Raw genomic sequence first — 110,651 nt, 5'->3', positions numbered from 1 at the left:
GACGGTAAAACTGTCCAATAACGGCATTTCTGACTCCTGATTTGGTTACCAGAACCAGCCCCCGCTGGAGAGCTGATCCTTGCATTGTCGATACTGGGCACCGTAGCGCTGGGCACGGGCCTCCACCTTGCGGGAGACCTTCATCAGCCATCCCTTGCTGCGGTAGCTGCCACGTCGGTAGCCCCCCCAGCCTTCGTGATAATTGAGATACTGGCCATAGGCATCCCACTTGGACGTGCCGTTGAGCCGCTGTGCCTTGTGAGTGTACCAGCCCATGAAATCGATGGCGTCGGCAAAGTCGTCGCGATCGCTCCAGCCGTTGCCGGTTTCCCGCTGGTAGTCGGCCCAGGTTTCGTCTTTCACCTGGGCATAGCCGTAGGCTGAACTGGCCCGCCCGGTGGGGATGAAGAGGAAATACTGCATCGGCGGCTGGGCATCATGCACGAAGGAGGACTCCTGGTACATCATGGCCATCACTACCTGGACAGGTGTCCCCCACTTCTCGTTCATCTTGAGCGCCGCCTCGTGCCACTCGGGTTTCTCCCGAAAGATCTGGCACAGGTTTTCCGGCTGGGCCGGCGGCCGGGTACTGCACGCGGTGAGCGCCATCAGGCACGCCGCCACGACCCCGATACGGTACAACGACATCAGAGCGACAGACTCTTGCTGTTCATCACAGGGCACATCCACCACATCAGATCGCGTCTTCGTTCTCTTCACCAGTACGAATACGAATGACGCGCTCCACCTCGCAGACGAAGATCTTGCCATCACCGATCTTGCCCGTACGCGCTGTGTTCTGGATGGCTTCCAGGCAGGCATCGAGATCCTCGTCCTGCACCACCAGCTCCACCTTGACCTTGGGCAGGAAGTCGACCATGTACTCGGCACCGCGATAGAGCTCGGTATGGCCCTTCTGGCGGCCGAACCCCTTGACCTCGGACACTGTCATGCCGTTGATGCCGATCTCGGCCAGGGCCTCGCGTACATCGTCCAGCTTGAACGGTTTGATGATGGCTTCAATCTTCTTCATGGTGACTCCTTACCAGTTCTGTTTGCCGAACCCGGACGTGATGGGATAACGGCGGTCCTTACCAAAGTTGCGAGCCGTGATGCGAGGGCCGACGGCGGCCTGACGGCGCTTGTATTCGTTGAGATCCACCAGGCGGATCACCTTGCGTACCACCGCCTCTTCGAAACCTTCCGCCACCATGTCGGCGACAGACGCATCCTCTTCCACGTAGCGCTTGAGGATGGCATCCAGAATGTCATAGGGGGGTAGGCTGTCCTGGTCCACCTGATCCGGTGCCAGTTCGGCCGACGGGGGACGATCGATGACCCGCTGCGGGATCACGTACTCCACGCTGTTGCGATATTCGCACAACTTGAAGACCAGGGTCTTGGGGACATCCTTGAGCACATCAAAGCCACCCGCCATATCGCCATACAGCGTGGCATATCCCACGGCCATCTCGCTCTTGTTGCCAGTGGTCAGCACGATACGGCGGCGCTTGTTGGACAGCGCCATCAAGAGCACGCCGCGGCAGCGGGCCTGCAGGTTCTCTTCGGTGGTGTCGCGGGCAGTCCCTTCAAACAGAGGCGCCAGCTGGGTCATGAAGCCTTCGAACATGGGTTCGATGGAGATGATGTTGAACTCCACCCCCATCCGCTCGGCCTGCTCCTTGGCATCCTCCACGCTCATCTGGGCGGTGTAGCGGAACGGCATCATCACCGCCTGCACCTTGTCCGCCCCGATGGCATCGGCCGCAATGGCCAGGGTCAGCGCCGAGTCGATGCCGCCGGAGAGACCCAGCACGGCGCCGTGAAAACCGTTCTTGGTGACATAGTCGCGCACCGCCAGCACCAGGGCCTGATAGGTCTCGGCCAACGGCTCCAGCGGTGCGGCGGGTTCCCGCTCCTTCACCGGCTGACCATCGGCAAAGCGCACCAGCGCCAGCTCTTCGGCAAATGGAGCAAGCTTGTGGGTCAGCTCGCCCTGGCTGTTGAACACTTTGGAGCAGCCGTCGAAGATCAGCTCGTCCTGGCCGCATACCTGATTGAGGTAGATGAGCGGCAGGCCGGTCTGATCGCAGCGTTCCGCCATCAGCTCGCGGCGGATCCAGGGTTTTTCCTGATCATAAGGAGAGGCATTGATGGTGAGCAGCAGCTCGGCCCCCGCCGCCTTGGCGGCCAGCGCCGGACCCGGCTGCCAGAGATCTTCGCAGATGAGTAGACCCAGATTGTGACCACGGAAGGGAACCACACAAGTCTCGGTCGAGACGGTGAAGTAGCGCTTCTCGTCGAATACCCCGTAGTTGGGCAAATCCTGCTTGAAGTAACGGGCAATCAGCTGGCCCTGCTCATAGAGGGAAGCCGCGTTGTAGAGCGCCTCTCCTTCACGCCAGGGATGCCCCACCAAAATGGCACAGTTGCCCTGCCATTCGACAACACGAGCCAACGCGGCTTCGACCCGGATCATCAGGTCGGCGCGCAGCAACAGATCTTCTGGTGGATAGCCGGTCAGGGCCAGCTCGGAGCAAACCAGCAGATCGGCACCTTGCTGTTCGGCCTGAGCGGCCGCAGCGAGCACTTTGTCAGTGTTATCTTCGATGGCGCCTACCGTCAGATTCAACTGGGCAAGCATCAGAGAGAGGGCTTTTGCCATGGCGATGCATCTTGAATTCGAAAATGATGGGGAATGATAAAGAAAAGGGGGGCAATCTGCCAGTTCAAGACAGGCGTAACCGTGTGACAGCAACCAGCGGGAAGGATAAGCTGTAGATAGTCACGGAACGACAGGCCTTCGCAGATATGAAAAACGCCGGATTTACCCTGATGGAGTTGATGATAGCCATTGCGCTGGGCGTCATTCTGTTGGGGATTGGTATTCCTTCCCTCTCTAACCTGCTTGGCAGCAATAATTTGGCGACACAGGAAAAAAGCCTTCTCAACCACTTAAACTATGCCAGACAACAGGCTATCTCTAACCAGCAAACGGTTACTCTCTGCCTGACCACTATCAATAATTCTGTAGAAGAGTGCGTTACTGCCAATCAAAATGGAGCGACCCGGCAGATCGCTTTTATCGATACTAATAGCGATCAGAAGCTCAATGGCAGCGAAACAACTCTGACGGCAAGTCCCGAGTTTCCTGCAGAACTGGCCATTTCTGCAGATGCACAGGCGCTGCGCTTCACCCCAGATGGCACCATTACGTCTGACAGCGAGGTCACCTTTTCACTCTGTGTAAGCGGCGAAAAGGGCGTTCAGATTGAAGTTATGCCTGCCGGACGTGCCCATAGCCAGGCAAGTGGTGCTGTATGTCCATGACCTGCGTTAACTACCGCGAAACACACACGAGCACAAAAGGATCCATTTCAATCCAATAACTATGCTTAGAGTCTCTTTTGAACAAGGACTCATACGCTATGGCACGAAATGGATTTACCCTGCTTGAGTTTTTGATATCGGCAAGCCTGACAACCATCCTGCTGACCTTGGGACTGCCGTCATTGGCAAATCTGCTAACATCTACCGACAGCGACATCTACACAAGAAACCTGCAGGACCACCTGATCTTCGGCCAACGGCAAGCCATCACACAGCAGCAACCCGTCACAGCATGTCTTGCCCTGCCTGTCAGAAACTCCACAAAAGAAGGTTGTGTACTCGCAAATCAAACCGGCGCTCAGCGCATGCTTATCTTTATCGACACCAATCAGGATCGCCAATTCGATATTGCAAATGGCGATATCTTGTTATCAGCAACAGAACCCTTTCTTGAAAAACATACCGTGACGGCCAATCGACAATTTGTGCGATTTAGTCCAGATGGCACTGCGATTGGCACCAATATGACACTCCGGTTTTGTATCGACCAGGCACCCCGAGTCGATATCATCGTTTCCCCATCCGGCAGAAGCAGAAGCGAAAAAAAGGGGCTGAGTTGTTCTTAGCCCCTTTACCCTACTCAATAACCAACGTTATCTGGGTTGGATTTCATCTTGTTTTTTTGCATCAGCCAGCGAAAAGGTAGCCGCCAAAGGAACGCACTCGATTACCTCTGTGACAAGATGCACCACCCCATCAATCTCATAACCTTTCTGTTTAAACACCCTGACCAGATTTGCCTTGCTCGTATCAGCAACCGGTTGCTGCAACACCATCTGCACGCCACCCTCCAGAGTGACATAACATTTCATGTCTTCCGTTTGAGCATGAACCAACAAGGGTAAGCCCACACACCAGAGCAGCATGCGTTTCATCCCTGTTCTCCTTCATAGAGATAGATTTTCTTGGGGGACATATCCATTTTTGCCTCTTCCGCACCTTGTGAGCATTCTCCTTCACCGGTACAGCGCTCAGGCTCTCCCTTCCCATCATCTTTGAGGATGACCTCCTTGCCCGGAGCACCACCTATAATCCTGATCCGGCCATCATCCCCACCATGAATAACCAGATCATCAGCAACCTTATTTTGCACCTCTACGTAACGCTGAATAACTTCCTGATTGTTGCTATCCAGTACATATTTGAACGAAGTGCCATAGTGCATATCAATCATATATTGGCGCATGGCACCGATCGATTGAATCGTACATTGTTGGAAGTCCTGTACCTGAGGTAAGAAGGAGGTGAAATAAAGCTTGCCTTGCAACACCAAACCAGCCCCCATTGATTTTTCACCGCTTTCATTGAGCCAGAATTTCCATCCCAACTTGCTGGTCAACGCCTTGGTGGTGTTTACAATCTGCTCTTCATTCAAACCCGTAAAGGGATCACTGGTCACATCGTAGAGATCGTTCAGTGTGATACTTGATGGCACCGCTGGTTCAGACGTTGTCCCAAACAAGGTTGGATTAACATTGTAGTCACGTAGCATCACATACACATTTTGGGTTGTCGCTTCTGAGGAAGGACGATTTCTATCACCACTGCCTATCAATACGGCATCAAATGGACGCTCACTGTAAAGATAATTTGTACCATCATACTTCCAACCTTTATTGATGGTGCGCACCAATAAGGGCTGAGTAAAGAAGCGACGGTCGTCTGCCAGTTTCTTATCACCCTCACTTAAATGGGCATTACCCAAACTGGCAAATTTGATGGCCGTCCATTTGGATTTTTCTGTCCCCTTCATGTCGATGCGCCAGATCTGGCCACCGGTATCTCCTGCATAGATTCGGTCTGAAATACCATCTCCATCACTATCCAGCACGGAGACAGAGCCAGGCATGCTATAAACCATGCCTGCAACTTGTTTGTTGGTTGCACTGGCCGCATCTGGGGTAAAGCTGAACAACAGCGTGCCGGCCTCAGCATCCACGATATAAATACCCAACCCTTCACTGTCTTCAGCCCCCTGGCCCAAATAGCTCTTGGCCTGATCATAACCTCCAGAGAATATCAGGACTGGCTTATAGGTTTTTTTACCATTGGTTTCTGTGTAATAACCGGGAATAAACGCAACCTCGGGGATCGACCAGGTTTCACCCAGGTTGCTGAAACCGGCGCTGTTTTTATCCAACCGCCACATAAGCGAAGGGGAGTCCGGATCGGATATATTCAACGCATAATAGGCCTTGCCACCACCGCGCAACCCGGTAAATAACCACACTTTGTCACCTTGTGACGACTTGATATGACCATCTTTGACTTGCTCATTGACCAGCACAGTGGGCGATGAATCTACACCATATAGATGAGCCGATGAATCCAGGTTTTCTCGCAGCGCTTTCTGACTGGCAATAAATTGATAGGGCATAACGGCCCAGCTTTCATCAACCGTGGTGCCGCTGTCTTTAAACATATGCAAGAAGCCGGCATTACTTCCCATCACAATGCGCAAGTCAGGTGTACATGTAGTCTGTCCTGTCGACTTTGTACAACCGTAGTTGATCACTAATGGCCGTGAATGCAACGGGTCACCAAGAATATGCTCCCGATTATCTGTTCTATCACCATCCTGATTCTCATCAAACGCATCAATACCCTTGGTCCAATTAAGCAGGTCATCCATGCTATCAGCACTATCAAGTTTCATGACAGTGCGTAGCTGCGTCGCCCCGCCTGCCATACCCTCAAGAGCAGACTGGCTAAAGGGAGTTAATGTATTAGTGGAAGGGGGAATAATATAAAGATTGCGATTGGTTTTAGCTGCCAGCATCTCTTGTACCCCACCCTCGGCAACCTTGTTACCATCACTGGTGGATGACCAATAGGTTCTTGCTGACTCAAGAATTGTTCCATCACTGGATATCGCAGGTAAGCCACTCTGATCGACTACATAACCCTTATCTGGATTCAGAACCAGCTTTTTAAGATTGCCCTTCCATCGTGGACCAGAACCAGGCTCAAACATTGCATAATAAATATTATTCAGACTGCGAGTACGGTCAAAGTTATTAGTGGCAATGGCGGGAGAGACCAACGAGGCATTCATTTTCAAGATAGCTAGCAATGATGATTTTAATGCTTCGTTAAGTTGGGTTGCATCGGTTGCTGGATAGTATTTACCCCCACCACGACGAGCGGTCTCTGCCAATAATGCACCGGCCCCCTTAATTGCTTCATCTCCAAAACCCACGGTGAATGTTGTGACTGTTTGTTTGCCTATAGCCGAGGTGTTTACATCATTGTTTTTCATATATCCGGCAAGTGCAGCAAGATAGCTTTTTTCACCAGAAGACCCATAACTAACCAAGCCGCCATAAGCAACCTTATCCTCTGTAGATAACGTGCTGATCAGGTTGGCGACAAGGGAATCTGCTGCTTTATCATTGGTTGGTTCACCATCTGTCATATAGATGATATAACCATTATTGGAACATTTATCATAGGGGGTTTTATATATACCCGATGTTACTTCAGCATTGCTATCCCGCTTTGGAGTACGATTTACATCATCGTCACCAAAGTACACCCCCAAACCGCCAAAGTATCTATATGATTCATATAGTGTTTCACATAAGGGAGTCCAAGTGTCAGAGCTCAAACTATTTACCTTGTCAATCAAATCCTGCGCACCGCTTTTACCAGAGGTGAGGATGGCATCGTTACCTACAATATTGCGGATTATTCTTCCGCCATTTCTACTACCTGGTTCATTGCCATCATTGTAGTTAAAAACAGCCAGACCAAAATCGACAGCTGGCGTAGCCAAAACCAGTTCTTTGACTGCATCCTGAGCAACTTTCAATCGAGTTTGTGTTGACACACCTGTACTACCGTAATACCAACGGACATAATTTGCCGTAAATAATGAGATCTGGGTAGAACTACCACTAGCAAGAGCATTGGCTACATTTGATGTGTAAAACCAGCTTCCCGTTGTGCGATTCGGCTTGTCAACGGGATAACCATCAACAATATATGTTGAATATGGACCTGAATATTGATTGTTTGCGTTTTTCTCATCAATATCTTGCTGGCAATCTGCAATTATTATACTGTAAATATCAAAATCATTTAGAGAACGCCAACGCCCCTTTCTATTTTTATCATATATTTCATATCCCCAAACTCGTGACTGAAATCGGCCCACATTATTTAGAGGGCCTTTAGATGTCGCACATGCATTTAAATTCTCACTAAAACGTTTGGTACTGTTGATAGTGGGAACTTTTCCATCACTGGAGAAATAGATGAAGCGATTACTATTATTAACATCTGGATCATTAGCCAATGATGGATAACTTATCGATGAGTCATAAGGCTCTTTAGCAACTTCGGTTGTATTTTTCATACTCCCCGAGTTATCGAAAATAAAGAGCACCTTAGGGCGGAAGTCCCCCGCCTTGGCAAAGTCATAAATAAACAACTCGGTATCATCGGAATAGCCAGTGCCTACAGCTAAAGATGTCCCTGATATTCCGCAACACAATACCAGCAAGCTTGTTAATAAACAGTTCCTTATGTTCATTACTGGCTCCCTAATTGGCACTGAGCAAGGGTTGTTCTACCCCGGCAGTAAAGGTCATTTGGCTATTCACCTTGCCATAAGCACTGGATGTGGTGGCTTCAGCATAACGACAAGCTGGCGTTACATTCTGGCTACTGGCTTCAAATTTGCGTTTACATACACTTTCTGTATTGACTGTCAGGGTTGTAGCTGGAGTAGTAGTGCCTATTGCAGCTGAAACCCCAATAGCCTGTGTTGCAATTTGTGTTGAGAGAGAAGTATCGCTCAATGCAGACTCCAGAGTACCTTCAACTTCGTGCTCCACTCGTTGCAAACTGGCACTAGAACCCGCCATCTTCAGACTCATACCACTGGACTGCATGACGACTACTGCAATCAGAGTCAAGGGAACCAGAATAACCAGTGCAACAATTAATGCTACACCCTGGTTTTTTTTAACCAATCTCATGTTCCACCTCGGGTGGTAATTTGTTGATTGCGTAATGCAATACTGCTTTCCAAGAGCAGACGGCGATAACCATCACCACCACCATCAACCGTGATATTACCGAGTTGATAGCTATTGTTATTCTTATAGCGACTTGACTCCCGAGCAGCTCTAATCAGCAAGAAAAGCCGAGCCCCCAATACTCGCCCTTCATTCCAGCGCTGTGTTGTCATTTGGTCCGTTGATATATATCTGTCTATGCGCCCATCAGGGATCAAGGAGTCGTCAACACCATACATCAGCACCATATGTTCAACGCCTTCGGCCATAGCGCCACCAATCAGAGCAGAACCACCATTGACGGTCAAATAGCGCTTGCGTAAAACAGGAACACCATCTTCTTGTGACAGGTAATAAATATAGTGCTGGTATTCCCAGATCTGGCTCTCATTATTGGCACCAAAGAGTGGTCGGGTTTCACTTCCCTTGATGATTCTCGCCTCCTGACTATTGGCTGCCATATAAAAGCGGTTTGTATCCAATCCCTCTGATGCTGGTATAGGACGCCCTACCAGTCGCTTGATACTGATAACATCCGAGTTTTCCACCCGATCAGCAGCGAGAATACAAGCGAATCCAGCCAATCCTTTGGTGGTTGATACCCGGCTTACCCATAGCCCCCTGATGGGACCAGCATTTGATGGCAAACTACCGACAGAGCGCTCATCCAGGCAATCGCTACTAGCAGGAACAATGCTGCCAGCACTGAGGCTCAGAGAAGAACCAACTTGTGTTGACTGGCCGGTATAAGCCCCAAAAAAACCAGCCCATTTGATATCTTGGCTAATCAGCCGAATGGCCAGCCGACCATTCTCCTGTAATTCACTTTGATCAAAGGCATCTTCAGAGCTGGAGCGAGACATCACAAAAACAGTGAATACCCCCGCCAACAAAAATAGACCGAGCAGCATAGCGACCAGCCACTCTACCAGCGTGAAACCGCGAGAGATCATAAAGTCGTCGTCAGAATAAACTGGCGCCTCGAAAGATTATTTGCTGTCGAGAGTTGACACTCATTGATCAGCGTTGCTGCGGCAGCAGCAGCTCCCCCATCAGATATCTCTTGCTTGCCAGCCCAGAATATCCCGACAGCCAATACATTATTGGCCCGCCGCACCACGCAGCCTATCGGTGAAATCAAGGAAGATGCCGCCCCCGAAACACTGGCCCCAAGCAAGGCTTGTTGCCAGTAGTGAAGGTCGGCATTACGTAAATCTGCAGCACTGCACGCACTGATTGTGCCATCTGCAGCGGCGCATGTCGGGCGTGGCAAGTTGGCGGCAAGATTAACGGTTACTGCACCGGATGCGGTCCAGCTATCGCGATTTATTCGTACTCGTTCAACCATATCGTTAGCCAACCAGCTGGCGATAGTACGCTGACGAGCTTCATAACTGGCAAATTTGGAATGGGTTTGCAAAGCAACCAGACCAAGCAGCCCCAGTGACAGGATGACTGCGGTGATCATCACCTCCAGCAGGCTGAATCCTCTCTCATGTGATGAAACATGAATGGCCATGGCTATTCCCAACAGCTATTGCTAGCTGCACCAGAGGCACTTTTGACGCCCAACTGATTAATCGAAAACACCGTGCAATCGGTATCTTTGGCTTGGGCCGTCGCCGCGCCAGCACTGGCTGACAAGGTGTAGGTGTTGCCTGATACGGCAATGGATAATTGATACAGGCCATTTTCAGATGCACTACTGATACCAAGAGCAGCAGCAGAGGATGCATACTGATTGAAATCCATAAAATAGGTTTCTTGCCGATTGGCTGCATTGAGCAGCATGCTCTTGGCTTCGACACGATGACTGGTCAGCACATATTGCTGATAGGAGGGATAAGCGATGGTGCCAAGAATCGCCACGATGGCGACGACAATCATCAATTCAATGAGAGAAAAGCCTCGATAGAACCCAATCATATCCCATCCTTGGTGACTGGCGGTTCGTATAGTCTAATGCCGGATAGGTCGCAACGACAAATCCGGCATCAGGAACATAACTCTTTATTCTCAGGCCATCCTGGCCACATTCAAATAATTCTAAGCTCGGGCGGCACTTCAAACACCACATTCTCTTCCCGGCCAGGATGCTCGGTCACTATCTTGCCTCCCAGCTCGCGCAGACGGGCAATGACATTCTGAACAAGCACATCGGGGGCTGACGCACCCGCCGTGACACCGATACGGGCAACCCCGTCCAGCCATTGCGGCTCAATCATGGAGGCATCGTCGATGAGGTAGGCCTTGGCACCCACCTTCTCGGCCAGCTCCCGCAGACGGTTGGAGTTGGAAGAGTTGCGCGACCCCACCACCAGCATGGCGTCCACCAGCCCGGCCATCTCCCGCACGGCATCCTGGCGGTTCTGGGTGGCATAGCAGATGTCATCCTTGCGCGGCCCCTGGATCTTGGGGAAGTGCGCACGCAACGCATCGATGACATCCGAGGTCTCGTCCACGCTCAGGGTGGTCTGGGTGACGAAACAGAGATCGTCCGGGTTCTTCACTTTGAGTTTGGCCACGTCTTCCGGTGTCTCCACCAGATACATGCCCCCCTCACTGTTCTCGTACTGTCCCATGGTGCCGATCACCTCGGGGTGGCCGGCATGGCCGATGAGCACGGCTTCGGAGCCCTTGCGACTGGCGCGATGGACCTCCATGTGCACCTTGGTCACCAGCGGACAGGTGGCATCGAACACCTTGAGGGCGCGGGATTTGGCCATCTCGCGCACGACCTTGGCGACACCGTGAGCAGAGAAGATGACGATGCTGTCATCCGGCACCTCATCCAGCTCCTCCACAAAGACGGCGCCCGCCTCCTTGAGCTTGTTCACCACGTAGCGGTTGTGCACCACCTCATGGCGGACATAGATGGGGGCACCGAACTTCTCCAGCGCGCTCTCGACGATGCTGATGGCCCGGTCGACACCGGCACAGAAGCCACGGGGGTTAGCCAGCAGAATATCCATCAGTGCACCTTCTCCTCGTCATCAACTCCCAGGATCTCCACCTCGAAGGTGACGGTGTGACCGGCCAGGGGGTGGTTGAAATCGACCGTGACCGACATCCCTTCCACCGCCCGGATGATCCCGGGCAGTTCGCTGCCGTTGGGCTGGTCAAACAGAATGATGGTACCCACCTTGGGCTCAACTTCGTTACCGAATTTGGCGCGATCGAGATGGTAGATGTTGTCAGGATTGGAAAGGCCGAACGCCTCTTCCGGCGCCAGGGTAAAGCTCTTGCTCTCCCCTTCGCGCAGCCCCAGCAGGCATTGCTCGAAGCTCGGCGTCAGGCTGCCGTCTCCCATCCGCAGACGGGCAGGCTTGCCGTGCAGCGCCGTGCTGTCGGCCACCGAGCCATCTTCCAGTTTGATAGAGAAATGGAACAGCACGCTGCTGTCCGCAGCAATCAGCTGGCTCATGAGGTCGCGTCCTGTTTTTTCTCGCCACGGAAGCCGTCCAGCACGATCATGGCGGCACCGATGAAGATGAAGCTGTCAGCCAGGTTGAACGCCGGCCAATGGGCGCGCTGCCAATAGAAGTCGAGGAAGTCGACCACATGGCCCAGCACCAGCCGGTCAAACACGTTGCCGAGCGCCCCGCCGATGATCAGGCTGTAGGCGATACCGCTCCAGCGCTGGGTGACCGACTGCTTGCGCAGCCAGTGGATCAGCAGGCCGCAGATGGCGAACGCCAGCACGGCGAAGAACCAGCGCTGCCAGCCCCCCTGATCTGCCAGGAAGCTGAAAGCAGCGCCCTTGTTGTAGACGTGGACCAGGTTGAAGAAGGGGGTGATCTCCACCCCCGGGTAGCCAAATGGCAGCAGTTTGACCACGGCGAGCTTGCTCGCCTGGTCCAGTACGAAGGCCAGCACCGCCAGCCACAGCCAACGCAGGCCGCTTTTATGTTGAGTCATGTTCATCAGGCAAATTGACGCGTTTCGCCGTCACCCTCGACGTTGGTGACGCAGCGGCCACAGATCTCTTCGTGACCCGCGATGGTACCCACGTCCTCTACATGGTGCCAGCAGCGGTCGCACTTGGCGGCGGCAGACTGGGCAACGCAGAGCCACAGGTCATCGCGCTCAGTTGCCACTGCCTCTGCCGGTGCAGCATCGACGCTGACCACCTTGGCCTTGGAGGTGAGCAGCACGAAGCGCAGCTCATCGGCCAGGGCGTTCAGACGCGCGGCCAGCTCCGGCTTGGCGAACAGGGTCAGCTCGGCCTGCAGAGAACCGCCGATGCGCTTCTCGCCACGGGCCACTTCCAGCGCCTTGTTCACTTCACCGCGCACGGTGAGGATCTCGGCCCAGAACTCGTCGTTCAGCACTTCGCCCGCTTCCAGCCCGAACAGGCCGTCGTACCACTCCTCGGTGAACACGAACTCGCCGCGCTCGCCCGGCAGCAGGGCCCAGATCTCGTCGGCGGTGAAGCTCATGATCGGCGCCATCCAGCGCACCATGGCCTCGGCGATGTGATAGAGGGCGGTCTGGCAGGAGCGACGGGCCAGGCTGTCAGCCTTGGCGGTGTACTGACGATCCTTGATGACGTCCAGGTAGAAGGAACCCATCTCGATGGAGCAGAACTGCATCAGCTTCTGGGTCACGCCGTGGAAGTTGTACTCATCGAACGCGGCAACGATCTCGGCCTGTACCGCTTTGGCACGGCCCACGGCCCAGCGATCCACCACCACCATGTCGGCAGGCGCCACCATGTCGGTCGCCGGATTGAAACCGTTCAGGTTGGCCAGCAGGAAACGGGCAGTGTTGCGGATACGACGATAGGCGTCGGCGGAGCGCTTGAGGATCTCGTCGGAGACGGTCATCTCACCGGTGTAGTCAGTGCTCGCTACCCACAGACGCAGGATGTCGGCACCCAGCTTGTTCATCACGTCCTGAGGGCTTACCACGTTGCCGATGGACTTGGACATCTTGCGGCCCTGACCATCCACGGTGAAGCCGTGAGTCAGCACCTGGTTGTAGGGTGCCTTGTCCTTCATGGCGACGCCGATCATCAGGGAGGACATGAACCAGCCACGGTGCTGGTCAGAGCCTTCCAGATACATGTCGGCCGGCTTGCCGTTGAACTCGGGACGGGCGTCGACCACGGAGGCGTGGGTAGAACCGGAGTCAAACCAGACGTCCAGGGTGTCGGGCACCTTCTCATAGTTGTCGGCATCAGCGCCCAGCAGCTCGGCCTTGTCCAGATCCCACCAGGCCTGGATGCCGGACTGCTCGACCCGCTTGGCCACCTCTTCCATCAGGCGCACGGAATCCGGGTGCAGCGCCTGGGTATCCTTGTGAACGAACAGGGAGATGGGCACGCCCCAGGTACGCTGACGGGAAATACACCAGTCGGGACGGTTCTCGACCATCGCCTGGATGCGATTCTTGCCCCAGGCCGGGACCCAGCCGCTCTGGCCGTGTTCGGCAATGCCCTGAGTCTCGATACGCTCGATCTCTTCCAGGGCGCGCTGCCGAAGACCCTTCTGCTCCATGCTGATGAACCACTGGGGGGTGGCACGGAAGATGATCGGGGTCTTGTGACGCCAGCAATGCGGGTAGGAGTGGTTGAATACCTTGTGATGCAGCAGTGCGCCGCGCTCGGTCAGCACCTCGACCACGGCCGCATTGGCCTTAAACACGTGCTGGCCGGCAAACAGTTCGGTATCCGGCAGATAGACGCCGTTGCTGCCAACCGGGTTGGCCACTTCCAGACCGTACTTCTGACCGACCACGAAGTCTTCCTGACCGTGACCAGGGGCGGTGTGCACCGCGCCGGTACCGGCATCCAGAGTGACGTGGTCACCCAGCACCATAGGTACGTCGAAGCTGTAGAAGGGGTGGTTGAAGCGCAGCAGCTCGAGTGCGGCACCCTTGGCGTAACCCAGGTTGTGGAAGTGCTCGATGCCTGCGCGATCCATCACATCCTTCACCAGCTCAGCGGCCAGGATCAGACGCTCGGGATTGTCGCCCTCAACCTGCACCAGCGCGTAGTCGAGATCGGCATGCATGGCGATGGCGCGGTTGGCCGGCAGGGTCCACGGGGTAGTGGTCCAGATCACGGCAGAGAGCGCGCCCTTGCCGGTGTGGCCTTCGGCGCAATCAAACTTGGCGACAACGGCAGCCTCGTCGACGGCCTTGAAGCGCACGTCGATGGAGGGGGAGTTCTTGTCGTAGTACTCCACTTCCGCTTCAGCCAGCGCGGAGCCGCAATCGGTACACCAGTGCACCGGCTTGGAGCCTTTGTGCAGGTGGCCGTTTTCAACGATCTTGGCCATGGAACGGATGATGTTGGCTTCGGTCCCAAAATCCATGGTCAGGTAGGGGTGTTCCCAGTCACCCAGCACGCCCAGACGGATGAAGTCGGTCTTCTGCGCTTCGATCTGGGTTTTGGCGTATTTGCGGCACTCGGCGCGGAACTCGGCGGCGGAAACCTTCTCGCCCGGCTTGCCGACCATGCCTTCCACTTTCAGCTCGATGGGCAGACCGTGGCAATCCCAGCCCGGCACATAGGGGGAATCGAAGCCAGAGAGGCCCTTGGACTTGATGATGATGTCTTTGAGGATCTTGTTGACCGAATGACCGATGTGAATGCTGCCGTTCGCATAGGGGGGGCCATCGTGCAGAATGAAAGAAGGCTTACCCGCTTTGGCGCGGCGAATGGCGCCGTAAAGATCCTGATCGTACCAACGTTTCAACATGTTGGGTTCGCGTTTGGCCAGATCGCCACGCATCGGAAACTCGGTTTCCGGCAGATTCAGGGTGTGTTTATAGTCGCTCATCAGTCCTGGGTTCCCTTCTTTTCTAAAAGAGTGCTGGGTAAATGAAATTGTGGCAGCCCGAACCAGGCTCGGGCCGCCAGGGCATCTCGTTCGATCTGCTCTTTCAAGGCGGTGAAAGAGTCAAATTTCTGCTCTTCGCGCAGCTTGTGGCGAAGCAGCACCTTGACCTGCTGACCATATAGATCACCAGAAAAATAAAATAGATGTACTTCCAATCTGGCTTGTGTACCGCTCAAGGTCGGACGTACACCCACATTGGCGACACCGGGGAAAGTCTTGCCGGAACATATCACTTCCACCGCAAACACGCCACCGACCGGGACAACCTGGCGTTTGAGGGCCAGATTCGCGGTGGGAAAACCTATGGTGCGCCCCAGCTTGTCGCCATGGGCCACCCGGCCGCTGATGGCATAGGGGCGACCGAGCATCAGCTCCACCTCCGCCATGCGACCCGCTTTGAGGGCCTCGCGCACCAGGGTACTGCTGACCCGCTGGCGGGAAAGCTGGAAACTCTGGGTGCTGATCACCTCGAACCCGAAGCGCCGACCGGCCTCCTCCAGCAGGTGGAAGTCCCCTTCCCGCCCCTTGCCGAAGCGAAAATCGTCGCCGACCACCAGATAGTGCACGCCGAGTTTCTCCACCAGCAGTTGCTCGATGAAGGTGCTGGCTGCCTGCTCGGCAAAACGATGGGTGAAACGCACGCAGAGCATGCGATCGATCTGCATTCCCTTGAGGGCTTCGTACTTCTCCCGCCAGCGGCTGAGGCGGGCGGGCGCGGCACTGCCCGCAAACAGCTCCAGCGGCTGGGGTTCGAACAACATGACGCAGGCCGGCAGGCCAAGTTGGGCGGCCTTCTCCTGCAAACGGGCCAACACCGCATGGTGCCCCTGATGAACCCCATCGAAGTTGCCTATGGTCAATACACAGCCCCGGTGACGGGGCTTGATATTGTGAATGCCGCGAATAAGCTCCATCAGTGCCTTGTGCGTTGCTGCCATGGAAATCGGCGGATTATATATCAGGCAGCAGGCAGGGTCAGCCCTGCCGTTGACCCGATTTAGCCATCCCGCCCGCTTCTCGGACTCTGCCAGGAGCATCGCACCTCGTTGGCGGGCCAACCCGACAGCCCCTGAGACCGCCCCCATCGACCCTGTACTGTCCCCTCCCTTGCAGCTGGCTCCTTATTGCTGACCGGCTCTCAGGTGCCGTGGCCGGATCCCCAATGCCAAGAGGACAATGCCATACAGCGCTCCGCCCAGGCAGAGCAGCAGGGTTAACTCCAGGCTGGCCTTGCCCATGCTCCAGGCCCCCCATTGGGCGAGATCCGGTGACAGATAGGCCAGAAGCCCCCCCATCAAGACCGTTGCCGCCAAGAGCTTGAGGCAGAACAGCCCGGTGTTGCGGGAAGGGCGATAGACATCCTGCTGATAGAGCCCCTTGAACAGCAGTGCGGCGTTCAGCGTGCCGGAGCAGGCGGTCGCCAGCGCCAGCCCGACGTAGCCGAGCGGATAGATGAAAATGAGGTTGCACACCATGTTGGCTACCATGGCCATGATGCCGATACGCACCGGCGTCCTGGTGTCCTGGCGGGCGTAATAACCGGGGGCCAGCACCTTGATGAGCATCAAGGAGAGCAGCCCCGTGGTGGAGGCCAGCAGGCTCGCACTGGACATGTTCACCTCGTGCAGACCGAACTCACCGCGCATGAAAAGTACCCGCAGTATGGGCTCGCGCAGCACGGCGATGCCGACCATGGCTGGCAAGCCGAGCAGCATCACCATGCGTACCCCCCAATCCATGGTGCGAGAGAAATCAGCCGGATCCGCATCCACGTGTTTTCTGGCCAGGGCAGGCAGGATCACCGTGCTGATGGCCACCGCAAAGAGACCGAGGGGAAACTCCAGCAACCTGTCCGAGTAATAGAGATAGCTGATGGCACCGGTAGCCAGGAACGACGCCAGCATGGTGTTGATCAGCAGGTTGATCTGGCTGACCGAGACGCCGAACAGGGCCGGGATCATCAGGGTACGGATCTTAACCACCCCGGGATGGTGCCAACCCCACTTGGGCCAGACCAGCATGTTGAGCTGGCGCAGAAAAGGATACTGGAACAAAAACTGGACCAGACCGCCGAGGAAGACACCGATCGCCAGGGAGATTTCGGGGCGCTCCATCAAGGGCGCGATCCACCAGGCCGCCGCAATCATGGTGATGTTGAGGAATACCGGCGTGAAGGAGGACACGGCAAAACGGCCAAAGGTATTGAGAATGGCCCCCGCCATGGCGGTGAAGGTGATGAACCAGAGGTAGGGGAAGGTGATCTTGAGCATCAGACTGGCCAGCTCGAACTTCTCCGCCGCCGGTCCGCCATGCAGCCAATCCCAGAACCAGCCCCAGCCAAAGAGAGCCGTCAGGACACCGGAACCCAGCACCCCGAGCAGGGTGACAACGGTGACGATGCCACCCAGGGTGCCCGCCACCGCCGCCAGCAGCTCCCGAACCGCCTGCTCGTCACCGTTTTTCTTGTACTCCGTCATCACGGGCACGAAGGCCTGGTTGAATGCCCCTTCGGCAAAGAGCCGGCGCAAGAAGTTGGGAATGCGATTGGCGAAGAAGAAGACGTCTGCGGCCACCCCGGCACCGAGCAAATTGGCGATGACCACATCGCGCACCAAGCCCATCACACGGGATGCCAACGTCATTCCGGACACAATCATGCCGGATTTGATCAATTTCTTACTCAAGACGAGGCCTCTGGAACTGTCGGAAAGAAAAGAATGCTGTTAGAATCGGCCGACAGTTTAACCGTCTCCCATCTGACACACCACCGGGGGGCGGTGTTTATTTGCACAAATCATTTGACAATATGTGGTTGGGAAGGCATATTTCCGGGCCTTTTCAATACACTCGCTAAGACAGTTTTAGGAGTTTTACCTTGGCTAACATCAAATCTGCTAAGAAGCGTGCTCTTCAGTCAGAGAAACGTCGTCAGCACAACGCCAGCCGTCGTTCCATGACCCGTACCTACCTGAAGAAAGTGATCGCTGCCATCGCCTCTGGTGACAAGGCTGCTGCCACTGCCGCTTTCGCTGTTGCTCAGCCGATCATGGATCGTATGGCGACCAAAGGCCTGATCCACAAGAACAAAGCTGCTCGTCACAAGAGCCGCCTGTCTGCCCAGATCAAAGCCATGGCTTAATCAGCATCCGCTGATGAAAGCTGAAAAAACCGGCCTAGTGCCGGTTTTTTATTTGGGGTCGCTACAGTACAGTCTGTGCAACAGTCCGATCATCTCACGCACTTCATGGCTGCGCAGGGAATAATAGACCGTCTGGGCTTCCTTCCTCGTCGCCACCAGCTCATCCCGGCGCAACACCGCCAGATGCTGCGACATGGCTGACTGGCTCAATCCCAATACCTCGTTCAGCTCGCCGACCGACAGCTCCCTATCCAGCAACTGGCACAAGATAAACAGCCGCCGTTCATTGGCCAATGCCTTGAGCAGGGTGACGGCACGCCCGGCATTCGCTTCCATTTCTTCCAATTGCATCTCACCCTCCTCTTCCAAGACAGGCATCATAGCGCCGTCACCGTAGATTTAAAACGAGAGGCTTGCTGGCTGAATGGCCGTGAAATCCTCCTGCCCGGCAAAGAGGAAGGAGAAATCACTCTCGCATACTCGCTTGACCGCAGGATGTTGGATCATCCGCTCGGCAAAGATGACGTAATACTCCTCCATCAGATCCTGGGTTTCACCTAGCAGCATCACCTCCTCCCCCTCCAGGATCTCTTCTCGATAGATGGTCGGAGCCATGAAGATGCCCTGGTTGAAGAAACCGAACGCCTTCATCAGCGCCGCATCGTCGAATTCTCCCAGAATGCTGGGGGAAATTCCCTGCTGCTCGAACCACTGGGTCAGTTGACGACCCATGGCGGTGCGACGGCCCGGGATGAGCAGCTTGCGCTCTTCCAGGCAAGCAGGGAAAGGCTGGGAGGGCAGAGGCGCCTTACAGAAGAAACTGACGCCGCATCCCCCCAGACGCTTGGACAGCAACCCGGCATGCTGGCTGGAGTCTACCGGGCAATCAGAGAGGATCATGTCGAGCTTGTGCTCGCTCAACTGCTCCAGGAGCAGTTCATGGGTCGACTCGAAGCAGCGCAGGTGAATGGAACCGTCATTGGGGATCACGGAGAGCAGTACCCGGCTGGCAAGACGCTTGGAGAGTGCATCGGCGATGCCGACGTCGAACAGGATCTGGCTCTCCTTGCGGTAATTGACGATATCCAGCATCTCGTAGGAGAGGCTGAACATCTTGTCCGCATAGCGAAACACCAGTTGGCCAAGCTCGGTGGCCTCAAGGGAGCGCCCCTTTCTGATCAGCAACTTGCCGCCAAGACGCTGCTCAAGCAGTTTGATCTGACCGGTCACGGTCTGTGGGGTCAAAAAGAGGGCTTCCGCCGCCTGCGTGACGGAGCCCTTCTTCTGAGTCATCCAAAAATAGTAGAGATGGTTGTAGTTAAGGTGTGACATCCGATGGGGTTCCCGCGCCAGGCGGGCTCCGGTAGCAGCTGAGTTCAACCGCCAGAATGTCATACATGTCGCTGATCGAGTCAACCTTGTTCGCGTCGAACTGTGCCTGCAGATGGGCCTTGAGACGACCGGCATCCGGCATTCGCTCGGTGCAGTAGCGCTTGTTGGACAGCTTGACTCGCTCGCCGGCACGACTGCTCAGTGCCCGTTCGGCGAAGGTCTCTCCGAACCGGGCTTTTACCTGAGAGTCCCCCAGCATGAGTGCGCTGTCGACCACCCCGTTGAGATAGGCAGAACAACTTGCAGAGGTGGCATCCCGCTGACAATCGACCAGGCCATTTGCCCAGAGTGCAGGGCTCGCCAGCATGACTAACCATCCTAGTTTTCTCATAACCCCTCCGTACTTTGATTCGCCTCCCGATTGGGCAGCGATATCCGCAGTGCGATGTAACCGATCACAGCCGCGAGTGTGGAACCTGCCAGGATCCCGAGGCGCGAGTAGCTGCCGTAGTCCAGTCCGCCATGCTCGAATGCCAGCGATGCGATAAACATCGACATGGTAAAGCCGATGCCACACAGAATGCTGACGGCAAAGATCTGTCTGAAGTTCACTCCTTGCGGCAGTTGGGCAATGCCTGATTTCACTGCCAGCCAGCTGATGGTGAAAATCCCGAGCGGCTTGCCGACGAAGAGCCCCAGGATGATCCCCATGGGGAGCGGATTGAGCAGAGCCGAGAAGTAGATCCCCTCCAGCGATACCCCGGCGTTGGCGAAAGCGAACAGTGGCAGGATCAGGAAGGCGCTCCAGGGGTGCAGCACATGCTCCAGATGCTTGAGTGGCGATGCGTAACGCTTGCCGTTGAGGGGGATCATGAAGCCCACGATGACCCCCGCCAGGGTCGCATGGACACCGGACTTGAGCACGGCAACCCAGAGCACCAGGCCAACCAGCATATAGAGTCCAATCCTGTCCTCACCACGGCGATTCATCCAGAGCAAGGTCAGGGTGGCCACCACACCTATCGCCAGCGCAGTCAGCGACAGTTGCTGGGTGTAGAAGAGGGCAATGATGATGATGACCCCCAGATCGTCCATGATAGCCAGCGCCAGCAAGAAGACCTTGAGGCTGGTCGGTACCCGCTTGCCCAGCAGCGCCATGACCCCGAGAGCGAAGGCGATGTCGGTGGCGGCCGGAATCGCCCAGCCAGCACGGGTAGCCTCGTCTCCGTAGTTGAAGAAGCTATAGATGAGGGCCGGTGCCAACATCCCCCCCACGGCAGCAATGGCCGGGAAGGTTGCCTGCACCCGGGAGGAAAGCGCCCCCTCCAGCATCTCTCGCTTCACCTCGAGACCCACCAGCAGGAAGAAGATCGCCATGAAGCCATCGTTGATCCAGAGCAGCAGCGGCTTGTTGATGTCGAGCGCCGCGATGCGAACCTGCACCTCGGTATTGAGGAAGCCCTGATAGTGTTGCGCCAGCGCCGAATTGGCCAGGCCGATGGCAAGCAGGGCGGCCAGGATCAGAATGATCCCGGAAGCGGACTCCAGTTTGAGAAAACGCTTGAATACATCGCTCATATCTAACTACCCATAAAATTGCATCTTTTCAGTCTAGGGCCAGAGTAGCTCAATGAAAAATCGTTTCTAACGGCTGATAACAACGAAAAAACCGAAAGCAAAACAGATAATGCCTGCTATAAGCAGGTTATTTCCCCTTTTCAGGAGCCATCTCTCCACCCGGAATGTTGCATATTAATTCACATAAAATGCAAAAAGGCACCCGAGGGTGCCTCTAACAGCTGAGTGTCGATTCATCGTCACCTGGGAGACGATACTCGCCCCAGGCTCATTATCTACTCAAATAGCGACAGGCGCCTTGATCCCAGGATGGGGATCATAGCCCTGGATCTCGAAATCCTCGAATCTGTAATCGAAGATGGAGTCAGGTTTGCGCTTGATCACCAGTTGCGGCAAGGGGCGCGGCTCGCGGGTGAGTTGCAGTGCCGTCTGCTCCATGTGGTTGGAGTAGAGGTGCACGTCACCGCCGGTCCAGACAAAGTCCCCCACTTCCAGATCGCACTGCTGCGCCATCATGTGGGTCAGCAGCGCATAGCTGGCAATGTTGAACGGCAGGCCAAGGAAAACATCACAACTACGCTGGTAGAGCTGGCAGGAGAGCTTGCCATCCGCCACATAGAACTGGAAGAAGGCGTGGCAGGGTGCCAACGCCATTTTGTCCAGCTCGCCTACGTTCCAGGCGGAGACGATGATGCGGCGGGAATCCGGGTTGTGCTGGATGTCGTCCACCGCCTTCTGGATCTGGTCGATGACAGACCCATCGGCCGCCGGCCAGGAGCGCCACTGGGCACCATAGACAGGCCCCAGATCACCGTGCTCGTCGGCCCACTCGTCCCAGATGCTGACACCGTGCTCTTTCAGATAGGCGGTGTTGGTATCGCCGTTGAGGAACCAGAGCAGCTCGTGAATGATGGAGCGCAGGTGGCACTTCTTGGTGGTCACCAGCGGGAATCCTTCCGCCAGATTGAAGCGCATCTGATGACCGAACAGGGAGACGGTCCCGGTGCCGGTGCGATCGGATTTGACGGTCCCTTCATCCAGAATTTTCTGCATCAGATCGAGATAGGCACGCATTACTTCGCCTCCTTGGGTGCATTGCCGAACAGACGGGGCTGTTTGTAGGCGGCCCAGACCATGAGGCACCCCGCCACTATCATCGGGGTAGAGAGGATCTGACCCATGCTGATCTCGTTGAAGTAGAGACCCAGCTGACTGTCTGGTTGACGAACAAACTCCACCAGGAAGCGGAACAGACCGTAGAAGAGCAGGAACATCCCGGAAATGGCGCCACGGGGTGGGTGCTTGCGCCAGAACAGGTTCAGGATGATGAAGAGCACCACCCCTTCCAGCGCGAACTGGTAAAGCTGGGACGGGTGACGCGGCTCGGGGCCCGCCTCGGGGAAGATGATGGCCCAGGGGACATCGGTCACCCGACCCCACAGCTCGCCGTTCATGAAGTTGCCGATGCGGCCAACACCGAGGCCAAACGGAATCAGCGGCGCCACGAAATCCGCCACGGTGAAGAAGTGGCGCTGGGTTTTGTGGGCAAACCAGATCATGGCGGTGATCACCCCGATGAGGCCACCGTGGAACGACATGCCACCGGTCCATATCTTGAACAGATAGGTCGGGTCGGCGAGGAAGAGATCGAAGTTGTAGAACAGCACATAGCCGATACGGCCACCCAGGATCACCCCAAGGAAGCCATAAAACAGCAGGTCGGATACCTCGTTGCGGGTCCAGCCGCTGTTGGGTGCATCGGCACGGCGACCAGCCAGCCACATGGCGAAGGCAAAACCGAACAGGTACATGAGACCATACCAGCGTACCGATAATGGTCCCAAACTGAATGCTACGGGATCAATCTGCGAGAAAACCCAATATCCGTCGTGCTGCATAGGCGGCCCCAATCATAAGAAAAGCCGCATTCTCCGATCATTCTTACGCAGTAACAAGACGGAATATCAATCGGGCAGCCTGACCTTGTGCCCAGCCCGCAGTAAGCCTCCCAGACCGTGCTCTTCCAGATAGCGGGCAAACAGGCCGCGCAGAACGTGAGGATTGTCATGCTTGAGACCATCCGCCATCAGCGCCTTCAACTCACCAAGGTCGGATTGCCGCAGCACGTATTTGATACGGGAGATGTTGTGGGTATTCATGCTGAAACGACGATAGCCCATGGCCAGCAGCAGCAGCACTCCGACCGGATCGCCAGCCAGCTCGCCACAAACAGAGACCGGCTTGTGATAGCGCTGAGAGGCATCGACCAACAGTTGCAAAGCACGGATCACCGCGGGATGGAAGGCATCGTAGATGCTGGCGACACGGGCATTGTTGCGATCCACCGCCAGCAGGTACTGAGTCAGGTCGTTGCTGCCCACCGACCAGAAGTCGATGAGCGGCGCCATCTCCGGCAGGATGTACAGCGCGGAGGGGACTTCGATCATCACTCCGAGACTGGGGTAGCGGATCACCGCATCGCGGCTGGCCGCTTCTTCCGACACCTCGCGCCACGCCTGATCCAGCAGACGACGGGAGGCCTTGATTTCACTGACGCTGCTGATCATCGGCAGCATGATGGCCAGATTGTCCAGCCCTTCGCTGGCCCGCAACATGGCCTTGAGCTGAACCAGGAAGAGCTCGGGGTGATCCAGGGTGAGCCGGATCCCCCGCCAACCAAGGAAGGGATTTTCCTCCACGATGGGGAAATAGGGCAGTTGCTTGTCCCCCCCCACATCCAGAGTCCGCATGCAAACCGGGCGATCCCGATAGGTTTCCAGGATCCCGCGATAGCGGGCAGTCTGCTCCCACTCCGAAGGGAAGCTGTCCTGCAGCATGAAGGGGATCTCGGTGCGATAGAGCCCGACCCCGTCCGCCAGATGATTGAGGGAGATCTCGGTATCCGCACTCAGCCCTGCGTTGAGCAGCAGGGAGACCTTGGTGCCGTCGGCAGTCTCGGAGGGCTGGTTGTCGACGCTGCGCACCAGGGTGTCGAGTGCCCGCTCCTCGCTCAGCAGTTGCCGGTACTCGGTCAGGATCACCTGGTTGGGTTCGATGAAGAGATCGCCGCTGTAGCCATCGATGACCAGAGTGCGCCCGCCGATGTCACCGAGGGGCAAATCCACCCCCATGATGGCCGCCACCCCCATGGCACGGGCCAGGATGGCGGCATGGGAGTTGGTCCCGCCCTTGAGCGACACCACACCGCTCAGAAATTCCCTCGGGATCTCCGCAAGGATGGTGGCTGTCACTTCATCGGCGACCAGCACCACGGGTTCGCCGATGGTGAGCTGCTCGGGTTCGTCCTGCACCAGCCGGCTGATGAGCCGCTGGGCGATGTCTTTCACATCGGTGGAGCGCTCCCGCAGATAGGGATCTTTCATCCCCTTGAACTGCTCTATCAGCCGATCGCTGATGAGTTTGACCGCCGAGATCGCCGTCCAGTGTTCCTTGCTGACCTTGTTGCGGATGGGCTTGATGTAGCCGGGATCGTTCAACAGGTGCAGATAGATGTCGAAGATGGCGACCGAGTCCTGGCTGTAGCTCTCGCGAAAACGCAGTGCCAGGCTCTCCAGATCGTGGCGCACTTCCTCCACCGCCAGCTCGAGACGGGCAAGCTGCTTGGCATGATCCTCGTCCTTGCGCGGCGTGATGGTATTGAGCGCCTTGCGCGGACGCCACACCCAGGCCTTGGCAATGGCGATGCCACTCGCCCCGGCAATACCGCGCAGCGGCTTGCTCCAGTCGGTCTTCTGCAGCCACCCCTTGGCCTGGGCCTGGGCGATGCGGGCAGCCAGCTGAGCCGCCAGGGTGACCATGAAGGATTCCTCCCCCTCATCGAAGAGGCGGCTCTCCTTCTGCTGCACGACCAGAATCCCCACCACCTGACGCTGATGCATGATGGGAGCGCCGAGGAAGGAGCGAAACGCCTCTTCCGCCACATCGGGCAGGAACTTGAAACTGGGGTGAGAGGGGGCATCGGCCAGGTTGATCAGCTCTTCACGCTGACCCACCAAACCGACGATACCCTGCTCGAACGGCAGGGTGGCCTTGCCCACGGCCGATTCGGCCAGACCATCGGTCGCAGCCAGTCGATAGCGGCGCATGTCCGGCTCGGCCACATAGACGGAGCAGCAGTCCACCGTCATGGCGAGCCGGGTCTGGCTCACCAATGCTTGCAAGGCCTGTTCGAGGGTGTTGGCCTCGGCCATGCTTTCCACGATGCGTCTGAGTTCCGTCAGCAACTAGTTGTGCTCCTTAACGCGAGCGGTTGCGCCGCCCATCTTTTCGGTTAGCCTGCACCACGGGGACTGGCATGGCCAGCGGGGCAAACTCCTTCATCACCCGGCGGTAAACCTCCCGCTTGAAGGAGACGACCTGACGAACCGGGTACCAGAAGCTGACCCAACGCCAATCATCAAATTCCGGGTGACCATGACAGCCAAACTGGATCCTGGACTCTTTGCCAGGATCGAGCTGCAACAAAAACCATTTCTGCTTCTGGCCAATACAGACCGGTGAACTGTCCCAGCGGACGAGTCGTTTGGGTAAGCGATACTTCAGCCAGTTGCGACTGGTCGCCAGTATGGTCACATCGTCCTGCTTGAGGCCTATCTCCTCATACAGCTCACGATACATGGCCTGTTCCGGCGATTCACCATCATCAACCCCCCCCTGCGGAAACTGCCAGGAGTGCTGCCCATAGCGCTTAGCCCACAATACTTGTCCGTCACGGTTACAGATCACGATGCCGACATTGGGACGAAATCCGTCACCATCTATCACGTGATCACCTTATAAAGGCTGAATCTATAACGAGATTGTTCCACATTCACCCCGTGGCGGCAAACAGGGACTGTCATCTTCCATTCATGAATAACTTGGCATTTCAAGCAAAGTTATAAACAAATTGAAGGTTCATGCTAGGCAAGTTGCCCACCCAGACTGTGCATAAACCTGTGATCAAGCAGGTATATACAGTAGTTTTATACTGTGGCATTGCACGGAAGCATATCATATCCGATTCACTTAAAAACAAAATATACATTTAAATACATAAGGTTATAGTTTGATTGCTGGATCAAGATCCATGTCTTTTGCCTAAGAGGATCCAGCCTGTCAATTGTGAACAAGTTCGACTGCTCAAAGATCCACCAAGACGGATTTATCCACAGATATGGCGCATTATCTGCACCGAAATGGCGCTGAAAATCGGCGTACTCTCACATTTATTTCTGGTGCCACGCTTCCTTTCACCACTTTACGCCAGTTATCCAAGATTTCTGTGGATAACTGTGTGCAACAGCTTGCACAAACCCTTGGACAACTCGTTTTTGCGGGGATCCGGCGTGCCGATATACTGGATAAAGAAAGTAAATCCCTTTAAAATCATTTGGATATGTTGAATTTGGCCATCCATGTCTCCCTGTGTATAGTCGGGCGAGGATCGGTTATAAAATCAGCGACACCATGCAAGGATCCGTATTGCGATGTCTATTATCTCCAGAGGAGCCCTCATGCCTGCCAATCCCCAGTCAGAACAAGAGCTGCTAAGTCGAGCCTACGCCATGGCTGGCTTCACTCTGGCCCAGCTTGCCGCAACGGCAGGCATCCCCGTACCGCGGGATCTCAGACGTGACAAGGGCTGGACAGGGCAGTTGATCGAGTGGCAGCTGGGGGCCAGCGCGGGCAGCCGACCGGAGCAGGATTTTCCGGATCTCGGTATCGAGCTCAAGACGATCCCCGTCGATCCTCAAGGGCGCCCGCTGGAAACCACCTTTGTCTGCGTGGCCCCCCTCATCGGGGTCAGCGGCCAGCGCTGGGAGGAGTCGAACGTGCGCAACAAGCTGTCGCGGGTGCTCTGGATCCCGGTGGAAGGCAGCCGCGACATCCCTGTCGGCGACCGTCGCGTCGGCATGCCGCTGCTATGGAGCCCGAATGAAGAGGAAGAAGGACTGCTGCGCCAGGACTGGGAAGAGCTGATGGACATGATAGTGCTGGGGGAAGTGGAGCAGATCAGCGCCCGCCACGGCCAGGTATTGCAGCTGCGCCCCAAGGCGGCCAACAGCAAGGCGCTGACCCGCGCCATCGGCCGCAATGGCCAACCCATCATGACGCTACCACGGGGCTTCTACCTCAAGATCGAGTTCACCCATCAGCTCCTGCAGCGCCATTTTGCCCTCCCCCTTTGATCCTGCTTATCAACATCCTTGTCATAAAGTGACATAAAAATAACCAGCGCTACTTTCTTCGCAACCAGTGACAAGGAGTCCATATGCCGATCAACAAGCAATTCCTCAAATCGCGTCCCGAGGTCAAGGTGACCTTTGCCGTCGAAAAGGAGGCCGCCGGTGATGCCGAGCAGGTCTTGCTGCTGGGTGAATTCAGCCAGTGGCAGCCCATTGAACTGAAGAGGATGAAAAACGGGGAGTTCAAGGCGACACTCAACCTGCCGACCGATGGCCCCAGCCATTTCGAGTATTGCTATCAGCTAGTGCAACCCGATGGTAAAACCCTTTATGACAACGACTGGGAGGCGGACGACTACGTGCCTGGCCCCTTCGGGCGTGACAACTCGGTGGTGCGGGTCAGCCAGCCAGGTTGAGCTGGAACACCCGAAAGCGGATACAAAAAAGGCTCGCCAATGGCGAGCCTTTTCACTACCTGTCGAGCTTTTCGCCGACATACCGACACCAATTCGAATCGAATTAGTTGAGCTTCTCTTTGATACGAGCAGCTTTGCCGGACAGGTTGCGCAGGTAGTACAGTTTGGCGCGGCGAACATCACCACGACGCTTCAGTTCTACACTGTGGATCAGCGGAGAGTGAGTCTGGAATACACGCTCAACACCTTCGCCGTTGGAGATCTTGCGAACGGTGAAAGCAGAGTGCAGACCGCGGTTACGCTTGGCAATCACGATGCCTTCGAAAGCCTGCAGACGCTCTTTACCACCTTCTTTAACACGAACTTGAACACGTACGGTGTCGCCCTGGGCAAAAGCCGGGATGTCGGTACGCAGTTGCTCTTGTTCAAGCTGCTGAATAATCTTGCTCATTGTCTTTCCTTACCTAGGATAAACTGAAAACTCTACTTAACGCTGTCACGCACTTCGCGGACATACTCGGCAAGAAGTGATTCTTGCTCGTCAGTCAGAGCTAGGTTGTTAATAAGTTCCGGCCTTCTCTGCCAGGTTCGTCCGAGCGATTGCTTGAGTCGCCAGCGCCGAATCACTTCGTGATTGCCGCTTGTCAGCGCCTCGGGCACCGTCAGCCCATCCAACACCTCCGGCCGAGTATAGTGGGGATGATCCAGCAGCCCATCCGTGAAGGAGTCCTGCTCGGCACTGGCCTGATCACCCAAGACCCCCGGGACCAGACGCGAAACCGCATCGATCAGGGTCATGGCAGGCAACTCGCCACCACTTAACACGTAATCTCCGATAGACCACTCTTCGTCGACTTCGGTTTGTATCACGCGCTCATCGATACCTTCGTATCGACCGGCGACCAGAATCAGTTTCTGATTCGTCGCCAACTCGGTCACGCCCGCTTGAGTCAGCTTGCGTCCCTGAGGAGAGAGATAGATGACTTTCGCCCCGTCTCCCGCCGCTTGCTTGGCTGCATGAATGGCATCACGCAGCGGCTGAACCATCATCAACATGCCGGGCCCACCACCATAAGGACGATCATCGACCGTACGGTGTTTGTCGTGGGTGAAGTCCCGAGGGTTCCAGCACTCAATCTGCAGCAGGCCACTCTTGACGGCCCGACCCGTTACCCCGTGCTCGGTAATGGCTCGGAACATTTCCGGGAAGAGGCTAATGACCCCAATCCACATAAGAAACCTCCGGCACCCGTGTTAGCGCGGGAAACTAGAAACCAGGATCCCAATCAACTTCGATTGTTCGAGCAGTCAGATCAATATTCTTGATCACCTGCTCTTCCAGGAACGGTATCAACCGCTCCTTTGCACCAAAGGCATCTTTTACATTGGCCTCAACCACCAACACATCGTTGGAGCCGGTTTCCATCAATTCGGTCACCTTGCCCAGGTCGTATCCCTTGGTGGTTACCACGGTGCAACCAATGAGGTCACGCCAGTAGAACTCCCCTTCGGGCAACGCAGGCAACAGATCGGCGGGGACGCCAATCTCGACGTTGGTCAATGCCAGGGCATCCTCACGCACATCGATACCATCGAGTTTGCAGATCAGACCCTTGTTGTGACGCTTCCAGGATGACACCCGGATTTCACGCCACGCCCCGTTCTGATTGATCAGCCAGGGGTTGTAATCGAAAATCGCTTCGGCAACATCGGTGAAGGAGTTCACTTTAAGCCAGCCCTTGATTCCGTAAACGGTCCCCAGGGTGCCCAGAACTACAGGTTTTTCCACCTTAACTCCCTACCGTTTGGCTGATTAAGCAGCTTTGGCAGCGTCTTTGATCAGCTTGGCAACGCGGTCAGAAACAGCGGCACCAGTAGCAACCCAATGCTCGATACGAGCCAGGTCCAGGTTCAGCTTTTCAGCGTTACCAGCAGCAACCGGGTTGAAGAAACCGACGCGCTCGATGAAACGACCGTCACGGGCGTTACGGCTGTCAGCAACTACTACCTGGTAGAACGGACGCTTTTTCGCGCCACCACGTTGTAAACGAATGGTTACCATATCGTCCTCATAAACATCTAATGAACAAGGCCTGCAAATACGCAGACCCTAGCTTAAAATAAGCCGCGTAATTCTACTTGGATTCGTAATAATTGCAACCAAGCCAGCTATTTTTTGCGCAGGGATTGGCATGAAAAAGGCTCACCAGGGTGAGCCTTTCTGCCTGACCAGCAGGAAAATCAGAACGGACCGCGACTGCCACCACCGAATCCGGGGGGCAGCATGTTCTTCATCTGGCCCATCATCTTGCGCATGCCGCCCTTGCCGGACATCTTCTTCATCATGCGCTGCATCTCGGTGAACTGCTTGAGCAGCTTGTTCACATCCTGGACCTGCATGCCGGAGCCCGCAGCGATGCGGCGCTTGCGGGAGCCCTTGATGAGATCGGGATGGGCACGCTCTTTCGGCGTCATGGAGCTGATAATGGCCTCCATCCGCACGGTGAGCTTGTCATCCATCTGATCCTTGATGTTGTCCGGCAGGCCGGACATGCCGGGCAGCTTGTCGAGCATCCCCATCATGCCACCCATGTTGCGCATCTGGGCCAGCTGCTCACGGAAGTCTTCCAGGTCGAAGCCCTTGCCGCTCTTGACCTTGCTGGCCAGCTTGGCCGCCTTCTCTTTATCGACGTTGCGCTCCACCTCTTCGATGAGAGAGAGCACATCCCCCATGCCGAGGATGCGGGAGGCGAGACGATCCGGGTGGAACGGCTCCAGCGCGTCGGTCTTCTCGCCCATACCGATGAACTTGACCGGTTTACCGGTGATGTGACGCACCGACAGTGCGGCACCACCGCGGGCATCACCGTCTGCCTTGGTAAGGATCACACCGGTGAGCGGCAGCGCTTCGTTGAAGGCCTTGGCGGTATTGGCAGCATCCTGGCCTGTCATGGCATCCACCACGAACAGGGTTTCGACCGGCTTGATGGTGGCGTGCAGATCCTGGATCTCCGCCATCATTTCGCCATCGACGTGCAGACGACCGGCAGTATCGACGATCACCACGTCATAGAACTTCTTGCGCGCTTGATCGATGGCGGCAGTGGCAATGGCGATCGGTTTCTGGCTGGCATCACTCGGGAAGAAGTCGACACCGATGTCGCCCGCAAGGGTCTCAAGCTGCTTGATCGCCGCCGGACGGTAGACGTCCGCACTGACCACCAGCACCTTTTTCTTGCTGCGCTCCTTGAGCAGTTTGGCCAGTTTGCCGACCGTAGTGGTCTTACCGGCCCCCTGAAGACCTGCCATCAGGATGATGGCCGGCGGCTGGGCAGCCAGGTTGAGCTGTTCGTTGGCCTCCCCCATCACGGTGACCAGTTCGCCATGGACTATCTTGATGAAGGCCTGGCCCGGACTCAGGGATTTGGCCACTTCCTGGCCCACGGCACGTTCCTTGACGCGCGCCACGAAATCGCGCACCACCGGCAGGGCGACGTCCGCCTCGAGCAACGCCATGCGGACTTCGCGCAGGGTATCCTTGATGTTCTCTTCGGTCAGACGGCCGCGGCCGCTGACGTTGCGCAGGGTGCGCGAGAGTCGTTCAGTCAAATTCTCAAACATGACGCTTTCCGGTTTTTGGCGTGACACTGGGGGCATTATACCCCGGTCAGCACTCTAGGGACGATTACTCGCCGCTTGCCGCGGCGGCCTGCCATCGAACGGGCAGGTCAACAAATGGAGGGCAGTATACCCCAGTCAACGCCGGAGGACGATTATTCGCCGCACGGTGACCATCAACGCCTACTTATATGTGGGCAGTTAGCCTCTGGCACAACTGGCGAGCATATCTTGTGCAAGGTATACTGCCCCTCTTATCCATAAAGCTTGTTTGACAACGACCTGGTTATGATCGTGATCTCTGTTCTGGCCCTGGCGTTTTACCTGCTGGCCATCATCGCCTCACTGCACCTGCTGCTCAGCGCCAAGCCCGTCGGGCAAGTATCGCTGTTCGCCTGTGTCGGCCTGGCCCTGACCGCCCATGGCATGGCGGTGGGCAGCGAAGTGCTGGCCACCCATTCCGGCCAGAATCTCAGCATGTTGAACGTGGCGTCCCTGGTCAGCCTTATCATCAGTTGCTTCATGACCTGCGTCACCCGACGCTTCAACGGCTGGATCCTGCTGCCCGTCGTCTACAGTTTTTCAGCCCTGCTGCTGGCAGCCAGCGCGCTCATTCCCGGGCGCTACATCACCCATCTGGAAGCGCACCCCCAGTTACTGCTGCACATAGGCCTCGCGCTGATGGCCTATTCGGTACTGATGATCGCCTGCTTGTTTGCCCTCCAGCTTGCCTGCCTGGACAGGCAACTGAAATCCAGAAAGATCAGCCACCTGCCAGCCATGCCACCCCTGATGACGGTGGAGAAACGCCTGTTTCAGCTCATTTCCGCAGGTCTGCTGCTGCTGACTCTCTCCATCGCATCCGGCCTGTTCTTCCTGGAAGACATGTTTGCCCAGGGCAAGTCCCACAAGGCCATCCTCTCTATCCTGGCCTGGTGCGTCTACGCTCTGCTGCTCTGGGGTCACCATACCCGTGGCTGGCGCGGCCGCAAGGTCATCATGCTGAGCCTCATCGGCAGCTTCATCCTGACACTGGCCTATTTTGGCAGCCGCTTCGTCAAGGAAGTGCTGCTTAGCTGACGCACGAACATTCCCCAACCATCCTTACAGGAGCCCTTCTTGGACAGTATCTCAACGAGTACATTGCTGATTGTTCTCGTTATCTTGATCCTTTTGTCAGCCTTCTTCTCCAGTTCCGAAACCGGTCTGATGTCGCTCAACCGCTACAAGCTGCGGCATCTGGCCCAGACCAAGCACAAAGCTGCCCGCCGTGTCGAGAAGCTGCTGGCTAGGCCGGACCGCCTGCTTGGCCTCATTCTCATCGGCAACAATCTGGTCAACATCCTGGCCTCCGCCATCGCGACCATCGTCTGCATCCGGCTGTTCGGGGATCTCGGCGTCGCCATTGCCACCTTCGGGCTGACCCTGGTGGTACTGGTATTCGGGGAAGTCACCCCCAAGACACTGGCGGCCATGTTCCCCGAGCGGATAGCCTACCCTGCCTCCTGGATCCTCAAGGGGCTGATGGTGCCGTTCGCTCCCCTTGTCTGGCTCATCAACAGCATCACGAACCTGCTGCTGAAACTCTTGCGTCTAGAGCACAACAAGGATGACTCCCTCAATTCCGAAGAGCTGCGCACCATCGTCAACGAGGCGGGCAATCTCATTCCCAAGCACCACCAGGAGATGCTGATAAGCATCCTGGATCTCGACAAGATGACGGTGGAGAACATCATGGTCCCGCGCAGCGAGATCTCCGCCATCGACATCAATGACGACTGGAAGATCATACTGCGCCAGCTGGCCCACTGCGCCCATACCAAGATCCTGCTCTATCGCGACAACATCGATGACGTCGTCGGCTTCCTGCACTCACGGGACGCCCTGAGACTGGTCGCCCGGGATCAGTTCAGCAAGTCCAGCCTGCTTCGGGAAGTCGACCCCATCTATTTCATCCCCCAGGGGACCCCCCTCAACGTGCAGTTGGCCAAGTTCCAGCGCAACAAGGAGCGAATTGGCCTTATCGTCGACGAATATGGCGATATTCAGGGGCTGATCACCCTGGACGACATCCTGGAAGAGATTGTCGGTGACTTCACCACCTCCATGACACCGACCCCGAGTGACGAGATCCATCCCCAGCCGGACGGCTCCTTCCTGGTCGAAGGCTCCGCCAGCATCCGCGAGCTGAACAAGGAGATGGACTGGCACCTGCCCATGGACGGCCCACGGACCCTCAATGGCGCCATCCTGGAGTACCTTGAGGAGATCCCCCAACCCAACATCAGTGTCAGGCTGGCGGGCTACCCTATCGAGATTCTCGAAGTGGAGAACAACATGGTGAAGATGGCGAGGATCATGCCGCACCTGTACCGGGACGATTCAGAGTACGAGGATTGAAAAAAGGTTCATCGCGGCTTTCCGGGGAAGGCCGCCTTGATTTTCAGAAAAAAGTATTCTGAGTCCCTAAATCCATATGCCATGCGCTTTATCACTTTGATCTTGTTGTTCACCCCTTCCAGCACACTCGTGTGCATCGGGTAGTTTGCACTCGCCAGGATCCCCCGCATATATTTCGATAAATTTCGACCAAATCGTTGCAGCGGCGCTAGCCCGCTTTCCTTCACCTGCCGCATCCAGCTCCGCCATCGTCGCCATCCTTCCCACACGCTCGGCGCATACCAGATGCCCTTCAACGCCTCTTTCAGCACGTACACCATCGCCAGCGGTTGATTCGCCGCCAACAGCTCCTGCAACTTCACATCCTGTTTTTCACTCAGCTTCGCCCGATTACGTAGCAGCAACCAACGCGCACTTTTGACCACTTTTCGCGCCGGTTTATCGCTTTTCAGTGCATTCGCCTGCTCCACTCGCACCCGGTCCACCACCTCTCGGCCATAGCGAGCCACCACGTGGAACAGGTCGTAGACCACCTCCGCCTGCGGGCAGTGTTGCTTCACCTCCAGGTCGAACGCCGTGTTCATGTCCATCGCCACCGCCTCAATCTGCTGGCATCGCTCGCCGAGCTGCTCGAAGAAGGGACGGATAGCGGCCCGACTGTTGCCGTGCCCCACCCACAGGACGCGGGTTCGCTCGGCATCCATGATCACGGTGGCATAGCGGTGTCCCTTGTGCAGGGCAAACTCATCCATCACCAGCCGCCGCACCTCCCCAAGTTCGATGGTGCCCACACTAGTCTGCAAACGGCGCTTGTCGATCTCCTTGATGGTGTGCCAACCGACCCCGGTGAGCTGGCTGACATGGCGGATGGGGAGGTACTGAACGAGCGCTTCAATCCAGCACTGCATGCGCCGGGTGAGGCGGGAGCCAGAGGGGAGCCAGTCGATATGTTCACTGACGCGACCACAGCGCAGACAGTCGACGCGGCGAACAGGCAGTTGTAACCAGACTTGTCGGTCAAATAGGTCTCGCTCACGCACCCGGCGGATACGTTGGTCGTGGATCAATGGCGTGGGTTGCAGGCATCGGCGACAACGGGGCAAGAAGTCGGCGCGAGGCTCAAGGGTAAACAGGGTGTGATGGTTGGCAGAAAGCGCTTGGGCGATGACGGTATAACCTGGCCAGAAGGAGGTAATATCAATATGATGCACGGCGACAGCAGGGTGATGGTGGTGGTGTGTTTGGCGACAACCAGTTTACCAGCACCCTGTCTGTCAACATCCACTTTCCCAGGATCCCGCGAAGAACCTGAAAAAAGGCTGCCGATGGCACAATGCTGTTCACTTAAGAGAATTTGAGTTCCAGTCCACGTAGTATCAGGGCTAAAAAAATGAGGGAGGCATGATGCCTCCCTCTTTCTATTGCAAGCCACGCTGGATAAAGGCTGAAGGAACATCGACTGGAAACAGCCTTGCTCCCCCAACTCAAGTCGCATTTATGAATAATTAGTCAAAAATGTGCTTATCTGAACAGCATTGCCCGCCATGCGGGCAATGCTGTTCACTTAAGAGAATTTGAGTTCCAGTCCACGTAGTATCAGGACAAAAAAGCGAGGGAGGCATGATGCCTCCCTCTTTCTATTGCAAGCCCCGCTGGATAAAGGCTGAAGGAACATCGACTGGAAACAGCCTTGCTCCCCCAACTCAAGTCGCATTTATGAATAATTAGTCAAAAATGTGCTTATCTGAACAGCATTGCCCGCCATGCGGGCAATGCTGTTCACTTAAGAGAATTTGAGTTCCAGTCCACGTAGTATCAGGACAAAAAAGCGAGGGAGGCATGATGCCTCCCTCTTTCTATTGCAAGCCCCGCTGGATAAAGGCTGGAGGAAGATCGACTGGACACAGCCTTGCCCCCTCAACTCAAATCCAATTTATGAATAATCAGTCAAAAAAGTGCTTATCTGAACAGCATTGCCCGCCATGCGGGCAATGCTGTTCACTTAAGAGAATTTGAGTTCCAGTCCACGTAGTATCAGGACAAAAAAGCGAGGGAGGCATGATGCCTCCCTCTTTCTATTGCAAGCCCCGCTGGATAAAGGCTGGAGGAAGATCGACTGGACACAGCCTTGCCCCCTCAACTCAAATCCAATTTATGAATAATCAGTCAAAAAAGTGCTTATCTGAACAGCATTGTGCCGATGGCAGCCTTTTTGTTTCACTCGCTCTCGTCATCCGGCTCCAGCACCAGAGTGGGGATGAGCTCACCGAACACCTGCTGCAACTCGTCACGGTTTGCCAGCAAATCCTGCAGCGTATAGCCATCCATCACCGCGAGGAAGGCGTTCATCGCCTCCTTCAAGGCACTCTTGAGCAGACAGACGGAGACGATATGGCAGACCGGGGAGCTGCAGTCGATCCCGTCCAGATTGCCTTCCAATGCCCGGATCACTTGCCCGATATTGATCTCGTCGGGGGAGCGCGCCATGCGGATGCCACCATTCTTGCCACGCTGGGACTGCAGATAGCCCAGTTTTACCAACTGGTTCACCACCTTCACCATGTGGTTGCGGGATACGTCGTACAAGGCGGATACCTTGGCCACGCTCGACAGTTCCCCCTCCGGCAGGGTGGCCAGATAGAGCAGGGCTCTCAATCCAAAATCGGTATAGCTCGTTAGTCTCATAGTGCCTGTAGCGCCTAGCGCGAAGAATTGATGATTGATCCAGATCAATTAAACATTTAGGATGCAACTTAATAAGTGACATTCCAGATGTTCAATTAGAAAGGACCTCCTATGTTAGACCAAGCCACCATCGCCGTCATCAAGAGCACCATTCCTTTGCTCGAATCGGCGGGCCCTGACCTCACACGGCACTTTTATCAGCGCATGTTCAGCCACAATCCCGAGTTGAAGGATCTCTTCAACCTGGCTCACCAGCGTAGCGGGGGACAGCCCTTGGCACTGTTCAGTGCGGTGGCGGCCTATGCCAGAAACATCGACAATCTGGGGGCCCTGGCCGGAGCCGTTGAACGCATCGCCCACAAACACACGGGTTTCCTGATCCAGCCGGAACAATATCACATTGTGGGTAGTCATCTCTTGGCCACGCTCAAAGAAATGGGTGGCAACGCTGTCACGGAGGAGGTACTTACCGCCTGGGGCAAGGCGTACGGTGTGCTGGCCGACATCTTTATCGGCCGGGAGAGCGAGCTCTATCGGGAGAAGACAAGCCAGGACGGTGGTTGGCAGGGAACCCGTCCTTTCATCATCAAGGAGAAGCGTCAGGAGAGTGAACTCATCACCTCTTTCGTCCTGGCCCCCCTCGATGGCAACCCCGTGTTGCGTTTCAAACCGGGGCAATATCTCAGTATCAAGCTGGTTCATCCCGCCCTCGAGCATCAGGAGATCCGCCAGTATTCCCTCTCGGACGCCCCCAATGGCCGCGACTACCGCATCAGCGTCAAGCGCGAACCCAGGGGTCAGGCCTCCAACCTGTTGCATGATCATCTTCACATCGGTGACACGGTCGACATCATGCCGCCGGCCGGCGACTTCTTCCTGCAAGAGGAGACAGACACGCCCGTGGTGCTGATCTCCGCCGGGGTCGGCCTCACCCCCATGCTGAGCATGCTCAACCACTTGCTGGCCGAGGGCCCGGATGTGGATATTCGCTGGCTTCACGCCTGCGAACACGGCGCCCACCACGCGTTCAGGGACGAGATCCGGGCAAAGAGCAGGCAACACGGGAAACTGGAGAGCCGGATCTGGTATCGGGAGCCGGGGGAGCAGGATGTCAAAGGAGAGGATTACGACTTCAGCGGCACTCTGGCACTGGAGCAGGTCACCGACCTCATTCCGGCCGACGCCCACTACTATTTCTGCGGCCCTGTCCCGTTCATGAAGGCAGTCAAAGCTCAGTTGGAGAATGTGGGCGTGCCTGCCGAGCGGATGCACTACGAGGTCTTCGGCCCCCATCAGGGCCTCTGATCCCTCCCCTGACCGGGAAAATGCACAAGGCCCACAAGCACAGCTTCGTGGGCCTTGTAATATCAAAGCGGGCTACCAGAACTCAGTGCATCGCCTTGGCACGGGCGATGGCATTGGCGGGCATCCGGTTGCCGAGCCGGCTGAGCAGGCTCGCCGCCTTCTGGTGCATGGCCTTGTCGCCGATGACGGCGCCGTGCAGCCAGTGATACGCCTCCTCATAATCCAGGGGACTCCCCATGCCCTGCAGCAACATCTCCACCCACTCCATCTGTGCCCGCAAGAAGCCGAGGCTCGCGGCTTCCCGCATCAGGGTCTCGGCCCGCACCAGATCCTTCTGGACCAGGATCCCCTTCCAGTAATAGCGGCCAAGCTGTTCCAGCGCCGGCGCCAGCCCCTGGTTGGCGGCCTCCCACATGTACTGCACCCCGATCTGGGCATCCGGCTTGGTGCAAACTCCCCAGGCCAGCATGTCTCCCCAGAGGAACTGATAGGCAGGGATCTTCATCACCGAGGCCCTCGCCTCGATATCCTGGGTGAGCTGGCACCTGTCCTGCTTCACCCGGGCCAGATGGCGCCCCTGCTCTATCCAGTTGAGCAGTTCGTCCTGGCGATAGAGCGGCACGGCCTGCAACTCTCCCGCAGCAGCGGATGCCTGCGTCGTCGCCCTGGGCAGCGGCGCCGGGGCCGGGGCAGATGCCACGGGGGCGGCAGCGGCCGGCACCGCGGTTGACGGCATGGGAGCTGTGGCCACACTGGCCGAGGACTCCGCAACCGGTGCTGGGACCGGGGCGGTCGATGGCAAGGCCGCCGAGGGCATGGGAGCTGTGGCCACACTGGCCGAGGACTCCGCAACCGGTGCTGGGACCGGGGCGGTCGATGGCAAGGCCGCCGAGGGCGTCGGTGCTGTGGCCGGACTGGCCGAGGGCTCCGCAACCGGTGTTGGGACCGGGGCGGTCGATGGCAAGGCCGCCGAGGGCGTCGGGACGGGAGCGGCCGTGACCGCCGCCGACTGGGGTTGCGCAGCGGCCGAGGTGGGCTCCGCACCCTGCAAAGGGAAGCTGCACACACCGATAATGGCGATGAGGGTTCTTGGTTTTATCATAGGGATCTCCTGCTGCCTTCTGTTATCGGCAGCCAGGGCCATCTCCTTAGCCCGCTACACCCAACCCCGAAAATGACAAAGGGGAGCCTGGGCTCCCCTTGCGGTCGACGTAGCAACTTACTTGACGAAGTCGACGCCCAGCTGGATGTCAGCCTTCAGGGTGGCCAGCATGCTGTCCATCGCTTCCTGCTCGAAGGCGCTCAGCTTGCCGTAGTCCAGCACGGTTTCGACACCGTTCTTGCCGAGCAGCACCGGCTGCGCGAAGAAGGTGGCGTGCTCACCGTTGCCTTCCACATAGGCACACTCGATGACGTTGGCTTCCCCTTGCAGACCCTTGATGAGCGACAGACCGAAACGGCAGGCTGCCTGACCCATGGAGAGAGTGGCGGAACCGCCACCGGCCTTGGCTTCCACCACTTCGGTACCGGCATTCTGAATGCGCTTGGTCATGGCAGCCACTTCCTCAGCGGTGAAGCTGGCGCCTTCAACCTGGGAGAGCAGCGGCAGAATGGTCACGCCACTGTGACCGCCGATGACGTTGACACGTACCTTGTCAACGTTCAGGCCCTTGGCTTCGGCCACGAAGGTCTCGCCACGGATCACATCCAGGGTGGTCACGCCGAACAGGCGACGCTTGTCATAGACACCGGCTTTCTTCAGCACTTCGGCGGCGATGGCGACCGTGGTGTTGACCGGGTTGGTGATGATGCCGATCAGTGCTTTCGGGCAGGAAGCAGCACACTTTTCCACCAGGTTCTTGACGATACCGGCGTTGATGTTAAACAGGTCGGAACGGTCCATGCCGGGCTTGCGCGCCACGCCGGCAGAGATCAGCACGACATCGGCGCCGACCAGAGCCGGGCTCGGATCTTCACCGCAGAAACCTTTTACTTTCACGTCAGTCGGGATGTGGCTCAGGTCCGCCGCCACGCCCGGAGTGACCGGGGCAATGTCATACAGGCTCAGTTCGGAACCGGCAGGCAGGCGGTTTTTCAACAGCAGAGCGAGGGCTTGGCCGATGCCACCGGCGGCACCCAGAACGGCAACTTTCATGATCAACTCCATGTCTAAGCGTAGGTTTAAGGTTGTTTCTAGTTGGGTTAACGCTGATTCTTATTGTGCGCCTCACCTTAAAGGATCCCCTCCTAAAAAACAATCTGATAACAGTTGTAATCACGGGTTCTGTGAGCCAGGGAACAAGCGGCGATGAAAGCGGAGAGGAATATGCGATAAATGGGAGGAAAGACACAGATTTCCTGTGCTTCCCTCATCATTAAGAGGTAAATGTGACTGCTTCAGGACTGGAAAGCCAGTGCCCGACGCTCACACCAGCGGAAACCAATTGTTAACAATCCATTCATGGTCAGATAGAGCGCTCCGGCCACGGTGAACACCGCCAGGGTGTCATAGGTCTGGGCGTTGAGACGCTGGGCCAGCCCCATGATGTCCATGATGGTGATGGTACTGGCGAGCGAACTCCCCTTGAGCACCAGGATCACCTCGTTGGAATAGGCGGGGACCAGCCGACGGGCGGCATGGCGGGTCTTCATCCACAGGGTCTGTCCGGCCGAGAAGCCGAGCGCACGGCAGGCCTCCACTTCACCGGCGGGGATGGCGTCGAGCGCCCCTTTGAACAGCCGGGTGGAGTAGGCTGCGGTATTGAAACCGAGCGCCAGCACGGCGCAGAACCAGGGTTGCTTGAGCAGCGGCCAGAGCGGCCCCGCCTTGAGCCATTCAAACTGGCCAGGCCCGTAGTAGATGAGGAAGATCTGGATGAGCAGCGGCGTACCGGTAAAGACCAATACCCAGAGCTGCACCAGCTGGGTCGCCACCGGAATGCGACGCTCCAGCACCCAGGTCATGCCGGCCGCCATCAGCACGCCCAGCAACAAGCTGAACGCGGTGAGCTGCAGGGTGATCGCCAGCCCTCCCAGCAGGGTCATCAGGTAATCCTGCATGGTCAGCCTCCGTAACGGCGGGTATAGCGGGACGCCTGCTTCAAACCGAATTCACTCACCAGACTAATAGCCAGATAGATGAGGGCGGCAGCGGCGTACCAGGTGAAGGGTTGATAGGTGCTGGCCGAAGCCATCTGTGCCTGACGCATCATCTCGTTCACCCCGATGAGGGAGACCAGAGCGGTGTCTTTCAGCAGCACCAGCCACTGGTTGCCGAGCCCGGGCAGGGCGTGACGCCAGGCCTGGGGCAGCACGATGCGAAAGAAGGTGTGCCCCTTGCCCAGGCCGAGCGCCTGCGCCGCCAGCCGCTGCCCAGGGGGCACCGCATTGAGGGCGGCACGCAGGGTCTGGGTGGCGTAGCTCGCAAACAGCAGGGAGAGCGCCAGCACACCGCAGGCGAACGGGCTGAACTCCACATACTCCCCGGTGATGAGGAACAGCACCTGGGTCGAGCCGAAGTAGATGAAGAGCACCACCAGCAACTCGGGCAGACCACGAATCAAGGTGGTCAGGGTGGCCACGGGCCACACCAGCCAACGCTGCTTGCTCAACTCAGCCGCACTGAATGCCAGTGCCAGCACCATGCCACCGACCAGGGATGCCAGGGCCAGCCCGAGGGTCATCCAGGCTGCATCCAACAACAGGCTCAACATGGCTTACTGCGCGAAGTACTTGTCATAGATCTTCTGATAGGTGCCGTTGGCCTTGATCTCGGCCAGCCCCTTGTTCAGCTGGGTCAGCAGTTCCTGGTTGCCCTTGGCCACCGCGATGCCAAAACCGGTACCGAAGTACTTGGCGTCGGTCACCGGGGTACCCACCACGGCGTATTCCTTGTGCTGCTTGAGCCAGTCGGCGGCCACCGCCGTATCGGCAAACACGCCGTCAGTACGGCCATTCATCATGTCCAGGAAGGCGCTCTGGTAGCTGGCGTAGGGCACGGTCAGCAGACCCTTGCTCACCCAGTTGTCCACCAGATAGGACTGGTGAGAAGTGCCGTTCTGCACGCCGACTGTCTTGTCCACCAGATCGTCCGGCCCCTTGAAGGTCTCTTTCTTGGCGACGAACACCGCGGAGTTCTCGTAATAGATGTCGGAGAAGTCGACCTGGGCGGCCCGCTCCGGCGTCACGTCCATGGCGGCGATGACGGCATCATAGCGACGGAACTTGAGGCTGGGGATCAGGCTGTCGAAGGCCTGGTTGTGGAAGCTGCACTCCAGCTTGGCCTGCTCGCAGACAGCGCGGGCCAGATCGATGTCAAAGCCCTGGAACTCGTTCTTGTCATCCAGGTATTCGAACGGCGCATAGGTTGCCTCGGTGGCGAACTTGATCTCTTTGGCCAGCACAGAAGTGCTCAGCAGACCCATGGCGGCGATCAGCAACAGACTCTTTTTCATGACAGCTTCCTTATCGACTCAATATCAATGCATCAAGAATTCGGCAAACCGGCTGGTTTGCGGGGACTGGAAGATGGCGGCGGTGCCGGATTCGATGATCCGCCCCTTCTCCAGATAGATCACCTGACTGGCCACCTTGCGGGCGAACTCCACCTCGTGGGTCACCACCACCTGGGTGATGCCGGTCTGGCTCAGAGTGCGGATGATCTCCGCCACCTCTTTGGTAATTTCGGGATCCAGGGCAGCCGTCGGTTCGTCAAACAGCAGCACCTGGGGATCCATCATCAGGGTCCGGGCAATGGCGACCCGCTGCTGCTGGCCACCGGAAAGCCGTGCGGGCCAGGCGTCCCGTTTGTCGGCCAGTTGCAGCTGGGCCAGCAAATAGGCCCCTTTCTCGATGGCCGCGTCGCGGCTCATGCCGAGCACCTTGACGGGCGCTTCAATCAGATTCTCCATCACGGTGAGGTGCGGCCACAGATTGTACTGCTGGAACACCATGCCCACCTTGCGGCGCAGCGCCTGTGCCTGACGGTTGAATTCGGCAGTTGAGAGGCTGGACGGGAAAGAAAATTCACAGTCTGCGATGCGCAACACACCGGCATCCGGCGTGTCCAGCAAGTTCATCATGCGCAGCAGAGAGCTCTTGCCTGCCCCGCTCGGGCCCAGCAATACCAAGGTCTCGCCGGGAGCAGTCCGAAAGCTCACCTGCTGCAGTACCGGCACCTTGTGCCAGGATTTTTCGATGCCGATTAATTCGATACCCATACAGCCCAATTGAATAAGTTTTCAAAATTTCGTCCTGATTCTAGCGCCAGCATAAGTTGATGCAAGCTATATTTGAATCAATATGCAGAACAAGCGCCGCTTCCTTGCCAAAACAGGCATATGAATGCAAAATAGCAGCGCTGTTCGTATCTGCCGCCTGAGCGTGACAGGCGGTCACTCCCCTCATTCGTGAGTCCAAGATGAAACATAACGACAAGCAAGAAAAACTGGCCAAGGCCTTTAAAGCCTTGCTGAAAGAGGAGCGTTTCGGCTCCCAGGCAGAGATAGTGACTGCCCTGCAAGAGATGGGCTTCGAGAACATCAACCAATCCAAGGTCTCGCGCATGCTGAGCCGCTTCGGCGCCGTTCGCACCCGCAATGCCAAGATGGAGATGGTCTACTGTCTGCCGGTGGAGCTGGGCGTGCCCACCACCTCCAGCCCCCTCAAGAACCTGGTGCTGGATGTCGACCACAACGGCGCTCTGGTGGTGATCCACACCAGCCCCGGCGCAGCCCAGCTGATCGCCCGCCTGCTTGACTCCCTCGGCAAGGCCGAAGGGATCCTCGGCACCATCGCCGGTGATGACACCATCTTCATCACCCCGACCAGCGATACCGACATCGAGGAGCTCTACCTCTCCGCCCTCGAGCTGTTCGAGCAGACGCCCTGATCCGGTCGCCTTGGGCGATCCGCACAAAAATCCCGGCCTTGGCCGGGATTTTTTGTTTTGAGCGGTCGGCAGGCCGGGCTTATTTGCCCTCGGCCACCAGAAAATCGACGGAAGGGGCGAAGAAGGCCGCGCCGGTCACCGCCCGGGTGAAGCGCAGCAGGTGATCGAAGTGGCTGCCTTCCCCTTTGTACATGCTGGCCAGCATGGCGTTGAAGTGCAGCGGCGTGCGGCAGCAGGAGATGAAGTAGAGCCCCTGCTCGCTCATGGTGCCCCAGGGCATGCTCTGGCGCAGGATCTCCATGGACTCCCCCTTCGGGGTCTTGAGGTTGACCCGCTTGATGTGGGAAGTGAGCGGCTTGTCGGCGGACTCGTATTCGATGTTGTCGACTTTGGTGCGGCCTATGATGTCTTCCTGCTCCTTCAGGGCCAGCTTCTCCCAGTCGCTCATGGCGTGGACCCAGCGCTGCACGTGGATGTAGGAGCCACCGGCGAACTCGCCGCCGTCCAGCAACGCCACCACGGCGCGGTGCTCATCCTGCGGGTTCTCGGTGCCGTCGACGAAACCGGTCAGATCCCGGCAATCCTGGTTGCGAAAACCGCGGACTTCCTCGGCCAATTCAACAAGCCCGGCCAGAAGGGCCATGACGCGATGACCGGCATGATGCAGCACGTCCACCCGATCAGCACGCAACTGCACGAACAGATCGAACGGGGTATTGGGGGCCTCCTGACCGTTGGCGGATTGCGCCATGAAACCGCGGAACTGGGGCGGCCGGGCGGCAGGATAGAGATCATCCCAGGCGTCGGCCCCGACGGCGACCAGACCGCTGAAGGCAGCATCGGGGAAGTCGGCGCTCACCGCCTCCCAGAGTGCTGGCAGGCTGGCCAGGCGGGAGGTCAGGGCAGCGGCGTCACCGGTGCGATTGAACATCAGATAGAGGGCGTGCAGATTCGGCTCTGCGCAGATCCCGGCTTGGGCTTTCATGTCTCTCTCCAAGTGCGTTGGCTATGGGCGTGGCGCGATTATAAACCAGCGCGCTTCCAGTTCATTGATTTCACGACAATACCACGCACTCAGGGCAAGGGGTCAAACAACACCAGGGCATGAGGCGCCACGGTCACCCGCGCGCGCTCCCCTTCCAGAGGCTCACCGATGCTGGCTTCCAGTTGCTGGCCGCCACACTCCACCAGTACCCGGCAGTGATGGCCCAGGAACTGTTGCTCACGCACCCGGAGCTCACCGTCATCCGCCGCCGTCAGCGCCAACTGCTGGGGTCTGAGCATGAGCTGCAGCCGCTCCCCCACCGCGCGGCCATGGGGCTCCTGACCGCAGATGGTTCCAAGGAGGGTCTGCACGCAGTGGCTGTCCACCACCTCGGCCGCCAGATAGTTGACCCCGCCGAGAAACTCCGCCACGAAGCGGTTCCCGGGGCGGCGATAGAGCTGCTCCGGCTCCCCCACCTGCTCGATGCGACCGGCGCGAAACAGGGCCAGCCGATCGGCGAAGGCGAAGGCCTCTTCCTTGCTGTGGCTGACGAAGATGGCGCCAATGCCCTGCTGTTTGAGCAGGGTGCGGATCTCGAGGATCAGCTTCATCCGCACCTGGGTGTCGATGTTGGAGAAGGGCTCGTCCAGCAGCATCAGGCGCGGCTTGCACACCAGGGCGCGGGCGATGGCCACCCGCTGCTGCTGGCCGCCGGAGAGCTGATGGGGATAGCGCTCCCCCAATCCCTGCAGGTTGACCAGCGCCAGCGCCTCTTCCACCTGCTGCTGGCGGCTGCCGCGATCCTGCCCGGTCAGGCCGAAGCCGACGTTCTCGGCCACCGTCAGGTGAGGAAAGAGAGCGTAATCCTGGAAGATCATGCCGATATGGCGGGCCTCCGGCGGCACACTCACGCCGGGGGCATCGAGCAGGGTCTCTCCCAGCCGGATCTCCCCCTGGGCCAGGGGCAGCAGACCGGCCACCGCCTTGAGCAGCGTGGTCTTGCCACAGCCGCTGGCCCCCAGCAGACAGACGATCTCGTTGTCGGCCACCTGCAGGGAGAGCTGCTCCAGCACGGGGCGGCCATTGTAGTGACAGCTGACCTTCTCGATATTCAGGCAGGACAAGGTTCTTTTCCTCTCGCGTAGTGATGCCGGACGGGGCCGCTCAATGGCCTGGACCATCCAGGGTACGGTTGATCCACAGCAGGGGAATCAGCCCCACCAGCACGATGACGATGGCACCGAGCGCCCCCCGCTCCAGCATCTCGTCCGAGACGAACTGATAGACGTGGGTCGCCAGGGTTTCGAAGTTGAACGGCCGCAGCAGCAGGGCGGCGGGCAGCTCCTTCATGGATTCGATGAACACCAGCATGGCGCCGGCAAAGAGGCCGCGCCGTACCAGCGGCAGGTGAATGCGACGCAGCATGCCGCCCGCCCCCTGCCCCAGAGAGCGGGCCGCCATGTCGAGGCTGGGGGAGATCTTGCTCATGCTGCTCTCCACCGACCCGATGGCGATGGCCACGAAGCGCACCAGATAGCCGAACACGATGGCGGTGAGGGTGCCGGTCAGGAGCAGACCGGGGCCCGGCATCCCGAGCCACTCGGCCAGATCGTTGATGCCAAAATCAAGGGCCGTGAGCGGCACCAGCACGCCGATGGCCAGCACGGTCCCCGGCATGGCATAGCCCATGGCGGCGAGGCGCAGGGGCAGCAGGCTGCGAGTCCCCCCATCGAGGCGACGGAAGAAGCCGAGCAGCAGGGCGATGCCCATGGCCAGCAGGGCGGTCAGGGCCGAGATGGCGAGGCTGTTGCCCGCAAAGCGCACGAATTCGGGCGTCCACGACAACGCGAAGTAACGCACCCCGTAATCGAGCAGGATGACGAACGGCAGGGCGAACCCCGCCAGCACCAGGCCCCAGCACCAGAGCCCGGCCAGCACGCCCCTCAGGCCCCCGAGGGGGTAACGCAGGGGCTGCTCGAAGCCCATGGACTTCTGGAACACCTGCTGGCGCTGGCGGGAGCGGCGCTCCAGCGCGATGAGCAGCACCACCGCCAGCAGCATCAGACAGGAGAGCTTGGCGGCGGTCGCCAGGCTGCCGTAGCCGAGCCAGGTGTCGTAGATGGCGGTGGTCAGGGTGTTGATGGCAAAGAAGTGGACGGTGGCAAAGTCCGCCAGAGTTTCCATCGCGACCAGAGATGCCCCCACCATGATGGCCGGACGGGCCAGGGGGAGGCTCAAGCGGCGAAAGCTCTGCCAGGGGGTGCAGCCGAGCAGACGGCTGGAGTGAATGAGGCTGACCGACTGCTCCAGGAAGGAGGCCCGTGCCAGCAGATAGACATAGGGGAAGAGCACCAGCGCCAGCACCCAGGCGGCGCCCCCGAGGGAGCGAATGACCGGGAACCAGTAGTCGGCAGGTCCCTGCCAGCCAAACAGGGCACGCAGCCCCGCCTGCAACGGGCCCGAGTAGTCGAACAGGTCGGTATAGACGTAGGCAACGATATAGGAGGGCATCGCCATGGGCAGCATCAGCGCCCATTGCAGGGCGCGGCGCCCCGGCACCTCGCACATGGCCACCAGCCAGGCGGTGGGCACTCCGAACAGCAGGCTGAGGCAGACCACCCCCAGCACCAGGCCGGACGTGTTTCGCAGATAGTCGGGCAGTACGGTATCGGCGAGGTGGGCAAACAGTTCCCCATCAGCCGAGAAGGCGGAGAAGAGCAGGGCGAGTACCGGCAAACCCAGCAGCAGAGCGGTGACCCAGCTGCCGGCAATCCATCCAAAATGTTTCATGAGTCCACAGAAGTTGATGGGGCCGTTGGCCCCATCTGATTACAAGTCGAATTTCACTTCATCCAGCAGTTGCAAGGCGTCCTTGCGGTGCTTGGCATAATCGCTGACCGGCATGGGGTCAGACTTGAACGTGCCCCAGGACTTGACCATGGCAGAAGGCTCGACCCCTGCCTTGACCGGGTACTCGGCATTCACATCCGCATACATGTGCTGGGCGGTATCCCCGGAGAGGAACTCCATCAGCTTCTGTGCTGCGTCCTTGTTCTTGGCATACTTGGTCATGGCCACGCCGCTCACGTTGACGTGGGCACCGCGATCACCCTGGTTCGGGAAGTTGATCTCCACCGCGTCGGCCCAGGACTTCTGCGCCGGGTCCTTCAACATGGCACCCAGGTAATAGCTGTTGCCCAGGGAGACATCACAGATGCCGTCCTTGATCGCCTTGACCTGATCACGGTCGTTGCCCTGGGGCTTGCGCGCCAGGTTGGCCTTGACCCCTTCCAGCCAGGTCTTGGTGTCCGCCATGCCGTGATGGGCAATCATGGACGAAACCAGCGCCACATTGTACTCGTGCTTGCCGCTACGGGTACAAATTTTTCCTTTGAATTCAGGCTTGACCAGATCTTCGTAGCGGATGGTGTCGAGCTTGCCAAGACGCTCCTTGCTGGAGTAGATGGCACGCACCCGGGTGGTCAGGGCGAACCAGCGGTTGTCCGGATCGCGATAGATGGCGGGGATGTTCTCCTGCAGCGTCTTGCTGTCCACCGGCTGCACCAGGTCCTTGTCCACCAGCTCGGTCAGACGGCTGATGTCCACGGTCAGCATCAGATCGGCCGGAGAGAGCTTGCCTTCCCGTTCCAGACGCTCGTTCAGCCCCTCTTTGGCAAACACCACATTGACCTTGATCCCAGTCTCCTTCTCGAACTGCTGGATGATGGGCTTGATCAGCTCATCCTGACGGTTCGAATAGACGTTTACCTCCTGGGCGGCGAACGCCGACTGGGCGACAAGCGTGGAGAAAGCCAGTGCCAACATCTTCATTTTCATCATCCGTTCCTTGTCTGCGTAAAGAGTGATAACCATTTTCGTTTGCATTCTGCATGAATCGGGAGGAGAGGATCAAGGCTGTTTGCTGGGTTGGAACGATCTATTTAATCAGCGGCCAAACAAAAAGACCGGATGGAATCCCATCCGGTCTTTCGACGACCACCCCTTCACACTGTCGGCAGAACCTGCCCGGACCTTTGCCCGACCCGGCCGGGCAAAGGAGCGTACTCAGAGCGCCTCGTCGTCGCTCTCACCAGTACGAATACGCACCGCTTGCAGCAGGTCATAGACGAAAATCTTGCCGTCACCGATTTTGCCGGTATAGGCAGCCTTGCAGATGGCCTCGATCACCCCTTCGACGTTCTCGTCTGCGGTGGCGATCTCCAGCTTCACCTTCGGCAGAAAGTCGACCTGGTACTCGGCCCCCCGGTATAATTCGGTGTGCCCCTTCTGGCGACCAAAACCCTTCACTTCGGAGACGGTCAGGCCTTCCACCCCCAGGTTGGCGATGGCCTCGCGCACGTCGTCCAACTTGAAAGGTTTGATAATCGCAGTAATCAGCTTCATCTGGTTGCTCCCAATCCATGGTATGTCACGAATGGGTCATCAATTCTTGTGCCAAGTATTTTTATCGTTTATTTTCATATAGATAGATATGACACTCTGAGCCAGAAAGGCTCAGGATCACCAAGGAAGCGCATCTCGCCCCATAATGAGGCACCAAGCTGCACCAGACTCCCTTGATGCACCAAATGAGAGCATCACCCCATGTTAGTCATCTCCAACAGCGTGATCATCCCCTGGCATGAACTGCAATTCCAGACCATGCGGGCCCAGGGCAATGGCGGCCAGCACGTCAACAAGACCGACTCCGCCGTCTGGCTGCGCTTCGATTATCGCGACTCCCCCAGCCTGCCGCCGCTCTACAAGGAGGGACTGGAGCGGCTCAGCGACAGCCGGGTTCACGACGGCTTCATCCAGATCAGGGTCGAGACCCATCGCAGCCAGGACATGAATCGCAAGGAGGCCATGAGCCGCCTGACCGAGCTGCTGAAAAAAGCCGCCTGGCGCCCCAAGGCCCGCCACGCCACCAAGCCGACCCGCAGCTCCCAACGCAAGCGGGTCGATGCCAAGAAACGCAAGGGAGAGATCAAATCCACCCGCGGCAAGCCCGTGCTGGAGTGACCTGCCACAACCCCGAGGACAAGAGAATGCAGTACAGCTTTTGTGAATGTGCCAAGGGGCCCCTGCTCATCGCCATCGATGGGGCCGGGCTGCGCCACGTGGAATTCGTGCAAGGGGAGCGCCCCGTCCTGCCGCAACCGGAGTGGCAGCGGGATGATGCCGCCCTGGCCCCCTTCGTCGAGCAGTTTGTCGACTACTTTGCCGGCCGCCTGCGGCGCTTCGATCTCCCCCTGGCCGCCACGGGCACACCATTCCAGCAGGCCGTGTGGCGGGCGTTGTGCGACATTCCCTACGGCGAGACCGTCAGCTACCTCCAGATTGCAGAGGCCATCGGCAACCCCAGGGCCGTGCGGGCGGTAGGCGCCGCCAACGGCCGCAATCCCCTCAGCATCATAGTGCCCTGCCACAGGGTCATAGGGCGCAGCGGTGAACTGACCGGCTACGGGGGAGGCATCCCCATCAAGCGCTGGTTGCTGGCACTGGAGCAGGAGAGCGCAGACCACTTCGCGCTGACCCCATGAAAGGGTGCGCCTCCTGTCAAATGCGGGTTGCGGGTGCAGGCACCACAGACCGCAGGCCACTCGCGCGGATCCTCTGACGAGCGGCATCTTCATCACATACGAGTTGCTGGGCCCAACAGCAGACCGCAGGCGGCGTTGCACTGCCCATGACGGACAGCATCTCCATCACATGCTGGTTGCTTGCCATCTGGCAGCATGGTTGCGTGATGTGTTGAGCCTGCACCGGGATAATCTGCCGCCAGATCCGCCCCATGGCAGGAGCATGCCCACCGCCCCGATTCATCTTTCCTTTGAGCCGCACAGCAAAATAAATCACTGATTATTTATTTTATTTCAGCATAAATCATTTAAAAATCACATTGCAGCAGCATTTTGAAAATGAACACAGTATGAAGAATCGCCTCAGAAGCGCTTCAGAGAGTATCAGGCATCATGGCTTCACACTTGGATGGGACGGCTCATCCCTCATTCAGGTGGCACCCATGTGACGCTTCCAATCTGTCTTTTCCCCGCGCCTCCCCAGAGGCGCTTTTTTTTGCCTGCAAGCGGGTGCAAAAAAGCCCGCCGAAGCGGGCAATGACCGGAAGGTGCTGACTTCCAGGGTCTATCAGAGGGCGAGGAACAAGCCTGCCAGGGAGGCGCTCATCAGGTTTGCCAACACCCCCGCCAGGATGGCGCGCATGCCGTAGCGGGCGATGAAGGACTTGCGCTCCGGCACCATGGCCCCCAGGCCGCCGATGAGGATCGCCATGGAAGAGATATTGGCGAAACCGCACAGGGCGAAGGTGACGATGGCCTTGCTCGACTCGTTCAGGGTCTGATCCTGCACCAGGGCAATGAAGGCGACGAACTCGTTGATGACGATCTTGGTGCCGATCAGGGCACCGGCCGCCTGGGCCTGACCCCAGGGGACGCCGATGAGCCAGGAGACGGGGGCAAACAGCCAGCCCAGGATGATCTGGAAGCTCAGCTCCAGCCCCACCAGGTCGCCGGCCCAGCCCAGCAGGCCGTTGAGCAGGGCGATCACGCCGACGAAGGCCAGCAGGGTCGCCCCCACGGCGACGGCGATGTTGAGACCCGCCATGGCGCCATCGGCGGCCGCTTCAATGACGTTGGTGGCGCGGGGGATCTCCACGTCTTCGTGGTGATCTTCCTCTTGCGCGGCGGGCGGCACCAGGATCTTGGCCATGGCTAGCCCGGCAGGGGCGGACATGAAAGCCGCCGCAATCAGGTATTTCAGCTCGACCCCGATGCTGGCGTAGCCCACCAGGGTGCCGCCGGCTACCGAGGCCAGTCCGCAGCTCATCACCGCAAAGAACTGGGAATCGGACATCCTGGAGAGATAGGGTTTGACCACCAGCGGCGCTTCCACCATGCCGACGAAGATGTTGGCGGTGGCAGAGAGGCTCTCGGCGCGGCCGGTGCCCAGCAATTTCTGCAGGCCGCCGCCGAGCAGGGCGATCACTTTGGGCATCAGGCCGATGTGATAGAGGATGGCGATCAGCGCGGAGAAGAAGATGATCACCGGCAGCACGTTGAAGGCGAAGATGAAGCCCAGCTTGAACTTGGCCAGATCCCCGAACAGGAAGGCAATCCCCTCCTGGCCGTAGCCGATGACGCTGCTGACGCTCTCGCTGACACCGTTCAAGACCTGCTGACCGGCGGGCAGCCAGAGCACCAGGGCGGCGAAGAGCACTTGCAGGCAGAGGGCAAAGCCCACTGTTCGCAACGGGATACGACGACGATTATCAGAGCAGAGTGCGGCCAGGGCCAGGATGCTCAGGATACCAAGCAGGGCAATCATGGGGATTCCATCCAGTGAGGCTGAAGATGGGCGCGGATTCTGCTCCCCTCCCCTCACCGCCGCAACCCCGCCGGGTTACAACCCTGTTAGCAAAAACGTTTGCACGATATCGGTTGCGCCAACTGACTGATTTGACACAACTTTGAAACCGCACTCACGCCAGTGTTCTTGTATGGAAACGATTATTCCTCGGTGCCGGACAATTTCCCCCCGAGCCAGGGTGCGAGTCGCTGCGCCCAGTAGGGCCCGGGTCCGAAGCTCTCCTTGAGGAAGTCGATGAAGAGGCGGATCTTGGGATCCAGATGCTCTCGCCTGGCATAGACGGCGTGCACCGCCATCTTCTGGTTCGGTTGCCACTGGGGCAGCAGAGGGATGAGCTGACCAGATTGCAGCTCCTTGTCCAGCAGGTAGTTGGCCACATAGGCGATGCCGAGCCCGGCCAGGGCGGCGTCCCGCACCGCTTCCGCCAGATCCACCCGATAGTTGCCCGCCACCTGCACCGTCTGGCGCTCCTTGCCCTGGCGAAATGACCACTCGTGGTAACGCCGCTCCCGGCTCTGGTAGGTGATGCAATTGTGATGGGCCAGATCCCTGGGGTGCAGTGGCGTGCCGTGACTCAGCAGATAATCCGGCGAGGCCACCAGCACGAAGCCGATGTCTGCCAGTCGCTGCCCTACCAGGGACTCGGGTTTGTCCTCGTAGGTGGTGATCCAGAGATCCAGCCCCTCATCCACCAGATTGGTGCGGTGATCGAACAGGGACACCTCCAGCTCCAGATCCGGATAACGTGCCTGAAACGCCTTGAGGCGCGGGATCACGTGCAACCGCCCGAAGGATTGACCAACCCCCAGATGGAGCACGCCGCTCACCTTGCCACGGCGCTCCGCCACCATGGATTCCGCCTCCAGCGCCACCGCCACCAGAGCGCGGCAGTGGCGGGCATACTCCTGACCCAGTTCGGTGAGCCCGAAACGGCGGGTAGTGCGCTGTACCAGCTGGGCGCCGAGCGCGGTTTCCAGCAGGGCGAGCTGCTTGCTGATGTGGGATTTGGAAACCCCGAGGCGGCGCGCAGCCGCCGAGATGCCCTGTTCACGAACCAGGGCATCGAAGATCACCATTTGGGGAAGACGTTGCAGCACGGTGTCACCGGAGTGGATGGCGGGGCCGCATTATTCCAGAGCGGCCCGCCATGGGGTAGGGTCAGTGCCCCAGGGCATCGATGATCTGCTGTTTGAGAGGATCATCCGACGGATTCTGGTTGGCGCCATAGCTCGCAATCAGCTTGCCGTCCCGCCCGACCAGGTACTTGTGGAAGTTCCAGTTGGGCGCATCACCGTCGGCAGCAGCGGTCAGCCCCTTGAACAGCGGCACCGCATCCGAACCCCGCACCGCCACCCGGTTGAACATGGGGAAGGTCACCCCGTAGTCCCGGCGGCACACCTCGGCGGTTTTGTTCTCGTTGCCCGCCTCCTGCCAGAAATCGTTGGAAGGGAAGCCCAGCACCATCAGTCCCTTCTCCTTGTAGCCCTGATAGAGGGCTTCCAGATCCCGGAACTGACCGCTGTAACCGCAGTAGGAGGCGGTGTTGACCACCAGCACCACCTTGCCCTCGGTCAACTGGCAGAGGTTGTGGCGCTGGGTGCTGTTGAGCTCCCGCATCTCCACGTTGAAGTAATCGGGGCAGGCGGCAGAGACCGCACCCGAGCCGAGCATCAGCAGCAGGGTGAACCATTTCATCGACGTGACTCCCATTGTTTTGTCCATCATACGCAAGACCCCGGAATCTGGTTCAGGGATCAGTGCAGGGGGATCCCGGTCAGCCAGCCGTGTCCCCAGAAGATAAGCAGAGCCGTGAGGGCCAGCCCCGCACCCAGACTGATCCCCGTCCCCTGCCAGGTGGCGGCGGCACGGGGGTGACGACCCCACTCCCGCATCGAAATCCAGACGATGCTGATGAGAGCCCAGAGACCGAGCCCGCCAAACAGCACCAGAGAACGCGCCTCGCTGTTCACCGCCAGATGGGCCCCCGACCAGAGCAGCACCCCGAGCAGCTGGGGATGCACCAGCCAACGGCGGAAATGGTTCGCCCCCTGCCCCGCACACAGCAGGACAAGGGCGATCGGCATGATCCCCATCACCAGGGTGGGCCCCCAGACAGGCAGAAAATAGAGAGGCATAGGGCTGGCACTGCGCCAGCCTGCGAGGATGCAGCCGATGGCGACGAACACCAGCAGCGAGAAGAGCCCCTTGTAGCGGTTCTCCCCCAGCCGAGCCCGCAGACGGGCGCGGTGCTGTGCCGCAAAACAGGGGTAAAGATGAGTCAGGGTGAACAACACCACCCCCAGGGTCAGCAGGATCATGGCTCGCACCTCGCATATTGCCCCCCGGAATGGGAAGCCCTCCCTCAGGCGGGCCTTGTTTCTCGTGGCTCCCTCACTGTCGGGAGATCACTATGCCGCAAAGCCCCTTGTCAGAATACAAAAACCATATGAAAGACAGCAGGATAATAAAAAAAGCCGACCCAAGGATCGGCAAGTGCGTCAGAGGTGCCACGACGGGCCGCTCACTCTGCTGCACGGGGCAGGGTCAGGCCGATGCACCGCATCGGCCAGGAGAGAGGGTCATTTGCGCAGCAGGTAGAGAGCCGCCACGTTGCGGGCCGTGAGCTGCAGGTTGGTGGTGGCGGTGGCCAGCGCCTCCGGCAGGGACATGGCCCGATTGACCACGGCGAATACCGCATCCAGTCCGTGCTCGTGCACCACGCCGCAGTCGTCGGTGAGGCATCCGGCGATGCCGATCACCGGCTTGCCGAACTGCTTGGCACAGCGAGCCACCCCGATGGGCGTCTTGCCGTGGATGGTCTGGCTGTCGATGCGGCCCTCGCCGGTGATGACCAGATCCGCATCGGCCACCGCCTCGGCCAGGTTCAGCGCCTCGATGACGATCCGGATGCCGGGTTTGAGCTCGGCGCCGAGCAGCCCCACCAGGGCGGCACCCATGCCGCCTGCGGCCCCCGTTCCCGGGATCGCCTTCACCTGCTTGCCAAGCGCCTGCTCGATGCAGTCCGCGTAACGGGCCAGATTGGCATCCAGCTCGGCCACCATCTCGGGAGTTGCCCCCTTCTGCGGACCGAACACGGCGGACGCCCCTTTGGGGCCGCACAGCGGATTGTCCACGTCGCAGGCCACCTCGATGGTGAGCCCGCTCAGACGTGGATCCAGCCCGCTCAGGTCGATGGTGGCCAGCTCGGCAAGACCGGCACCGCCCGGCGCGATGGGGGTACCATCTGCTTTCAGGAGCTTGCCGCCGAGTGCCTGGATCATGCCGGCACCGCCGTCATTGGTGGCGCTGCCGCCGATGCCGAGGATGAGGTGGTTCACCCCCATCTCCAGCGCGGCCAGGATCAACTCCCCGGTGCCGACACTGGAGGTGAGCCGCGGATTGCGCAGCTCGGGCGCCACCAGATGGAGGCCGGAGGCCGCCGCCATCTCGATGACGGCGCGCTTGCCATCCCCCAGCAGGCCCACGAAGCCCTGCACCCTGTTACCGAGGGGGGCGGTCACCTCGACCGGCAGGATGCGACCACCGGTGGCATCCACCAGAGACTGCACCGTCCCCTCGCCGCCATCGGCCATGGGCAGCTTGACGTAGGTGGCATCCGGCAGCACCTGCTTGAAACCGGCCTCGATGGCATCGGCCACCGCCATGGCGCTCAGGCTCTCCTTGAATGAATCGGGGGCGATCACAATTTTCATATCAGTTCCTTAGGCGAGGCCAAACACGCCAAACATCAGGGTGGAGACAACGGCGATGGTCAGACCGACCGCGGTTTCGTAGGGGATGAGCTTGAGTCGCTCGCCGACGCCCATGTGGACGCTGCCGCCGGTGGCATGGAAGAAGGAGCCGTGGGGCATGTGGTCAAACACGGTGGCGCCGGCGTGGATCATGGCGGCCCCTGCCAGGCTGCTGATCCCCAGTTCAATCAGAGTGGCGCTGAACACGTTGGAGGCCACCACGGTCCCGGCCGTGGTCGAGGCGGTCGCCAGCGACATCAGGGCACCGGAGATGGGGGCCAGCAGATAGGAGGGCAGACCGGAAGCGGTCAGGCCGCTGATGAGCACATCTTTCAGGCCGGAGTTGGCGATGATGCCCGCCAGGGTCCCCGTCCCCAGCAGCATGATGGCCACCGGCGCCATGCGGGCCAGGCCCGAGACGGCAAACTGGTTCACCTTGGTGAACTTGCCCATCATCAGAGCCCCCACCAGGCCGCCGAGGGGCAGCGCAATGAGCGGGTCCACCACGATGCCGGCGATGGGACGCAGGGCCAGCAGCAAGATGGCGACCAGGGGCGCACTGATGGCGGCGGCAAAGCCGGGCAACTTGGCACCGTCAAAGCTCACCACCTCGTCGGCGGCCACCTTGCTGCCCCGGTTGTTGAGGCGCTTGGCGAGCCAGTAGGCCATCACCAGACCGAACAGGCCGGGAATGATGCCCGCCGCCATCACCGAGGTGAGAGGCAGGTGGAAGGCATCGGCTGCCGCAATGGCGTTGGGGTTGGGAGACATGACGTTGCCCGCCTTGCCACCGCCTATCATCGCCAACAGGATGGCCGCCTTGGAGAGATCGGCACGGCGGGCGATGGCCAGCGCAATGGGGGCGACCGTGATGACGGCCACGTCCACGAAGACGCCGACCGCGGTCAGGATCAGGGTGGCCAGCGCCAGGGCCAGCAGGGCGCGGGTTTCGCCGAGTTTCTTGACGATGGTCTCGGCGATGGTGGTGGCGGCGCCCGATTCGATGAGCACCCCGGCCAGCACACCCGCCGCCAGGATCCGCATCACCGCCGTGGTGATCCCCTGGGCGCCGCCGATCATCAGGGCGACGGTCTGGGTCAGGTCGGCGCCACCGATCAGGCCACCGGCCAGGGCACCGACAATCATGCCGTAAGCAGGCGGCACCTTCTTCAGGATGAGGAAGATGGCGATGGAAAGCGCGGCGAGCGCGCCGAGCGCGGAGACTGGGATCATGACGGGCACCTTGTTGTTGTAATGAGTGGCGCCATTATGGGGATCCCCGCCTGGAATGCTTTGGCCATAAAACCAAAAAAAGCATTTACCGGCCTTGTATTTTTGTTGGAAAAGACAAATCAGCTATCGAGACTGAGCCCGAGATAGAGCAGAAACTTGTCATCTAACTTGTTGAAATTCAAACCGGTTATCTGCTCTATCCGGGTCAGTCGATAACGCAGGGTGTTGGGGTGAATGAACAGGGCTTCGGCACAGGGATGCAGATCACAATCCTGCAAGAAATATTGGCGCAGCGTCTTTTGCAGCGTTCCCTTTGTGTCCTCCTGCGCCAGCTTTTGCAGCGGAGCCCGCAGCTGATCCGCCTGCCAGGAGTCCGCCAGGGTGCCGAGCAGCACTGAAAGCCGGTAATCCTCGAAGAAATAGACCTGCTTGCGGGGCGACTGGCGCATGCCACGGCGCAAGGTGTCTCGCGCCGTCTGGTAGGAGAGCGCCAGCCCGGGGATGCCGGCGAAGTAATCACCCACCCCGATACGAACCTTGAAATGGGGAATACGGGAGAGCAGCTGCCGGATCCGGCTGCGCTCCTGCGCCGACTGCCAGACGCCGTCGCTGAGCTGGGCGGGTTTGAGCACCACTATCTCGTCCAGGCCGTTGATGGCCACCAGGTTGTCCCGCTCCGGGTTTTCCAGCAGGTGAACCAGCTCCCTCACCTGGGCGGGCTCGGCCTCCTCCAGCGCCAGCACGGCCACCACCCGGGGCTGGGCGAGATCCAGCTCGAGGAAGCGTGCCACCTGTTGCAGTTGATCGGCCCGCCCTTCGCCGCGAATGAGCTGCAACACCAGCTCCTCCTTGTGGCGCTTGTCCCACTGCAACTGCTCGGTGAGCGCCGCCTGTTCCAGGATGAGCTCGGCGGTCATGCGCACCAGCTCGGCGTAAGCACGCACGATGTCCGGATCCCCAGAGATGCCGATGACGCCGAGCAGCTCCCCCTGATAGGCGATGGGCAGGTTGATGCCGGGCCTCACTCCCTTGAGCTCCCGGGCGGTGGCCTCGCTTATCTCCACCACCCGGTTCTCGGTCAGGGCCAGCACGGCCCCCTCGTGGCGCTGGTGCAGCCGCTCCGGATTGCCGGACGCAATGATGAGTCCCCGCTCATCCATGACATTGACCGAGAACGAGAGGATCTTCATCGCCCGGCTGACTATCTGATGCGCGAGCGCGTCGTTGAGCTGCATTGCCTCTCCATACCATTCGTTGACAGGGTCCCCGGCGTGCGCCATCACCGGGATCACCCGTTAAAGATCCCACATCATCAAGACAAGCGCGGGGGGGATCGCTAGAATAGGCCACTTTACGCTATCAGTGCCCCACCATGGATCAAGGATCCGGCATCATGCCGCTTTGCGCCGTGGTGGTTTCACCCTCCGATATGGACTCCGCTATGGATTATGAATTTCGCCGCGACCCGTTCGGTGGCTATCGCGCCCGGTTCTCCATGGGCCATGAAGCCATCGGCCAGTGGTTGATCGACGAGGTGGGCAAGGACGAGGAGAAGCTCGACGAGCTGTTCGCCATCATCGACCAGCTCTCCAGCCGGGCCCGCACCGAATACCGGCTGCTGGGGGGCGACTACTCCCTGCTGCTGACCCACGAGGAAGCCGAGGTGAAGGCCAATGTCCTCAATATCGAGCAGGACGAGGATCTCGACGATCTCGCCTACTACGATGATGAACAGCTGGCCATGTGCGGGCTGGAAGATTTTGCCCAGGTACTCGGCTCCTGGCGCGCCTTTATCCGCAACGAGGATATGGGCTGATTACCCCCATTCGGGCGAGCATGCCCCTTGCAACCCAACAGGATTGACTATGTCCATTTACGATTTTGATGACGAACTGCCGGAAGACGAGCTGGATCAACCGAAGAAACCCACCCAGCCCAAGAAGAAGGGCAAGCAGGTGCTGAACACCCAGGTCAACCTGAGCCCGCGCGATGCCAGCCGCCTGAACGGCATGCACGTCGAGGCCATCACCACCCTGGATGACGTCAGTCTGCCGAAGAACGTCATCTTCAAGGCCGGTCTCATCGCCCTGGGCGAGCTGGAAGCCAGCAAACGCGCCGACATCATCGCCCGGGTCATCGCCGAGTCCGGTCGCTGATACGAGAAGGCCATCGCCTCTCTCGGTGGCATCTTGCCGCCGCCCAAGCCGGAGCCCAGCTCCGGCTTTTCATTGCGCGTCTTCTGCCGGCCAGTCCCTTTTCCTTGAACCAGACCATGGGGGATCGTTAAGGTGCGCCCTTCATTCATACAAGGAGACTCGATGTTACCACTCCCCGATATCCTCATCTGGCTCGTCCTGGGGCTGGCCGTACTCTGCTGCCTCGCCCGCCGGACCAGGCCCGGCATGGTCCTGCTGGGACTAGCCCTGCTCACCGCCCTCTGGCTTGAGCGACTCGCGCCCCTCGCCGCTCTTGTCAGCCTCGCCGGTCTGCTGCTGGCCTGGCGTACCCCCACCCTGCCCCCACCCTGGCGCGGCGTCGCACTGACGCTGGTCCTGCTGTGGTCCCTCGCCCTGACGCTGCATCTGGTGCCCGGCTTTGACAATCTCAGGGTGCTCGACAAGGTACAGGCGGGCCCGGCCAGCGTACCCTTCACCCTCTACCTCAATCTGGACAAGCCGCTCATTTTCTTCGCCCTGCTGCTGGCCATCCCCAGCCTGCTCGGCCCGGGTGGAACGATGCGCTGGCGGCCGCTGGCCCTGCTCATCCTGCCGCTCGCGGCCCTGCTCATCACCGCCTGGCAACTGGGCGCCCTCAAACCCGAAGCGGGACTGCCCCACTGGTGGTGGCTGTTCGCGTTCAACAACCTGCTGTTCACCTGTGTGGCGGAAGAAGCGCTGTTCCGGGGATGCATCCAGCAAGGGGTGGTAAGCCGAAGCACGCCCTGGGCAGGTCTCCTGGTCGCCAGCCTGCTGTTTGGCGCAGCCCATCTTGCCGGTGGCCCGTTGCTGGTGTTGTTCGCCGCGCTGGCAGGGGCCTGCTATGGCCTGGCGTTCCAGCTGAGCGGGCGCCTCAGTATCGCCATCCTGCTCCACTTCCTGTTCAACTTCGCCCACCTGGCCCTGTTTACCTATCCCCTGGCCAGCCACTGACGTCGAGTACCGGTTCACCGGGCAAAAAAATGCCCCGCCCCCGTAGGGGCAGGGCATCTGCATTCACCCTGCAATCTAGTCGACGTAGAAGGTCTGCTGGAAGGTCAGCGTCTGCTGCTGCCCCTCCCCCATGATCTTCAGGGTGAACTGGTAGGTGTCCTCATTGCGATAGGGCAGCACTGCCAGGTAATAGATCGCATTCCCCTCTTTCACCTCCTGAAAATTCAGGGTGCGAAGGGTGCCGGTCAGATTGCGGGCTTCGCCGCTGATCCCCACCGCCTGTGCCACCCCCTGCTTGTTCTGCACCGCGATATTGACGATGCCGTTATAGCGGCTGCGCTCCAGGCCATAGGTCCTGGCTACCTCGGGGGTGAGGAAGCTGGAGTTGAACGCGCTGTAGTGCACTTTCCAGGGGCCCAGCTCCTGCATCTGCTCAGCCCGCAGCGGCAGCGTCATCAGGAGTGCCAGCAGGCAACTCATCCAGGCTGTTTTCATGATGTCATCCCTCTCGTATCAACCCTGATTATCGAGCAGAGCGGCAATCTCGGCGGGGATCTGCTTTGGCGCGTCGATGGCGACCGTCTTGTGCCGACCCAGCTCCCCCCGCAGGATGCGAACCTGCCCCTTGGCCACCTTGCACTGCTTGGCCAGGTACTTGATCAGGTGACTGTTGGCCTGACCATCCACCGGCGGCGCCGTGATGGCCACTTTCAACTCGTCACCGTGCAATCCGATGATCTGATCCCGGCTCGCCTTGGGCTGGATCATCAGATGCAACACCAGCTCGTCCCTTTCCAGCAGGACGGCGGGCATCAGATCATCCACCACAACTGGCCGAACAGATCCCCCATCAGGTAGTTGATGGCCTGCAGCGCGATGAAGGCGACCAGCACGGAGAGATCCAGCCCGCCCAATGCAGGCAGGATGCGGCGAATGGGGGCCAGGAAGGGTTCAGTGAGCTGGTGCATCACGTATTCAATGGGGTTGCGACCCTGGCTGACCCAGCTCAGGATGGCGCGGATCAGCAGGATCCAGAAGATCATGGAACCCGCCTTCTTCAGCACGGTGAGCGTCGCAAACAGACAGAGAGTGAGCCAGTCCGCCTGCAGCACATTCATGCTCTTGAGCAGGACCAACTTGCCAAAGGCGATCAGCAGCGCCAGCAGCACAGAGGCCATATCCAGCCCGCCAAAACCCGGGATGACGCGGCGCAGGGGCACCACCAGCGGGTTGGTCAGCTTGACCACCATCTGGCTCATGGGGTTGTAGAAGTCGGCCCGCGCCCACTGCAGCCAGACCCGCAGCAGCACCACCATGAGGTAGAGATCAAAGACAGTGTTAATCAAAAAGTAAGCCGTGTTCATCCGGGCTCCTTGCTAAAAGGGATTCAGAAAAGGGTTTCCATTTCGCCGGCCCGGGTAACGGCCGCCTGCATGGCTCTTGCGGTCAGCGGCATCAGCCCCTGCTCCTGGAATGTCTTGACGGCCTCGGCCGTGGTCCCGCCCTTGCTGGTCACCTGCTCGCGCAGGGTCTGCAGCGACAGATCGGGATTTTGCTCCACCATGGCGGCCGCTCCCAGGGCGGTTTGCTGCACCAGCAGGCGGGCCTGCTCCGGCGTAAAGCCCATGGCCTCGGCCTCCTCGGCAATCGCCTGCATGAACAGGAAGAAGTAGGCCGGGGCACTGCCCGCCGCCGCGATGACGCCGTTGATGCCGGCCTCCTCATCCACCCAGAGGGTCTTGCCCACGGATTGCATCATCTGTTCGGCCACCGCCCGATCGGCCTGCCCGATGGCGGGCGGTGCATAGAGCCCGGTCATCCCCAGCCCCAGCAAGGAGGGGGTGTTGGGCATGGTGCGAATGATGCGCTCGTGACCGCCTGCCATCTCCTGCAAGCGCGCGACGCGAATGCCGGCGGCGATGGAGATGAGCAACTTGCCATCCAGCGAGCCAAGCTCGGCCACCAGCGTCGTCAGCATGCCCGCCATCAGCTGGGGCTTGACCGCCAGCACGATCACCTCGGCCTCGCGGGCCGCCTCGGTGTTGTCCTGGGTGATACGGATGCCGAACTGGCTGGCCAGTTCGTCCAGCTTGGGGCGGCTGGGATTGGCGGCGATGATACGCTCTGCCGGGTAACCCGCCTGGATGAGGCCGGCAATGATACTGCGGCTCATGTTGCCTGCCCCGATGAAGGCGAGGGTTCTCTGCTGCATCAAACACTCCTGTTACTGACATCGCAGCGGATGCCTACCCAGCCTGTGCGGGCTGACAGCATCACACGCGCCTGTTTACCTGAAAAAAAGCACGACCGGGGTGTTTTTCGCCCCGGCTCTTGCTCATGAATAGTCACGGGCCCCGAAGATGGCGGTCCCGACCCGCACCATGGTGCTGCCGTGGGCAATGGCCGGCTCGAGATCCTCGGTCATCCCCATCGAAAGGGTGTCGACGCTCGGGTATTGTTGCGCAAGCTCGGTGAACAGAGCCTGCATGCGCGCCATCTGGGCCGCCAGCACCCCCTCGTCGCGGGTATGCTCGGGGATGGCCATCAGACCGCGCAACCGCAGCCGCTCGCTTTGGGCCACCAGGGAGGCCAGGTGGAAAATCTCTTGCTCCGACGTACCGGATTTGCTGCTCTCTCCGCTAATATTGATTTGCAGACAGATATTTAGCGGCGCGAGCCCTCCCGGTCTCTGGTTGTTGAGGCGTTCGATGAGCTTGTCGCGATCGACACTTTGAACCCAGTCGAACCGCTCCGCCACCAGCTTGGACTTGTTCGATTGCAGCGGGCCGATAAAGTGCCACTCTATGTCTGTACAGGCGTTCTGCTCGCGCAAGGCATCAATCTTGAGCGCGGCCTCCTGGGCGTAGGATTCGCCAAAGCGCCGCTGGCCGGCGGCATAGGCAGCCTGAATGTCCCCCAGCGGCTTGGTTTTGCTGACAGCAAGCAACTGGATGTGATCTGGGCTGCGGCCAACACGCCGGGCAGCCTCTACAATACGTTCCTTTACCTGAAGCAGGTGCTGGGCAATCTGGCTCATATTTCGTTCGTAATCTTGTGATGGGAGAATAACAAATCTATGGATATCACAGAGTTATTGGCATTCAGTGTAAAGCATAAGGCCTCGGATCTACACCTCTCGGCCGGGGTCCCCCCGATGATCAGGGTTGATGGGGAGGTTCGCAAGATCAATTTGCCCGCCCTGGATCACCGGGAAGTCCATGCCCTCATTTACGACATCATGAATGACCACCAGCGCAAGGAGCTGGAGGAGAACTTCGAGGTGGACTTCTCCTTCGAAGTACCCGGCATGGCACGCTTTCGGGTCAACGCCTTCCAGCAGGCGCGCGGCTCGGGCGCCGTGTTTCGTACCATCCCGAGCACCGTTCTGACCCTGGACGATCTGGGGGCGCCGGAGATATTTCGCAAGATAGCGGAGTACCCTCGCGGCCTGGTGCTGGTGACTGGGCCCACCGGCTCGGGCAAATCCACCACCCTGGCCGCCATGGTCGATTACATCAATGACAACTTCCACCACCACATCCTCACCATCGAGGACCCCATCGAATTCGTGCACGAGAACAAGCGCTGCTTGGTGAACCAGCGGGAAGTACACCGCGACACCAAGAGCTTCAGCAACGCCCTGCGCTCGGCCCTGCGGGAAGACCCGGATATCATCCTGGTAGGTGAAATGCGGGACCTCGAAACCATCCGTCTCGCCATGACCGCCGCCGAAACCGGGCACCTGGTGTTTGGCACCCTGCACACCTCCTCGGCTGCCAAGACCATCGACCGTATCATCGACGTCTTCCCCGGCTCGGAAAAGGACATGGTGCGATCCATGCTCTCCGAATCCCTGCGGGCGGTCATCTCCCAGACCCTGCTCAAGCGTATCGGTGGCGGCCGGGTGGCGGCCCACGAGATCATGCTGGGGATCCCGGCGGTGCGAAACCTCATCCGGGAAGACAAGGTGGCCCAGCTCTATTCCGTCATCCAGACCGGGATGACCCACGGCATGCAGACCATGGACCAGAGCCTCAAGCAGCTGGTCAACCGGGGGGTCGTCGCCTCCCTCGACGCCAAGGCCAAGGCGGTCGATCCCAATACCATTTAAGCTCGCACACCCAAGGAGTCGCCATGAACATGGATGTTCTGCTCGCCGCACTGGTTGAACAAAAGGGCTCGGATCTCTTCATCACGGTCGATGCCCCCCCGACCCTCAAGGTCAACGGGCGTCTGGTGTCGCTCGGACCAGCCCCCCTCGACAATACGACGGCGCTGGCGTTGATCAGGGAGAGCCTGGACGAGACCCACTTCGAGCGTTTCCTGCACACCCGCGAGGCCAACTACGCCATCCAGCGAGGCTCGCTGGGGCGCTTTCGGGTCAGCGCCTTCTGGCAACAGGATATGCCGGGCATGGTGCTGCGCCGCATCGAGACCCGCATCCCCACCTTTGACGAGCTGGTGCTGCCTCCCATCCTGCAGGAGGTCGCCATGGCCAAACGCGGGCTGGTGCTCTTCGTCGGCGCCACCGGTGCCGGCAAGTCCACCACCCAGGCGGCCATGATCGGCTTTCGCAACCAGCACGGTGACGGCCACATCCTGACGGTGGAGGATCCGGTGGAGTTCGTCCATCAGCACGATCGCTGCCTGGTGACCCAGCGGGAGGTGGGGATCGACACCGCATCCTTCGATGTCGCCCTCAAAAATTCCCTGCGCCAGGCCCCGGATGTCATCCTCATCGGTGAAATCCGCTCCCAGGAGACCATGGAGTTCGCCATCCAGTTCGCCGAGACGGGGCACCTCTGCCTCGCCACCTTGCACGCCAACAATGCCAACCAGGCGCTGGATCGCATCCTGCATCTGGTCCCCCAGGAGAAGCACCGCCAGTTCCTGTTCGATCTCTCCTTCAACCTGCGCGCCATCGTCGCCCAGCAGCTGCTCCCCTCCGCTCATGGGCAGCGCCGGGTCGCCGCCTTCGAGATCCTGCTCAACACCCCGCTCGTCACCGACATCATCCGCAAGGGAGAGATGCACAGACTCAAGGAGGTGATGACCAAATCCGGCGAGCTCGGCATGCAGACCTTCGATCAGGCGCTGTTCACCCTGTTCTGCGCCGGCCAAATTGGCTACAGTGAGGCCCTTGCCCATGCCGACTCCGCCAACGACCTGCGACTGCTCATCAAGCTGTCGGGTCGCGAGCAGCTGGGCGCAGGCACTCTCGACAACGTGACCCTGGATGAATGAGGGGCGTGCGTCACCGCTAGTAAAGGACAGTTATGCTTATTGTGGTTTCCCCGGCCAAGACGCTGGATTACGAGTCACCCCTGGTGACCTCCCGTTTCACCCAACCCGAACTGCTGGACCACTCCGCAGCACTGATCACCCGGGCTCGTCAACTGAGCCCGGACCAGATCGCCAGCCTGATGAAGATCAGCGACAAGCTCGCTGGCCTCAACGCCGCCCGCTTTGCCGAGTGGCAGCCTGACTTCACGCCGGCCAACGCCCGCCAGGCGCTGCTGGCCTTCAAGGGGGATGTCTACACCGGTCTGGCCGTAGAAGATTTCAGCGAGGCCGACCTCGACTTCGCCCAGGCCCACCTGCGCATGCTCTCCGGCCTTTATGGCGTACTGCGGCCGCTTGACCTCATGATGCCCTACCGCCTGGAGATGGGGATCCGCCTCGACAACCAGCGCGGCAAGGACCTCTACCAGTTCTGGGGCGACATCATCACTGCGCACCTGAACAAGGCGCTGGCAGCCCAGGGGGACGACGTACTGATCAACCTCGCCTCCGACGAGTATTTCAAGTCGGTGCGCCCGAAAGCCCTGCAGGGGCGCATCATCACCCCGATCTTCAAGGACGAGAAGAACGGCCAGTTCAAGATCATCAGCTTCTACGCCAAGAAGGCCCGCGGCATGATGGCACGCCATATCATCAAGCATCGGCTCACCCGGGTGGAACAGCTGACCGGTTTCAATGCCGACGGCTACTACTTTGTACCGGAAGAGTCCGACGCCAATACCCTGATGTTCAAGCGCGCTGAAAATTAATTACACATTCAAGGGAACCAAGTCGGAGATCCTCGGGTCTGACTCTGTGAATCCTCTGTTGTAAGCACTTTTTGTTGGCCGACGTCCTTGCGTCGGCTTTTTTCTGCGCCTCTCTCAGGCCACTCCCCAGGCAGCAGACAGCAAAACGGCCATCCTGGGATGGCCGTTTCAACTGTGCTCGGGGGCATTACTTCTTTTTCTTCTTTGCCGACTTCTTGGCATCCTTCGGCTTTTTCTTCTTCACCGGCACCCGCGCTTCCTTGTGTCTGGGGCGCAGCTCATCGATCACCCGGCGCTTGAGGCGCTCCTCGGTGTAGCGTTCGATCTTGGCGACCATGGCCATGTCGTGAGCTTCCACCAGGCTGATGGCGCAGCCACGGTTGCCGGCACGACCGGTACGACCGATGCGGTGCACATAGACATCCGCGCCGTAGGGCATGTCGTAGTTGATGACATGGCTGACGTTCGGCAGGTCGATGCCGCGGGCGGCCACGTCGGTGGCGATGAGGAAGGGCACCTCCCCTTCGTGGAACTTGCGGATAGACTCGATGCGCTTGGCCTGCTCCATCTCGCCACGGATCCAGGCGCAGGGCACGCCTGCCGCCTGCAACTGGCCGGAAAGCTCCGCCAGCCGCTCACGGGTCTTGACGAAGATGATGGCCTTCTGGGTTTCCGGGTTTTTCAGGATGTGCACCAGCAGAGCCAGCTTGTGGGCGGCATCATCGGCCAGGTGGATCCACTGGGTGATGGGGCGGCGCTCGCTGCGGGGCGGCTCGGCGTGCAGCTCAACCGGGTCTTTGAGGATCTCGCTCGCAAACTTCTCGAGGCCGGCCCCTTCCAGCGTGGCGGAGAAGAGCATGGTGTGCTTGCGGTAGCGCGCCTCTTCCACGATGCGGTTCACGTCCTTGATGAAGCCCATGTCCAGCATCCGGTCCGCTTCATCCAGCACCAGCACCTCGATGTCGTGGCTCTCGAACTCCTCTTTCTCGATGTACTCGAGCAGACGGCCCGGGGTGGCCACCACGATGTCGGTGGTCTTGGTCAGGGCAGGCAGCTGCTCTTCATGGCTGACACCACCGATGATGGTCTCGATGCTGAGATGGGTGTGCACCGCCAGGGCCTTGGCGTGAGCACTCACCTGCAGCGCGAGCTCGCGGGTCGGAGTCAGGATCAGCATGCGGCACGGACCCGGCTTGCGACGCGGGAAGTCCAGCAGGTGCTGCATCGCGGGCAGCAGGAAGGCGGCGGTCTTGCCGGTTCCGGTCGGCGCAGAAGCCAGAATATCGCGGCCGTCCAGGGCTGGCTCCAGCACCATCTGCTGGATGGTGGTGGGGCGGGTGAATCCCATCTCGGCCAAGGCCCGACTGAGGGCTGGATTCAGGTCGAAATCATCAAAGGACTGGCTCATGGCAATACTCGGTCATTAAGGAAGCGGCAGATTATAGGCGATTATGCCGCCGGCTCCTATGGTGACTGTGGCTTAGCCGCTATAATCGCCGGCCATTTTCCGCGGGCAGGCACAGGAGGAGGGCCGAATGGGGCGCAACAACGGTTTCACGTTCAAGCAATTTCACATCGATCACGACCGCTGCGCCATGAAGGTCGGTACGGACGGCATTCTGCTGGGAGCCTGGGCGCCGGTCGACAGCGCCCGCCGGGTGCTGGACATCGGCACCGGCAGCGGCCTCATCGCCCTGATGCTGGCCCAGCGCAGCACGAACGGCTGCCACATAGACGGGGTGGAGCTGGATAAGGATGCAGCCATGCAGGCCCAGGAGAATGCGGCGGCCTCCCCCTGGCGTGAGCGGGTCACCATCATAGAGAGCGCCATTCAGGATCACCTCGCCCCCCCTTACGATCTCATCGTCTCCAACCCGCCCTATTTCCCGGCAGGCCAGACACTCCGCGATCCGGCCAGGGCTCTGGCCCGTCATACCGGGGGGCTCGACCCCAGGGGATTGCTGGCCGCCAGCGATCGCCTGCTGAGCCGTACCGGGCAACTGGCCCTGGTGCTGCCCACGGCGATGGCGGATGAAATTTTATGCATTTCGTCGAGTTATGATCTGTATGAGCGTTGTTATCTGGCTGTTACTACCAGAGAGGGGAAAGAGGCAAATCGTGTTTTATTGCTGCTTGGCAGAGGATTAAACAAGTGTGAGAGGGGTGAAATTGTGATCCATTCTGCCACAGGAGGCTATTCCGACAGATATATCCAACTAACCAGCCCATTCTATTTGAAGATGTAAATTTTGCCTTGAACTATTTTTTCACATCATTATGCTGACTGCTAAATGAGCGCCCGCTCAAGACCAGTTCAAACCACTGGTCGCGATGAAAAAACCAGCGGGGCTCTTTTTTTTACCCCCGGAAAGTGCCGGTCACTGACAAATAAAAAACTATAACAAGCAATAGTTTACAAGACAGACGAGGTTGAACTTGACGAAATCACTCACATTGTCCGATGTACTCGGATTGGGCTTCATGACCTTTGCGTTCTATCTGGGCGCAGGCAACATCATCTTCCCGCCCCTGGCTGGCTTCATGGCGGGTGAGCACCTCTCCCTGGCCATGCTGGGCTTCCTGGTCACCGCCGTGGGCCTGCCCCTCATCACCATCATCGCCGTCGCCAAGGCTGGCAACGGCTGGGCCGGCATGACCAAGCTGCTGCCGGCCGGCGTGGCCACCGCACTGGCCGTCGCCATCTACATCATCATCGGCCCGGCCTTCGCCGCCCCCCGTACCGGCCTGGTGGCCTACGAGATGGGCCTCAAGCCCTTCCTTGGCGACATGGGACCATCCGGTCTGGCTGCCTACACAGTACTGTTCTTCGGCGTGGCCATCCTGGTCTCCCTGAACCAGGGCAAGCTGATGGATGCCATCGGCAAGTACCTGACCCCGCTGCTGATGCTGCTGCTGCTGACCCTGGCCATCGGTGTCTTCGTCGCACCGCAAGGAAGCATGCCTGCCGCATCCGGTGACTACCAGAGCACCCCCTTCGTGAAGGGCATTCTGGAAGGCTACAACACCATGGACACCCTGGCGTCCCTGATGTTCGGCGCCCTGATCGTCGACCTGCTGCGCCAGAAAGGCATCCATGACTACCAGAGCCAGTTCAAGTACCTGGCCATCGCGGGCATCATCTCCGCCATCGGTCTCTCCGTGGTCTATGTCTCCCTGTTCCAGCTGGGCAACACCGCTGCCGGCGTCGCCACAGACGTGAGCAACGGCGGTGCCATCGTCAACGCCTACGTGCTGAGCCTGTTCGGCCAACCGGGTCAGTTCATCCTGGCTGCCATCATCACCCTGGCCTGCTTCACCACGGCCGTCGGCCTCATCTCCGCCTGCTCCGACTTCTTCCACAACCTGACCGGCATGAGCTACAAGAAGCTGGTCGTGCTGCTGGGTGTCATCTGCGGCGTCGTGGCCAACGTGGGCCTGAGCCAGCTCATCAGCCTCTCCATTCCGGTGCTGGTCGCCATCTACCCGGTTGCCGTGGCGCTGGTGCTGGTCACCTTCCTGAAGGGTTACTTCGGTCGCCCCCGCCTGGTGTTCCGCTCCGTGCTGCTGGTCGCCTTCCTGTTCGGCTGCCTGGACGGCCTGGGCGCCGCCGGCATGAAGATGGATGCGTTCGCCTTCCTGCCGCTGTTTGACAAGGGCCTGGCCTGGTTGCTGCCGACCCTGCTGGCCTGTGGCCTCGGTGTCATGGTGCGTGGCAATGGCAAGCTGGCAGCAGAAGCGGCCTGATAACAGATCTTGACCCAATAAAGAGGCCAGCATTCGCTGGCCTCTTTTTTGTTGGTGCAATCTGGTTCATCCGTTGTGGAGAGCGCTCCTCAGAGTACGGTTGCTGGCTTGGGTTTGCCTGCAAGACCGTACCAGTGATGCTCAAACCGGCCCGCATGCCAACTCAGGGTGCCCCAGGGCTGGTCAGCCTGCCAGCGCGGGAAGTTGATCTCCACGCGGTTGTCTTCGTACTTGTAGAGAGAGGTGCTGATCTCGATATCCGACAGGATAAGCAGCACCACCCCACCGATGACACTCCATTTCAGCATCTTCCACATGGCGATTACTCGAAGCAGATCTCGATGGTGGCACGGCCATACTCCGATTCGAACGGCATCATGATCTTGGCGCCGTCGGCCCGGTGAGTGATGGTGTGATTGGGACCGGAGACGATGACCGGGGTTGCCATGTCGAACTCATAGCCCTTCTCCCCCAGCATGCGTTTGGCGCCGCCCGTCACCATGTTGGTGATCTCGCCCACCATGTCGGTCACTTCCTCGTTGATGGTGGCCGGCGCCTCCCCCAGCATGCGACGCATGATCTCCAATGCCAGCCCCTTCTCGAAGCTGATGGAGAGGGAACCCCGGGTCTGCGGACCCACCATGCCAATCAGGCCGGAGACATCTCCCCGAGCCAGCTCGTCCGTCTTGCGCTTGGGCGCGCCCGGTTTGAGTTCCAGCTGTGCCATGGTGGAGAGCACGTTGAGCAGGGAGAGCAGGAACGGGTTTACAAAATCAGCCTTCATCTTGACTTCCTACGGTAACGGAACAGCGGGCACATTGACCATGGGCTTCTATGGTCTTGTTGGTAATAGTAAAACCATGCTGATGAGCCTGCTCGGAAAAGGCGCCGTCGATGGCGGGATCGTGCAGCTCCACTACCTCACCGCAACGATCGCAGATCAGCAGTTGCATCGGGTGGGCATGGTCGAAGTGGCAGCAGAAGATGAAGGCGTTGAGCGACTCCACCTTGTGGGCAAAGCCCTGTTCGAGCAGGAAGTCGAGCGCCCGATAGACGGTAGGCGGTTTGGCATGAGCCTCGGTCTGCTGCAACTGGGCCAGCAAATCATAGGCACTGATGGCATTGCCGTGGGCGGCAAGCAGCCGGAGCACCTGGCGCCGTGTCGGGGTGAAACGGATCCCGCGCTGCTCGCAGAGGCGTTCCGCTCGTTGTAGAAGTTGGTCTTGATTCATGTTCACGCAGATACCCTGTCAATTAGCCGGATACTATCACAGGGCCCCCAGTGCGCGGCGACAAAATTCATTTTCTGGGGCTGTCTCACGTTGTGATAGAATCCCGCCCCTTGTTTGGCCAACCCGGATGATTTTTATGCAGGCGCAGCGCTTTTCCATCGCCCCCATGCTGGACTGGACCGATCGGCATTGCCGTTATTTCCACCGTCTGATGACCCGCCAGACCCTGCTCTATACCGAGATGGTGACCACGGGCGCCATCATCCACGGCAAGGGCGACTATCTGGGCTACAGCGAGCAGGAACACCCTCTCGCCCTGCAACTGGGTGGCAGCAACCCGGCAGACCTGGCCCGCTGCGCTAGGCTCGCCGAGGAGCGCGGCTATGACGAGATCAACCTCAACGTCGGCTGCCCCTCCGATCGGGTGCAAAACGGCCGCTTCGGCGCATGCCTCATGGGTGAACCCGCACTGGTGGCCGATTGCGTCAAGGCGATGCGCGACGTGGTCAACATTCCGGTCACCGTGAAGACCCGTATCGGCATCGACGATCAAGACTCCTACGAGTTCTTGCAGGCCTTCATCGAGCAGGTAAGGGACGCCGGTTGCGATACCTTCATCGTCCATGCCCGCAAGGCCTGGTTGAGCGGCCTGAGTCCGAAAGAGAACCGCGAGATCCCGCCCCTCGATTATCCTCGCGTCTACCAGGTCAAGCAGGATTATCCGGAACTGACCATTGCCATCAACGGCGGGGTGACCAGTCTGGAACAGACTCTTGAACATCTGCAGCACCTCGACGGGGTCATGATGGGCCGCGAGGCCTACCAGAATCCCTACATTCTGGCCCAGGTGGACAATCTGGTGTTCGGCGAGAACCATGCCGTGCCGAGCCGCCACGAGGTGGTGCGGATGATGCTGCCCTACATCGAACAAGAGCTGGCCAAGGGCAACTACCTCTCCCACATGACCCGCCACATGCTGGGGTTGTTCCAGAACATGCAGGGGGCGCGCGCCTGGCGTCGCCATCTGAGCGAGAATGCCTGCAAGCCGGGGGCCGACATTCAAGTGGTGCTGGACGCCATGGCCAAGGTGCCGGAGTTCGCGCCAGCCGACGCGGTGGAGTGATCATGTACCGCTTCACCGGATCCTGGCTGCACAAGGCCCTGGTGCGTCTGTGTGCCGGCCTGCTCACCATTCTCGGCATCAAGCTCAGCGCCTTCTATTTCATCGGGCTGCTGATCGTGCTGGGGCTGCACCGGGACCAGATCCTGGGCTAAGCGCCCCACGCTCCCGAACAAGAAAAAGCCGGCGCCCCTGCGCCGGCTTTTTTGTCACCACGGAGGTGACCCGACAGTCTAGCTTACTCTTCCTGAACCATGAACTGGAGTTCAGGGGGAGAAGAGGTCAGCACATCGGCGCAGTAATCCCAGGTCGAGATGCGGTAGTGCTGCAAATCTTCATCCAGGTGCAGTCCATCGGATTCCTGATGGAACCAGCTGGCGAAACGGGACGGGGTGATGAGCTGGATCTGCTCCTCGATGACGTGGCTGTCACGCCCCTCCGCCAGATCGCAATCCTCCATCACCCGCACCGCGAAGATGTGGCGAAAACTCACCCGGCACAGGGGCAACGGAGGCAGATCGATGCTGCGAGCACGCCCCAGCATGACGGTCAGGGTGTCGCTCCAGATATCCTGATGCAGTTCGGCCACGACCAGGCCGGGAGGGAGTTGACGAGAGGGAGCCCAAGGGACGGCTACCTGCCGAATGGCATTTTTCTGTTCCATATCCACCTCGCTACAGCGCATGCCATATCCTGAGTGTATCTGAAACAAATTTTGACGAAGATGGCAAGAAAAAACCCGGCACAAGCCGGGTTTCATTTGATTACAAGACGATCTTATTTGACAGCGTCTTTCAGCGCCTTGCCAGCCACGAAGGACGGCACATTGGCGGCTGCAATCTGGATCTCTTTACCGGTTTGCGGGTTGCGACCGGTACGGCCCGCGCGATGGTTGACCTTGAAGGTACCAAAACCCACCAACTGAACGGCATCGCCCTCTTTCAGGCTCTGGGTAATACCATTGATGATCTCTTCCAGAGCGACTTTGGCCTGAGCTTTGCTCAGGTCTGCTTTGGCGGCAATTGCATCGACAAGTTGAGCTTTGTTCATAACATTTCCTTTATGATCGGGCATTTAGCACCGGGCCACTCTATTCAAAAAAAAACACTCAGGCAAAGGCTTTATCAGCCGGATTGGCTTGAATGCTGGGGTTTTCATCAAGATCTGCGGAAATAGTCACATATATCGCCCCCTTGTCCCCTGGATGGGCGACAGGATGCGAAGTACCGGTGGGGAGAGGCATGCAAATCCCCGCCTGATGTAACAATATCCCTACACTCCTATTGACGGTCAACTGGATTTTCCCTAGTTATAGGAGTGTCGTCAGTCGATGAGAATGACCGAAGGCATGCGACCCGAGAGCCGCATGTCATGCCCATGGAGGGACTATGTTAACTGAACTGGAAAAAACCAAGCGCGCACTGGCAGGCAAGCACAGAGCAATAGATGACTGGCTGGATGCCAGACAGGCGTTGCTGGTCGAGTACATGCGGCTGGCAGGCCTCATGCCCGCCAAGTGCAAGCAACGCACCCTCCCAGGTCACGTCGAACTGCAACGTTTTTGCGAACAACTGGTCGATTACGTCAGCGCAGGCCATTTCGAGATCTACAACCATGTCGTCACCGCCTTTGAGCAAGCCAGCGGGGACAAACTGGAGCTGGCCAAGCGCATCTACCCCCATATCCGTGCCTGTACCGAATTCGCGCTGGAGTTCAACGACAAGTACAGCAACGCCGACGAAGCCCAGTTGCTGCAACTGGACGAGGATCTGAACCAGCTCGGCCCCGTGCTGGAGGACAGGTTCAAACAGGAGGATCGGCTGGTCAAGGCGCTGCAGGTGGTGGAATCCCTCAGCCATCAGCAGGTCTGATATTCAATATCGGAGCCAGTTCAATATCCTGGCGTGCCAGCTGGATTACACTCTGCAACATGAAGAATGAGCATCTTGCTCGCACGCAGACCGGAGACGACCATGGCCGAGCGCCGCCACTTTACTCGGATTTTCTATTTGACCGCCGCCAAGCTCACCCAGGGTGAACACCAGTGGCGCACCCAGCTGGTCGATGTCTCCCTGCAGGGAGCCCTGCTGCTCAGACCCGAGGATTGGGTCGCCAGCGAGGACAAGGAGTACGAAATCTGCTTCGTGCTCGGGGGCAGCGACATCGAGATCAAGATGCAGGTCGAGCTGACCCACGAAGCCAGCAAGAAGCTGGGGTTTTACTGCCACCACATCGACATCGACAGCGCCACTCACCTCAAGCGGATGATCGAGCTGAACATCGGAGAGGAGCAACTGCTCCATCGCGAGCTGGAGCAGTTGCTGCAAGAGCACCGAGACCACGTCCCCCCCGAATCCTGAGCGGGCGGGCAGAAAAACAAAGGAGCGTTCATACGCTCCTTTTTCATGGTTGGTTACAGGGCCTCGAGGGCATCGGAGAGTTTCTTCACCGGCACCACCTCCATCCCCTCGATGGGATGTTTGGGCGCATTGGCATGCGGGACGATGGCTCGGCGGAAACCGTGCTTGGCCGCCTCCTGCAGTCGCTCCTGACCCGAGGGCACGGGCCGTATCTCGCCGGAGAGCCCCACCTCGCCAAAGACCACCAGGTCCTTGGGCAGGGCCTGATCCCGGAAGCTCGACACCATGGCCAGCAGCAGCGCCAGATCCGCGCTGGTCTCCTCGACTTTGACGCCACCCACCACGTTGATGAACACATCCTGATCCGCCATCTGCAACCCCCCGTGACGATGCAGCACCGCCAGCAGCATGGCGAGACGGTTGTGGTCCATCCCCACCGCCACACGGCGCGGATTGGAGAGCTGGGAGTAATCCACCAGCGCCTGCAACTCCACCAGCAGGGGGCGCGTGCCTTCCCAGATCACCATGACGATGGAGCCCGGAGCCTGCTCCTCCCCGCGGCTGAGGAAAATCGCGGAAGGGTTGCTCACCTCCTTCATTCCCTGCCCGGTCATGGCGAAGACCCCCAGTTCGTTGACCGCACCGAAGCGGTTCTTGTGGGAGCGCAGGGTGCGAAAACGCGAGTCGTGCCCGCCATCCAGCAGCACGGAGCAGTCGATGCAGTGCTCCAGCACCTTGGGGCCCGCCAGGGTGCCGTCCTTGGTGACGTGGCCCACCATGAAGATGGCCACATGATTCTGCTTGGCATAGCGTGTCAGCAGCGCCGCCGACTCCCGCACCTGGGAGACGGAACCCGGCGCGGACTGCACATCCGCCACGTGCATCACCTGGATGGAGTCGATGACCATGATCTGAGGCTGCTCCTGCTGGGCGATGAGACAGATCTGCTCGACGCTGGTCTCGGACAACATGCGCAGCTTGTCCGTGGGCAGACCCAGCCGACCGGCCCGCATCGCCACCTGTTGCAGTGACTCCTCACCGGTCACATAGAGGGTCTTCATGCGCTGCGCCAGGGCGCACATGGTCTGCAGCAACAGGGTCGATTTGCCGGCCCCGGGGTTGCCGCCGATGAGAATGGCCGAACCGGGGACCACGCCGCCACCGAGTACGCGGTCCAGCTCCTTGAAGCCCGAGCTGAAACGGGGGATCTCCGTGGTGGCGATCTCCGCCAGGGTCTGCACCTGGCTCCCGACCGCGCCCGCATAACCGGTATAGCGAGCACTCTTGCCGGGTGTCGTCACCCCCAGTCGCACCTCGGTGATGGTGTTCCACTCCTTGCACTCGCTGCACTGGCCTTGCCAGCGGGTGAAGTCGGCTCCACATTCGGAACAAACATAGGCGGTTTTGTTTTTGGCCATGGATAACTCGGGGACAGGATGAATTCCTGCTTGATATACTTGTTTGCGACCGGCAGATCAAACCCAGAATCGGAAAAGTGACTTTCCGCGGCAGGAATACATGGATTCAGAACAACCACTACATCTGATAGAACAACTTGTCCCCCTGCTCCGGGAAAAGGACTTCGACGAAATCTTCAACCGTCTGACCCAGAACGAAAATACCAACAGTCGGTTCCTGCTGAAGATGGAACTCAAACGCAAGTGCACCCCCTGTCGGCGCGTCATCGACATGCGCAACGAGCTGGGCGCCCTCTGTCAGGTGCATGAGTTCGACGGGGTGACCCACTTCATGCCCGCCGAGGCCATCGAGCTGTTTCAATCCCAGTGCTACCTCTACCGGGACAGCTACACCCTGGGGGTCTACGAGGCGCTGCAAGCCTGGTACAAGCTCAACCAGGGGCGCAGCGACAATCTGGCACTGCCCATCAGCCCGTTTCGTCCGTTCGATGTCAGCGCCATCCCCTTCGCCAGCCATTACGGGCGACAGGAAGAGCGCATGCACTTCAGCTCTCCCATGGTGCTCCAGCTCGCCAACGGCGAGAAGATCCTCGCCAAGAGCTCCGACATCTCCCTCGGCGGCATCCGGGTATCCGTGCCCTATCTGCCCGACTACCAGACAGGCGACCTGATAGCCGTCTTCTTCACCGGACTGGAACGCGATCATCCCCATCCCCTGCTGCGTGACCCGGTCAGCTACCAGATCCTGGGGGAGGAGAGAAAAGAGGACAAATTCTGGCTCAGGCTGCTCAAGAACGGCGAGCATCCGGTGTTTGACGAGTTCCTGCGCGACTTCATCGAGCGCAACCGCAGCCGCTATCGCGTCAGCGTCGACTACCTGCTCTCCGCCGCCGTCATCAAGGGGTATGAGCAGTTCTATCTGCCGCGCATGACCGGCATGCCCCTCTATTTCGGCAAGGGCAGCATCCCCGCCCTCGAGATCGCCCTGCGCACCGAGAACAACCAGCACATTCTCGAATACTGGCGCGACGCCAAGAACCGCGACATGCTCGCCAGCCTCTTCACTGCGGCCCGCATGCCCTCGTTGCTCCCAGGCAAAGAGGGGCTGCGCGAGACGCTGATCTACAGCTTTACCCATGCGGTACGCAGCCACCTCTACTTCTTCTCCGCGACCCGGGAGGAGCTGGAACAGAGCGGACTGACCGCGCTCTTCTTCCAGATCGGCGCCCGCCGCCCTAGCTGGCGGGTGTACAAGTTCAGCATGGAAGCCTGCACCCTGCGGGAGGCCGACCTCGACAACCCCCAGGGCGGGGCGAGCCCGTTGCAGGACAGGCTGCTGCGCGAGCGCCTGGCCCAGCTCGGTTACGTGGGCATGCTGCAGGAGATAAACCTGGACAACCAGCGCGACGAGTTCCAGCGAGAGACCAGCCAGGAGCCGCTCAACGCCAACGCCTTGCAGCGCTTTGGCCATGACATCCATGCCGCCCCCTTCGAGATAGAGACGCTGCACTATGTGCAACTGCGCAAGGAGGCGCGCTACATGCACAAGACGGCCATCGTCTTGCATCACAAGGAGCGATCCTGGGTCGGCTGGACCCGAGACATCTCGGCCCACGGCATGCAAATCGAGCTGGAGGAGCCGTTCGACGGGGAGAAGGGAGACATCATCACGGTGGCTCTGCCCCGTTTGCAGGAGCTCGCCAGAAACATGGACCTGCAACGCCTGCCCTATCGGCTGGTCAGCCTCAACCTGAGCAGAACCGTGCTGCATCTGTGCATCGAGGGGACGGCTGAGCGCCATACCGGCCACCAGTTCTTCAGCCTGCTGATCGAAAGCAACCAGAACAAGCTCAAGACCACCCGGGAGTTCAATCGCTATCACGGCATGGCCAGGGCGCTGCGCAACCTCTACACCCACCACCTGTTCAACACCCCCGTCTATGTGAACAAGCTCAAGGCCGCACCGAAACTGGCCGCAGCCGGCCTCTCGCCACAGCCACGCAGCCTTTCCCGTCTGCTGCGCATCTGTGCCGAGCAGGATCAGCAGTTGAACCTGTATCCCCTGTTCCAGGGGGCACTGCTCAAGGCCCTGCTGCTCAATCCCCTGCGCGCCATCGAGCGGGAAGACAAGCCGGAAGAGGAGGAGGTCTACATCGCCGCCCTCCACTCCCAGGGGGGAACCCCCCTGTTTCGCAGCCACCTGGCCAGCAGCTTCAGCTCACCGGATCAAAAGCGCCGCTTCATCGAGCTGGCCCGGCAACAGGGAGAGTTCTATTCGGTACTGGTGGGTATTTCGCGCACCGGCCGCCCGGACACCAGCTTCATCGCGGGTGAACTGGACTACATCGCCAAGTTCGCCATTCACAAGGCCAAGAAGCTGGAAGAGGAGCTCTGGAGTGTCGTGGGCGTGGGTGAACTGACCGATACCACCGAGGCGACCCTGTTCCGCCTTGGCATACCATCCGGGCCCCGCTAGCCAGCAGGGCAGGGAGACAACAAAAAACGGGCACGCAAGTGCCCGTTTTTTGTCTATCAGGCAGCCTGGGGGTTGCGCAGCCAGGCGAGGATGTCGGGGAAGTGATCCTCCTGTGCCTGGGGCGCCGTCAGCATGTTGATGTGGTCGTAATCGAGCCGGTTGCCGTTGTCCCGCCCAAGACGGGTGTGGCGGGCAGCCGATCCCATCTCGTCGCTGAAGCGGCGCACGTCGACGGGGTGGCCAAGTACCTTGTCCGCCTTGGCGGAGATCATCCAGAGCGGGGGCCAGTTGACCCGGCTCGCCGCCTCGTCATAGGCGAAGCCGTCAAAGGGGTCCAACCAGGGCCCGCACTTGACCCAGGGGATGGTCTCCTGCAAGTAGCGCAGGGGCTCATCATCGGCCCCTATCTTCAACCGGCGGGCGGCCAGAAACCCCCGGCGGCGCGCCAGCCAGGGGGCGAGCCGGTTCCAGATCAGATCCACCTTCAACCAGCGCTCCGGGTTCTGCACCGAGACCCCCCGCTTGGTGCCGAAGAACACCAGGCTGGCAACCTGCTCCGCCAGCTCGGGGAAGCGCACCAGGGTCGAGGCCATGATGACGCCGCCCCAGGAGTGGGCCATCCAGTGCACCCGGGCACCGGCATGGCGGGCCGATACCCAGCGCTGCAGGGCGGGCAGATCCTCGGTGATCAGCTCATGCTGGCCGTGGCCGGCCCGCTCGGCGATGGTCGGTGTGCTCAGACCCCGACCACGCAGATCCGCCACATAGACCTGATACCCGTGGCGAGCCAGAAAGCAGGCAAGCCCCTTGCCCGATTCGGTGTAGAAGATGCGGCCGTTCTCGATGGCCCCGTGCACCATCAGGATGGGGTCGGCATGCACCGCGACACCGGGCTGGATATGGCGCACATGGAGTCGATGCTCACCGCAGGGGACAAACAGGGATTGCTGTAACAGTTCCATCTCGTGATCGGCTCCTCCTTGAGCGGGATCAGCACCAGCGTCGGTCGCGACAAGCCAGGGCGCCGAGCAGGCAGAGCACCCCTTCCAGATCGTGGTGATTGAGGGTCGCCGCCGCCTGGGCACGTACCAGGGGTTTGGCATGAATGGCAATGCCAAGCCCCGCCACCGCCATCATCTTGAGATCGTTGGCACCATCGCCGACCGCAACCGTCTGGGATGCAACCACCCCGTACTCCGAGGCCAGCTGTTGCAGTGCTTCGGCCTTGGCGGCGGCATCGACGATGGGGCCGCTCACCTTGCCGGTCAGCAAGCCCCCTTCCACCGCCAGCTCGTTGGCGAAAATGGCATCCAGACCCAGAGCACGCTGCAACTCGCCGGCAAAGCGGGTGAAGCCACCGGAGGCGATCGCCACCTTCCAGCCAGCCTGCTTGAGGGCATCGACCATGAGTGGCAGGCCCGGCATCCAGGGCATGTCGGCCGCCACCTCGTCGAGGATGGTGACCGGCGCCCCTTCCAGCAGCGCCACCCGGGCACGCAGACTGTCGGCAAACTCCAGCTTGCCCTGCATGGCCGCCGCGGTAACGGCCGCCACTTGCTCACCGACCCCGGCCAGCCGCGCGATTTCGTCGATGCACTCTATCCTGATCGCGGTGGAATCCATGTCCATCACCAGCAGACCGGGCTCACTCAGGGTAGGCAGGGCGGCCAGATGACACAGGTCGATGTCCCACTCCTGGGCTTTGAGCGCCTGCACCAGCTCGGGGGAAAAGCGGTTGGTGCCAAGCAGCAGCAGCGGAATACCGGCCTGCTCCCCTGCGGGATAGAGGCTTGACTCAAGCCCCAGGGCATCCAGCTGCTGGGCCAGGCGGGCCAGATGACCGGCCTCCAGCCCCTTGCCAAACAGGACAATCCAGGCGCTGTCGTGGGCGTTGGCCGCGGGCAGCAGGGCTTCGTTGGTGAGCTGCCAGCAGGGGGCACAGCTCAGGGCCCCGGACCAGTCGTGCAGGGAGCGGGGAAGTTGGGACAACAACATAAGAGAGACGCCTTCCTTGGAAATCATGGGGTTCATCATGCGGGCCCAGAGTAGCGTATTGCTTTTTGTACAGGCAAGCGCCAAGATCCCGCCTGCGGTGCGGGCAGACATGGAAACAGACCACCCTGTTTCCCGCTTCGCGGCACCGGGGCACCAGCCAGCCCCGCTCATCCATTACCAGAGGCCCGGTTCTGTGCGTCATCTTCCCATCAAACGTGTTGTCAGCCTGGCGGCGGGAGTCCTGCTCGGTCTCTGGGTGCTGGTGCTGCTCATCCACATGCAGGGAGAGAGCCAGGCCGCCCTGCACGCGGCGGCACGGGACAGGGCACAGGCGCTGGTCGCCTATGCCGCCCGGGACATGCGCCGCTGGATCAAGGAGGATAAGGAGAGCGAACTGGAGAGACTGGCGCAGGATCTGGCCGCCGAGCCTGACATTCTGGATGTCACCCTCTATGACGCCCGCGGCATTCCCCTCGCCCAGTCGGACAACGCCCTGCCGCTGGACAGTCTGCTGCCCATCGGCAGCGACAACAAATCCCTGCCGGAGCAGGGCAAGGGGCGCATCCAGTTCGTCCAGGAGATCCAGGACGGAAACCTGACCCTGGGCTATCTGAGGATCACCCTGGAAGAGCAGAAACTGCTGGCCGCACAAGATACCCATCTCAAGGTCAACCAGGAGAAACAACGCCTGATGCTGCTGGTGATGCTGCTGGCCGGCCTGCTCATCTCCTACGGGGTGCGTCGCAACTACATGCGGGTGCGCAAGCACAAGAAACAGAGCAAACCCGCCGCTCCGCAATAAGCGGGAGTGGATCACATCCTCCGGCTTGTATATAACACTGGCAAGATCACTGGCAGGAGAGCCACATGATTGCCCCCCCCTTGCCGCTGGATGAACACAGTCGACTGGAACGACTGCGCATCCTCGGCCTGCTCGACCACGAGCCCATCGATCAGCTTGATCGCCTCACCCGGCTCATCACCCGGCATTTCGCACTCCCCATCGCCATGGTCTCCCTGACCGACGTGAACAGGCAGTGGTTTCTCGCCCGCACCGGGGTCGATATGTGCGAGATCAACCGGGAGCACTCCTTCTGCGGTCATGCCATTTTGCGCCCCGACATCATGCAGGTACCGGATGCCAGACGGGATCTCCGCTTTGCCGACAATCCGCTGGTGACCGATGATCCCGGCGTGGTCTTCTACGCCGGCCGCCCCCTGCGCGCCCTTGATGGCGTGGTGCTCGGCACCCTCTGCCTGGTGGACCATGTGCCGCGCCATCTCGATGAAGAGGCCTGCCGGGATCTCGACGACTTCGGCCGCCTGGTGGAGAACACCCTGCACGATCTGGAGCGGCGCCACCAGGTGCGCACCCTCAACCAGGTGCTGGAAGACAAGGAGCACCTCTTCACCCTCACCTTCAACCAGTCGTCGGTGGGCATGGCCCTCTCCTCCCTCGAGGGGAAATGGCTGAGAGCCAACCCGGGGCTGGAGCGGCTGCTCGGTTACAGCGAGCACGAGATGCTGAGCCGGACCTGGCTCGCCATGACCCATCCCGAAGATCTGCAACGGGAGCAGCCCCTGTTCGATGCCCTGATCGCGGGGCAACGGCAGGATTACCGGCTGGAGAAGCGGATGATCCGGGCCGATGGCACCCAGTGCTGGGTCCAGCTCAGCGTGACCCTCTGCCAGAGCCGCACCATGGCTCCCCACATGATTGCCGTGTTTGCCGACCTCACCGAGCGCAAACAGGCCGAGGCCGAACTCGTGCGGCTGCAGCAAGGGCTCGAGCAGCAGGTGCAGTCACGGACCCGGGAGCTTTCCCGCACGGTGGAACAGCTGCATCAGGAGATGCGCGAGCGCGGCGCCATGCAGCAGCAGCTGTGGCAGGAGCAGCACCGCTTGCAGCACATGCTGGAGCACACCAGCAATGCCTTCCTCGAGCTCGATGCCGATTTCATCATCACAGGCTGGAACCCGGCCTCCACTACCCTGCTCGGCTGGCACGCCGACGAGATGCTGGGCCGTCCCCTCTTCGGGCTACTCGGCGCCGAGCATCCCCTGCTGAGCCTGTCAGGCAACCCGCAGAGTCCGCCACGGCGGCTGGAGTGCGACATCATCACCCGCACAGGCCGGCACATCCCGGTCGAGGTGATTGCCGAGCGTTACCAGTTCGACGGCAAGGTGCGCATCGCCCTGTTTTTGCACGACATCACGGCCCGCCGCCAGGTGCTCGCGGAGATCGAGCGTGGCCGTGCCCGACTGCGGGCCATCACCGATGGCCTGCCGGTCACCATCAGCATGGTGTCGCCCGAGGGGCGTTACCTGTTCGCCAACCAGGCCTATTGCCGCTACTTCGGGCTCGATACCGAACAGATGCGGGAAATGAGCGTGCGGGACGTCATCGGCGAGGAGGCCCACGGCAGGGCCATGGCCTATGTGGCAAAGGCCCTCGCCGGTGAGCAGGTGAGTTTCGAGCACCGTTTCGATCTGCCCATAGGCCGACGCGACCTCAGGATCACCATGATCCCGAGCCGGGGCGACGAGCCCGGGGTCTACATCCTCGGCAGCGACATCACCGAGTTCAAGGCGCTGCAAAGCCAGCTGGAACACGAGGCGGCTCACGACCCCCTCACCGGCCTGCCCAACCGACGCGCCTTCACCCTGCGCCTCTCCCGGGAGCTGGAGCGGGTGCGCCAGAATGCCGAACCCCTGGGCCTGCTGTTCCTCGATCTCGACGGCTTCAAGGGGATCAACGACAGGCTGGGACACCACGTCGGCGATGCCCTGTTGCAACGCTTCGCCCAGGTGCTGAGTGCCGAGGTGCGCCCGGGGGACATGGTGGCGCGCCTGGCCGGCGACGAGTTCACCATCATACTGCCCGCCCTGCGCCAGCCGGAACTGGAGCTGCCCGCCCTGTGCGAGCGGCTGCTGGCGGCCATGGAGGTTCCTGGGGACGTGGCCGGTCACCGGCTGCCCCTTGCCGGCAGCATAGGAGGCGCCCTCTGCCACTCGGGCCAGTATTGTCACATCGACGATCTGCTGCACCGGGCCGATGCCGCCATGTACCGGGCCAAGCAGTCGGGCAAGGGGCGCTTCGCCCTCGATCTCTGACCGTGCTTCGCAAAAATGCAAAACGGCGGCCCGAGGGCCGCCGTTTTTTTATGCGCGAGGGGGATCAGTTGTCACCCAGCAGGACGGAGTCCAGCGCGATTTCGATCATGTCGTTGAAGGTCAGCTGACGCTCTTCGGAGGTGGTCTGCTCACCAGTACGGATATGGTCGGAGACGGTGCAGATGGTCAGCGCCTTGGCACCGTACTCGGCGGCCACGCCATAGATACCGGCGGCTTCCATCTCGACACCCAGGATGCCGTATTTTTCCATGACGTCGAACATGGAGGGGTCCGGAGTGTAGAACAGATCGGCGGAGAAGATGTTGCCCACGCGCACGGCCACGCCCTTGTTCTTGGCGGCCTGAACGGCATTGGCCACCAGGTCGAAGTCGGCGATGGCGGCGAAGTCGTGGTCCTTGAAGCGCAGACGGTTCACTTTGGAGTCGGTGCAGGCACCCATGCCGATCACCACGTCACGCAGTTTCACGTCTTCACGCACGGCACCGCAGGAGCCCACGCGGATCAGGGTCTTCACGCCGTAGTCGGTGATCAGCTCTTTTGCGTAGATGGAGCAGGACGGGATGCCCATGCCGTGACCCATGACGGAGATGCGACGACCCTTGTAGGTGCCGGTGAAACCGAACATGTTGCGCACGTCGCACACCTGCTCGACGTTCTCCAGGAAGGTTTCGGCGATGTACTTGGCACGCAGGGGGTCGCCCGGCATCAGCACGGTATCAGCAAAGGCGCCATCTTTCGCATTGATATGAGGAGTTGCCATTCTCTTTATTCCTTCACACTAGGTTGAGTTTTATTGTCTTTATGGATTGTCCGCTGCCTGCGCGGCGGCGGTACATTACAGGAAACCGGGGCCCTGTGGCACCCCGGGCAGGCGAACCGGCCCGGGGTCACCATCACAGGAAGCTGGTACCGTATTGCAGCTTGGGCAGGCCGTGGTAGGCCGCGATGCTCTGGCCGATGTCGGCGAAGGTCTCGCGACGACCGACGGAGCCCGCCTTGACCGGCTTGCCGTAGAACAGTACCGGAATGTATTCGCGGGTGTGGTCGGTACCGCTCCAGGTCGGGTCACAGCCGTGGTCGGCGGTCAGCACCACCACGTCGCCATCCTGCAGCAGGTCGAACAGCTCCGGCAGGCGGGAGTCGAAGTACTCCAGCGCATCGGCGTAGCCCTTGACGTCACGGCGGTGACCGTAGGAGGAGTCGAAGTCCACGAAGTTGGTGAAGACGATTGTCTGGTCACCGGCCGCTTTCACCTCTTCCAGAGTCCTGTCCCACAGCTCGGTCAGACCGGTCCCCTTCACCTGCTTGGTGATGCCCTGCTGGGCATAGATGTCGGCGATCTTTCCGATGGAGACCACCTGGCCACCCGCTTCCTTCATGTAGTCCAGCACGGTCGGCGCCGGCGGCAGCACGGAGTAGTCGTGGCGGTTGCCGGTGCGCTTGAAGTTGCCCTTGCCGCTGCCCACGAACGGACGCGCGATGACGCGGCCGATGTTGTAGGGCTCCAGCAGCTCGCGCACGATGTGGCACAGCTCATAGAGCTTCTCGAGGCCGTAGGTCTCTTCGTGGCAGGCGATCTGGAACACGGAGTCGGCAGAGGTGTAGAGGATCGGCTTGCCGGTGCGCATGTGCTCTTCGCCCAGATCGTCCAGCACCTGGGTGCCGGAGGCGTGGCAGTTGCCCAGATACCCGGGCAGACCGGCCTTCTCGACGATGGCATCCAGCAGCTCCTGCGGGAAGCTGTTGTGATGGTCGTGGAAATAACCCCACTCGAACAAGACGGGCACGCCGGCAATCTCCCAGTGACCGGACGGGGTGTCCTTGCCGGAGGAGAGCTCCTGGGCAAAGCCGTAGGCACCGATCACCTCGACATCCTTGTTCAGTCCGGCCGGGAAGGTGCCGCTGGCGAGTTCGCCCGCGTGGCCCAGACCCAGCTTGCTGAGGTTTGGCAGGTTGAGAGCGCCACGGCCCTCGATCTCACCGGCGGCGCACGCCTTGGCGATATGGCCAAGGGTATTGGCACCCACGTCGCCGAACTTGTCGGCATCGGCGGCAGCACCAATACCGAAAGAGTCCATCATCAGAATAAAGGTACGTTTCATGGGACTTCCCCTTGTTACAAATCAGCCAGACCGATGCGACGGTAAACCTCGGGCAGCGCCTCTGGTCGGGTGTCGCCGATCTTCACGGCAGCCTGCACCATGCGGGCAGCCTCGGCAAATTGAGCTTCTGTCTGAGCGTGGATCAGGGCGAGCGGCTTGTCAGCATCGACGCTCTGACCCAGGCGGATAAAGTCGGTCAGACCGACCGCATAATCGAGTTTGTCGGCGGCGGCGCGGCGACCACCGCCCATGGCGACCACGGCCAGGCCCAGTTCACGGGTGTCCATGGCGGTGACGAATCCACTGTGGGCCGCGTAGACGGGGCGCACGATGGCGGCTTTGGGCAGGTAGGCGTCGTAGCGCTCCATGAAGTCGGCGGGACCACCGAGGCCGGTCACCATGCGCCCGAAGATCTCGGCTGCCTTGCCATTGTCCAGCACCGCTTGCAGCTTGGTGCGGGCATCGCCGTCATCGCTGGCAAGACCGGCGGAGATCAGCATCTCGGCGCACAGGGCCATGGTCACTTCGTGGATGCGCGGGTTGCGATACTCACCGGTCAGATAGCGCACCGCTTCGCGCACTTCCACGGCGTTGCCGGCGCTGGAGGCCAGCACCTGGTTCATGTCGGTCAGGAGTGCAGAGGTGCGGCAGCCGGCCCCGTTGGCCACGGCGACGATGCTCTTGGCCAGTTCCTCGGAGGCTTCAAAGGTCGGCATAAAGGCGCCGGAGCCCACCTTCACGTCCATCACCAGGGCTTCGAGCCCGGAGGCAAGCTTCTTGGAGAGGATGGAGCCGGTGATCATGGCAATGGACTCGACGGTGGCGGTGATATCCCGTACCGCGTAGATACGCTTGTCGGCCGGGGCGAGATCGCCGGTCTGGCCGATGATGGCGACCCCCGCCTCTTTCACCACTTTCAGGAAGCGGTCGTTGTCGACCGAGGTCTGGTAGCCGGGGATGGCGTCCAGCTTGTCCAGGGTACCGCCGGTGTGGCCGAGACCCCGGCCGGAGATCATGGGCACGAAACCACCGCACGCAGCAACCATGGGGCCCAACATCAGGGAGACAACGTCACCCACACCGCCGGTGGAGTGCTTGTCGACGATGGGGCCGCCCAGGTTGAGGTGGTCCCAGGTCAGCACCATGCCGGAGTCGCGCATGGCGCAGGTCAGGGCGACCCGCTCATCCATGGTCATGTCCTTGAAGTAGACCGCCATGGCCAGGGCCGCGATCTGCCCCTCGCCGATGGTGTTGTTGGTAATGCCCTGGACGAAGAATTGAATCTCTTGGGTACTGAGCGCTTCACCGTTGCGCTTCTTGCGAATAATTTCTTGAGGCAAAAACATCTTTCATTCCCTCCGCCATTGCTGGCGTTACACAAGCCTGAATCCTTGCCCGCGCACCACAGGTGGGGGCTTAACAGGGCGGACAGCAGTCCGCCCTCTCATCAACCTATTAGTAACCGCTGGTGTTGGCCGGCTTGTCGCCATGCCCCAGAGTGGCCAGCAGGCTGGCCAGCAGGCTGGATGCACCAAAGCGGAAGGTACGGGCGGATACCCAGTCGTTGCCGAGGATCTCTTCGGCCATGGCCAGATACTGACCCGCCACGGCGGCGTCTTTCACGCCACCGGCCGGCTTGAAGCCGACTTTCGGATTCTTGGCCTTGATCACTTCCATCATGATGCGGGCCGCTTCAGGGGTCGCGTTCACCGGCACCTTGCCGGTGGAGGTCTTGATGAAATCGGCACCGGCGTCGATGGAGATCTCGGAGGCGCGACGGATCAGCGCCTCTTCCTTCAACTCGCCGGTCTCGATGATCACTTTCAGCAGTACCTTGGCGCCGCAGGCTTCCTTACAGGCTTTGACCAGATCGAAGCCAACCTGTTCATTGCCGGCCATGAAGGCGCGGTACGGGAAGACCACGTCCACCTCGTCGGCACCGTAGGCCACGGCGGCACGGGTCTCGGCCACGGCGATCTCGATGTCGTCGTTGCCGTGGGGGAAGTTGGTCACGGTCGCGATGCGCACGTCGGCGGCGCCGATGTCACGCAGGGTCTTGCGCGCGATGGGGATGAAACGGGGGTAGATGCAGACGGCGGCGGTCAGGCCGGCCGGAGACTTGGCCTTGTGGCACAGGTCGATCACCTTCTGATCGGTGTCGTCATCGTTCAGGGTGGTCAGGTCCATCAGGTTCAGGGCGCGTTGGGCGGCCACTTTCAGATCAGTCATGCTATGTCTCCAAAGTCTTGTTAAGCCCCATCACCCGCGATCGGCTTCACCGAACACCAAGGGTCGGCAGAGACGTTCCCGGAGCAACGGGATATGGAATTGCAGCGCAAATGCACAGGCAATACGGCTGCAAATAAGGCAAGAGCCCTGTCACTTTCTTACAAAAGTGCGGACTTGGTTCCATGAAGACTTGAGAAAGGCCGACTACGCAGACCCGACTTCCCAATCAATTCCATTTGACCGCCAACACCCGGATTCACCGGGCATTAGTCAATGCCAGCACCCTGCTGGCATCGCCTATTTCAGCCGAGATACCCCGTGTTTGCAAGCCGGATTTGCCAATTTCAGAGGTACCTCACACCCGGAAAATCCAGCGCTGGAAGGCGCTTAAGAGAAGAAGCGGGTCAGGATCCAGGAGTAGGCAATGCCCCCCAGATAGACCCCCACGATCCCCATGACGCCGGAGAGGACGGGCGGCGCCGGTATCGGCAACTTGAGGAAAGAAAACAACACCCCAACGATAAAGCCGGCCGCCATAGCCAGTAGCACTTCATTCATAGAACCTCCGATTTGACTCACTTTATTATTAGTCTTGACAGGAAAACGGTTGTCACCACCCCAAACGAGAACGCCACAGCAAATCGCTGTGGCGTTCGTCTTTATCCTGTCAGTCAGGCGATGTTACATGCCGGACAGCGCCAGGAAGAAGCCTGCGATGGTCGCAGACATCAGGTTGGACAGGGAACCTGCCAGCACGGCCTTCAGACCGAACTTGGCGATGGTGCCGCGACGGTTCGGTGCCATGGAGCCCAGACCACCCAGCAGGATGGCGACGGAGGACAGGTTGGCGAAGCCGCACAGGGCGAAGGAGATGATCGCCTTGGTGTGCTCGGACATGGCCACACCGTTGATCAGCACTTCATCCTTCAGGTAGGGAGCGAAGTTCAGGTAAGCCACGAACTCGTTGACCACCAGCTTCTGACCGATGAAGGAACCGGCCACGACCGCTTCGCTCCAGGGCACGCCGATCAGGAAGGCCAGCGGGGAGAACAGCCAGCCCAGCAGCAGCTCCAGGGAGAGTTGCGGGTAACCGAACCAGCCGCCCACACCGGAGAAGATGCCGTTGATCATGGCGATGAGGCCGATGAAGGCCAGCAGCATGGCACCCACGTTCAGGGCAAGTTGCAGACCGGCGGAGGCACCGGCGGCAGCGGCGTCGATCACGTTGGCAGGCTTGTCGTCCAGCTCACCTTCTGCGGTGTTCTCGTCGTAGCTCGGGGTCTCGGTTTCCGGTACCAGCAGCTTGGCGAACAGCAGACCACCCGGGGCAGCCATGAAGGAGGCGGCGATCAGGTATTCCATCTTGACACCCATGGAGGCGTAACCGGCCAGCACGGAGCCGGCAACGGAAGCCAGACCACCACACATGACGGCGAACAGCTCGGAGTCAGTCATCTTGGAGATGAAGGGACGTACCACCAGCGGGGCTTCGGTCTGACCGACGAAGATGTTGGCAGTGGCGGAGAGGGATTCGGTACGGGAGGTGCCCAGCACCTTCTGCAGACCGCCGCCCAGCAGCTTGATCACCCACTGCATGATGCCGAGGTAGTAGAGTACCGCGATCAGGGAAGAGAAGAAGATGATGACGGGCAGGACGCGGAAGGCGAAGACGAAGCCACCGCCACCGAACACTTCGAACATCTTGTTGCCAACCAGACCACCGAACAGGAATTCGATGCCGTTCTGGCCATAACCGATGACGCTGGAGACGGCGTCGGACACGCCCACCAAGATGTCACGACCGACCGGTACGTAGAGCACGAAGGCCCCCAGACCGGCCTGGATGGCAAAGGCGCCACCTACGGTACGAATTTTGATTGCCTTGCGGTTGCTGGAGAACAGCACCGCAATCAGGACGAGCGTCGCCATCCCTACCAGACCCATTATCAGATTCATTATTAACACTTCCTCTTTAGTAGCACCTGCCAGCTTGTTAACGATTTGTGTATTGAAGCCGCTAATCAAGGGTGCGCATTATACTAATTACGGTGCGACAAAATAGAATACTGGTCACATTTTATAAGCCACAAACGGCCTGAACATCGTTTAATTAGACCGCAAACGATTTTTATGGGCCCTGTTTTTTATCACTCGGTCATCATTTGATAATCAAATGTTAATTTCATGATTTCCTGGGGGGAACAGCCGCCGGGTGGAGTCATGTAACACCGAAATAACATCCTCCAGCGGTTGCTGCCGCAATTGTGCCAACAAGCGGGCTATGGTCGGCAGGCTGGCCGGCGTGTTCACCTCCCCCTGCTGGCCTTGCAGCGGCATGTCGGGAGCGTCGGTTTCCAGCAGCAAGGATTCCAGCGGCATGTCGCGCACCGCCTCTCGGGTCTTGTTGGCCCGCTCGAAACTGATGACCCCGCCGATACCGAGCCGAAATCCCAGTTGCCAGAACGCCTCCGCCTGATGCAGGGAGCCGCTGAAGGCATGAATGACGCCCCCTTGTGGCGGTGTGAAGCGCCGCAGGATCTTGGCGACCGTGTCGTTGGCACGCACCGAGTGGACGATGAGGGGCAGCTCATGCGCCATGGCCAGCCGCACCTGCGCCTCGAACATCTCGACCTGCCCCTCCTGCGGCACATGGGAGCGCAGATCCAACCCGCACTCCCCCACGGCCACCAGCCCACGGGGCCGACTCGCCAGCAGGGTCTCCAGCCGGGTCAGTACATCCCGGGGCTGCTTGCCCACATACCAGGGATGGATCCCCAGGCCATAACGGATGCCGTCGTGGCGCCCGGCCAGCGCCATCACCCGCCCCCAGTTTTCCTCTCCCACGGCGGGGATGATATACTCGCCCACCCCCAGCTGGCGCCACCGGGTCAGCAGCGCCTCCCTATCGGCGTCAAAGACCGGAAAATCGAGGTGGCAGTGGGTGTCTATCAATTCCATGTCGCGCTTACCTGTCTGTCGTACTCAATGGGTTCATTCCATGCCAACACACGTTTCCCGAGGCTTTACCCTGATAGAACTGGTGCTGGTCATCATAGTGCTGGGGATCCTGGCCGTCACCGCCCTGCCCCGCTTCATCAGCATCCAGGACGACGGGCTCAAGAGCAGCGTCGCGGCCACGGCGGGCAGCTTTGCCAGTGCCGCCCGGCTCGCCCACGCCGGCTGGGCGGTCAAGGTAAAGGGGGAGCCCCTGGCACTCTACAACTTTAGCGGCATGGGCAGGCAGGATCTCGACATCAACAGCCATGGCTGGCCGGTGGGCACCAAGGAGGACCAGGGAGGTCAGGGGCCCGATACCGTCTTCCCCGGTGGCGACAGCGATCAGATCTCCGTCAGCAGCCGGGACGACTGCGAGAGCCTGTTTGGCGCCCTGCTCGATACCGATCTGACGGTGGCCGATGAGTTGCACCAGGATTCAGACAGTGACTACATCTCCCGGCTCATCCCGGCAGACGCTCAGGCTGACGGCGCCCTTCGTCACGACAACTGCCGCTATACCCTGCGCAGCTCCGTTGGCCGCTTCCCGGCATACCCCGACGGGCTATCGTTCGACGACAACAGCGTCACTGGCGCCGTGACCCGCCAGTTCCAGTGAGGTCGTCGCCCTTGTCCGGGCGCTTCTTCTCTTCATCATGGCGTACCGGCGCGCAGCAGCGCCGGTTCTCCGGTGTGAGTCCCCACTCCTGGCACCAGGCATCGTAGCGAGCCAGCCAACGCAGCAATATCCCCTTCATGGGCGCCTCCTTGTCTCGATGGTTTCCCCACAAGCCTGCCCCAATCCAACTCCCCAGACCAGCATCTCGGGGCCAGCGGCGTCATGGCCTGTCCAGCGGCAGCAGCAGCCCCATGGAAATCTCGTCCACATAGCCCTCGTCCAGCCGATAGGCCTGCCGTCTCACCCCTTCCTCCACGAACCCGCACTTGCGATACAAGGCGTGGGCCACCTCGTTGTGGGCCATCACTCCCAGCTCCAGCCGGTGGATACCGAGATCCCTCGCGGCCGCGATCAGGGTACGCAGCAACCGTTCACCCCATCCCTGCCCGCGCGCCCCCGAACGCAGCCCCATCACCACCAGGGCGCAGTGGCGGTTGCGTGCCAGGCCGCCACCAAGGAGCGCGGCAAACCCTTGCACCTCCCCCGCCAGATCCAGCAGCCACATGGCCTGGTTGGGGGCCGCGGCCATGGCCTCGAGCCGCCTGCGCTGCCCCTCGATGTCCGAGGGGCGCTCTCCCGCTTCATACAGCATGAAGCGGGTCTCCCTGTCCAGTTGCCCGAAGAAGCGGTCCAGCGCCGCCGCATCCTCCACCCCTGCCATACGAATCATCACGCCGACCTCCCTGCCTGGTGGTTCTGCCGACCACGACCATAAAAAAAACGACTCCCTCAGGAGTCGTTTTTATCAGAGCCATCTGGCTAACGCCACGCCCTCGGCCCGCTCAGGCTTTCGCTGGCAGGCTCAGGCGAGCAACCGCTTCCACGTGCATGGAGTGCGGGAACATGTCTACCGGCTGCACCTCGTCCAGCACGAAGCCCTGCTTGACCAGCCAGGCGAGATCCCGGGCCAGGGTCTGGGGGTTGCAGGAGACATAGACCAGACGGCGCGGCGCCATGGCCACCAGGGTCTGCAATACCGCCTTGTCACAACCCTTGCGGGGCGGATCCATCACCACCACGTCGGCACTCACCCCGTCGGCATGCAGGGCAGGCATCAGCTGCTCCGCCTTGCCCACGTGGAACTCGGTCTGCTCGATGCCGTTGAGGGCCGCATTGCGACGGGCGTCGCTGATGGCGCTCTCCACCGACTCGATCCCCACCACCTTGGCGGCCTTGCCTGCCAGGAACAGGGAGATGGTGCCGATGCCGCAATAGATGTCGAACACCGTCTCGCTGCCGGTCAGCTCGCAATACTCCAGCGCCTTGGAGTAGAGCACGTCGGTCTGGCTCGGGTTGTTCTGGAAGAAAGAGAGGGGCGAGATCTCGAATTCGAGCTCGTGGATCTTGTCGCGGATCACCCCGCTGCCCAGCAGCACCCGGTTCTTGTCACCCAGGATGCGGTTGGTACGCGCCTCGTTGATGTTCTGCACCAGAGTAGTGACCGGCAGATCCGCCAGGGCCGCCAGCAGCTCGGCTTCGAACGGCAGCGCTTCGCCCAGGGTCACCAGCACCACCATCAGCTCGCCGCTCTTGAAGCCCTTGCGGGTCATCAGGTTGCGTACGCAACCGGTGTGGGCCACCTCGTCATAGGCCGCGATGTCGTGCTCGCGCATCCAGTTGCGTACCCGGGCGTTGAGCTCCACGTGCAGGGAGTCCTGCACCGCGCAATCATCGGCGGTGATGAGGTCATGGGAGTGTTTGCGGTAGAAGCCGATCTCGGCGCCCGCCTCGCTGCCACGCACCGCGTACTGGGCCTTGTTGCGGTAGGCAAACGGCGTCTCCATGCCGAGGATGGGGTTGACCACGGCCTCACCCAGCCCGACCTGCTCCAGTGCGCTCTGCACCAGGCTCTGCTTGAGGGCAAGCTGGGCCGGATAGGCCAGCGGGCGCACCTGGCAGCCACCGCATTCGGTGTTGGGGCAAAAATCGGCCACCCGATCGGCAGAGGGCTGGGTCAACTCGACCAGCTTGCCGTGCAGGTAGTTCGGTTTGACCTCGGTCAACTCGACCAGCGCCTGCTCACCGGGCAGCAGACCCTCGACAAACAGGGGGCGATCGAACAGGCGACCCTTGCCATCCCCCTTGTCGGTCAGTTCCAGAATATCGATCTGATGTTGGTGTCCCACTAACGGCATGAGCGGCTCCGAAGGCATGAAAGAGAGGGTGACGACGGGGCAGACCCGGCGACCCTGAATAAAGGGTGGCAGAGTTTAGCGGAGATCCGCCCAAAATGCAGGCATAAAAGACCCCGCAAACACAAATAGCAACCCCGGCCACCAGCGGCCCGGTCCGGGCAGCCTGGACAGCCCGCCCCAATAAAAAACCGCCGGACGGGGCCGGCGGTATGACATTCATGGCAGCAGGATCAATGGCTGTAGGCTTTCTCGCCGTGGCTGGTCACGTCCAACCCTTCGCGCTCGGCATCTTCCTTCACCCGCAGACCGATCAGCAGGTCCACCAGCTTGTAGGCCACGGCCGAGACCAGGGCGGTCCAGACCACGGTCACCCCCACGCCGATGACCTGTACCTTGACCTGGGCCAGGATGGAGTATCCCTCGGCCACCTGGTTGGTCACATAGTCCCACACCCCGGTGCCGCCCAGATCCGGGCTGGCGAACACCCCGGTCAGCACGGCACCCAGGATCCCGCACACCCCGTGCAGGCCGAACACGTCCAGGCTGTCATCGGCCCCCAGCAGACGCTTGAGACCGTGCACGCCCCACAGACCGGCCACCCCGCTGAGCAGGCCGATGATGAGAGCGCCCCCCACACCGACGAAACCGGCGGCAGGGGTGATGGCGACCAGGCCCGCCACCGCACCGGAGACAGCGCCAAGCAGGGAGGGACGGCCCTTCATCGCCCACTCGGCGAAGGTCCAGGAGAGGGCGGCAGCGGCAGGTGCGATCCAGGTGTTGGCGAAGGCCAGGGCCGCCGTGCCGTTGGCTTCGAGGGAAGAGCCAGCGTTGAAGCCGAACCAGCCGAACCACAGCAGGGCGGCACCGATCATGGTCATGGTCAGGCTGTGGGGGGTCATGGGGTCACGGCCATAGCCAACCCGTTTGCCCACCATGAAGGCCCCAACCAGACCGGCCACCGCAGCGTTGATGTGCACCACTGTGCCGCCGGCGAAGTCCAGAGCGCCGTGCTGGAACAGATAGCCTGCGGTGGCACCGGCCGCTTCGGCGGCGGCCGCATCCGTGTAGGCATCCGGACCCGCCCAGTACCACACCATGTGCGCCATCGGGATATAGGCGAAGGTGAACCAGATCACCGCGAACAGCAGCACCGCCGAGAACTTCATCCGCTCGGCAAAGCCGCCGACGATGAGCCCGCAGGTGATGGCGGCAAAGGCACCCTGGAACACCACGTAGATGAACTCGCTGATCCCGACCCTCTTGCTGAAGGTGGCGGCGATGGAATCCGGCGTCACCCCCATCAACAGCACCTTGTCGAAGGAGCCGTAGAAGGCGCCGCCCTCGGTGAAGGCCAGGGAGTAGCCGTAGACCACCCAGAGGACGGTGATGAGGCAGAACAGGGTGAACACCTGCATCAGCACGCTCAGCATATTCTTGGCGCGCACCAGGCCGCCGTAGAAGAGGGCGAGGCCCGGCACGGACATCAGGATCACCAGGGCCGCCGCCACCATCAGCCAGGTATTGTCCCCCTTGTTGATGGTCACGGTCGTGGCCGCCTGTACCACATCGGCCTGCGCGGCCACCTCTTCGGCCCAGCCCGGGGCGGCCATGGTGGCGGCCAGCGCCAGCAGGCCAGTCATTACGAGTCTCTTGAACATACAGCCCTCTCCTTGTCGTCCCGGCATCCGGGTCCATTTCCTGATATGCATTTCCAACCTGGCCACCTGCCCACCGTACCTGTGTGGCTCACGGAGACATCATGGCGACATGACATGGGGAAAGCATAAAGCAGGCCAAGAAAAATAATCCTTTTATTTCATGGCGTTATGTTTTCATCACATTCAACACGCACCATCTTGGCGCACGATGCCCGGTTACAGGGGGAAAATCGCACTTTGGCTGTGCATTGCCGGGAAAATGCACCAGGATGACCCAACCACCTCACAATGACGGGGCGAACCCGTGGTGATGTCACCTTGGCAGGCTTATCTATCCCGCTAAGGTATTTATGAAATAAATGAAATGGGCCATACCATGGTGAAATCAAATGAGGCTGACGGCCAATATCCCCCCACCCGAGGGGCACAAGCACGATAAGAGTGCAAACTCGCGCCATTCGTCTGGCCTGCCCCGAAATGCCCGGTCATACTGGCAAGCCATCTTCCCCTGTTCCCAGCGCCGCGAGGAGCCCATGCCCAATCTCAACGTGACCGAAATCAAGGCCTTCGTGCCTGCCCGGGATTTCACACTGTCAAAGCAGTTCTATCAGGATCTCGGCTTTACCCTGGCCTCCGATGGCGACGGCGTGGCCTATTTTCATCTCGGCAACGCAAGCTTCCTGCTGCAGGATGGCAACCCCCCGGGGCTGGCCGAGCAGCTCATGATGCACCTCCTGGTGGAGGACGTGGCCGCCTGGCAGGCCCAAGTGGAGGCGAGCCAGGTCGCCGCCCGCTATGGAGTCAGGGTCACGGAGCTCGTCACCCAGCCGTGGCGCATGAAGGAGTTCTGTCTGTACGACCCCTCAGGCGTGCTGTGGCGTATCGCGCAGAATATCGACTGAGGGGATGGCAGTCCGAGAGGTTGATGGCCTGACAGCCTGTGGGTCTGAAGGTCTGAAGGTCTGAAGGTCTGAGGGTCTGAGGGTCTGTGGGTCTGAGGGTCTGTGGGTCTGTGGGTCTGTGGGTCTGGTGGTCTGTGGGTCTGTGGGTCTGTGGGTCTGTGGGTCTGTGGGTCTGTGGGTCTGTGGGTCTGTGGGTCTGTGGGTCTGTGGGTCTGTGGGTCTGTGGGTCTGTGGGTACACCTCTTAGCACCGCCCGGAAAAACAAAAGGCCATCCGCGAGGATGGCCTTTTGTCATGGAATCTGATGGTGCCCGGGGTCGGACTCGAACCGACACGTATTGCTACGGCGGATTTTGAATCCCGAAACTGCGGTTTCACAAGGATAGTACGACTCGTAATGCCTTGAATCAAGAGGGTTTGAGTTATCTCCAGTTTGCTGTGAGTGAGGCGGGTTTGCACACTTTGCACATTTTTACCCACCGAAATCACACGCCAACGACTAGCAAAACTAGGTAATCCCCACCAAATTTCACTGTCTCTTGCTAGAACTACTTCGCATGTTGACTGCATGTTCTCGTGGTTAGCATGAAGCCTGCCGTATCCACTTTGAAGCAGCTCAGCCAGACCTGCTGCTGGTAGAACACCGTCAAGGTCCACCAGCTGCCAAGTTGGCCGGTATTCCCCCCATTCTTAGGGGCACTCAAAAGTAGAGGTCATGCGGTCTGCATTAGGCGCTGTTTTGGCGTGTAGCCACCCAGCGCCATATTGGGCCGTTCATGGTTATATGTCCACAGCGGCGTTGTTGCCCAAATCGATGCAGCTTGAATGGAACTAACCGAGGACTCGGTGATCTGATCACCACCATCCTCTTCAAGTCTGCATCATGGCCACGTCACTTCACCCCATCACCAACTGGCCTAAATACAACAAGTCTTTGATTAACCGTGGTTCACTCACCTTCTGGGTTGATGCTGAGGCCACGAGCAACTGGTTTCACCACGACCATCATGGACGGCGGGGCCGCAGCCAGCTTTACACTGACCAGACCATCTGTACCTTCCTGATGCTCAAGGGAATTTTCAACCTCACTCTGCGGGCGACTCAGGGACTACTCGACTCCCTGTTTGAGTTGATGAACGTACCACTCTGTGCTCCCGATTACAGTTGTGTCAGCAAGCGGGCCCGCACGGTGACAGTGGCCTATCGGCAGCCCAGCAAGGGGCGCATTACCGACCTGGTTATCGACTCGACTGGCCTGAAGGTGTTTGGTGAAGGCGAGTGGAAGGTCAGAAAACACGGGGCCGAGAAGCGGCGAGTCTGGCGTAAGTTGCACCTGGCGGTAGACCCGGTGACCCACGATATCGTGGCGGCGGAAGTCTCGCTGGAAAATATCCATGATGCCGAGGTGTTGCCGACCTTGCTCAACCCTCTGCGGCGTAAGCTGGGACATGTTTATGCGGATGGCGCCTATGACACCAAGGCTTGCCATCGGCTGATAGCCAGCAAGGGGGCGAGCGCCTGTATCCCGCCCCGCAAGAGCGCGGGGTTATGGAAAAAAGGACACCCAAGAAATGGCGCAGTGCTTGTGATGCGCAAGGAAGGGCTGGCGCACTGGAAGAAGATATCGGGGTATCACCGTCGCTCGCTGGCAGAGACGGCGATGTATCGGTTCAAGCAGTTGCTGGAGGGGAAAATCAGTCTGCGTAACTACAACGGCCAAGTGGGCGAAGTGATGGCGTATGTGAAGGCAATGAACAAACTAAATACCCTTGGCCTGCCTGTCAGGCAGCCCCAAATGTAGCTGTCACTTGGGGCTGGGGAAGTTGTCGCCTGATGGCTGATTTGGGCAACAACGCCGTCCACAGCCAGTTCGTGGCAAATGTCTGTAATTCATTCACCCTAAAATGGTGTCCGGGATAATGAGACTACTACAGTTTCGTGGGACTAGGAGGAAAATATAGGGGCACCCGAACAGTTATTTATAGTAGAAATGAACCAATATGTCTGTATATAATAACCAGGCTCTCTGCAGAGAGCCCTAACGAAACCACAACATTATAAGTTATTAACTTTTTCATGAGAATTTCAATAAATTAAGGGGGGATAATGAAATTGACTAAATTGACAGCAATAGTGATGTTTTCTACCATGCTGACAGCATGTGGAGGCAATGGCTTTGAGGGAACCTACGAGATTAGTATGGATGCGGGAAATGATGCGATTAACAAGATGGCAATTCAGATGATGGGGGGCAGCAATGGTCAACTCATCATCGGGTCAGACTATACTGAATCAAATGGCCAACGCACAGAATTCGATGAAATATCTGTTCGTAAAAGTGGTGAAGTGAGTTACTTGGTTTTCAAAAGCAAAGCAGGTGAGGAAGCACTGAAAATCATTGATGACGAAACCCTAGAAAAGCAAACCCCAGTAATGGCCATACGGTTCAAAAAAATATAAATATAACACCCCATTGCAGGCCTAATAAAATTAGGACACCCACCTTTCTGAGCGGGTCGCTACCTAGCAGCACACCAAAAGGTGGGTGTCCCAGTTTTCCCGATGTAGGTTCAGGTTACTCCCATCCCACACCTTGCAGCTCTGATGACTCTGGATTAATCCACCTGGGTCACCGTGATCGTGTATTTCAGGTTGTTATAAACTTTGGAGTCCTTGACGGCCACGCCGGATCCTTCCCACTTACCATCAATCAATGGCCCGCCAGCGGCAATTTCGTAGAAGTCGTTGCTAATATCCGGAGCATTTGTATCATTAGCTGCAGCCAAGCCCGTAGCCCCAGCCAATGGACCAACCTGATACCGAGTCCGGTCAACAACGTTCATTTTAAATATTGAAAGAAATTCGGCTTTGCCATACTCATTCTTCACCACGGTCATCAATGGCTGGACGTATTCAGTTGTGGATACAGCTGCAGCATCAGGGTTCACTTTTGATTTGGCAGAAACTTTGTAAACATCAGGCCGAGGATACGCGAAGACATCACCGCTATTCCCTATTCCAACCAGCTGTTCCTCTTCTGCCAGCGTCTGATCGGCGAAAGTAATCTTGAAGTTGACTTTATATTTCCCGCTTGGTTTTACCTCTACCAACTTCATTGGGACTGGATCAAAAACCTGCTCTGCAATCTTTTTGGAATTGCTTCGATTGTCGCCGAAATACTCGACTTTTGTTATTTGGGCATACACCGTATCTACAGCATTCGTGCCAACCAACTTGTAACTTACCTTTGTGAAAAAGCTATTTATATTACGACTCTTGAGCGCCTTCGCCTTATCCTTGGTCATTTTAAGTGGGAGGATATCGCTACCGTTAATAAACTTAATCTTGGTGATGTTCGGGATGGCCGGGTTATTCATGTTCCTAGAAAACCCGTCGAGGCTATAAGATGCATCGAGCATCATTGGGGATACGCCAATAAATGTTCCCTGCCGTTGAGGGTGATCATACAGTCTGTATACGCCGTCCTTAAAGTCGTACTTGCTCAAATAGAATTCTGTATATATATCGTATATTTTGTCAGTGTCGAACTTTTCTATAGTTGTTCTCGCTAGTTCTCTAAACTTCTCCAAATTCTCTTCAAAAACAAATTCGTCGCTATAGGCCTTGTTGTAGCTGTCTTCATCCGTAAAGTAGGTTACGTCACGAATAAATGAATCATCGTCCAGCTTGGGTTGAGTTACATTTGTTTTGTATGCATAGAACAAAGCATCCTTAACATTTGCACTCTCCGCCAAAGCTGCAGTTGAACACATTCCAAAAATCACCATAACTGCCAAAACATTCTTCTTCATAACCACTCCATTATGTTATTTTTTTGTTGTTTTCTTACTTGAGACCAGCAAAGGGAGTTACCTATCACAGCAATAGGCACCGGATGGCTATCTTAAACCAAACGAATCCGAACTCACCAGTCAAAAAGTGCATCGCCGAAGGTACTTGCAGACGGCGTTACGAGACCCCCGCAGTTCTTGCTATTGGTTGCCTTGGGATACCGTTCACCACGGGAATTTCTGCGCAGTCGGGTATCACAACCCTAAGCGGGAAAAAGTGTCTGGACCTATGGGGTCAAATCCACCTGTAGCTCAGTCTCCGAGAGCATCAGATGGGCAAGTCCAAGCACAAGATCAGCAACTGGCAGCAGTACAACGATTACCACACCAAGGCCTGTCATGCGCTACTGAAGAAGAAGGGGGCGAAAGCCACCATACCGCCGAGAAAAAATGCGGCACCGTGGGAGGAAGGCCATCCCCGCAACGAGGCGATGACGGCGCTCAAGGCCGGTGAACTGAAGCAATGGAAGAAAGACTCCGGCTATCACCAGCGCTCGATAGCCGAGACCGCCATGTACCGGTTCAAGCAACTCATCGGGCCAACGCTGAGCCTGCGGAACTACAACGCCCAGGTGGGCGAAATCCTGGCTGGCGTGAAGGTGATGAACAAGCTGATAGGGCTTGGTATGCCTGCTCGCCAGCCAGTGAATTGAGTGGTATCAACGGGTTGGGGAACGGCCATCCAGCGACGGATTTGATCAACAACGCCTAAACTATCCAGAAATCTTCTGATAATCTCGTGGCAAAGTCAGAATTAATTCCCCATAGAACACCAAGAATCAAAATGTCAGGCAGCAAAAAAGAAGCGCCTCTTTAACGTGCTCCTCTTATTGCACTATCAGGCGTGAGCTACTCCCCTCAGTCTTTTTCGCACTTGATACTGATCGAGGTAACGAGTGGCTAACGCCTGCGCCTGGACCAAGTCGGCGGAAGGTAATCGCTTAGCCACCTCATCTCGGTCTTTCGATACCGAATAGAAGCCATTTGCCACCGCGACATAGAACCAAGCGTAAGCCTGTCTATCATCCTGCGGCGCACCATGACCGGATTCATACGCCAAGCCCATCTTGTACTGGGCCTCAGAAGATCCATGCTCGGCGGCCTGCCGATACCAATGATATGCTTGTTGGAAATCCTCCTGCACGCCTTCACCATTAGCATACATCTCTGCCAGCATGTATTGTGAACAAGCATGCCCTAGATCTGCAGCCTTGCGGTACGAGGTTGCAGCCTGCTGGTCATCCTGTTGCCCGTATTTATATACCTGCCCCATTTTGTACATAGCCCTGCAATGCCCCTGTTCAGCAGCCTTCTGAAACCATGACATTGCTAGTTTAGAGTCGATAGGGACACCTCGTCCGAATATGTATGCCTGCCCCAGCCTGTACTGAGAATTGGCATCCCCCTGCTCCGCCGCTTGGTGAAAATCAACTGATTCCCGGTCATTTTCTTCCTTGCTCATGTCATCACCTTCCTCGAGAACGTGATTCCTTGCATGAAAATCCTAGGGAAGGTGCGAATAAGTCATATGGCACGAGAGCATTTACTGGTAACCCATTGATATTAAATGACTAAAATTTTCATTTTTTGTTCGTGGGATACTTGTTCGCACTTTCCCTAGATACCGCCATTTTGCTCCATGCCACCCTGAAAAGATGTGCACATAACGCATTTTATGTTCAATTGGGACAACATCCATCACAACTAGGGAAGGTGCGAATAAGTCATATGGCACGAGAGCATTTACTGGTAACCCATTGATATTAAATGACTAAAATTTTCATTTTTTGTTCGTGGGATACTTGTTCGCACTTTCCCTAGCAGAAACACTTGAGCAACCGCAACATACGCGAGTCGAACAAGGGGCTATATGAGCAAGAGCTCATAGCCCTGCTCCTCAACCTCTTGATAGAACCATGACTGGAGAGCCTGAATTTCATCATTCGTTCGTTCTGCAGGAACGCGAGCGAGAAGATAGGCCATCCAGAGATCTTCAACCGAGGGTTTAGAGCCCCATTCCTTGGTCTGAACCACTAACGAGCCGATATCATGGATTCGGTTTGGTAAGCGAAAGCCATCTTGTCCCATCACTCTCTCACCTCTTTGAGTGGCAATAGCCAACCTTCTTCCTTCAGCTGATCCGCCTGTCCGTTTACATCAACGACGCTTCCATCAGCCCCTACCACTCGGTTGGTCCAAGTAGCATGGTGAGCATCTGCTGCCACGGCAGCCTTGAGCATGGAGGCAATAGCTTGAGTACCATTGTCATGACCATAAAAATGCCGCGAAAGCGCCTTATAGCTGGTCACGCTGCCTGCTGGCACCACCACCTTGAGATGGGCCAACAGATCATTCCAGTTCACACTGCTCATAGCTTCCCTTGCAATGGCTTACCGAATCCCTTGAACAGCAGGTCCAGGATCAAACCCTGGATGATATTGGCCGCCTCGGGCCGAGAGAGGTAGTCCAGCGACATGCCGTTCTGAATATCCATCCGCTCGATCACGGCCGCATCAACCGCCTTGGGATAGTCACCCAGCATGATGGCGTCGCGGGGGTTATTTCGCACCTGATCCATCAAGGGCTGGTTTTCCGCAATCTTGCTGGCCATCCCCTGTAGCCAATCCAGCTTGTCCCCATCAGTCACCTCTGTACCAAACAGATCGTTCAACTGCTCCAGGATGTGAGAGAGGAAGTCTTTCTTCTCCTCTTTTGCTTTGGCACTGCCGAGCGCCGAGATGCCCTGCAAGCCATTGCCGCTTGCGTCAGCTTTGAGCTTGAGATCCTGAGTTCGCTTGGCCTTGAGGTTGTAATGGCTCAGCAACACTTGGGAGAGATCAATCTCGTCCTCCTCCAGTACCTCCTGACGCAGCATCGGCAGCAGGTGGCGGGCGAACACGCAGAGCCGCTCCAATGATTCGTCATCAAAGGCGGTGATCTGGGAGACAAACTCATAGAACCGCACATAGCTGTTGAGATCTTTCTTGAAGAGATCCAGCTCGCCCCTGGCTTCGGTCGCTTCTTTGACCCGCCGTTCGGCATTTACCTTGTCAGTCGCAGACCCGCCTTCACGCTCGATGCGTTTGAGCATCTGGCGACACTCCCGCACAGCTTCACTCGCCAGCTTGTAACGTTTGGTGAACCGCTCGACAGCCGGTTTGATATAACCGGGCAAGGCTTCGGCCCCACGCTTGGGATCGAAATAGGCATCACTAAACGCCTCCACCTCGCTCCAGGTAAAGATGCCCGTCGCTTTCAGCTTGTGGAACAGGTCATAGACCAGATTGGGATCGGAGACGGTATCGAGGGTGGCTGTCTCAAAATATTTTTGGAACTCCTCCAGCACATCCTGCGGATCATTCACAAAATCGAGCACAAAGGTGCTCTCCTTGCCTAGATAGGTGCGGTTGAGGCGAGAAAGGGTCTGGATGCAATCCACTCCTGTCAGCTTCTTGTCCACATACATGGCACACAGCTTGGGCTGATCGAAACCGGTCTGAAACTTGTTGGCCACCAGCATCACCTGATAGTCCTGGGTATCGAATGCCTTACGCATGTCCCGCCCATTAAGCTCGGGGTTCATGTTCCGCTCGTTAAAGCTCTGCCCTTCCTCTTCGATGTCGCCAGAGAACGCCACCATGGCACGAATAGCACCATAGCCTTGCTCTGTTACATACTTATCGAACGCCAGCTTGTAGCGAACAGCCTCCAGCCGGCTCGACGTCACAACCATTGCCTTGGCCTGCCCTCCCAGGAGATTGGCCACGTTGGTGCGGAAATGCTCAACGATGATCGCCACTTTCTGGCCGATATTGTGCGGGTGTAGCCGCACCCACTTGGAAAGCCTGATGCGAGCCTTCTTGGCATCCACTTCCTTATCAGCCTCTTCTGCCTTCATGGCGAGTTTGTAGGCAAGCGAATAGTTGGTGTAGTTCTTCAGCACGTCGAGGATAAAACCCTCCTCGATCGCCTGACGCATGGAGTAAACATGAAATGGCTTGGGCTTGTTATCCGGGCCAAGCGGCATCGCCGGGTTCGCTGGGCGGCCAAACAGCTCCAGCGTTTTACCCTTCGGGGTTGCCGTAAAGGCGAAATAGCTGATGTTCTGGCTGCCGCCACGAGCGGCCAGCGTCATGTTCATCACATCTTCGCCGCTGAGTTCCTCTTCCCCATCTAACTGCTCGGCCATCAAGACTTCACGCAACTGACGAGCCGTGCTGCCGGTCTGGCTTGAATGCGCCTCATCGGCAACCACCGCAAAGCGAGAGCCTTTCAGTGTGGTCGATTCCTGAATGGCCTTGAGTACGTGCGGGAAGGTTTGAATGGTGACGATGATGATGGGCGTGCCACTGGCCAGTGCCTCGGTCAGTTGTGCCGACTTGGAGCCATCTCCCTCTTCCCGGTTGATGCGACTCACCACCCCATCAGCATGGTCAAACTGGGCGATAGTCTCTTGCAACTGGCTGTCGAGCACCGTTCTATCGGTAATCACGATCACCGAATTGAACAACTTCTCCCCTTTATCCAGGTAGAACGAGGCCAGCTGATGGGTCAGCCAGGCAATCGAGTTGGATTTGCCAGACCCTGCCGAGTGCTGGATCAGGTACTTCTGACCAGCCCCCTCCTGTCCCACCGTGGCCAACAAATTCTGAACCACTTTCCACTGGTGATAGCGAGGAAAGATCATCGTCTCTTTCTTCTTCTGCCGCCCCAGCTCATCCTCTTCCACCTTGACCTCAAGGTGCAGATAGCGACTCAGTATCCGCAGGAAGTTATCCGGTTGCAGGATCTCTTGCCACAGATAACCGGTAGCAATGCCCTCCTCACCATTCACTGGCAAGGGCTGATCATTGCCCGCCCCACCCTCACGGGTGCCCTTGTTGAATGGCAGGAAGAAAGTCGAGTCACCCGCCAGTTTAGTGGTCATCGCCACCTCGAACTGATTCACTGCAAAGTGCACCAGCGCCCCGCGGCGAAAACTCAGTAGTGGCTCATCACGCCCATTGGTCTTGGGCAGACGATCTTCCCGATACTGTTTCTTGGCATTCTCCAGCGACTGCTTGAAGCAAGATTTGAGCTCCAGTGTTGCCACCGGGATGCCGTTCAAAAAGAGGGTCAGATCGATACGGCCATCATAGCCATGGGGGCTATAAACCAACTCGGGCACCACCCGCAGCCGGTTGGCTTGATAGCGAGCCAGCAGTTCTGGATTCAAGTCATGATCAGGCTTGAAGCTGGCGACCTTGAGTCGATGGCCGCGATCTTCAATCTGGTTACGCAGCAACCACAGGGTTCCCCCTTCACTGCGTTTCAACTGACGTACCGCACCATCCAGCAGGTGGCGTTCCGGCTGCTCGCCGTAGGTCTTGCAGAATTTCTGCCACCCATCAGGCTGGCTATCTTGCACAAAGGCGATCAAGTCTTCCGGATAGAGTGCTCGCTCTTTGTCGTAGTGAGACGACTCACCCACCAGCCAGCCCGAAGCAGCCAGCTGCTCGATAATATGGTCTTGAAACGCCTTTTCCCGTGCTTTGTTATCCATTGTTATTCCAGTCATAAATAAAGATGGTCAACCAATATCGCTTAATCGTTCCTTCCCCAAGCGTCGTATTCCATGTTTGACAAACCATAAGTGCCGTGCCGAATTTTGGCTTGTGGTTTACCAAATCGGCCGCTCTCTTCCGGTACAGCGGTACGTGCCAAATAGGCTGCAATATCGGGATCGTGACAGGTATTTGGTAACTTCACGCCTGATGCACCCACAGGTCTTTTCGGGCAGCGTTGTTCCAGATGCTGTTTGTATTTCTTTTTACCAACGCTGACTTTGCAGTAAGGACAGATACATTGGCCCGGTGCAGCCTGAAACAACGAAGGGGCTGCCCCCTCTTTCTGACTTTGGGTTGCGATAGAGGGATGCATCTTTTTGATATGTTTGTTGAGGTTCTTTTTGCCGACCTCAGTGTTGCAGTGCGGGCAAAGCATTCGGTCATTCGCAATAGGTGCCAAACTCTTGCTTTTTCTCGCTGCTGCTTTCGCCTTTTGGCTCTTTTCGCACTCCACTAAATAACTGATCCCAATAGTGCTACACCTTCGCTGTACCATAGCCATTCCCCGGGAAAGGAGACACGGTATCCATGAAGTGTTTCACTTGGGCCAGCAGGCTGGCCATTCCTCTGCATTGATGATTGCGCGTGATGGTTTCATGTAACTTGTGCCACAGCCGTTCGATGTGATTAACCCAAGGGCTGTAAACTGGCTGGAACACCAGGCAGAACTTGGGGTTCTTCTTCAACCATCGCTCGGTCTGTTTGCTTTTGTGAATGATGTAGTTATCGAGGATCAGTGTGATGGTTTTGGCTCGTCGGTAGTGGCGACGCAGCTTTTCCAGCATGGCGATAAACAGCGATGAGTTTTTCTTTATCCCGCTGACGTAAAGTACTCTTCCATTGCCTGCATGGAGAACGCCTGCCAGGTAATGTTTGGCGTTCTTTCCAGGTGTGACAACCCGCTTTTGCTGCGCTCTGAACATCCAGTCGGCCCCTAATTTGGGATTAAGGTCTATATCGACTTCATCCTCATAAAACACCGGATTATCTGCATCACAGCGGGCCAGTGCCGCGTCGATATTAGCCATTTTCTCCTGATAGGCAGGGTCTTTTATCCGCAAGGTCGGCACGGGCCTTCGCCAGACAATGCCCATATGCGGTAACCATCGGCGGAGCGTGGAGGCTGCCATATTGAGCCCCATTAACCGATTGATTTTGATAGCCAATAGTTCGGTACACCAACGGCTGCGCTGATAACCAAAATCTTGCGGAGAAAACTGCATGAGCAGCACCAGTAAGGTGACAATCTTGGCGACAGGTAAGATCGGGGCACGGCCAGCCGGTAAGGCTTCTAACGCCCCCACACCTTCATCCCGATACCACCGAAGCCAACGGCCGATGGTCGAGCGAGCAGCGCCGGTAAGGTGATGAACATCAGTGATCGTGCGTCCTTCATGTAACAGCAAGATGGCCATCAAGCGACGAGCATGCCCTTTATCACGCGTGGCATGGATGATTTTGTGAATGCGGCGCCGTTGTGGTCGTGGCAGGGGTGGTAGGATAGGCATCAACTCAGTCCTTTTGGTGTGGCTTGTTTTGTTTCGCGCCTAATGAGATCGCACAAACTGGACTGAGTTCCCTTCTTCCTGTGATCTACTATTCGGAACAGCTATTTAGATGCTGCACTAACTGGGCGGGATCTACCGGTCTTTGGCAAAACTTACACTTTTCCGGAATAAACGCAGCAGAGCTAATGCTGGGCTTCATCGGCCCTAATCGGGGGACAAACGTCCGCGGCTCACGAGTGGTGAGTGGTATTGGTTCGCTATGACTGGGAGAAAGCTCTCGACGAGCGGCTTTCCAATTGTGTTTGGTCACCAAGTGGACAAACAGCTCATCCTCACGAACTACCTGTTGGCATTGATTGCAAACCAGCTCCCGTATCATCGCATCCCTCTCTACTCAACTAATCAACTCGTATGCCCATCACGGCAACGTCTCAATCGCCTTGTCCATGGTCTCTTTCAGCAGGGGCCAGTCGTGTGACCAGAAATGCTGTAGCTTCTTGTCGATCTGTTTTTTGCACGCCTCTTCGTCAGGCTCATCGACAGTGTGTTTTTTATCGAGCAGACGCAGTGAGTAGACCTGGCTCCATTGCGGGCTTTGTCGCAGTTTACGTGTCGACAGCGCTGCAACACCACTTTGCTCCACACGGCTAAACAGATGGTCACGCAATGAGGCATCACTGCTAGGGCCAATTATCAGTTTCAGTTCCAGCTTGTCTGTATTGCTTTGGATTTCAAACAGAACAACACGGCCACTTTTGGTCCAGTTTGAAGAACGCATCCCCTTCCCGTCATCCCACGGTAAATGGGCGTAGCGAACCATTGTTCTTGTCTCACTATCGCTCTCCCAACCGTGCTGCTCTGCGACAAGAGCGATAACATCTTTCGCCCAATCCCGGCGCTCGGTTCGGCCATCGCCATCAGCAGGTCTGTGCTCAAAAATCAGATCCAGGGCTTTCTGGTGCTTCTTGTAAATGCGGCGGCAGAGCTCCGCAATCTCGGTATCTTCCATAAAATATCACTTGAATAGGGTGATGTAGTGCTCGATGCCGATAAGGGCTGATAGCGGGATCTGGTGGCCATAATCAGTGACCAGTTCGCTCAGGCATTCAATGACCTGGGCATAGCTCAGGTTTAACCAGCCATCGCGACTGGCCTCGCTGCCATCGAGGGTCAAGAAGACAAAGACTTTGCGATACTCGGGGTAGCGGCGATGTACGGCCTGCTCATACCGTTCCAGCTGATTGCCATGCTCACCGGCATCAATCTTGTTCTCGATAACAAAAACCTGACGGTTTTGCTCGCTCACCAGCAGTAGATCAATACGATCTTGCTCGCGAAATACCTGCAGATCGTCGTAATCGCACAGATCGATATCGAGCAGAGAGACTTCGCCACTACGCCGATCCGGCAAGTCATAGAGCATCCTTGAAAGCAGCGACTCAAAGAAGCGAGAGCCCAAGCCATGGGGCTCACGTGGATTGAAGAGGGTGCCGAGAAAATGGGAGTGGCGGATCTCCTGACGCACCATCCCCATCGCTTCAAACAGATTGAACTCGGAGACCATGCCCCCCAGCTTATCGAGCTCCTTGCTATCGAAAATCAACTCGGTCAGCCAGCGGTACTGTTCGTCATTGCTGGTTGAAGCAATCGCATCAGTCGCCTCGGTTTGCGGCATTAAACTCATGCGGCGGCTTCTTCTGCTGGCGGTGTCCAGCCCCGCAGATCGATCTTGCCGGTCACAGCAGCAGAAATCAGGGCTGTACGGCGCTCATTCATCAGATTTATTGATTGAATTGCTTTTTTCTCAAGAGTATCCAGTCGACTTAAACACTTTGAAATAAATGACGAGATTGCATTTTGCTCATCTACTGGAGGAATAGGGACTACCATCGAACGTAAGTCTTTATAATATATTGCAGCTACACTCGTTGTTCCCTTCGCAAGAAGGGCAAGCCATCCTAATGCACCAGAGGAATTAAATACAAACCCCATGAAATCTGGACTAGAGACAAAATCTTTTTTAAATCTCACTCTCAACAAATTTGAATTATACAGAGCAAATTCGAGCTCATCATGCCAAACAGCTACTTTCCCAACAAGGTCTAAACTGTTTCTAGTATTAAATAAAAAATCGCCCATGCTTAGTCGATGAGCGTTGTCAAAATTAGAGCCATCTTCTAAACACTCTAATTTATCAAGAACAATACAGCCTCGACCTAAATTACCCATTTTTAAAAATGGGATTCCGTTTTCCTCTTGCCCACCAAGATAGTTTCCACCCAAATCAGCACGTGAGACCAACAAACCAAATGGTACACACTGCCAATGTTCGGGAACTTGGCCAAGCCACTCGATGCCGGAGTCTTTCATGGGGGCATTGGGGTTCAGGCCCTTGGTGACGGCGTGGGAAATCACCGCCTGCCGCTTCTCTTTAAGCAGCTCGATCAACCGCTGCTGCTGGGCAATCAGCTGATCAATCCGAGTAGTTTCGTAGTCGAGGAAGGCAGCAATGGTTTGTTGCTCGCCAACAGGAGGAAGCAACAAACGTATATCTCGCAATGAACCAAGGTTGAGGTTTGGTTGTGCAACACTGTCACTACTCAGATAAACCTGAGTTAAAACAAACCAACTTGAGAAGAGATACCAAATGAACTCGGGGTCTAATTCAGGGTTGGAGGGGCGATAGCGTAATTGGTTCGCTGATAAAATCGCTGAATCCCATCCTAACTCTTCACATGAAGGTATCAGACCAACTTGGCCAACAGTTCCTCGTGCTGTAAACACCAGGTCACCTGACCTGACTTCCGCATTTCTGAGTTCTATAGCTTTCTTCGGCTCTAAATAAACATATCCAGTATTATTAAAGCGTGGCTTACTAGCATTCAGAGATAGGTTGTTTCCTCGAATAACTGGAACCCCCTCATCAACATAAAATTGGGAACCAATAGATGAGCCAAAAGGGCCCGATGCGAACTCATTGCCGGTTATAGGTTGCCATTTAAACTTCGGTAGTACCCAATGGCTAGGAACATCCCCTAACCACTCCACCCCCGAAACCTTATATTGAGGATAGGGCCGATACTTGCCCGCTAGCCCTTGTATTTGGGTTACCACTGCTTCATTCATGAATGCACCTCCGCCA

Annotated in this window: 117 protein-coding genes and 2 pseudogenes (2 of these 119 only partly in view); 33 read left to right on the top strand and 86 right to left on the bottom strand. The window is 58.6% G+C overall.

Annotated elements, in window-relative coordinates; all coding sequences use genetic code 11:
- The 4 genes in view from luxS to I6L36_RS16085 are tightly spaced (at most 46 nt apart) and all read right to left on the bottom strand, a layout consistent with a single transcriptional unit that may run on beyond the window.
- Positions 1-27, bottom strand: partial view of an S-ribosylhomocysteine lyase gene (gene luxS, locus I6L36_RS16100; protein ID WP_109111798.1) — the 5' end (the start) only. The gene continues 483 nt to the left of window position 1, outside the view; only the first 27 of its 510 coding nucleotides appear in the window; the start codon lies at positions 25-27; the stop codon falls past the left edge of the window.
- A gap of 18 nt (positions 28-45) precedes the next feature.
- Positions 46-648 carry a transglycosylase SLT domain-containing protein gene (locus tag I6L36_RS16095; RefSeq protein ID WP_041214486.1) on the bottom strand — a complete coding sequence of 201 codons (603 nt, stop codon included), beginning with the start codon at positions 646-648 and terminating at the stop codon, positions 46-48.
- A gap of 46 nt (positions 649-694) precedes the next feature.
- Complete coding sequence (gene glnB / locus I6L36_RS16090; RefSeq protein ID WP_005308848.1) at positions 695-1,033, bottom strand: nitrogen regulatory protein P-II; 339 nt, start codon at positions 1,031-1,033, stop codon at positions 695-697.
- Positions 1,034-1,042: 9 nt separating this feature from the next.
- Complete coding sequence (locus I6L36_RS16085) at positions 1,043-2,665, bottom strand: NAD+ synthase (protein ID WP_109111799.1); 1,623 nt, start codon at positions 2,663-2,665, stop codon at positions 1,043-1,045.
- A 146-nt stretch (positions 2,666-2,811) separates the two neighbouring features.
- Here I6L36_RS16085 and I6L36_RS16080 point away from each other — a divergent pair, with 146 nt between their 5' ends.
- Together I6L36_RS16080 and I6L36_RS16075 are read left to right on the top strand one after the other, a co-directional pair.
- On the top strand, positions 2,812-3,330 hold the full coding sequence (locus tag I6L36_RS16080; RefSeq protein WP_069554505.1) for a GspH/FimT family pseudopilin: 519 nt from the start codon (positions 2,812-2,814) through the stop codon (positions 3,328-3,330).
- A gap of 98 nt (positions 3,331-3,428) precedes the next feature.
- Positions 3,429-3,956 carry a GspH/FimT family protein gene (locus I6L36_RS16075; RefSeq protein WP_109111800.1) on the top strand — a complete coding sequence of 176 codons (528 nt, stop codon included), beginning with the start codon at positions 3,429-3,431 and terminating at the stop codon, positions 3,954-3,956.
- 27 nt (positions 3,957-3,983) lie between these two features.
- Here the strand turns inward: I6L36_RS16075 and tapY2 are convergent, their stop codons facing one another.
- From tapY2 to murJ, 12 genes are all read right to left on the bottom strand, one after another.
- Entirely contained in the window at positions 3,984-4,265 is a 282-nt protein-coding gene (tapY2, locus tag I6L36_RS16070) for a type IVa secretion system protein TapY2 (RefSeq protein WP_019445572.1), read from the bottom strand.
- On the bottom strand, positions 4,262-7,924 hold the full coding sequence (locus I6L36_RS16065; protein WP_109111801.1) for a pilus assembly protein: 3,663 nt from the start codon (positions 7,922-7,924) through the stop codon (positions 4,262-4,264). The genes tapY2 and I6L36_RS16065 overlap by 4 nt, the downstream gene beginning before the upstream one ends.
- A 10-nt stretch (positions 7,925-7,934) precedes the next feature.
- Positions 7,935-8,372 carry a type IVa pilus pseudopilin TppD gene (tppD, locus tag I6L36_RS16060; protein ID WP_102949173.1) on the bottom strand — a complete coding sequence of 146 codons (438 nt, stop codon included), beginning with the start codon at positions 8,370-8,372 and terminating at the stop codon, positions 7,935-7,937.
- Positions 8,369-9,364, bottom strand: a complete 996-nt coding sequence (locus I6L36_RS16055; RefSeq protein ID WP_102949172.1) for a PilW family protein — start codon at positions 9,362-9,364, stop codon at positions 8,369-8,371. The genes tppD and I6L36_RS16055 overlap by 4 nt, the downstream gene beginning before the upstream one ends.
- Positions 9,361-9,930, bottom strand: a complete 570-nt coding sequence (pilV, locus tag I6L36_RS16050; protein WP_102949171.1) for a type IV pilus modification protein PilV — start codon at positions 9,928-9,930, stop codon at positions 9,361-9,363. Before pilV ends, I6L36_RS16055 begins: the two co-directional genes overlap by 4 nt.
- Before the next feature lie 2 nt (positions 9,931-9,932).
- On the bottom strand, positions 9,933-10,337 hold the full coding sequence (locus I6L36_RS16045) for a type IV pilin protein (protein WP_102949170.1): 405 nt from the start codon (positions 10,335-10,337) through the stop codon (positions 9,933-9,935).
- Positions 10,338-10,447: 110 nt separating this feature from the next.
- Complete coding sequence (gene ispH, locus I6L36_RS16040) at positions 10,448-11,383, bottom strand: 4-hydroxy-3-methylbut-2-enyl diphosphate reductase (RefSeq protein ID WP_039039990.1); 936 nt, start codon at positions 11,381-11,383, stop codon at positions 10,448-10,450.
- Positions 11,383-11,835 (bottom strand): FKBP-type peptidyl-prolyl cis-trans isomerase, encoded by a 453-nt coding sequence (fkpB, locus tag I6L36_RS16035; protein ID WP_041210958.1) that lies wholly within the window; start codon positions 11,833-11,835, stop codon positions 11,383-11,385. The genes ispH and fkpB overlap by 1 nt, the downstream gene beginning before the upstream one ends.
- A complete protein-coding gene (gene lspA / locus I6L36_RS16030) occupies positions 11,832-12,335 on the bottom strand; it encodes a signal peptidase II (RefSeq protein ID WP_010673100.1) in 504 nt (167 codons plus the stop codon). Before lspA ends, fkpB begins: the two co-directional genes overlap by 4 nt.
- On the bottom strand, positions 12,335-15,196 hold the full coding sequence (ileS, locus tag I6L36_RS16025; RefSeq protein ID WP_109111802.1) for an isoleucine--tRNA ligase: 2,862 nt from the start codon (positions 15,194-15,196) through the stop codon (positions 12,335-12,337). Before ileS ends, lspA begins: the two co-directional genes overlap by 1 nt.
- The gene (gene ribF, locus I6L36_RS16020) at positions 15,196-16,170 is read right to left on the bottom strand and encodes a bifunctional riboflavin kinase/FAD synthetase (protein WP_109111803.1); all 975 of its coding nucleotides are present in this window, start codon (positions 16,168-16,170) and stop codon (positions 15,196-15,198) included. Before ribF ends, ileS begins: the two co-directional genes overlap by 1 nt.
- A gap of 207 nt (positions 16,171-16,377) precedes the next feature.
- Positions 16,378-17,940, bottom strand: coding sequence for a murein biosynthesis integral membrane protein MurJ (murJ, locus tag I6L36_RS16015; protein ID WP_109111804.1), 1,563 nt, complete (start codon positions 17,938-17,940; stop codon positions 16,378-16,380).
- Positions 17,941-18,131: 191 nt separating this feature from the next.
- On the opposite strand from murJ, the gene rpsT reads away from it, so the two are divergent.
- Positions 18,132-18,395 carry a 30S ribosomal protein S20 gene (rpsT, locus tag I6L36_RS16010; protein WP_005308808.1) on the top strand — a complete coding sequence of 88 codons (264 nt, stop codon included), beginning with the start codon at positions 18,132-18,134 and terminating at the stop codon, positions 18,393-18,395.
- A gap of 48 nt (positions 18,396-18,443) precedes the next feature.
- Here rpsT and I6L36_RS16005 read toward each other — a convergent pair whose 3' ends face one another.
- From I6L36_RS16005 to rppH, 8 genes are all read right to left on the bottom strand, one after another.
- Complete coding sequence (locus I6L36_RS16005; RefSeq protein ID WP_029313781.1) at positions 18,444-18,746, bottom strand: metalloregulator ArsR/SmtB family transcription factor; 303 nt, start codon at positions 18,744-18,746, stop codon at positions 18,444-18,446.
- 48 nt (positions 18,747-18,794) lie between these two features.
- A complete protein-coding gene (gene nhaR, locus I6L36_RS16000) occupies positions 18,795-19,727 on the bottom strand; it encodes a transcriptional activator NhaR (RefSeq protein ID WP_010673095.1) in 933 nt (310 codons plus the stop codon).
- Positions 19,714-20,094 (bottom strand): hypothetical protein, encoded by a 381-nt coding sequence (locus tag I6L36_RS15995; protein ID WP_174213872.1) that lies wholly within the window; start codon positions 20,092-20,094, stop codon positions 19,714-19,716. The genes nhaR and I6L36_RS15995 overlap by 14 nt, the downstream gene beginning before the upstream one ends.
- A gap of 20 nt (positions 20,095-20,114) precedes the next feature.
- Positions 20,115-21,305 (bottom strand): Na+/H+ antiporter NhaA, encoded by a 1,191-nt coding sequence (gene nhaA / locus I6L36_RS15990; RefSeq protein WP_103261680.1) that lies wholly within the window; start codon positions 21,303-21,305, stop codon positions 20,115-20,117.
- Positions 21,306-21,584: 279 nt separating this feature from the next.
- Entirely contained in the window at positions 21,585-22,379 is a 795-nt protein-coding gene (gene thyA / locus I6L36_RS15985) for a thymidylate synthase (protein ID WP_042014892.1), read from the bottom strand.
- Entirely contained in the window at positions 22,379-23,203 is an 825-nt protein-coding gene (gene lgt, locus I6L36_RS15980; RefSeq protein WP_109111806.1) for a prolipoprotein diacylglyceryl transferase, read from the bottom strand. Before lgt ends, thyA begins: the two co-directional genes overlap by 1 nt.
- A gap of 66 nt (positions 23,204-23,269) precedes the next feature.
- Positions 23,270-25,549, bottom strand: coding sequence for a phosphoenolpyruvate--protein phosphotransferase (gene ptsP, locus I6L36_RS15975; protein WP_010673090.1), 2,280 nt, complete (start codon positions 25,547-25,549; stop codon positions 23,270-23,272).
- Positions 25,550-25,562: 13 nt separating this feature from the next.
- Positions 25,563-26,090 (bottom strand): RNA pyrophosphohydrolase, encoded by a 528-nt coding sequence (gene rppH, locus I6L36_RS15970; protein ID WP_010673089.1) that lies wholly within the window; start codon positions 26,088-26,090, stop codon positions 25,563-25,565.
- 391 nt (positions 26,091-26,481) lie between these two features.
- Here rppH and I6L36_RS15965 point away from each other — a divergent pair, with 391 nt between their 5' ends.
- The 3 genes from I6L36_RS15965 (at position 26,482) to I6L36_RS15955 (ending at position 27,909) form a co-directional block, all read left to right on the top strand.
- A complete protein-coding gene (locus I6L36_RS15965) occupies positions 26,482-26,691 on the top strand; it encodes a hypothetical protein (RefSeq protein ID WP_141116562.1) in 210 nt (69 codons plus the stop codon).
- A 130-nt stretch (positions 26,692-26,821) separates the two neighbouring features.
- A complete protein-coding gene (gene mutH, locus I6L36_RS15960; RefSeq protein WP_042014896.1) occupies positions 26,822-27,496 on the top strand; it encodes a DNA mismatch repair endonuclease MutH in 675 nt (224 codons plus the stop codon).
- Between the two features lie 83 nt (positions 27,497-27,579).
- The gene (locus tag I6L36_RS15955; protein WP_109111807.1) at positions 27,580-27,909 is read left to right on the top strand and encodes an isoamylase early set domain-containing protein; all 330 of its coding nucleotides are present in this window, start codon (positions 27,580-27,582) and stop codon (positions 27,907-27,909) included.
- A 103-nt stretch (positions 27,910-28,012) separates the two neighbouring features.
- Here I6L36_RS15955 and rplS read toward each other — a convergent pair whose 3' ends face one another.
- The 5 genes from rplS to ffh form a co-directional block, all read right to left on the bottom strand.
- Positions 28,013-28,360, bottom strand: a complete 348-nt coding sequence (gene rplS / locus I6L36_RS15950) for a 50S ribosomal protein L19 (RefSeq protein WP_005313505.1) — start codon at positions 28,358-28,360, stop codon at positions 28,013-28,015.
- 32 nt (positions 28,361-28,392) lie between these two features.
- Positions 28,393-29,142 (bottom strand): tRNA (guanosine(37)-N1)-methyltransferase TrmD, encoded by a 750-nt coding sequence (gene trmD / locus I6L36_RS15945; protein ID WP_010673086.1) that lies wholly within the window; start codon positions 29,140-29,142, stop codon positions 28,393-28,395.
- A gap of 34 nt (positions 29,143-29,176) precedes the next feature.
- Positions 29,177-29,698, bottom strand: a complete 522-nt coding sequence (gene rimM / locus I6L36_RS15940; protein WP_039039979.1) for a ribosome maturation factor RimM — start codon at positions 29,696-29,698, stop codon at positions 29,177-29,179.
- A 24-nt stretch (positions 29,699-29,722) separates the two neighbouring features.
- A complete protein-coding gene (rpsP, locus tag I6L36_RS15935; RefSeq protein ID WP_010673084.1) occupies positions 29,723-29,971 on the bottom strand; it encodes a 30S ribosomal protein S16 in 249 nt (82 codons plus the stop codon).
- Positions 29,972-30,150: 179 nt separating this feature from the next.
- The gene (ffh, locus tag I6L36_RS15930; RefSeq protein WP_104455239.1) at positions 30,151-31,530 is read right to left on the bottom strand and encodes a signal recognition particle protein; all 1,380 of its coding nucleotides are present in this window, start codon (positions 31,528-31,530) and stop codon (positions 30,151-30,153) included.
- A 285-nt stretch (positions 31,531-31,815) separates the two neighbouring features.
- On the opposite strand from ffh, the gene ccsA reads away from it, so the two are divergent.
- Both ccsA and I6L36_RS15920 read left to right on the top strand, forming a co-directional pair.
- The gene (ccsA, locus tag I6L36_RS15925) at positions 31,816-32,607 is read left to right on the top strand and encodes an inner membrane protein YpjD (protein ID WP_039040017.1); all 792 of its coding nucleotides are present in this window, start codon (positions 31,816-31,818) and stop codon (positions 32,605-32,607) included.
- Between the two features lie 39 nt (positions 32,608-32,646).
- Positions 32,647-33,927, top strand: coding sequence for an HlyC/CorC family transporter (locus I6L36_RS15920; RefSeq protein ID WP_109111808.1), 1,281 nt, complete (start codon positions 32,647-32,649; stop codon positions 33,925-33,927).
- A gap of 8 nt (positions 33,928-33,935) precedes the next feature.
- On the opposite strand, the gene I6L36_RS15915 is transcribed toward I6L36_RS15920, so the two are convergent.
- Together I6L36_RS15915 and I6L36_RS15910 are read right to left on the bottom strand one after the other, a co-directional pair.
- On the bottom strand, positions 33,936-35,138 hold the full coding sequence (locus tag I6L36_RS15915) for an ISL3-like element ISAeme19 family transposase (protein WP_080988673.1): 1,203 nt from the start codon (positions 35,136-35,138) through the stop codon (positions 33,936-33,938).
- Between the two features lie 1,006 nt (positions 35,139-36,144).
- A complete protein-coding gene (locus I6L36_RS15910; RefSeq protein ID WP_039039978.1) occupies positions 36,145-36,612 on the bottom strand; it encodes an Rrf2 family transcriptional regulator in 468 nt (155 codons plus the stop codon).
- 111 nt (positions 36,613-36,723) lie between these two features.
- On the opposite strand from I6L36_RS15910, the gene hmpA reads away from it, so the two are divergent.
- Positions 36,724-37,917 carry an NO-inducible flavohemoprotein gene (gene hmpA / locus I6L36_RS15905; protein WP_109113234.1) on the top strand — a complete coding sequence of 398 codons (1,194 nt, stop codon included), beginning with the start codon at positions 36,724-36,726 and terminating at the stop codon, positions 37,915-37,917.
- An 82-nt stretch (positions 37,918-37,999) separates the two neighbouring features.
- On the opposite strand, the gene I6L36_RS15900 is transcribed toward hmpA, so the two are convergent.
- Positions 38,000-38,653 (bottom strand): tetratricopeptide repeat protein, encoded by a 654-nt coding sequence (locus I6L36_RS15900; RefSeq protein WP_223931817.1) that lies wholly within the window; start codon positions 38,651-38,653, stop codon positions 38,000-38,002.
- Between I6L36_RS15900 and I6L36_RS15895 the strand changes: the two genes are divergently transcribed.
- Positions 38,652-39,095 carry a hypothetical protein gene (locus I6L36_RS15895; RefSeq protein WP_119197003.1) on the top strand — a complete coding sequence of 148 codons (444 nt, stop codon included), beginning with the start codon at positions 38,652-38,654 and terminating at the stop codon, positions 39,093-39,095. The genes I6L36_RS15900 and I6L36_RS15895 overlap by 2 nt on opposite strands.
- A 41-nt stretch (positions 39,096-39,136) precedes the next feature.
- Here I6L36_RS15895 and mdh read toward each other — a convergent pair whose 3' ends face one another.
- The 5 genes from mdh to I6L36_RS15870 all read right to left on the bottom strand — a co-directional run bounded on the left by mdh (position 39,137) and on the right by I6L36_RS15870 (position 43,136).
- Positions 39,137-40,072 carry a malate dehydrogenase gene (gene mdh, locus I6L36_RS15890; RefSeq protein ID WP_010673076.1) on the bottom strand — a complete coding sequence of 312 codons (936 nt, stop codon included), beginning with the start codon at positions 40,070-40,072 and terminating at the stop codon, positions 39,137-39,139.
- A gap of 242 nt (positions 40,073-40,314) precedes the next feature.
- Positions 40,315-40,977 carry an arginine ABC transporter permease ArtM gene (gene artM, locus I6L36_RS15885; protein WP_010673075.1) on the bottom strand — a complete coding sequence of 221 codons (663 nt, stop codon included), beginning with the start codon at positions 40,975-40,977 and terminating at the stop codon, positions 40,315-40,317.
- A 2-nt stretch (positions 40,978-40,979) separates the two neighbouring features.
- Positions 40,980-41,630: an arginine ABC transporter permease ArtQ gene (gene artQ / locus I6L36_RS15880; RefSeq protein ID WP_010673074.1), complete on the bottom strand. Its 651-nt coding sequence runs from the start codon at positions 41,628-41,630 to the stop codon at positions 40,980-40,982.
- A gap of 3 nt (positions 41,631-41,633) precedes the next feature.
- A complete protein-coding gene (locus tag I6L36_RS15875) occupies positions 41,634-42,371 on the bottom strand; it encodes an arginine ABC transporter substrate-binding protein (RefSeq protein WP_010673073.1) in 738 nt (245 codons plus the stop codon).
- Positions 42,372-42,395: 24 nt separating this feature from the next.
- Positions 42,396-43,136 (bottom strand): ATP-binding cassette domain-containing protein, encoded by a 741-nt coding sequence (locus tag I6L36_RS15870; protein ID WP_041210949.1) that lies wholly within the window; start codon positions 43,134-43,136, stop codon positions 42,396-42,398.
- Between the two features lie 200 nt (positions 43,137-43,336).
- On the opposite strand from I6L36_RS15870, the gene argR reads away from it, so the two are divergent.
- Positions 43,337-43,807 carry a transcriptional regulator ArgR gene (argR, locus tag I6L36_RS15865; RefSeq protein ID WP_005308670.1) on the top strand — a complete coding sequence of 157 codons (471 nt, stop codon included), beginning with the start codon at positions 43,337-43,339 and terminating at the stop codon, positions 43,805-43,807.
- A gap of 79 nt (positions 43,808-43,886) precedes the next feature.
- Here argR and I6L36_RS15860 read toward each other — a convergent pair whose 3' ends face one another.
- The 5 genes from I6L36_RS15860 to glnK all read right to left on the bottom strand — a co-directional run bounded on the left by I6L36_RS15860 (position 43,887) and on the right by glnK (position 49,196).
- Positions 43,887-44,792, bottom strand: coding sequence for a Dyp-type peroxidase (locus I6L36_RS15860; protein WP_039039974.1), 906 nt, complete (start codon positions 44,790-44,792; stop codon positions 43,887-43,889).
- A gap of 89 nt (positions 44,793-44,881) precedes the next feature.
- Positions 44,882-45,916, bottom strand: a complete 1,035-nt coding sequence (locus I6L36_RS15855) for an ABC transporter ATP-binding protein (RefSeq protein WP_109112363.1) — start codon at positions 45,914-45,916, stop codon at positions 44,882-44,884.
- Between the two features lie 40 nt (positions 45,917-45,956).
- Entirely contained in the window at positions 45,957-47,582 is a 1,626-nt protein-coding gene (locus tag I6L36_RS15850; RefSeq protein WP_109112362.1) for an iron ABC transporter permease, read from the bottom strand.
- 39 nt (positions 47,583-47,621) lie between these two features.
- Positions 47,622-48,629: a Fe(3+) ABC transporter substrate-binding protein gene (locus I6L36_RS15845; RefSeq protein WP_010673068.1), complete on the bottom strand. Its 1,008-nt coding sequence runs from the start codon at positions 48,627-48,629 to the stop codon at positions 47,622-47,624.
- 228 nt (positions 48,630-48,857) lie between these two features.
- Positions 48,858-49,196 carry a P-II family nitrogen regulator gene (gene glnK / locus I6L36_RS15840; RefSeq protein ID WP_005332325.1) on the bottom strand — a complete coding sequence of 113 codons (339 nt, stop codon included), beginning with the start codon at positions 49,194-49,196 and terminating at the stop codon, positions 48,858-48,860.
- A 201-nt stretch (positions 49,197-49,397) separates the two neighbouring features.
- On the opposite strand from glnK, the gene arfB reads away from it, so the two are divergent.
- Complete coding sequence (arfB, locus tag I6L36_RS15835; protein WP_010673067.1) at positions 49,398-49,814, top strand: alternative ribosome rescue aminoacyl-tRNA hydrolase ArfB; 417 nt, start codon at positions 49,398-49,400, stop codon at positions 49,812-49,814.
- A 26-nt stretch (positions 49,815-49,840) separates the two neighbouring features.
- On the top strand, positions 49,841-50,335 hold the full coding sequence (locus I6L36_RS15830; RefSeq protein WP_052814794.1) for a methylated-DNA--[protein]-cysteine S-methyltransferase: 495 nt from the start codon (positions 49,841-49,843) through the stop codon (positions 50,333-50,335).
- Positions 50,336-50,942: 607 nt separating this feature from the next.
- Here I6L36_RS15830 and I6L36_RS15825 read toward each other — a convergent pair.
- The 7 genes from I6L36_RS15825 to I6L36_RS15795 all read right to left on the bottom strand — a co-directional run bounded on the left by I6L36_RS15825 (position 50,943) and on the right by I6L36_RS15795 (position 58,401).
- Entirely contained in the window at positions 50,943-52,139 is a 1,197-nt protein-coding gene (locus I6L36_RS15825) for a NupC/NupG family nucleoside CNT transporter (protein WP_052814798.1), read from the bottom strand.
- Between the two features lie 182 nt (positions 52,140-52,321).
- Complete coding sequence (locus I6L36_RS15820) at positions 52,322-53,257, bottom strand: LysR family transcriptional regulator (RefSeq protein ID WP_010673064.1); 936 nt, start codon at positions 53,255-53,257, stop codon at positions 52,322-52,324.
- A gap of 82 nt (positions 53,258-53,339) precedes the next feature.
- Positions 53,340-53,876 (bottom strand): glutathione peroxidase, encoded by a 537-nt coding sequence (locus I6L36_RS15815; RefSeq protein WP_103857976.1) that lies wholly within the window; start codon positions 53,874-53,876, stop codon positions 53,340-53,342.
- A 59-nt stretch (positions 53,877-53,935) separates the two neighbouring features.
- Positions 53,936-54,499: an NnrU family protein gene (locus I6L36_RS15810; RefSeq protein ID WP_103857977.1), complete on the bottom strand. Its 564-nt coding sequence runs from the start codon at positions 54,497-54,499 to the stop codon at positions 53,936-53,938.
- Positions 54,500-54,760: 261 nt separating this feature from the next.
- Positions 54,761-55,894 (bottom strand): glycerate kinase, encoded by a 1,134-nt coding sequence (locus I6L36_RS15805; RefSeq protein WP_109112361.1) that lies wholly within the window; start codon positions 55,892-55,894, stop codon positions 54,761-54,763.
- A gap of 9 nt (positions 55,895-55,903) precedes the next feature.
- A complete protein-coding gene (locus tag I6L36_RS15800; protein WP_039039966.1) occupies positions 55,904-57,166 on the bottom strand; it encodes a GntP family permease in 1,263 nt (420 codons plus the stop codon).
- Between the two features lie 119 nt (positions 57,167-57,285).
- Positions 57,286-58,401 (bottom strand): sugar diacid recognition domain-containing protein, encoded by a 1,116-nt coding sequence (locus tag I6L36_RS15795; protein WP_039039965.1) that lies wholly within the window; start codon positions 58,399-58,401, stop codon positions 57,286-57,288.
- 206 nt (positions 58,402-58,607) lie between these two features.
- On the opposite strand from I6L36_RS15795, the gene I6L36_RS15790 reads away from it, so the two are divergent.
- From I6L36_RS15790 to I6L36_RS15780, 3 genes are all read left to right on the top strand, one after another.
- Complete coding sequence (locus tag I6L36_RS15790) at positions 58,608-58,982, top strand: YacL family protein (protein WP_039039964.1); 375 nt, start codon at positions 58,608-58,610, stop codon at positions 58,980-58,982.
- A gap of 49 nt (positions 58,983-59,031) precedes the next feature.
- Positions 59,032-59,322: a hypothetical protein gene (locus tag I6L36_RS15785; protein ID WP_010673057.1), complete on the top strand. Its 291-nt coding sequence runs from the start codon at positions 59,032-59,034 to the stop codon at positions 59,320-59,322.
- A 162-nt stretch (positions 59,323-59,484) separates the two neighbouring features.
- On the top strand, positions 59,485-60,315 hold the full coding sequence (locus I6L36_RS15780; RefSeq protein ID WP_201921265.1) for a CPBP family intramembrane glutamic endopeptidase: 831 nt from the start codon (positions 59,485-59,487) through the stop codon (positions 60,313-60,315).
- Positions 60,316-60,390: 75 nt separating this feature from the next.
- Here I6L36_RS15780 and I6L36_RS15775 read toward each other — a convergent pair whose 3' ends face one another.
- The 5 genes from I6L36_RS15775 to I6L36_RS15755 form a co-directional block, all read right to left on the bottom strand.
- On the bottom strand, positions 60,391-60,810 hold the full coding sequence (locus I6L36_RS15775) for a DUF4426 domain-containing protein (protein ID WP_029313762.1): 420 nt from the start codon (positions 60,808-60,810) through the stop codon (positions 60,391-60,393).
- A gap of 18 nt (positions 60,811-60,828) precedes the next feature.
- Positions 60,829-61,128 (bottom strand): DUF167 family protein YggU, encoded by a 300-nt coding sequence (yggU, locus tag I6L36_RS15770; protein ID WP_104455228.1) that lies wholly within the window; start codon positions 61,126-61,128, stop codon positions 60,829-60,831.
- Positions 61,128-61,679: a YggT family protein gene (locus I6L36_RS15765; RefSeq protein ID WP_010673053.1), complete on the bottom strand. Its 552-nt coding sequence runs from the start codon at positions 61,677-61,679 to the stop codon at positions 61,128-61,130. Before I6L36_RS15765 ends, yggU begins: the two co-directional genes overlap by 1 nt.
- A 23-nt stretch (positions 61,680-61,702) precedes the next feature.
- Positions 61,703-62,527, bottom strand: coding sequence for a pyrroline-5-carboxylate reductase (gene proC / locus I6L36_RS15760; RefSeq protein WP_109112045.1), 825 nt, complete (start codon positions 62,525-62,527; stop codon positions 61,703-61,705).
- Positions 62,528-62,650: 123 nt separating this feature from the next.
- Positions 62,651-63,352 (bottom strand): YggS family pyridoxal phosphate-dependent enzyme, encoded by a 702-nt coding sequence (locus tag I6L36_RS15755; RefSeq protein ID WP_041210937.1) that lies wholly within the window; start codon positions 63,350-63,352, stop codon positions 62,651-62,653.
- A gap of 39 nt (positions 63,353-63,391) precedes the next feature.
- Between I6L36_RS15755 and tapT the strand changes: the two genes are divergently transcribed.
- Genes tapT through yaaA form a run of 3 tightly spaced genes read left to right on the top strand, consistent with a single transcriptional unit; the run spans position 63,392 to position 66,365 of the window.
- Positions 63,392-64,426, top strand: a complete 1,035-nt coding sequence (gene tapT / locus I6L36_RS15750; protein ID WP_010673050.1) for a type IVa pilus ATPase TapT — start codon at positions 63,392-63,394, stop codon at positions 64,424-64,426.
- Positions 64,427-64,449: 23 nt separating this feature from the next.
- Entirely contained in the window at positions 64,450-65,559 is a 1,110-nt protein-coding gene (locus tag I6L36_RS15745) for a PilT/PilU family type 4a pilus ATPase (RefSeq protein WP_109112046.1), read from the top strand.
- 32 nt (positions 65,560-65,591) lie between these two features.
- Positions 65,592-66,365 (top strand): peroxide stress protein YaaA, encoded by a 774-nt coding sequence (gene yaaA, locus I6L36_RS15740; RefSeq protein ID WP_109112047.1) that lies wholly within the window; start codon positions 65,592-65,594, stop codon positions 66,363-66,365.
- Positions 66,366-66,552: 187 nt separating this feature from the next.
- Here yaaA and srmB read toward each other — a convergent pair whose 3' ends face one another.
- Positions 66,553-67,773, bottom strand: coding sequence for an ATP-dependent RNA helicase SrmB (gene srmB, locus I6L36_RS15735; protein ID WP_041210934.1), 1,221 nt, complete (start codon positions 67,771-67,773; stop codon positions 66,553-66,555).
- Positions 67,774-67,900: 127 nt separating this feature from the next.
- On the opposite strand from srmB, the gene I6L36_RS15730 reads away from it, so the two are divergent.
- Entirely contained in the window at positions 67,901-68,611 is a 711-nt protein-coding gene (locus I6L36_RS15730) for a tRNA1(Val) (adenine(37)-N6)-methyltransferase (RefSeq protein ID WP_119197006.1), read from the top strand.
- Between the two features lie 235 nt (positions 68,612-68,846).
- Complete coding sequence (gene brnQ, locus I6L36_RS15725; protein ID WP_050485178.1) at positions 68,847-70,109, top strand: branched-chain amino acid transport system II carrier protein; 1,263 nt, start codon at positions 68,847-68,849, stop codon at positions 70,107-70,109.
- 89 nt (positions 70,110-70,198) lie between these two features.
- Here brnQ and I6L36_RS15720 read toward each other — a convergent pair whose 3' ends face one another.
- From I6L36_RS15720 to zur, 3 genes are read right to left on the bottom strand one after another with little or no spacing between them, the layout of a single operon-like run.
- Positions 70,199-70,426: a hypothetical protein gene (locus I6L36_RS15720; RefSeq protein WP_109112049.1), complete on the bottom strand. Its 228-nt coding sequence runs from the start codon at positions 70,424-70,426 to the stop codon at positions 70,199-70,201.
- Positions 70,427-70,431: 5 nt separating this feature from the next.
- Entirely contained in the window at positions 70,432-70,893 is a 462-nt protein-coding gene (locus I6L36_RS15715; RefSeq protein WP_010673043.1) for a chemotaxis protein CheX, read from the bottom strand.
- Complete coding sequence (zur, locus tag I6L36_RS15710; protein WP_042882157.1) at positions 70,883-71,341, bottom strand: zinc uptake transcriptional repressor Zur; 459 nt, start codon at positions 71,339-71,341, stop codon at positions 70,883-70,885. Before zur ends, I6L36_RS15715 begins: the two co-directional genes overlap by 11 nt.
- Before the next feature lie 136 nt (positions 71,342-71,477).
- Here zur and dusA point away from each other — a divergent pair, with 136 nt between their 5' ends.
- Positions 71,478-72,464, top strand: coding sequence for a tRNA dihydrouridine(20/20a) synthase DusA (dusA, locus tag I6L36_RS15705; RefSeq protein ID WP_109112050.1), 987 nt, complete (start codon positions 71,478-71,480; stop codon positions 72,462-72,464).
- A 2-nt stretch (positions 72,465-72,466) separates the two neighbouring features.
- Complete coding sequence (locus tag I6L36_RS15700; protein WP_080944170.1) at positions 72,467-72,616, top strand: hypothetical protein; 150 nt, start codon at positions 72,467-72,469, stop codon at positions 72,614-72,616.
- An 83-nt stretch (positions 72,617-72,699) separates the two neighbouring features.
- On the opposite strand, the gene I6L36_RS15695 is transcribed toward I6L36_RS15700, so the two are convergent.
- Together I6L36_RS15695 and hupA are read right to left on the bottom strand one after the other, a co-directional pair.
- Positions 72,700-73,125, bottom strand: coding sequence for a hypothetical protein (locus tag I6L36_RS15695; protein WP_029313758.1), 426 nt, complete (start codon positions 73,123-73,125; stop codon positions 72,700-72,702).
- A 113-nt stretch (positions 73,126-73,238) separates the two neighbouring features.
- Complete coding sequence (gene hupA / locus I6L36_RS15690; RefSeq protein WP_005305063.1) at positions 73,239-73,511, bottom strand: nucleoid-associated protein HU-alpha; 273 nt, start codon at positions 73,509-73,511, stop codon at positions 73,239-73,241.
- 338 nt (positions 73,512-73,849) lie between these two features.
- Between hupA and I6L36_RS15685 the strand changes: the two genes are divergently transcribed.
- Together I6L36_RS15685 and I6L36_RS15680 are read left to right on the top strand one after the other, a co-directional pair.
- Positions 73,850-74,332, top strand: a complete 483-nt coding sequence (locus I6L36_RS15685; protein ID WP_029313757.1) for an Rsd/AlgQ family anti-sigma factor — start codon at positions 73,850-73,852, stop codon at positions 74,330-74,332.
- Between the two features lie 102 nt (positions 74,333-74,434).
- Entirely contained in the window at positions 74,435-74,821 is a 387-nt protein-coding gene (locus tag I6L36_RS15680) for a PilZ domain-containing protein (protein ID WP_029313755.1), read from the top strand.
- A gap of 53 nt (positions 74,822-74,874) precedes the next feature.
- Here I6L36_RS15680 and radA read toward each other — a convergent pair whose 3' ends face one another.
- A complete protein-coding gene (radA, locus tag I6L36_RS15675; protein WP_109112051.1) occupies positions 74,875-76,239 on the bottom strand; it encodes a DNA repair protein RadA in 1,365 nt (454 codons plus the stop codon).
- A 100-nt stretch (positions 76,240-76,339) separates the two neighbouring features.
- Here radA and I6L36_RS15670 point away from each other — a divergent pair, with 100 nt between their 5' ends.
- Positions 76,340-78,715 carry a PilZ domain-containing protein gene (locus I6L36_RS15670; RefSeq protein ID WP_109112052.1) on the top strand — a complete coding sequence of 792 codons (2,376 nt, stop codon included), beginning with the start codon at positions 76,340-76,342 and terminating at the stop codon, positions 78,713-78,715.
- Positions 78,716-78,771: 56 nt separating this feature from the next.
- On the opposite strand, the gene I6L36_RS15665 is transcribed toward I6L36_RS15670, so the two are convergent.
- On the bottom strand, positions 78,772-79,677 hold the full coding sequence (locus I6L36_RS15665) for an alpha/beta fold hydrolase (RefSeq protein ID WP_043153013.1): 906 nt from the start codon (positions 79,675-79,677) through the stop codon (positions 78,772-78,774).
- 28 nt (positions 79,678-79,705) lie between these two features.
- Positions 79,706-80,710: a phosphoserine phosphatase SerB gene (gene serB / locus I6L36_RS15660; RefSeq protein WP_041210929.1), complete on the bottom strand. Its 1,005-nt coding sequence runs from the start codon at positions 80,708-80,710 to the stop codon at positions 79,706-79,708.
- Between the two features lie 193 nt (positions 80,711-80,903).
- Here serB and I6L36_RS15655 point away from each other — a divergent pair, with 193 nt between their 5' ends.
- Together I6L36_RS15655 and I6L36_RS15650 are read left to right on the top strand one after the other, a co-directional pair.
- A complete protein-coding gene (locus I6L36_RS15655; protein WP_010673032.1) occupies positions 80,904-81,512 on the top strand; it encodes an AhpA/YtjB family protein in 609 nt (202 codons plus the stop codon).
- Positions 81,513-81,577: 65 nt separating this feature from the next.
- Positions 81,578-83,824 carry a PAS domain S-box protein gene (locus I6L36_RS15650; RefSeq protein ID WP_109112053.1) on the top strand — a complete coding sequence of 749 codons (2,247 nt, stop codon included), beginning with the start codon at positions 81,578-81,580 and terminating at the stop codon, positions 83,822-83,824.
- 64 nt (positions 83,825-83,888) lie between these two features.
- Here I6L36_RS15650 and deoD read toward each other — a convergent pair whose 3' ends face one another.
- The 7 genes from deoD to I6L36_RS15615 form a co-directional block, all read right to left on the bottom strand.
- Entirely contained in the window at positions 83,889-84,605 is a 717-nt protein-coding gene (deoD, locus tag I6L36_RS15645; RefSeq protein WP_005341325.1) for a purine-nucleoside phosphorylase, read from the bottom strand.
- Between the two features lie 133 nt (positions 84,606-84,738).
- A complete protein-coding gene (locus tag I6L36_RS15640) occupies positions 84,739-85,947 on the bottom strand; it encodes a phosphopentomutase (RefSeq protein ID WP_039039948.1) in 1,209 nt (402 codons plus the stop codon).
- Between the two features lie 14 nt (positions 85,948-85,961).
- Positions 85,962-87,293: a thymidine phosphorylase gene (gene deoA, locus I6L36_RS15635; protein ID WP_043153005.1), complete on the bottom strand. Its 1,332-nt coding sequence runs from the start codon at positions 87,291-87,293 to the stop codon at positions 85,962-85,964.
- Positions 87,294-87,402: 109 nt separating this feature from the next.
- Positions 87,403-88,176 carry a deoxyribose-phosphate aldolase gene (gene deoC / locus I6L36_RS15630; RefSeq protein ID WP_109112054.1) on the bottom strand — a complete coding sequence of 258 codons (774 nt, stop codon included), beginning with the start codon at positions 88,174-88,176 and terminating at the stop codon, positions 87,403-87,405.
- A 387-nt stretch (positions 88,177-88,563) separates the two neighbouring features.
- Positions 88,564-88,734, bottom strand: a complete 171-nt coding sequence (locus tag I6L36_RS15625; protein ID WP_010673027.1) for a XapX domain-containing protein — start codon at positions 88,732-88,734, stop codon at positions 88,564-88,566.
- A gap of 123 nt (positions 88,735-88,857) precedes the next feature.
- Positions 88,858-90,132 (bottom strand): NupC/NupG family nucleoside CNT transporter, encoded by a 1,275-nt coding sequence (locus I6L36_RS15620; protein WP_039039944.1) that lies wholly within the window; start codon positions 90,130-90,132, stop codon positions 88,858-88,860.
- Positions 90,133-90,345: 213 nt separating this feature from the next.
- A complete protein-coding gene (locus tag I6L36_RS15615) occupies positions 90,346-91,134 on the bottom strand; it encodes a TatD family hydrolase (RefSeq protein WP_119197009.1) in 789 nt (262 codons plus the stop codon).
- A gap of 40 nt (positions 91,135-91,174) precedes the next feature.
- On the opposite strand from I6L36_RS15615, the gene tppF reads away from it, so the two are divergent.
- Positions 91,175-91,789 carry a type IVa pilus pseudopilin TppF gene (gene tppF / locus I6L36_RS15610; protein ID WP_109113084.1) on the top strand — a complete coding sequence of 205 codons (615 nt, stop codon included), beginning with the start codon at positions 91,175-91,177 and terminating at the stop codon, positions 91,787-91,789.
- Here the strand turns inward: tppF and I6L36_RS15605 are convergent.
- The 4 genes from I6L36_RS15605 to amt form a co-directional block, all read right to left on the bottom strand.
- Positions 91,758-91,928, bottom strand: a complete 171-nt coding sequence (locus I6L36_RS15605; RefSeq protein ID WP_174213910.1) for a DUF5363 family protein — start codon at positions 91,926-91,928, stop codon at positions 91,758-91,760. The genes tppF and I6L36_RS15605 overlap by 32 nt on opposite strands.
- An 81-nt stretch (positions 91,929-92,009) precedes the next feature.
- Positions 92,010-92,519 carry a GNAT family N-acetyltransferase gene (locus I6L36_RS15600; protein WP_174213912.1) on the bottom strand — a complete coding sequence of 170 codons (510 nt, stop codon included), beginning with the start codon at positions 92,517-92,519 and terminating at the stop codon, positions 92,010-92,012.
- A 112-nt stretch (positions 92,520-92,631) separates the two neighbouring features.
- Positions 92,632-93,984 (bottom strand): 23S rRNA (uracil(1939)-C(5))-methyltransferase RlmD, encoded by a 1,353-nt coding sequence (gene rlmD / locus I6L36_RS15595; RefSeq protein WP_039039940.1) that lies wholly within the window; start codon positions 93,982-93,984, stop codon positions 92,632-92,634.
- A 230-nt stretch (positions 93,985-94,214) separates the two neighbouring features.
- On the bottom strand, positions 94,215-95,642 hold the full coding sequence (gene amt / locus I6L36_RS15590) for an ammonium transporter (protein ID WP_109113082.1): 1,428 nt from the start codon (positions 95,640-95,642) through the stop codon (positions 94,215-94,217).
- Positions 95,643-96,175: 533 nt separating this feature from the next.
- On the opposite strand from amt, the gene I6L36_RS15585 reads away from it, so the two are divergent.
- Complete coding sequence (locus I6L36_RS15585; protein WP_045523149.1) at positions 96,176-96,544, top strand: VOC family protein; 369 nt, start codon at positions 96,176-96,178, stop codon at positions 96,542-96,544.
- A gap of 713 nt (positions 96,545-97,257) precedes the next feature.
- Here the strand turns inward: I6L36_RS15585 and I6L36_RS22030 are convergent.
- Positions 97,258-97,374: pseudogene (locus I6L36_RS22030) on the bottom strand (IS3 family transposase); the annotation flags it as partial.
- Positions 97,375-97,427: 53 nt separating this feature from the next.
- On the opposite strand from I6L36_RS22030, the gene I6L36_RS15580 reads away from it, so the two are divergent.
- Together I6L36_RS15580 and I6L36_RS15575 are read left to right on the top strand one after the other, a co-directional pair.
- Positions 97,428-98,345, top strand: coding sequence for an IS5 family transposase (locus I6L36_RS15580; protein WP_109113269.1), 918 nt, complete (start codon positions 97,428-97,430; stop codon positions 98,343-98,345).
- Between the two features lie 305 nt (positions 98,346-98,650).
- A complete protein-coding gene (locus tag I6L36_RS15575; protein ID WP_042658468.1) occupies positions 98,651-99,004 on the top strand; it encodes a hypothetical protein in 354 nt (117 codons plus the stop codon).
- Between the two features lie 155 nt (positions 99,005-99,159).
- Here I6L36_RS15575 and I6L36_RS15570 read toward each other — a convergent pair whose 3' ends face one another.
- Entirely contained in the window at positions 99,160-100,356 is a 1,197-nt protein-coding gene (locus I6L36_RS15570; protein WP_109113194.1) for a DUF4852 domain-containing protein, read from the bottom strand.
- A gap of 359 nt (positions 100,357-100,715) precedes the next feature.
- On the opposite strand from I6L36_RS15570, the pseudogene I6L36_RS15565 reads away from it, so the two are divergent.
- Positions 100,716-101,048, top strand: a pseudogene (locus I6L36_RS15565) (transposase); the annotation flags it as partial.
- Positions 101,049-101,233: 185 nt separating this feature from the next.
- Here the strand turns inward: I6L36_RS15565 and I6L36_RS15560 are convergent.
- From I6L36_RS15560 to I6L36_RS15515, 10 genes are all read right to left on the bottom strand, one after another.
- Positions 101,234-101,857, bottom strand: a complete 624-nt coding sequence (locus tag I6L36_RS15560; RefSeq protein WP_109113195.1) for a tetratricopeptide repeat protein — start codon at positions 101,855-101,857, stop codon at positions 101,234-101,236.
- 404 nt (positions 101,858-102,261) lie between these two features.
- Entirely contained in the window at positions 102,262-102,486 is a 225-nt protein-coding gene (locus tag I6L36_RS15555; RefSeq protein ID WP_216986738.1) for a hypothetical protein, read from the bottom strand.
- Positions 102,483-102,767, bottom strand: a complete 285-nt coding sequence (locus tag I6L36_RS15550) for an MGMT family protein (protein WP_201883697.1) — start codon at positions 102,765-102,767, stop codon at positions 102,483-102,485. The genes I6L36_RS15555 and I6L36_RS15550 overlap by 4 nt, the downstream gene beginning before the upstream one ends.
- Positions 102,764-105,937, bottom strand: coding sequence for a type I restriction endonuclease subunit R (locus I6L36_RS15545; RefSeq protein WP_236660931.1), 3,174 nt, complete (start codon positions 105,935-105,937; stop codon positions 102,764-102,766). The genes I6L36_RS15550 and I6L36_RS15545 overlap by 4 nt, the downstream gene beginning before the upstream one ends.
- Positions 105,938-105,978: 41 nt before the next feature.
- Positions 105,979-106,497 (bottom strand): hypothetical protein, encoded by a 519-nt coding sequence (locus I6L36_RS15540; RefSeq protein WP_216986737.1) that lies wholly within the window; start codon positions 106,495-106,497, stop codon positions 105,979-105,981.
- Positions 106,478-107,509, bottom strand: a complete 1,032-nt coding sequence (locus I6L36_RS15535) for an IS630 family transposase (protein ID WP_157160652.1) — start codon at positions 107,507-107,509, stop codon at positions 106,478-106,480. The genes I6L36_RS15540 and I6L36_RS15535 overlap by 20 nt, the downstream gene beginning before the upstream one ends.
- 418 nt (positions 107,510-107,927) lie before the next feature.
- The gene (locus I6L36_RS15530) at positions 107,928-108,518 is read right to left on the bottom strand and encodes a hypothetical protein (RefSeq protein WP_216986736.1); all 591 of its coding nucleotides are present in this window, start codon (positions 108,516-108,518) and stop codon (positions 107,928-107,930) included.
- A 6-nt stretch (positions 108,519-108,524) separates the two neighbouring features.
- Positions 108,525-109,193 (bottom strand): PD-(D/E)XK nuclease family protein, encoded by a 669-nt coding sequence (locus I6L36_RS15525; protein ID WP_216986735.1) that lies wholly within the window; start codon positions 109,191-109,193, stop codon positions 108,525-108,527.
- Complete coding sequence (locus I6L36_RS15520; protein WP_216986734.1) at positions 109,190-110,635, bottom strand: restriction endonuclease subunit S; 1,446 nt, start codon at positions 110,633-110,635, stop codon at positions 109,190-109,192. Before I6L36_RS15520 ends, I6L36_RS15525 begins: the two co-directional genes overlap by 4 nt.
- Positions 110,632-110,651, bottom strand: partial view of a class I SAM-dependent DNA methyltransferase gene (locus I6L36_RS15515; protein ID WP_201883692.1) — the 3' portion only. The gene runs 1,957 nt beyond the window's last position; only the last 20 of its 1,977 coding nucleotides appear in the window; the start codon falls outside the window, past its right edge; the stop codon is at positions 110,632-110,634. The genes I6L36_RS15520 and I6L36_RS15515 overlap by 4 nt, the downstream gene beginning before the upstream one ends.

The organism is Aeromonas sp. FDAARGOS 1406 (genome assembly GCF_019048565.1).
GTDB lineage: Bacteria > Pseudomonadota > Gammaproteobacteria > Enterobacterales > Aeromonadaceae > Aeromonas > Aeromonas caviae.
The sequence above is the reverse complement of the archived record's forward strand: the minus strand, read 5'-3'. Positions and strand labels throughout refer to the sequence as shown.

What these genes read in the sequence shown, in the direction of transcription:
- I6L36_RS16095 (WP_041214486.1), bottom strand. Translation starts at nt 648, where the DNA reads ATGTCGTTGTACCGTATCGGGGTCGTGGCGGCGTGCCTGATGGCGCTC.
- glnB (WP_005308848.1), bottom strand. Translation starts at nt 1,033, where the DNA reads ATGAAGAAGATTGAAGCCATCATCAAACCGTTCAAGCTGGACGATGTA.
- I6L36_RS16085 (WP_109111799.1), bottom strand. Translation starts at nt 2,665, where the DNA reads ATGGCAAAAGCCCTCTCTCTGATGCTTGCCCAGTTGAATCTGACGGTA.
- I6L36_RS16080 (WP_069554505.1), top strand. Translation starts at nt 2,812, where the DNA reads ATGAAAAACGCCGGATTTACCCTGATGGAGTTGATGATAGCCATTGCG.
- I6L36_RS16075 (WP_109111800.1), top strand. Translation starts at nt 3,429, where the DNA reads ATGGCACGAAATGGATTTACCCTGCTTGAGTTTTTGATATCGGCAAGC.
- tapY2 (WP_019445572.1), bottom strand. Translation starts at nt 4,265, where the DNA reads ATGAAACGCATGCTGCTCTGGTGTGTGGGCTTACCCTTGTTGGTTCAT.
- I6L36_RS16065 (WP_109111801.1), bottom strand. Translation starts at nt 7,924, where the DNA reads ATGAACATAAGGAACTGTTTATTAACAAGCTTGCTGGTATTGTGTTGC.
- tppD (WP_102949173.1), bottom strand. Translation starts at nt 8,372, where the DNA reads ATGAGATTGGTTAAAAAAAACCAGGGTGTAGCATTAATTGTTGCACTG.
- I6L36_RS16055 (WP_102949172.1), bottom strand. Translation starts at nt 9,364, where the DNA reads ATGATCTCTCGCGGTTTCACGCTGGTAGAGTGGCTGGTCGCTATGCTG.
- pilV (WP_102949171.1), bottom strand. Translation starts at nt 9,930, where the DNA reads ATGGCCATTCATGTTTCATCACATGAGAGAGGATTCAGCCTGCTGGAG.
- I6L36_RS16045 (WP_102949170.1), bottom strand. Translation starts at nt 10,337, where the DNA reads ATGATTGGGTTCTATCGAGGCTTTTCTCTCATTGAATTGATGATTGTC.
- ispH (WP_039039990.1), bottom strand. Translation starts at nt 11,383, where the DNA reads ATGGATATTCTGCTGGCTAACCCCCGTGGCTTCTGTGCCGGTGTCGAC.
- fkpB (WP_041210958.1), bottom strand. Translation starts at nt 11,835, where the DNA reads ATGAGCCAGCTGATTGCTGCGGACAGCAGCGTGCTGTTCCATTTCTCT.
- lspA (WP_010673100.1), bottom strand. Translation starts at nt 12,335, where the DNA reads ATGAACATGACTCAACATAAAAGCGGCCTGCGTTGGCTGTGGCTGGCG.
- ileS (WP_109111802.1), bottom strand. Translation starts at nt 15,196, where the DNA reads ATGAGCGACTATAAACACACCCTGAATCTGCCGGAAACCGAGTTTCCG.
- ribF (WP_109111803.1), bottom strand. Translation starts at nt 16,170, where the DNA reads ATGGAGCTTATTCGCGGCATTCACAATATCAAGCCCCGTCACCGGGGC.
- I6L36_RS16005 (WP_029313781.1), bottom strand. Translation starts at nt 18,746, where the DNA reads ATGCAATTGGAAGAAATGGAAGCGAATGCCGGGCGTGCCGTCACCCTG.
- nhaR (WP_010673095.1), bottom strand. Translation starts at nt 19,727, where the DNA reads ATGTCACACCTTAACTACAACCATCTCTACTATTTTTGGATGACTCAG.
- I6L36_RS15995 (WP_174213872.1), bottom strand. Translation starts at nt 20,094, where the DNA reads ATGCTGGCGAGCCCTGCACTCTGGGCAAATGGCCTGGTCGATTGTCAG.
- nhaA (WP_103261680.1), bottom strand. Translation starts at nt 21,305, where the DNA reads ATGAGCGATGTATTCAAGCGTTTTCTCAAACTGGAGTCCGCTTCCGGG.
- thyA (WP_042014892.1), bottom strand. Translation starts at nt 22,379, where the DNA reads ATGCGTGCCTATCTCGATCTGATGCAGAAAATTCTGGATGAAGGGACC.
- lgt (WP_109111806.1), bottom strand. Translation starts at nt 23,203, where the DNA reads ATGCAGCACGACGGATATTGGGTTTTCTCGCAGATTGATCCCGTAGCA.
- I6L36_RS15965 (WP_141116562.1), top strand. Translation starts at nt 26,482, where the DNA reads ATGGCGCATTATCTGCACCGAAATGGCGCTGAAAATCGGCGTACTCTC.
- mutH (WP_042014896.1), top strand. Translation starts at nt 26,822, where the DNA reads ATGCCTGCCAATCCCCAGTCAGAACAAGAGCTGCTAAGTCGAGCCTAC.
- I6L36_RS15955 (WP_109111807.1), top strand. Translation starts at nt 27,580, where the DNA reads ATGCCGATCAACAAGCAATTCCTCAAATCGCGTCCCGAGGTCAAGGTG.
- rplS (WP_005313505.1), bottom strand. Translation starts at nt 28,360, where the DNA reads ATGAGCAAGATTATTCAGCAGCTTGAACAAGAGCAACTGCGTACCGAC.
- trmD (WP_010673086.1), bottom strand. Translation starts at nt 29,142, where the DNA reads ATGTGGATTGGGGTCATTAGCCTCTTCCCGGAAATGTTCCGAGCCATT.
- rpsP (WP_010673084.1), bottom strand. Translation starts at nt 29,971, where the DNA reads ATGGTAACCATTCGTTTACAACGTGGTGGCGCGAAAAAGCGTCCGTTC.
- ffh (WP_104455239.1), bottom strand. Translation starts at nt 31,530, where the DNA reads ATGTTTGAGAATTTGACTGAACGACTCTCGCGCACCCTGCGCAACGTC.
- ccsA (WP_039040017.1), top strand. Translation starts at nt 31,816, where the DNA reads ATGATCGTGATCTCTGTTCTGGCCCTGGCGTTTTACCTGCTGGCCATC.
- I6L36_RS15910 (WP_039039978.1), bottom strand. Translation starts at nt 36,612, where the DNA reads ATGAGACTAACGAGCTATACCGATTTTGGATTGAGAGCCCTGCTCTAT.
- hmpA (WP_109113234.1), top strand. Translation starts at nt 36,724, where the DNA reads ATGTTAGACCAAGCCACCATCGCCGTCATCAAGAGCACCATTCCTTTG.
- I6L36_RS15895 (WP_119197003.1), top strand. Translation starts at nt 38,652, where the DNA reads ATGGGAGCTGTGGCCACACTGGCCGAGGACTCCGCAACCGGTGCTGGG.
- I6L36_RS15900 (WP_223931817.1), bottom strand. Translation starts at nt 38,653, where the DNA reads ATGCCGTCAACCGCGGTGCCGGCCGCTGCCGCCCCCGTGGCATCTGCC.
- mdh (WP_010673076.1), bottom strand. Translation starts at nt 40,072, where the DNA reads ATGAAAGTTGCCGTTCTGGGTGCCGCCGGTGGCATCGGCCAAGCCCTC.
- artM (WP_010673075.1), bottom strand. Translation starts at nt 40,977, where the DNA reads ATGCAGGATTACCTGATGACCCTGCTGGGAGGGCTGGCGATCACCCTG.
- artQ (WP_010673074.1), bottom strand. Translation starts at nt 41,630, where the DNA reads ATGTTGAGCCTGTTGTTGGATGCAGCCTGGATGACCCTCGGGCTGGCC.
- I6L36_RS15875 (WP_010673073.1), bottom strand. Translation starts at nt 42,371, where the DNA reads ATGAAAAAGAGTCTGTTGCTGATCGCCGCCATGGGTCTGCTGAGCACT.
- I6L36_RS15870 (WP_041210949.1), bottom strand. Translation starts at nt 43,136, where the DNA reads ATGGGTATCGAATTAATCGGCATCGAAAAATCCTGGCACAAGGTGCCG.
- argR (WP_005308670.1), top strand. Translation starts at nt 43,337, where the DNA reads ATGAAACATAACGACAAGCAAGAAAAACTGGCCAAGGCCTTTAAAGCC.
- I6L36_RS15860 (WP_039039974.1), bottom strand. Translation starts at nt 44,792, where the DNA reads ATGAAAGCCCAAGCCGGGATCTGCGCAGAGCCGAATCTGCACGCCCTC.
- I6L36_RS15850 (WP_109112362.1), bottom strand. Translation starts at nt 47,582, where the DNA reads ATGAAACATTTTGGATGGATTGCCGGCAGCTGGGTCACCGCTCTGCTG.
- I6L36_RS15845 (WP_010673068.1), bottom strand. Translation starts at nt 48,629, where the DNA reads ATGAAAATGAAGATGTTGGCACTGGCTTTCTCCACGCTTGTCGCCCAG.
- glnK (WP_005332325.1), bottom strand. Translation starts at nt 49,196, where the DNA reads ATGAAGCTGATTACTGCGATTATCAAACCTTTCAAGTTGGACGACGTG.
- arfB (WP_010673067.1), top strand. Translation starts at nt 49,398, where the DNA reads ATGTTAGTCATCTCCAACAGCGTGATCATCCCCTGGCATGAACTGCAA.
- I6L36_RS15830 (WP_052814794.1), top strand. Translation starts at nt 49,841, where the DNA reads ATGCAGTACAGCTTTTGTGAATGTGCCAAGGGGCCCCTGCTCATCGCC.
- I6L36_RS15825 (WP_052814798.1), bottom strand. Translation starts at nt 52,139, where the DNA reads ATGATTGCCCTGCTTGGTATCCTGAGCATCCTGGCCCTGGCCGCACTC.
- I6L36_RS15820 (WP_010673064.1), bottom strand. Translation starts at nt 53,257, where the DNA reads ATGGTGATCTTCGATGCCCTGGTTCGTGAACAGGGCATCTCGGCGGCT.
- I6L36_RS15815 (WP_103857976.1), bottom strand. Translation starts at nt 53,876, where the DNA reads ATGAAATGGTTCACCCTGCTGCTGATGCTCGGCTCGGGTGCGGTCTCT.
- I6L36_RS15810 (WP_103857977.1), bottom strand. Translation starts at nt 54,499, where the DNA reads ATGATCCTGCTGACCCTGGGGGTGGTGTTGTTCACCCTGACTCATCTT.
- I6L36_RS15805 (WP_109112361.1), bottom strand. Translation starts at nt 55,894, where the DNA reads ATGAAAATTGTGATCGCCCCCGATTCATTCAAGGAGAGCCTGAGCGCC.
- I6L36_RS15800 (WP_039039966.1), bottom strand. Translation starts at nt 57,166, where the DNA reads ATGATCCCAGTCTCCGCGCTCGGCGCGCTCGCCGCGCTTTCCATCGCC.
- I6L36_RS15795 (WP_039039965.1), bottom strand. Translation starts at nt 58,401, where the DNA reads ATGCAGCTCAACGACGCGCTCGCGCATCAGATAGTCAGCCGGGCGATG.
- I6L36_RS15790 (WP_039039964.1), top strand. Translation starts at nt 58,608, where the DNA reads ATGGATTATGAATTTCGCCGCGACCCGTTCGGTGGCTATCGCGCCCGG.
- I6L36_RS15785 (WP_010673057.1), top strand. Translation starts at nt 59,032, where the DNA reads ATGTCCATTTACGATTTTGATGACGAACTGCCGGAAGACGAGCTGGAT.
- I6L36_RS15780 (WP_201921265.1), top strand. Translation starts at nt 59,485, where the DNA reads ATGTTACCACTCCCCGATATCCTCATCTGGCTCGTCCTGGGGCTGGCC.
- I6L36_RS15775 (WP_029313762.1), bottom strand. Translation starts at nt 60,810, where the DNA reads ATGAAAACAGCCTGGATGAGTTGCCTGCTGGCACTCCTGATGACGCTG.
- yggU (WP_104455228.1), bottom strand. Translation starts at nt 61,128, where the DNA reads ATGCCCGCCGTCCTGCTGGAAAGGGACGAGCTGGTGTTGCATCTGATG.
- I6L36_RS15765 (WP_010673053.1), bottom strand. Translation starts at nt 61,679, where the DNA reads ATGAACACGGCTTACTTTTTGATTAACACTGTCTTTGATCTCTACCTC.
- proC (WP_109112045.1), bottom strand. Translation starts at nt 62,527, where the DNA reads ATGCAGCAGAGAACCCTCGCCTTCATCGGGGCAGGCAACATGAGCCGC.
- I6L36_RS15755 (WP_041210937.1), bottom strand. Translation starts at nt 63,352, where the DNA reads ATGAGCCAGATTGCCCAGCACCTGCTTCAGGTAAAGGAACGTATTGTA.
- tapT (WP_010673050.1), top strand. Translation starts at nt 63,392, where the DNA reads ATGGATATCACAGAGTTATTGGCATTCAGTGTAAAGCATAAGGCCTCG.
- I6L36_RS15745 (WP_109112046.1), top strand. Translation starts at nt 64,450, where the DNA reads ATGAACATGGATGTTCTGCTCGCCGCACTGGTTGAACAAAAGGGCTCG.
- yaaA (WP_109112047.1), top strand. Translation starts at nt 65,592, where the DNA reads ATGCTTATTGTGGTTTCCCCGGCCAAGACGCTGGATTACGAGTCACCC.
- srmB (WP_041210934.1), bottom strand. Translation starts at nt 67,773, where the DNA reads ATGAGCCAGTCCTTTGATGATTTCGACCTGAATCCAGCCCTCAGTCGG.
- I6L36_RS15730 (WP_119197006.1), top strand. Translation starts at nt 67,901, where the DNA reads ATGGGGCGCAACAACGGTTTCACGTTCAAGCAATTTCACATCGATCAC.
- brnQ (WP_050485178.1), top strand. Translation starts at nt 68,847, where the DNA reads ATGACCTTTGCGTTCTATCTGGGCGCAGGCAACATCATCTTCCCGCCC.
- I6L36_RS15720 (WP_109112049.1), bottom strand. Translation starts at nt 70,426, where the DNA reads ATGTGGAAGATGCTGAAATGGAGTGTCATCGGTGGGGTGGTGCTGCTT.
- I6L36_RS15715 (WP_010673043.1), bottom strand. Translation starts at nt 70,893, where the DNA reads ATGAAGGCTGATTTTGTAAACCCGTTCCTGCTCTCCCTGCTCAACGTG.
- zur (WP_042882157.1), bottom strand. Translation starts at nt 71,341, where the DNA reads ATGAATCAAGACCAACTTCTACAACGAGCGGAACGCCTCTGCGAGCAG.
- dusA (WP_109112050.1), top strand. Translation starts at nt 71,478, where the DNA reads ATGCAGGCGCAGCGCTTTTCCATCGCCCCCATGCTGGACTGGACCGAT.
- I6L36_RS15700 (WP_080944170.1), top strand. Translation starts at nt 72,467, where the DNA reads ATGTACCGCTTCACCGGATCCTGGCTGCACAAGGCCCTGGTGCGTCTG.
- I6L36_RS15695 (WP_029313758.1), bottom strand. Translation starts at nt 73,125, where the DNA reads ATGGAACAGAAAAATGCCATTCGGCAGGTAGCCGTCCCTTGGGCTCCC.
- hupA (WP_005305063.1), bottom strand. Translation starts at nt 73,511, where the DNA reads ATGAACAAAGCTCAACTTGTCGATGCAATTGCCGCCAAAGCAGACCTG.
- I6L36_RS15685 (WP_029313757.1), top strand. Translation starts at nt 73,850, where the DNA reads ATGTTAACTGAACTGGAAAAAACCAAGCGCGCACTGGCAGGCAAGCAC.
- I6L36_RS15680 (WP_029313755.1), top strand. Translation starts at nt 74,435, where the DNA reads ATGGCCGAGCGCCGCCACTTTACTCGGATTTTCTATTTGACCGCCGCC.
- radA (WP_109112051.1), bottom strand. Translation starts at nt 76,239, where the DNA reads ATGGCCAAAAACAAAACCGCCTATGTTTGTTCCGAATGTGGAGCCGAC.
- I6L36_RS15670 (WP_109112052.1), top strand. Translation starts at nt 76,340, where the DNA reads ATGGATTCAGAACAACCACTACATCTGATAGAACAACTTGTCCCCCTG.
- I6L36_RS15665 (WP_043153013.1), bottom strand. Translation starts at nt 79,677, where the DNA reads ATGGAACTGTTACAGCAATCCCTGTTTGTCCCCTGCGGTGAGCATCGA.
- serB (WP_041210929.1), bottom strand. Translation starts at nt 80,710, where the DNA reads ATGTTGTTGTCCCAACTTCCCCGCTCCCTGCACGACTGGTCCGGGGCC.
- I6L36_RS15650 (WP_109112053.1), top strand. Translation starts at nt 81,578, where the DNA reads ATGATTGCCCCCCCCTTGCCGCTGGATGAACACAGTCGACTGGAACGA.
- deoD (WP_005341325.1), bottom strand. Translation starts at nt 84,605, where the DNA reads ATGGCAACTCCTCATATCAATGCGAAAGATGGCGCCTTTGCTGATACC.
- I6L36_RS15640 (WP_039039948.1), bottom strand. Translation starts at nt 85,947, where the DNA reads ATGAAACGTACCTTTATTCTGATGATGGACTCTTTCGGTATTGGTGCT.
- deoA (WP_043153005.1), bottom strand. Translation starts at nt 87,293, where the DNA reads ATGTTTTTGCCTCAAGAAATTATTCGCAAGAAGCGCAACGGTGAAGCG.
- deoC (WP_109112054.1), bottom strand. Translation starts at nt 88,176, where the DNA reads ATGACTGATCTGAAAGTGGCCGCCCAACGCGCCCTGAACCTGATGGAC.
- I6L36_RS15625 (WP_010673027.1), bottom strand. Translation starts at nt 88,734, where the DNA reads ATGAATGAAGTGCTACTGGCTATGGCGGCCGGCTTTATCGTTGGGGTG.
- I6L36_RS15620 (WP_039039944.1), bottom strand. Translation starts at nt 90,132, where the DNA reads ATGAATCTGATAATGGGTCTGGTAGGGATGGCGACGCTCGTCCTGATT.
- I6L36_RS15615 (WP_119197009.1), bottom strand. Translation starts at nt 91,134, where the DNA reads ATGGAATTGATAGACACCCACTGCCACCTCGATTTTCCGGTCTTTGAC.
- tppF (WP_109113084.1), top strand. Translation starts at nt 91,175, where the DNA reads ATGCCAACACACGTTTCCCGAGGCTTTACCCTGATAGAACTGGTGCTG.
- I6L36_RS15605 (WP_174213910.1), bottom strand. Translation starts at nt 91,928, where the DNA reads ATGAAGGGGATATTGCTGCGTTGGCTGGCTCGCTACGATGCCTGGTGC.
- I6L36_RS15600 (WP_174213912.1), bottom strand. Translation starts at nt 92,519, where the DNA reads ATGATTCGTATGGCAGGGGTGGAGGATGCGGCGGCGCTGGACCGCTTC.
- rlmD (WP_039039940.1), bottom strand. Translation starts at nt 93,984, where the DNA reads ATGCCGTTAGTGGGACACCAACATCAGATCGATATTCTGGAACTGACC.
- amt (WP_109113082.1), bottom strand. Translation starts at nt 95,642, where the DNA reads ATGTTCAAGAGACTCGTAATGACTGGCCTGCTGGCGCTGGCCGCCACC.
- I6L36_RS15585 (WP_045523149.1), top strand. Translation starts at nt 96,176, where the DNA reads ATGCCCAATCTCAACGTGACCGAAATCAAGGCCTTCGTGCCTGCCCGG.
- I6L36_RS15580 (WP_109113269.1), top strand. Translation starts at nt 97,428, where the DNA reads ATGGCCACGTCACTTCACCCCATCACCAACTGGCCTAAATACAACAAG.
- I6L36_RS15575 (WP_042658468.1), top strand. Translation starts at nt 98,651, where the DNA reads ATGAAATTGACTAAATTGACAGCAATAGTGATGTTTTCTACCATGCTG.
- I6L36_RS15570 (WP_109113194.1), bottom strand. Translation starts at nt 100,356, where the DNA reads ATGAAGAAGAATGTTTTGGCAGTTATGGTGATTTTTGGAATGTGTTCA.
- I6L36_RS15560 (WP_109113195.1), bottom strand. Translation starts at nt 101,857, where the DNA reads ATGAGCAAGGAAGAAAATGACCGGGAATCAGTTGATTTTCACCAAGCG.
- I6L36_RS15550 (WP_201883697.1), bottom strand. Translation starts at nt 102,767, where the DNA reads ATGAGCAGTGTGAACTGGAATGATCTGTTGGCCCATCTCAAGGTGGTG.
- I6L36_RS15545 (WP_236660931.1), bottom strand. Translation starts at nt 105,937, where the DNA reads ATGGATAACAAAGCACGGGAAAAGGCGTTTCAAGACCATATTATCGAG.
- I6L36_RS15540 (WP_216986737.1), bottom strand. Translation starts at nt 106,497, where the DNA reads ATGGTACAGCGAAGGTGTAGCACTATTGGGATCAGTTATTTAGTGGAG.
- I6L36_RS15535 (WP_157160652.1), bottom strand. Translation starts at nt 107,509, where the DNA reads ATGCCTATCCTACCACCCCTGCCACGACCACAACGGCGCCGCATTCAC.
- I6L36_RS15530 (WP_216986736.1), bottom strand. Translation starts at nt 108,518, where the DNA reads ATGGAAGATACCGAGATTGCGGAGCTCTGCCGCCGCATTTACAAGAAG.
- I6L36_RS15525 (WP_216986735.1), bottom strand. Translation starts at nt 109,193, where the DNA reads ATGAGTTTAATGCCGCAAACCGAGGCGACTGATGCGATTGCTTCAACC.
- I6L36_RS15520 (WP_216986734.1), bottom strand. Translation starts at nt 110,635, where the DNA reads ATGAATGAAGCAGTGGTAACCCAAATACAAGGGCTAGCGGGCAAGTAT.